The sequence below is a fragment of the Mesorhizobium bavaricum genome, from assembly GCF_056781655.1.
The window spans coordinates 5,369,995-5,481,435 of record NZ_CM165566.1 but is presented as its reverse complement, the minus strand read 5'-3'; the positions used below and the strand labels follow the sequence as shown (position 1 = coordinate 5,481,435).

Sequence of the window (111,441 nt, the reverse complement as noted above, 5' to 3'; positions counted from 1 at the left end):
CGCACCGGTTCCGGTAGCTTGCCGAGATCGTAGACGACCTCGGGCACCGGCGTGTCCGGATCGACGCGCGGCCTGGTCACGCCGCCGTCCGCCGGGCTTTCCGGCTCGGCTTCTTTGGGGGCAGCCGGCTGGCTGGTTGGAGGCGGCGTTCCGACCGGATCGGGCATTGGCACGGTGGTTCCCGGCGGCGACATGTCGTCATCCGTAGACGGCTGGACCGGGGAGGGAAGCTCTTCGCGCTTGATCTCGCTTAGCGCATAAGCAGGGCTGCTGACGAGAACCAGGGGAATCGCGGCACAGCAAGCGGCGAAGCAGATGCAAAGGATCAAGCCGCGCGGCTTGCCTGACATCGAAAAACTCACTGCCCGTTTCTCCCTGCTTCCGGGCATGACGCCCGAGCGGCATTCTGTCGTCAAAGAACCGGACGTCGGTTCAGTGCCGCAGCCGTTCAGGTTCGAAGGCGCCAGCAATCACCTTTTCCCGCATGCGGTCGAGCAGGGCAAGGGCCGAGGTCTCGCCATTGGCACGCAACATCTCGCCGAACGCTGTCTCGAGCGCTGCCTCGGCAATGATCTCGGGCTCTATGCCGGCGGAGAGGCCTTCCGCCCAGGCTTCGCTGTGGCTTTCCACGGCGGTCAGGCGTTTCTCTTCCCTGACCAGCGCGTCGATGTCGTTGACACCATGTTCCATATGCGATGTCCACCCTTTCAAGCGGCGATCCGTCGATGTGGATCAGGCTTGATCTGTTCATTGTCACACGCAAGGTCAATTAAGTATTTGTAAATGCGACATTTTTTTGATCGATTTTTACAAATCCCGATTGCCTTGTGCGAAGCTGCGTTCAACTCGGGTCAAACTTAGCCGATTAGGGCGGCCTGCGGGGCGAAAACCTTCAGTTTGAGTTAATTCCGCATTCGCGCAGTAACGTTTCGTTAATACTGTTGCATAAGTGCAACATCAGCATTGCACCAAGATGTCACCCGGCACAAGCCGGAAATATCGACCGCCGCCAGTGATGGTCCGGATATCTGTGGATGGCTGGGCGGTCCCGAGCGCCTAGTTGCCGTAACGCGAGGCGATGTCTCGCGACAGCGTTTCGCCTTCCTTCATATAACGGCTGATGGCTTCGGTCGCCGAAGGGGTGCATTGCGTGTAGGTGCCGCCGAAAGAGCGGTAGCCGCGATTGAAGCTGGCGATGAAGCGGGCGCGCCGCTCGGCATCGGGATTTTCCGAATCGAGCAGCTTTTCCATCTCGACACGCCACTGGTCACCTTTCTCACCGCACAAATTGCGCAGGAAATGCAGCGACCCCAGAACTTCCGCCAGCCGCATCAGCCCGGGCTCGAACGGCAACTCGGCGCTGAGCGCCGGTCGCGTCGAGACGATCGTGCTGACGGCAAGACATACGGTGAGGTACAGGGATGGACGGTTCATAAGCCTTCTCCGCCTAACGGCGTAAGCCTTTGTGGCGAAACAATTTGTCGCCCGCAAGGCGATTTTCAGGGGTGCAGCCCGGCGTTTCCCCCGGGATCCAACAAGTCCTCGGCGACGGCAAACACCGAGCCGGCGAGCGGCAGCGCTCTCATTTCGTTCAGCGTATAAAAGGCAGCCGTTTCGGCATCGTCGCTGGCCACCGCCTCGCCGCCGGCAAAGGCGGCGCCAAAGACTGTGAGGATGTAATCGACCGGATGGCTGTCGTCCCTGCCGTCGATGTGGATTTCCCGAAGCGGGCGGTAGTCGGTGGCCTGCAAGCCGGTTTCTTCCAGAAGTTCGCGCCTTGCCGCGGCCTCCAGCGTCTCGCCAACCTCGACCTTGCCGCCCGGAAAGGCGTAGAGCCCTTGTGATGGCTGCCGCGCCCGTTTGACCAGGAGCACGGTGTCGCCACGCACGACGGCCACCGAGACCGCCGGAAGTGTCTTGCGCGCTTCGTTCATGGATTCCCGATCAGGCTCATTTGAAGGTGGGTCTGTTGTGGACCGCCCAGCATGGGGAAGCTTTAGCGGTTGCGCAACGCCGGTTCCATTGCCACCTTCAAACCGAACTGTTCGAAGGGTACCAACCGATCATGTGCGGACGCTTTGCCTTGACCGCGACACCGGATCGGACAGCCGCACTGCTCGGCTTGGCTGAACTGGAGGAATTTCCAGCGCGCTACAACATCGCGCCGACGCAGCCGATCCTGATGGTGATCGCCGGTCCTCCCAGGGCGCTGGGCTCCAATCTGCCTGACCGACAGCCGATGTTGGTGCGTTGGGGGCTGATCCCGACCTGGGTGAAGGACACGCGCGAGTTTCCGCTGCTGTTCAACGCACGCTCTGAAGGGGCCGCCGAAAAGGCCTCGTTCAAGGCCGCCATGCGCCATCGCCGCGCGCTGGTGCCGGCATCCGGCTTCTATGAGTGGCGGCAAACCGGCGGCAAGAAGGGGCAACCCTATTGGATCCGGCCCAGGCATGGCGGGTTGGTCGCCTTTGCCGGCCTGATCGAGACCTATGCCGAGCCGGGCGGTTCGGAGATGGACACCGGCGCCATCCTGACCGTCAATGCCAACGCCGACATCGCTGATATTCACGACCGCATGCCGGTGGTGATCGATCCCAGGGATTTCGCCCGCTGGCTGGATTGCCGCACGCTCGAGCCGCGCGATGTCGCTGACCTGTTGCGGCCGGCGCAGCCTGATTTCTTCGAGGCGATTCCGGTTTCCGACCGCGTCAACAAGGTCGCCAACACCGGACCGGAGATTCAGGAGAGGGGCGAGATCGGGCCGAAGCCCGAGAAGGTCAGGCGCCGGAAGCCCGGCGCGGACGACAGTCAGATGACTCTGTTTTAGCAGGATACGATATTACGAGGCGCATATCGGCGCCGTCATGCCCGGCGCCTTTTGCGCCGGCCGCGCATCATTTCAGGCAGCGCGAGGCGATACGATCTTCTGCGCCGGCTTTTTCTTCTTCGCGGTGTGGAGAAGGGCGGCGACGATCGCGGCCGGGCCGATTGCGCGGTAGTGGTTGGCCAGCGCCGGTTGCTTGGCGCGGTTGGATTCCTGCTTGGTTCGGGGCATGTCTCTCTTCCCTGGTAACATTTTCGTGTCTGCGTTTGATGGCCGATTCTGACCAAATCGTGACGCCCGCTGATCTAGCCGGCGAATGTTTCATGACTGTGCTGACATGTTTAATAAAATGTTTCAGTGCATCAATACCTGTGATCCAGCGACGTTTTTGTCGAAACTAGCGACTTGACGGCAACACTGGCCAAGGCGATAAAGCCGCCCATGAAAACGTTTTTCGCCATTTGTGGCATTTGCATTATTGGCTAGCCTCGCGCTGGACCGGACGTTTTCGCCTCATCTTTCCCCAGATTGGACAAACGCCCCGGCCAGCAGGCTGGAATCCGGTTTGCGCTTGATGCGTCCGGCTCCAGCCAAAGCATGATCCCGAAAAGTGGGAACCGGTTTTCGGACCAGATCATGCTCAAAAGAAGTAACGAACCGGGAAGGCACGAATGTCTGACGCATCGCAGGGCTTGCGCCTCTACAACACGTTGACGCGGACGAAAGTGGATTTCGTCCCGATCGATCCGCTGAACGTGCGCATGTATGTCTGCGGTCCGACGGTCTACGACTTTGCCCATATCGGCAATGCCAGGCCGGTGATCGTCTTCGATGTGCTGTTCCGCTTGTTGCGCCACCTCTACGGCGAGACGCACGTCACCTATGTGCGCAACATCACCGACGTCGACGACAAGATCAACGCCCGTGCTTTGCGGGATTTCGGCGGCGAGATCGCTTCCGGCGCGCTTTCGCTCAACGAGGCGATCCGGCGGGTCACCGAAAAGACCGCCGATCAGTTCCACAAGGATGTAGCTGTTCTCGGCTGCCTGGAGCCGACGGTCGAGCCGCGCGCGACGGAATTCGTCGAGCCCCGCACCGATGGCAAGGCCGACATGATCACCTTGATTCAAAGCCTTATCGCACGCGGCCATGCCTATGTCGCGGCGGGTGAAGTGTTGTTCGACACGGCGTCGATGCCGGACTACGGACAATTGTCGAAGCGCAATCTCGACGAGCAGCAGGCCGGCGCCCGCATCGCCGTCGACGCGCACAAGAAAAACCCGCAAGATTTCGTCCTGTGGAAACTGTCGTCACCGGAGGAGCCGGGCTGGAATTCGCCCTGGGGCAGGGGCCGGCCGGGCTGGCACATCGAATGCTCGGCGATGTCGGCTGCCTATCTGGGCAAGGTCTTCGATATCCATGGCGGCGGACTCGACCTGATCTTCCCGCACCATGAGAACGAGATCGCGCAGTCGCGCTGCGCCCATGGCACCGACGTCATGGCCAACATCTGGATGCACAACGGCTTCCTGCAGGTCGAGGGGCAGAAGATGTCGAAGAGCCTTGGCAATTTCTATTCGATCAACGAACTGCTGGAGACGGAGACCTTTGGCGGCCGTAAATGGCCGGGCGAAGTGCTGCGGTTGGCGATGCTGATGACGCATTATCGCGAACCGATCGACTTTTCCGTGCGCAAGCTGGAGGAGGCCGAGAACACGCTGCGCAAATGGAAGCGGGCGGCGGACCTGGCGCCGGTGGCGGCAGGGCAGTTGCCGGTGGCGGTCATCGATGCGTTGTCGGACGATCTCGCGACCTATGCCGCCTTCCAGGTCCTGACGCAGTTGGCCGGCGAGGCTGCCGACGGCAACGAAGCCGCCGCTGCGCTGAAGGCCTCGCTGCTGTTCCTCGGCTTCGACGTCGCGTCGGCGAAAGTCGATGAAGACCATATCGCCAAGGCCATCGCCATGCGTCTCGCATTCATCGCGGCGAAGAACTGGGCCGAGGCCGACCGCATCCGCGACGAGTTGCTGGCACAAGGTGTACAGTTGAAGGACGGCAAGGACCCCGTCACTGGCGAACGCATCACCACCTGGGAGGTAAAAAGATGATCGACCATCTCGGCATCACCGTTGCCGATTTCGATGCTTCGAAGGCTTTCTACGACAAGGCGATGGCGCCGCTGGGTGCCTCGCTATTGTATATGGTGCCGCTCGAATACACCGGCGGCGCCAAGGTCGGTGGCTATGGCCGCGACCGGCCGGTGTTCTGGCTGAGTTCCGGCAAGGACAAGCCGAAAGACCATCAGCACGTCGCCTTTACCGCGCGCAGCCGCGCCGAGGTCGATGCCTTCCATGCCGCCGCCCTTGCCGCCGGCGGCAAGGACAATGGCGGGCCAGGCCTGCGCCCGCACTATCACCCCAATTACTACGGCGCCTTCGTCTTCGATCCCGACGGCAACAATGTCGAGGCCGTCTGCCATGCCGCGGAGTGAGCCGCGATGAGCCTCGACAACCGGCCGATCTACACCGGTGGCTGCCAGTGCGGCGCTGTGCGCTTCCGCGTCGAAGGCACGCTTGGCGACGCTTCGATCTGCCATTGCCGCATGTGCCAGAAGGCGTTCGGCTCGTTCTACGCACCGCTCGTGTCGGTGCGCGGCGCCAAGCTCGACTGGACGCGTGGCGAGCCGAAATATTTCCGCTCGTCCAGCCATGTCGATCGTGGCTTTTGCGCCGATTGCGGCACGCCGCTGACCTTCACCGCGCCGGACGGCGTTGGCTTGGCCATTGGTGCATTCGACAATCCGGCGGAGATCGTGCCGCTGATCCAGTGGGGCACCGAGGCAAAACTGCCCTATGTCGACACAATCCCGCAATTGCCGGGCGAGGAGACGATGGCCGACATGTCGTCGGCCCCCTATCTGGCCGATCTCGTCTCCTACCAGCATCCCGACCACGACACCGAACAATGGCCACCGAAGGAAAGATCATGACCGAGACAATACGAACCGGCGGCTGCCAGTGCGGCGCCGTGCGTTTCCGCATTCATGGGGCGCTCGGCCGCCCGTCCATCTGCCATTGCCGCATGTGCCAGAAGCAGTTCGGCTCGTTCTTCGGTGCGCTGGTGACCGTGCCCAAGGATGGCGTTGAATGGACCCATGAGGAGCCGAGCTATTTCCAGTCGTCGGTCAACATCGATCGCGGTTTCTGTGCCCGCTGCGGCACGCCGCTGACCTACCGGCAGCCCGGCGGGCTGGAGGTCGCCATCGGCGCCTTCGACGACCGCTCCGATCTCGCCCCGCAGATCCAGGTCAATTACGCCGCGCGGCTGCCCTGGGTGGAGACCATCTTCGATCAGCCCGTCCATCAGGATCCCGATTTCTACACCAGGCAGGAGCAGATCATCTCCTTCCAGCACCCCGACCACGAAACGGCCGACTGGCCGACCAAAGGTTTGCAGTTATGAGCAGTCGATTGCGTACCCTCTATCCTGAGATCGAGGCATTCGAGTCCGGTATGCTCGATGTCGGCGACGGTCATCAGGTCTATTGGGAACGTTCCGGCACCAGGGGCGCCAAGCCGGCGGTGTTCCTGCATGGCGGGCCGGGCGGCACCATCTCGCCAAAGCACCGGCGGCTGTTCGACCCAAAGCTTTACGACGTCATCCTGTTCGACCAGCGCGGCTGCGGAAAATCGACGCCCAACGCCTCGCTCGAAGCCAACACCACCTGGCATCTCGTCGCCGACATCGAACGCCTGCGCGAAATGGCCGGTTTCGACAAATGGCTGGTGTTCGGCGGCTCCTGGGGCTCGACCCTGGCTCTGGCCTATGCCGAAACGCACCCCGATCGCGTCAGCGAACTGGTGGTGCGCGGCATCTACACGCTGACGCGTGCGGAGCTCGAATGGTATTATCAGTTCGGCGTCTCGGAAATGTTCCCGGACAAATGGGAGCGCTTCCTGGCACCGATCCCCGAGGCCGAGCGCGGCGACATGATGGCCGCCTACCGCAAGCGGCTGGTCGGCACGGACCGCACGGCACAGATCGAGGCGGCGCGCGCCTGGAGCCTTTGGGAAGGCGAAACAATCACGCTCTTGCCGGACCCCGAGACCAGCGGCCCGTTCGGGCAGGATGATTATGCCATCGCCTTTGCCCGCATCGAGAACCATTATTTCGTCCATGCCGGTTGGCTGGAGGAAGGACAGTTGCTGCGTGATGCTTTCAAACTCAGGGACATACCGGGCACCATCGTCCATGGCCGCTACGACATGCCGTGTCCGGCGCACTATGCCTGGGCGCTGCACAAGGCCTGGCCGAAGGCGGATTTCCACCTGATCGAAGGTGCCGGTCATGCCTATTCGGAACCGGGTATCCTGGACCAGCTGATCCGGGCGACAGACAGGTTTGTGGGGAAATGACCATGACCCGCGAGCGCCTCTATCTCTTCGACACGACACTGCGCGATGGCCAGCAGACGCCGGGCATCGACTTTTCCGTCGAGGACAAGATTGCCATCGCAAAACTGCTTGATGCGTTCGGCCTCGACTATGTCGAGGGCGGCTATCCCGGCGCCAACCCGACCGACACCGCCTTCTTCCAGCAGAAGCGCACGGCGCGCGCCAAATTCGTCGCCTTCGGCATGACCAAGCGGGCAGGGGTGTCGGCTTCCAACGATCCCGGCCTTGCAGCCCTTGTGCAGTCGAAGTCGGACGCCATCTGCTTCGTCGCCAAGAGCTGGGACTACCACGTCCGCGTGGCGCTTGGTTGCACCAACGAGGAAAACCTCGATGCCATCAAGGCCTCGGTAGAGGCGGCGATCGCCGCCGGCAAGGAGGCATTGGTCGATTGCGAGCATTTCTTCGACGGCTTCAAGGCCAATCCCGACTATGCACTGGCCTGTGCCAGGACAGCCTTTGATGCCGGCGCGCGCTGGGTAGTGCTGTGCGACACCAATGGTGGCACACAGCCGTCGGAAGTCCGCGCCATTGTCGAGAGCGTCATCGCCTCTGGCATTCCCGGCGGCAATCTCGGCATACATGCCCATGACGACACCGGCCAGGCGGTCGCCAATTCGCTGGCCGCGGTCGAGGCCGGCGTGCGCCAGATCCAGGGCACGCTCAACGGCATCGGCGAGCGCTGCGGCAACGCCAATCTGATCTCGATCGTGCCGACCTTGGCGCTAAAGCCGGCCTTCGCGACCCGGTTCGAGACCGGTATTTCGGCCGAAGCCCTGACCGGTGTCTCCAGGCTGTCCCGCGCCTTCGATGAACTCTTGAACCGTGCGCCGGAAGCGCAGGCGCCCTATGTCGGCGCCTCGGCCTTCGCCACCAAGGCCGGCATCCATGCCTCTGCACTGGCCAAGGAGCCGGCGACCTACGAGCACGTTCCTCCGGAAGCGGTCGGCAACCGCCGCCGCGTCATGGTCTCTGACCAGGGCGGCAAGGCCAATTTCCTCGCCGAGCTGAAGCGGCGCGGCATCGACGTGCCGAAGGACGACCACCGGCTCGATGCGCTGATTGCCGTGGTCAAGGAACGCGAGGCCGAGGGCTATGCCTATGAAGGGGCCGATGCCAGTTTCGAGCTGTTGGCGCGCAAGATGCTGCACGGCCTGCCGGAATTCTTCAACGTCACCTCGTTCCGCTGCATGGTCGAGCGTCGCTTCGATGCCAACGGCCAGTTGAAGACGGTGTCAGAGGCGATCGTGAAAGTTCTGGTCGACGGCGAGGAGAAGATGTCGGTGGCTGAGGGACATGGGCCGGTCAACGCACTCGACATCGCACTGCGCAAGGATCTCGGCAAATTCCAGGGCGAGATCGCCGACATGGAGCTTGCCGACTTCAAGGTGCGTATCCTCAATGGCGGCACCGAAGCGATCACCCGCGTGCTGATCGAATCGCATGACGGCACCGGCGCGCGCTGGTGGACGGTCGGTGTTTCCGAAAACATCATCGACGCCTCGTTCCAGGCGCTGATGGATTCCATCGTCTACAAGCTGATGAAGAACCGCGAGATGGCCGGGCTGGTCGCGGCGGAGTAGGGTTGAACCATCAGCGAAAGTCCATTGATCCATCAGAACTTTGCGATGGTCTTGGCAAGGTGGCTGGGCCATAGCGTTGGCCCATGGCCACTGAAGCACTTGTTCTGGACGCAGATGCAAAGGCCCGCCGCGGCTTCCTGCTGGCGTTGGGCGCCTATCTCCTGTGGGGGCTGTTGCCCTTCTACATGAAGGCGGTCGCCCATCTGCCGCTCGCCGAAGTCATCGCCCATCGCATCGTCTGGTCGGTGCCGATTGCCGCCGCCGTTCTGGTCTGGGCCGGCCGCACGGCGGATTTCAAGGCGGCACTTCGCTCACCACGCACCATCGCCATGGCCGCGCTGACGGCGGCGCTGATCTCGGTCAACTGGGGCATCTATGTCTGGGCGATCGCCGTCGACCGCACCGTCGAAACCGCGCTTGGCTATTACATCAATCCACTGGTCAGCGTCGTCGTCGGCGCGCTGTTGCTGGGTGAGCGTCTCGACCGGCTGCAGATTGCGGCGGTGGTGCTGGCGGCGGTCGCCGTCGCGGTGCTGACCATCGAAGGCGGCAAGCTGCCCTGGGTGTCGCTGGCGCTGGCGTTTTCCTTCGCCGCCTACGGCTTCTTCCGCAAGACGCTGCCGATCGGCCCGAGCCAAGGGTTCCTGCTCGAAGTGCTTTTGCTGTCGGTGCCGGCCCTCGGTTACATCGCCTACCTGATCGGCACCGGGCAGGACCACATCGTGTCCGGTAGTGGCGCCGATACGGCGTTGCTGATCGGCTGTGGTCCGGTCACATCGGTCCCGCTGCTGCTGTTCGCTTTCGGCGCCAAGCTCCTGCGCCTCTCGACCATCGGCATCATGCAATATATCGCGCCGACCATGGTGTTCCTGATCGCCGTGCTGATCTTCGACGAGCCTTTCGGCATCACCCAGGCCGTTGCCTTTGCGCTGATCTGGGCGGCATTGGCGATCTATTCCTGGTCGATGCTGACGACGGCGCGCAAGGCTTCTGTCAGGTAAGGGATTTCGGATGTACCTGCTGCACATCGCCAACAAGAATTATTCCTCATGGTCGCTGCGGCCATGGCTCCTCATGCACGAGCTGGATATTCCGTTCGAGGAGCGGCTGACGCCGTTTCCGACCGGATCGAGCTGGGACCTCTACCGGCCGTTCTCACCGAGTGGCCGGGTGCCCTGCTTGATCGACGATGGCTGGGCAGTCTGGGATTCGCTCGCCATCGCCGAATATCTGGCCGAGCGCCATCATGGCGTCTGGCCTGTCGAGGCCAAGGCGCGCGCCTGGGCACGCTCGGCCGCCGCCGAAATGCATTCGAGCTTCACCGCGCTGCGCGGCGCATGTCCGATGAATTGCGGCGTGCGGGTAGAACCGTTCCCGATGTCCAATGCGCTGAAGCAGGATCTGTTTCGCCTCGGCGATCTCTGGAATGATGGCCTTGCCCGTTTCGGCGGGCCGTTTCTCGCCGGCGCTCATTTTACCGCCGCCGATGCCTTCTTTGCCCCGGTGGCGTTTCGGGCCCAGTCCTATGGGCTCTCCTTCGAGGGGGCGGCCGCGACCTATCCGGCACAGTTGCTCAGTCTGCCGGCGATGCGGGAATGGTATGCCGCGGGTCTTGCCGAGATATGGCGTGAGCCCGACCATGAAGCGGAAGTCCATGCCGCCGGCACCATCATCGAGGATCTTCGCGCCACAGCGTAAGGACCGCCCGGCCGGCGTTACAACCCCCGGCCAAGCCGCCTGACGAACAAATAGGTGGCTGACGCGATAACCACCGATATTGCCGTCACCACCCAGAAGCCCACCGGCGTGTCGACCAGCGGCAACCCGCCGACATTCATGCCGAACAAGCCCGAGATGATGGTCATCGGCAGCAGCACCGCCGTCATGACGGAGAGAACATAGAGCAGCTGGTTCGACTGCATGGTCAGCTTGGCCATCAGTTCGTCCTGCAAAAGCCTTGTGCGCGCCTGCAACTGCTCGCCGTCATGGTAGAGCGTATGCGCCCGTTGCAAGAGCCTTGCCGCCATGTCGTTGATCGGGTCAGGCAACTCGTTGCAATGCGAATGGTCGAGATGCCGGAACAGATTGGTGATCGTCGCCATCTGCCGATGGATCACCACGAGTTGCCGGCGCGCCTCGACCAGCGCTTGTCGCTCATTGTGCCATGCATCGCGCACGACGCGGTCTTCGATGCCATCGAGCGTGTCACCCAGTTTGCCGAGCTCGGCCGACATGCCGTCGAGCGACTGGCCCGTGACCGCCTCGATCAGTTCCGCCGGCGAGCGGAATTTTCGCGATCCATTCTCCACCGCCTTGCGGACGGCATCGACCGATTCCAGCGGCTGTTTGCGCGCGCCGATCAGCATCGTCTCGTTGAAGGCGAAGCGGAAATGGACGAGCCCGCGCGCCTCCGAAAAGTCGTGTTTCAGATCCGGCAGATCGCCATGGAGCCAGCCATCTTCGAAGTCGATGTGGCAGCCATGGCTGGGGGCGAGGAAGGCGTCGCGCACCGGCCTCGGCAAAGCGTTTTCGGCGGCGATCTCCTGGCGTGCATGCAGGTCGGTGATCTGATAGCTACGCCATGTCCAGCACGCCTGTGCCGGGTCTTTGGTGCGCAGGCCCTCAGTGGTGAAATGGTAGATGAAGAACAGCCCGTGCTCGTCGGGCAGGTAAGGCGACAGGTCGGTGCCTTCCGGGGCGAGAGCGATATCCATGGGTGCGGTGCCAGATGCAGGTTTCGAACATGGCGTCGCATGGCGGCCGCCTGACCCCAATTCCTAGCACGGGCGAACCCGGTTTCGTGTGACGGTTTATTGACAGCCGATCGCAGTCTGTCGGTCACACTCCGTCACTGGCGTCGCGCTGGCCGCGTTCGATTTTGCCGTCATCGTCGGCGCACGAACGGGCCTCGCACCCAACGCAGCGGTGCGGTCAACCGCCAGCTGCTTGATGCGAGAAGCGCGTTGCGTTCTGCCCAGAGAGCGTCCCGGTCGCGGAAGAGCTCATCGCGCTCGAGGCTGAGGTCGTGAACGGCACGAACGGCCGAATCGCGCTCGATCTCGACGTCATGAAGGGCACGGGCGACCGTATCGCGCTCGAGTCCAAGCTCATGATGGGCGCGAACGGCTGCATCGTGCTCGAGCCTGAGATCGTGAAGGACGCCGGCGACCGTATCGCGCTCGAGTCCGACGTCATGAAGGGCGCGAACGACCGCATTGTGCTCGAGCCTGAGGTCGTGCTGGGCGCGAATGGCTGCCCCGTACTCCAAATTCCGCGCTCCAAGCTCCCCGCGTAACTGTTCGGTCTCGGCGGCGACCATCATACCCAACACATCGCAGCTTTCGTCGAACCCCATCCGCACCCGATCCAGTTCAGCGCGCAATTCAGGGCTTTCGCCATCGACCGCCATGGCACGGAAAATGTCATAGGTTTTCCGGATCAGCGGTGTGACATCCGGATGGTTCCGCATGTCTTCGATCGAGGCCCTTTCATGATGCAGGTCCGCGGTCAGGAACTGTTCGATCTCGACATCGGCCTGGCTGGAACGAGCCGGCCAGACGACATCAGTTTGTTTGGCCGCACGGTCCATAAGGCGTCGCCAGTCGATGAGGAAATCTTCGTGGCGCAGGAAATATCGTGGCATGCCTCGCGAATGATACTCCGCATCGAGCACGTGCCTCAGCCACAGCATAAGTGATCTTGGCAGCGGCAGACCATCGCGCCGCCTCAGCGACAACGCGACCTCGAGAGGATTGCGGACCGGCAGAAATGCGACCGCGTCGACCGCCATCTCGGCCAGGATCGACGACAAGAACGGGACAAATCGACAAATCCGCGGGTCCTTGACAAAAAACAAGGGCTCGTCGCCGAATTCATTGTCGAGGATCGCCCTGATTTTGTGGCGATGCCGATCGGCTGCCTGCGATTGCATCCATCGCGGGTCGAGCGCCCGCCAGTCACTCCAGTGGGAATTTGCCGATGCCAGCAGGTCTTCATTGGCGAGATGGAGGCGGGCGCTTTCCCAGAATCCCTTGGGATTGTGGGAATTTGAGGACAGCGGATTTTTCGGACCGGCCGCTCCAAGTGCATTGATCACGCCGCCAAGCGCGGAGGTGCCGCTGCGGTGCATACCCAGGACGAGGATTGCCTTTCTCCTGGGTGGTTTTGGCAGATCACGCTTCGGCACCGTCGGTTGCGGGCTTTCCTGCAGCGGCAGCCGGGCCAGAAGCCATTCGGAAATTCCCACCGGAAGGTCCAGAGTTCCGTTCAATACCGGATTTGCACCAGCCGATCCGGCGCTGAACAGGTGATGATAGTGGATATGGACCAAGCGCGCCGGGTCAGGCACCGCCAGCGCAGCCACGCAATTGAGTGGAAAATTGTGCGTGTCCGGCAAAAGTCGAACGGGGTGGTTTCCGGCGACTGCCGCCAGCGAGAACGCCGCCTGGCTTGTGCCCCAATAGGTGGTGGCCTCTCCGTGCAGAACTCCGGTCCCGGTGCTGATGGTTGGCCCGTCGGTCCACGGTTTCATATCCGCGGCCACCAATTGCCTGAAAATGTCTTCGGTCCGCTGGAAAAGGCCGCATGCCCTCTTTGCCACAAGGAGCCCGCCATCGTAGCTCGCTCGCACCGCCTGACGATGGACCGTTGTCTCCACGATGGGGAGATGCTCATAGTCGACGCCGACAAGGGTGCACAACTGTCTCCAGTAGCTGTCGAATGGATCGCCAGGCCCGGTCGTGCACATGCCCTTCATGTCCACCGGACGCGCGGCAGTCGCACCTGTGCCCAACGAGAAATCGGGTTCGGCGACAAATATCGTATCGCTGTCGAGCTGGATGATGACTGGCGGTCCCGGCCGACGTTCGACGTGAGCGAGCACATGGATGCGATAGGACGTACCGTATTGCGGGTAGCAACTCTCGATCTCGAGCGGCAGATATTCGACGTCCAGCTGCTCGAGTTTGCGCAGCGTCGACAAGGATGGGCGACGGCTGCTCCTTGGCGACACGACCGTTATCGGGCACCGCGAATAGACGCCGGTGAAACACCGTATGCTCTCGCACAGCAACAGGGCTTGTGCTTCGAGAATGCCCGCTTCGGCAATCAGGACAAATTCGACGCTGTTTTCAGCGATGCCGAGCGCCTGGCCGGCCTCCCGCCGCAGTGCCGGCGCGGGCTCCCGTGAAGGTTCGATTTTTGAGGCCGCGATTTTTTGGACAATGATTTGCTGGCCCCGGTACAACTCGCGGTATTGGCCAGCATGCACCGACAGGAACGTATCGATTCCAAGTTTCGGGCGATCGACTTCGTCGGGGAAGAACGTCCACTCATAATCGTCGAAAATGACGATCCCGCCGTCCCGGACCATCTGCCAGGAAAACACGGCATCGGCCTGGACATCGGCGCTGTGATGGCTGCCGTCGATGAAGACGACGTCGAAACTGCGCTCCTCGGCGACCAGGCGAGCCAACGCTTGCGACGAACGGCTTTTGATCTTTTCGACCCGTCCGCCGAATTCAGCGATGTTGAGGTCGAAACGTTGTTCCACATGGGCAAGCTGGTCGGCCCATCTGGCCCGAAGTGTGTGTTCGGGACTTCCACTGAACGTATCGATGCATGTCAGTTGGCACTTGCTCAGATATCGTAGAAAGAAAATCGCGGACCGGCCCTCCCAGGAACCGATTTCCAGGACCTTGAGGGGCTCGTCACGGCGCGCTGCAAGCAGCGCCGCCCAGACGGAGAAGAATGGCGACGTCCAGTCGGTGGAAAGGTACTTGCCTTCAAACCACGTAGAAAAATCAGGGTCCATCATGCTCTCTCGTTACGGACGGGCAGGGACGGCAGATCTCGCGCCATAGACACCCTAGTTCGCCCAACGCCGGCTCAGCCGTTTTCCTGCCGCCCGCAACCGGGAACTGGCGCCGACTGCCAGCCGCCTTATCGCCGTGCTGGTCGCGGCGCGCCGGTCGAGCGGCCAGCTCAGGGCGCAGACCTCCAACACCTCTCGCAGCCGCACCGGTGGGCTGGCGAGCATGCGCGCGACTGTACTGTGCGCTAGCCGTTGGGCGTCGTCCGCATCCTCGGCGCGCGCAAAGGGTTGCGATGCAGCAAGAAAGGCACGCAGCACGCCAAGCAGTTTGCGGTAGGCGGTGACGCGTCGCTCAGTGGCGATCTCATGCCCGCGCAGGAAGCGCGACATGTCCTGGGCGAAGGCGTCGTCGTAGAGGTCGTAGGTCAGGCCGATACGGGTCCACAGCGCCTCGCGGATCGGATGTGTCCGGTTGCGCCAGTTTTTTGAATTTGCCATCGACAGTCCGAGCGCATTCATCCGATAGCGCGTCAGCGGCTCGGCAAGGTTTCGCATGCGGCACAGGGGCAGCATCTGGAACCAGAGATAGTGGTCCTGCGAGACCAGTTCCTCGATCCTGTAATGTCCGGCCGCCTCGAAGCAACTGCGGCGATAAGCGACCGCCGAATGGTAGAACGGATTGTAAAACAGGATGGTCCACCGGATCTCCAGATCCGTTTGCGGCATTGCCTGTACATAGTGGACCTGATCGGCTTCGTCGATCAGCGTCACGGAACTTCCGACCAGGCCCAGTTGCGGATCGTCGGCCAGTGCCGCGACGAGACGCCCGACATGCGTCGGCTCGGCGACATCATCGGCGTCCAGGCGAAGAATGATGTCGGCGCGAGCGGCTTCGATGCCGCGGTTGGCGGCTGCGGCGGTGCCTAGATTGGTGGGATTGACGACAATCCGGATGCGCGGGTCGCGACGCGCCAGCGCCTGGAAGACCGCGTCCTGGCCCGTCCCATCATCGACGATGATAAGTTCAAGGTCGCCAAATTCCTGCGCGAGTATGCTCTCGACCGCCGCATCGAGGAAGCGCTGGTCGGTATAGACGGTCATAACGACGGATGCGCGTGGAACGCGATCAGTTCCCGCCTCGGGTCTGTTCTCCAAAATTTCTCCCCTTGCCGATATTCCCCGATAGCCAACTAGGCAGTCAGCCGCAAACGGAAATCGTTACAAGGCGAGTTTGCCCGCTGTATCAGGCGAAAGCTTGGAGGCGGAGCCGGAGGCGGGCGTTGCCGACCGCCCCACCTCTTGCTCTGGTTCAGCGCTTCGGGCCGAAGCCTGGATAGGGGTTGAGCGGGACTATGGCGGCGATGTCCATCATCCCGGCCTTGACCAGAGGCAACGTGGCGAGATGACCGCGCACGTCGGCGTCGCTGCCGGCCTCGAACATCATGCCGCTGCCCGGGATGTCGCCGCGGTTCCAGACCTGGCGCACCGCGCCTTCAGAGTAGAGCGTGCGCCGCTGCTCGGCCTCGCCGGGGAGCAGCGGGGCGAAATCGGCATCGGTGAACTTTTCGGTGTTGCGGGTCAGAAGGGCAAAGAACTGCATGGCGGGTCTCCTTGGTTGGGATGGCCAAATATCGCCTTGACTGGTCAGACTGTCCAAGACTGAGTAGGCTAAAGTTGAGACCTAGAAGGACTTGATGCCTCGGAGAAAAAATGTTCGACCTGCGCCAGCTCCGCTATTTCGTCGCCGTCGCCGAAACCGGCAATGTCGGCCGCGCCGCCGAAATGCTGCACATTTCGCAGTCGCCGCTCAGCCGGCAGATCATGCAGCTCGAGCAGCAGCTTGGCGTTTCCCTGTTTGAAAGGGCAAAGCAACGGGTCCATCTCAACGCCGAAGGCCGTGCCTTCCTCACCGAGGCCCGCTCGCTGCTGTCCAATGCACGACGATTGGAGGAGTTCGGCCGCAACCTGGCCAGCGGCGCCGTCGGCCGTCTCGCCATCGGCTATGTCGAAGGCGCCGTGCATGCCGGGCTTGTCGCCGGGATGCTGCGCCAGTTCCGCCGCGAACGGCCGGATTTTCATCTTCAGTTGCGAAGCCTGCGTTCGGCGGCGCAACTGGAGGGGCTGCGGCAGCGGTCGCTCGATCTGGGCTTCGTCTATTCGCCGCCGGCCGAGGATGACCCTGATGTCGCAGCCATGGCGTTGCGCCATGAACCGCTGGTGCTTGCGATCCCCGAAGCCGATCCGCTTGTCGGGTTGTCGGAGATCAAGCCGCACCACCTCGACGGCCGCACCTGGATCACCGTCGTGCGCCAGCCCGACGACACAAACCGTGGCCAGTTCCTCGCCGCTTGCGCCAAGGCCGGCTTCCTGCCCGACATCGCCTACGAGACAGCCGATCCGCTGACTTCGCTCGGTCTCGTCAGCGCCGGTCTTGGCCTGGCCACGGTGCAGGCCAGCCTGCGTGCCGCCGCACCGTCGCGGATCGTGTTTCGCGACCTGCCATGGTTCGAACGAACGGTTTCCATCTATCTTGCCTGGCGGCGCCATGATCGCCGTGCGGTCATTGCCGGCTTGCGGCAGGCTGCTGGGGAAGAGCGTAGGGCAGTAGGCAGTAGGCAGTAGGCAGTAGGCAGTAGGCAAGCGGTTCACGGGCACAGCTTCCGGCGCTCCCTACTTCCTATTCCCTACTCACTTACAGCTTGTCGATCACCGACTGCATGCCCTCGGTCGGGGCGTCGACGGAGGAGCCGGCCACCATGATGGCGGCGACGATTGCCTCGGGGTCGTTGACCACCAGCGGCTTGACCCGCTGCGCGGTGTGAATGAAGCCCTCGGCGGCCATGTGATCGAGCAACGCCAGCATCGGATCCCAGAATCCGCCGATGTTGCCGAAGACGATCGGCTTGCGGTGATGGCCGAGCTGGGCCCAGGTCATGACCTCGACGATCTCCTCGACCGTGCCGATGCCGCCCGGCAGCGCCACAAAGGCGTCGGATTTTTCGAACATCCTGTGTTTGCGCTCGTGCATGTTGTCGGTGATCACGAGCTCGTCGAGCCGGTCAAGCGCGGTTTCGGTCGCCTCCTTGTTGATCAGGAAGCGCGGAATGATGCCCGTCACCTTGCCGCCGGCACGCAGGGCGCCCTCGGCGACGGCGCCCATGATGCCTTTGGTGCCGCCGCCATAAATCAGCCTGAGGCCGGAGCGCGCAAGCGAGCGCCCAAGCAGGTGGCCGGCCTTGGCATAGGTTTCATCGCGGCCCGGAGACGAGCCGCAATAGACGCAGACGGATCGAATCGTGTTCATACTGATGATTGGTGATTGGGTCTGAAAGCGGGGTCAAGCCCGGGCGGGCTTTTTCTTGTCGGTCTTGGCAAAACAGGCTAGACCGGCATTAGGTGGCTAAGGGGTAGGGAAATGGCAATTAATCCACTGAAGGCGTTCTTGTTCGCGGCGGGTGGGACCGTTGCGGCCGCAGGAACAGCCTATGTATCGGGCGCACTCGACCCGTATCTCAATCACACGCCGCCGGCTGAAGTGGCGGCACTGACGCCGCCCGCGGCGCCGAAACCTGCCGATCCAGGCACGGAAGCGCGGCTGCCGCCAGCGGCGGTCCCGGCCGCTCCCGTCACGGCGCCCCAGGCAACGGCCCCGGGCGCGCCGGCAACGGATGCGGCAGCGCCCGCTACGGCCGGTCCGATCGTGCCGTCCTTCGATGTGGTGCGCGTCGAGGGCAATGGCTCGATCGTCATTGCCGGCAATGCGGCGCCCAACTCGAAGGTCGAGATCCTCAACGGCACGACCGTGCTCGGCTCGACGGTCGCCGGTCCTGATGGCGCCTTTGTCATCGTGCTCGACGATCCGTTGAAACCCGGCGACTATACAATTGCACTGCGTTCGACAACGGGCGATGTGGTGACCGCCTCGGCGCAGACCGCCGTCGTTTCGGTTCCCGCCGGCCAGGTGCTGGCCATGGTCGAGGAGCCGGGCAAGCCGGCCGAACTGCTCACTGTTCCGGCGCCCGCCGCACCGGCCGCCGGCAACCAGGCTGCCGCCCCGGCTGCTCCTGCAGCCGAAGCGCCTGCCACTGCGGCTCCGGCACCGGCCGGGGTTGAAGCATCACCTGCTCCGGCAGCACCAGCGACGCCGCCCGCCGTACCCGGGGCAGAACCCAAGATCGTCGTCGAGGCGGTCGAGATCGACGGCAACAAGATCTTTGTTGCCGGTCTTGCCGATCCGGGCCGCAAGGTGCGCGCCTACGCCAATGACATCCTGCTCGGTGACGCGCAGACGTCGCCCGACGGCCATTTCCTGGTCGAGGCGACGCGCGACATTCCGGTCGGCAGCTACACCATCCATGTCGATGGCCTCGATGCCGACGGGGTGAAAGTCGTGGCCCGTGCCGCCGTGCCCTTTGAGCGCGAGCCGGGTGAATCGGTCGCTGCCGTGGCGCCCGCCGAAGCAAAGCCCGCCGAGCCGAAGCTGGGCGCGCCGGCTGCCGCCGAAGCGCCTGCCGCTCCAGCACCTGCCGTGCCGGCCACCGCCGCTGCCGAAGCGCCAGCGACGCCGGCAGCGCCCGGCACCGAGGCTCCGGCGGCAACGCCGCCAGGCGATGTACCCGAGACGGTGGCGCCCAAGCTTGAGCATGCCGGCAGCGCCGTCATCATCCGCCGCAACGATACGCTGTGGCGGATTTCGCGGCGCGTCTACGGCCATGGCGTGCGCTACTCGACCATCTACCTCGCCAATCAGGACCAGATCAGCGATCCCGACCGCATCTGGCCGGGGCAGGTGTTCAAGGTCCCGGAAAAGTCGAAGGAAGGCGAAGCCGCCGACCTCAAGTCGATGGGCGAGCAGGCGACGACGGCGCCGACCAAGACCAAGTGATCGCATTGAGCAATGGCGCTCACCTCCATCGCGAGGCGGGCCCCCCTTCTCACAAGAGGTCTGATCCCTTCGGCTGAGTGACTGCACAATCAGCTGAGGAAGGGCGTGGCTCGAGGTTTTGAACCAATCGGTGGCGCGCTGCGCGTGCCCGCGACCCAATCCCGTCGTCAGTCACTGATCGATCGCTAAGTGACGATCCATGTTCTCGGTCAATTCGGCCGCGCTCGGTCAGCCGGCCTGGGGAACAAATAGCTGAGGACGAACATGCCGATTGGGCACTATAATCGGCGCGCAGTCAGAAGCAAGGCTTATAAATGAGAAAAGGCGACTTCAGCGAGCTGGCCATGTTTATCGCGGTCGCCGAAGAGGGAAGCTTTACACGTGCCGCCGCAAGGCTTGGCCTGTCCCAGTCGGCACTCAGCTATGCCGTCCGCATGCTCGAGGAGCGGCTCAAAGTCAGATTGATCTCACGAACGACGCGCAGCCTGTCGCTGACCGACGCAGGAGAAAGGTTGCTTCACAGCCTGCGTCCGGCATTCGACCATATTGACAATGAAATCGCTCAGCTCACCGCACTTCGTGACAGGCCTGCGGGCACGATCCGCATCACCACCTTCCGCCATGCGGCAAGAACGGTGCTCTGGCCTGTCCTGCTGAAGCTCCTGCCGGAATATCCGGACATCGCTGTCGAAATCAATGTTGATGAAGGGCTCACCGACATCGTCGCCGGGCGATTCGACGCGGGCATCCGCGTCGGAGAGCAGATCGAGAAAGACATGGTTGCGGTTCGGGTGAGCGCCGATATCCGCATGGCGGTGGTCGGCTCCCCAACCTACTTTGCCACCCGTGAGGTTCCACAAACGCCGCGTGATTTGAGCAACCACAATTGCGTCAGCTACCGGCAGAGCGCAGGGGGTGGGCTCTATGCCTGGGAGTTCGAGCGCGATGGCGTCGAGCTTGAGGTCCGGGTCAGCGGGTCGCTCGTCATCAACGACAATGAGATGCTGGTAAACGCTGCCCTCGGCGGACTGGGGCTGGTTTACACTTTCGAAACTCAGGTTGCCCGGCACGTTGCCGACGGACGCCTGATTCGTGTGCTGGAGGATTGGTGCCCGCCATTCTCCGGCTATCACCTCTACTATCCTAGCAGACGACAACATACGCCAGCCTTCGCCGTTCTGGTCGAAGCGCTTCGTTACAGAGGCTAGTGCGACTTGGTGATACGGTTCTGAAACGCGACTGTACATTTATCTATTTCATTTCTAACTACATGCGAATTGTGCCGTCTAATCGGATAGAGCAGCGTGGCCTATCTTCCTGTTCATCGAAAACAGGAGTTAGAAATGAGCAAGGTCTGGTTCATCACAGGTGCCGGCAGCGGCATCGGCGCCGCCACCGCCAGGGCGGCCCTGAAGGCCGGCGATCGGGTGATCGCGACTGGCCGCAATCTCGATAAGGTCCGCAATGCGCTGAGCGATGTTGCAGGCGACAGGCTCGTGTGCGTCCAGTTGGACGTCGCCAACGAAGCGCAGGCGAGGGCTGCGGTCGATGAGGCGATGAAGGTCTTTGGACGCATCGACGTCCTGGTCAACAATGCCGGCTACAGCCTGCTCGGCAATTTCGAGGAGCTGAGCACCGCCCAGATCGAGGGACTGATCTCGACCAATCTGTACGGCGTCATCCACGTCATGCGCGCGGCTCTTCCGGTCATGCGCAAACAACGCTCGGGCCGGATCATCAACATCAGTTCGCTCGCCGGCATAATGGGCTTCAAGCATTGCGGCGCCTACAGCGCTGCCAAATTCGCGGTCGAAGGCCTTTCCCTCTCGGTGGCGCAGGAGGTCGAACAGTTCGGCATCAAGATCGTGGTAGTCGCACCGGGCTTCTTTCGAACGGACCTCCTCGATGCGCAGAACGCCAAATATAGCGCCAGCACGATCGAGGACTACGCGGCTGAAGGGACTGCCCAAGACATGTGGTCTGGCTATGACGGCAAACAGCAAGGTGATCCCGCCAAGCTCGGCGCTGTCTTCGTCAAACTTGCCGGGATGGAGAATCCGCCAAGGCAGTTCCTGGCCGGCAGCGACGCCTTTGCGGCGTTCAAGCCGGTCCTCGAAGGGCGCATTGAGGAACTGAGTGCTTACGAGGATCTGTCCAGGTCGACAGACGGCTCATTCTAGCCCCCAAGCCAAAGGAATAATACAATGAAGAAATTCGCCATCGGCGCGGCTGCGGCCACGGCCGTCACCATCGCTCTCGCGGCAACAGGCTACGCGCAGAACACACATGCGCCCGGCTACATGATCGCCAACTACACGGTCAAGGATCAAGCGGGCTACCGAAAATATATGGAAGAGGCGGGCCCGCTTGCTCCGAAATACGGCGGCAAGATCATTGTCTTCAACCTCAACGCGACCGCTGTGGAGGGCCAGCCGAAAAAGGTCATGGCCATAGCCGAGTTTCCAAGCCTGGCCGACGCCCAGCGCTTCTACAATTCTCCCGAGTATACGGCCGCGAGGAAGTTCCGCGTCGCCTCGACCGAAGGCACGGTTGTCATCACGGAAGGGTTTGTCCCTCCGCAGCCATAACGAGCGAATAGGGCGGGCAACACCGAGTGTATCCTCGCCTCAAATCCCCGCGGACATCGACATCTCAACAACCATCAAGGAGGCCCACATGGGCAACCAGCGCGACAATTCTGTTCAGCAGGAAGGCGCTCTCTCGAATGACCGCCGACAGCTTCTGAAAGCCGGGGTGGCGCTCGCCGCTCTCCCCATCATCGCCGCCTCATCTGCAGTTGCAACGGCTGCAGACAACCAGACGACAACGGGTGCAACTATGACCGACGCCAAATCCGAAGAGTTCATCAATGGCATGGCTGATTTGATGGCGCATTCGACCCGCACCCCGATCCTGCGGTGGCCGCACGAGTATGGCCTGGAGTACGAGGAGATTTTCTTCCCGGCGATTGACGGTGTGACGATCGAGGGCTGGTTCATTCCCGCCGACTCCGACAAATTGCTCATCTTCAATCACCCGATGCCTTGCAATCGCTACGGCTATCCGGGCCATCTGGAGCCGTGGACAAATTTCGGCGGCTTCGAGGTGAACTTCCTGCCGGAATACAAGCTCCTGCATGATGCCGGCTACAACATCATCACTTACGACATGCGCAACCACGGCCGCAGTGGAACGGGCAGCGGCGGCATCAATGGCCACGGCGTGCTGGAATATCGTGACGTGATCGGATCATTGCAATACGCCAAATCCGGGCCCGATACGAAGGACATGAAGACCGCCCTTTACAGCCGCTGCCTAGGCGCCAATGCGACGATCGTGGGCATGAAGAAGCACCCGGAAGAATTCGCCCACATCAAGGCGATGATCGCCTTGCAGCCGGTCTCGCCGGCAGTGTTCGTCCAAACGGCGATGGAGAACCAGAAAATCGCAAATGGTGTCGAACTGTTCGACGTGGCTTTTCACAAGCAGACGGGCTTCCACCTCGCTGACGTCTGGCCAATGGAATATGCCAAGGCGGTGACGGTTCCGACACTCGTCGCGCAGGTCCGCAATGATTTCCTGACCAAGCCCTCCAACGTGCAGGAAATCTATGACACCATTTCCTCCAGGGACAAGAAACTGTTCTGGATCGAAGGGACGGACCAGCGTTTCGAAGGCTACAACTACTTCGGCAAGAACCCGCAACTGGTGCTGGATTGGTTCGACGCCCGCGTTTCATGACATCGCAGCCAATCTGCCCATAAGGGCAGCTTGCCGCAGACCCGGTCATCGTTTATCGCCGATGGACGATGACCGAATCCCTAGTTGAAGCCGGCACAAGCTGTCCAGGGCCGGAAAAACTCGCCCCCGACAGCCGCGCTATCGCCGCCCGCATGGCGGCACTTTCGCATCCGGCACGCATCGAAATCCTGAAGCATCTGTCGGCCAGCAACTCCTGTTGCTGCCGCGAAGTCGTCGATCGTTTCGATCTGGCGCAGTCCACCGTGTCGCAACACCTGAAGATATTGGTCGAAGCCGGGCTGGTCCGCTTCGAGCCTGACCGCCAGCGCTCGCGCTATGCGGTCGACCACGCCGCGCTCGCCGATGTATCCGCATCGGTCGCCGCGCTCGTCAATTCCTGCTGCTCCGGCCGCTGAAAATAAGAAGAAGGCATAAGAAATGGCCCAAAAAACCGTCTCCGACTCCTCGACCTTCAAGACGTTGCTCAACCTGTGGCCTTACATGTGGCCGGCGGACCGCGCTGATCTCAGGGCACGGGTCACCTGGGCGACGCTTCTGCTGGTCGTTGCCAAGCTGACGCTGGTCGCCGGCCCATATTTCTTCAAATGGGCGACCGATGCTCTGGCGGGCGACGCCAAGTCCGTACCGCCGCTGCCGACCTTCCTTTTGGCGCCCGTCATGCTGGTCGTCGCCTACAATGTCGTGCGCCTGGTGCAGCTTGGCTTCAACCAGCTGCGCGACGCGCTGTTTGCCCGCGTCGGCCAGTATGCAGTGCGCCAGCTTGCCTTCCGCACCTTCGTCCACATGCATGAACTGTCGCTGCGCTTCCATCTCGAGCGGCGCACCGGCGGCCTGTCGCGGATCATCGAGCGCGGCACCAAGGGCATCGAGACGATCGTGCGCTTCATCATGCTCAACACGGCGCCGACCATCCTCGAATTCGCGCTGACCACCGGCATCTTCGCCTACACCTATGGCTGGAAATACGTCGTCGTCGTCGCGGTCACCGTCTGGGTCTACGTCTGGTTCACGGTCCGCGCCAGCGATTGGCGCATCTCGATCCGCCGCGACATGAACGACAGCGACACCGACGCCAACACCAAGGCGATCGACTCGCTGCTCAACTACGAGACGGTCAAATATTTCAACAACGAAGGCATGGAGGCCGAGCGCTTCGACCGCTCGATGGCGCGCTACGAGACCGCCGCGACGCGCATCTGGACCTCGCTCGGCTGGCTGAATTTCGGCCAGGGCATCATCTTCGGCCTCGGCACCGTCATCGTCATGTGCATGTCGGCGCTGGAAGTGCAAGCCGGCACGCAAACGGTCGGCGACTTCGTCTTCATAAACGCCATGCTGATGCAGCTGTCGGTGCCGCTCAATTTCATCGGCTTCATTTACCGCGAAATCCGCCAGGGGCTGACCGATATCGAGCAGATGTTCGACCTTTTGGATGTGCCGCAAGAGATCGTCGACAAGCCGGGCGCCAGCCCGCTCGCCGTCAGCGCCGGCAAGGTCGAGTTCCGCGACGTGCATTTCTCCTATGACCCGAACCGCAAGATCCTGAAGGGCATCAGCTTCGAGGTGCCGGCCGGCAAGACGGTCGCCATTGTCGGGCCGTCGGGCGCCGGCAAGTCGACGATCTCGCGGCTTCTGTTCCGCTTTTACGACGTCCAGGCCGGCCAGGTACTGATCGATGACCAGGATATCAGAGACGTAACCCAGGAGAGCCTGCGCGGGGCAATCGGCATGGTGCCGCAGGACACTGTGCTGTTCAACGACACCATCGCCTACAACATCCGCTATGGCCGCATCGGCGCCAGCGAGGAGGACATGCGCAAGGCGGCCGAACTTGCCCAGATCGGCCCTTTCATCGAGCGGCTGCCCGACGGCTACAAGTCGATGGTCGGCGAACGCGGCCTGAAGCTCTCCGGCGGAGAGAAACAGCGCGTGGCGATCGCCCGCACCATTTTGAAAGCGCCGCCGATCCTGATGCTGGATGAAGCGACTTCGGCGCTCGACAGCCACACCGAACAGGAGATCCAGGCCGCGCTCGATCTGGTCAGCCGCGGCCGCACCACCATTGTCATCGCCCACCGGCTGTCGACAGTGATTTCGGCCGACGAGATAATCGTGCTGCAGGATGGCCAGATCGCCGAGCGTGGCACCCATGCCGAGCTGATGCGCAAACATGGCCTCTACGCCTCGATGTGGGACCGCCAGCGCGAAGCGACCGAGGCCGAGGAGCGGCTGCGCATCGCCCGCGAGGGTGACGAGCTTGGCGTCATCGTCCGCCGCCGCACATCGGAGGTGAATTGAAGGCAAACTGATTTTCTGCGCTTGACCTCAACTTAAGTTGAGATCGTAGACCGATCTTGGAGCCCGATAACAAGAGCATTCAAGAACGGAGCAATCGAAAATGAGCAAGATAAATCAGAGTGTTAACGGCGGCAGCGTGTTCAGGGTGGACAAGTTCGTCGTCCCCGCCGCGGCCCGCGAGGAGATACTCGCCAAGGTCAGGACGACGCATGAACTGCTGCGCCGGCAGGATGGCTTCGTGCAGGATTTCCTGCTCGAGCAATTCTCGGGGCCGGGCGAATTCAACCTCGTCACGATCGTCGAATGGGAAAGCCAGGCGGCCGTCGACGGGGTCGTGCCGATCGTCAAGGCCGCGCACGAGCGCATCGCCTTCAACCCGCAGGAGACGATCGCCCGGCTCGGCGTGCGGGCCGACATCGCGAACTATCAGCGGATACCCCGGGTGTAAGTTAGCCTCTTACGGCCAGCCGACGCCAGGTGCCGGCGCTTCGACGCTGAGCACCTGGCCGGTGCGGGCATCCCCGGTCATATGCTCGAAGCCGCGCCATTCGGCGGCGGCGATGAACAGCGTTTTCCCGATCGCACCGCCCAGCATACAGGCAAAGCAGCCGCGATCGATAGTGACCGTCTGCAGCACCTCGCCGCCTTCGAGCACCCGCACACAGTGCTTGTTGGGCACATCCGCATACCAGGCGGCGCCTTCGGCATCGAGGCAGATACCGTCGGGAAAACCGTCGAGATCGGCCCAGACCCGGCGGTTGGACAGGGTGCCGTCCGCGGCGATGTCGAAGGCGGTCAGCCGGTTGGCGTGCGATTCGGCAATGATCAGCGTCTTGTTGTCAGGCGTCACTGCCATGCCGTTGGCAAAGGCGATGTTTTCCGCCACTTGCCGGACCGCGCCGTGCGGGGTGATCAGCACGATGGTACCTGGGCCGAAATGCTGGCCGGAATCCGGCGCCGGGCCGCCGCCATTGACATAGATGTTGCCGCGCCCATCGACGACGATCTCATTCCACGGGCTTTTCGACAGAGGCCGCAAATCGGCATGGGTAACCAGTGAACCGCCCGGTTCCTGGCGCAAGAGCAAGCCCTCCCGACCAGAGATGACGAGCAGGCGGCCATCTGGCAGCCAGTCGATGGAGTAGGGCAGGACAGCCGGTACGGTGAGCATAATCTCGCGGTTGCCGTCGGCATCGACTGCGATGATCTCGCCTGTGCCCCAGTTGCAGAGCCACAGGCGTCCGTCATGCCAGCGCGGCGATTCGCCAAAGGCGAGGCCAGCAGTAAGGAGATGCGCTTGGAGGACCGGTTGTTTCTGCATTTGCGGTATCTCCTGGTTGCGCGTCATCGCGGCCGAAAGGCCTATGAATGACGCTGTCTACCAAGGACGGGCGAGGGGGCGGATCCCCGACAGCAGCCCTACTGTTTTTCGCCCAGGAAAAAATTGCCATCGGCATGGCCGTTGGCGCCGCATGAAGGCGGTTCCGACATGCCGTCCATGCCGGTGCCGCTCTGTTCGGCGACCAGCGCATCGCCATCGCGACGGAATGTGAAAACAAAACCGGTCGGCTTGTCGTCGGTATCGACAAGCCGCAATTCCTTGCGGACCTTGACCGTGCCGCCGATTTCGCACGAACCACTGCCGGAGACGGGATTGGCGACCTCTTCCGACACGTCGAGCTTGCCAGCGCCAGCCGCTGCGATCTCGACCGTGCCGCGAACGCTACTCCATGTGCCGACGAAACGGCTGTCCGCCGGCTTGCGGATGCCGGCGAGGAAGGCCGCGCGGTCGCGCAGGAATTCGCCGAGATCGAGATTCTGCTGGTCCTTGGGCGTGTTCTCGTTGAAGCTGGCGATCTGGTCGCGATACAAGATGAAATCGCTTTGGTCGTCCCGCAAGGCCTTGCCGGCATGAGGATCGAGCATCTTCATCACCGCCGCGTAGTTCTTCGCGACATCAGCATCGGCCTGCGCCAGGGCAGGGTCGGAACAGATGGCCTTTTCCGCCGCGCTGGCGGCCTTGGCGCAGTCGAAGGATGGCTTGGCTTGCGCCATTGCGCTGCCATTCGATGCCAGCAATGCGGCCAGAACCGCACTCACGGCTGCCCATCGTCTGGCATCAAGGTTCGCGCGGTTCAGGTGTCGGATCATGGGCAGTCGGTCTTTTCTCCGGGCTACTACCTGGCGGTGGCCTGAATTCTGGCGGCAATGATGCAGACAGGCAAGCGCATCACGGCTCCCGCCAGTCGCGGCCAATGCCGCCTTGCCGATTGTTGCGTTGCGGCGAAGTGGGCTTTCGGCTATTGAGGCCGGACTTGAAACGGAGCCTGCCCCAGCCCGATGAGCCTAGTCGATACGGTCAAGAACGCGTTCGTACCGATCCATCGCGAAGGCTATCCCTTTATCGCGGCCTTTGGCGCGGCTACGCTTTTCCTCGGCTATTTCTCCTCGATCCTGTTCTGGATCGGCCTCATCCTGTCGGCCTGGTGCGTCTATTTCTTCCGTGATCCCGAGCGCGTCACGCCGGTCGACGACCGCCTTGTGGTGAGCCCGGCCGATGGCATCATTTCGGCGGTTGGACCGGCGGTGCCGCCGCGCGAACTCGGCCTCGGCAATGTCGAGATGACCCGCATCTCGGTGTTCATGAACGTGTTTTCCTGCCATGTGAACCGCGCCCCGGTGCGCGGCCGTATCGCCAAGATCGAACATCGGCCGGGAAAATTCCTCAACGCCGAACTCGACAAGGCGAGCACCGAGAACGAGCGCAACGGCCTGGTCATCGAGAGCCCCAACGGCACCGTCGCCGCTGTACAGATCGCTGGCCTGGTGGCGCGCCGCATCGTCTGCTGGGCTGAGGCCGGCGGCTCGATCGCCATCGGCGAGCGCTTCGGCTTGATCCGCTTCGGCTCGCGCGTCGACGTGTTCCTGCCTCTGACCGCCACGCCGCGCGTTGCCGTTGGCCAGACGGCGGTCGGTGGTGAAACCGTGCTGGCCGAATTCGGCGGTGTCGCCGGCACCCCCCTCGTGCGGATTTCCTGACCGGTGGGCACGCAGTACAAAAAATTCGAAGCGCATGCCAGCGGTGGCCCGCGCATCCGCGAAATCCCGATGCGCATGGTGCTGCCCAACCTCGTCACCGTGCTTGCCATCTGTGCCGGCCTGTCCGGCATCCGTTTCGGCTTCGAAGGCCGCTTCGAACCGGCGGTGGTGATGGTGCTGCTCGCGGCATTCCTCGACGGCATTGACGGGCGCCTGGCGCGGATGCTGAAGGCGACCTCCAAATTCGGCGCGCAGATGGATTCGCTGGCCGACATCGTCAACTTCGGTGTTGCGCCCGCCCTGGTGCTCTATGCCTTCCTGCTCGACCGTGCAGGATCGCCAGGCTGGATTGCCGCGCTCCTGTTCGCCATCGCCTGCGGGCTCAGGCTTGCCCGCTTCAACGTGCTCGATGACGAGAAGGCCGAACGCCCCATGTGGCAGTCCGAATATTTCGTCGGCGTGCCGGCGCCGGCCGGCGCCGTGCTGGTGATGCTGCCGCTCTATCTCTATTTCCTGCGCACGGGTCTGGAGCCCAGTCGCCCGGCTGCCTTCGTAGCCACCGGCTTCACGGTCCTGGTTGCCTTCCTGCTGGTCAGCCGGCTGCCGGTCTATTCCGGCAAAAGCCTGAGAATTCCGGGCGACAAGGTGCTGCCGATCATCCTGGCTGTCGTGCTCTACGTGCTGTTGCTGATGACCTATCCCTGGTACACGCTAACCGCCTCCGTCGCCGGTTATCTGCTCTTCCTGCCGTTCAGCGTGCGCGCCTACTCGAAGCGCGCCAAGCAGGAGGGCGAGAAGGTGCCGCCTTCGGACATCGGGTAGCAGATTTGTCGCGAATTCGCTCGGCGGCCACCTGACAAGGTTTACTGCGCTTCCGGTGCTCACGGAATTGATGGTCCCCTCCGCTCCGGTTCTCGAAAACCACGCCATCTGACTCACCGGAACGAATTCTCGATCAGGTCTTCGGTGTCTCAGGCCGCGACGCCGAGGCCCAGCCTGTCGATCGCCAGCTTTCTCGTCGACACATAGTCGGTCTTGCCGGAACCCAGCACCGGGATTTCCTCGACCTTGACGATGTCGTTCGGCACCATCAGCTCGGTGGCACCCGCCTGTTTGCCGAATTTGCGCAACTCGTCGGGGTTGGCATCGTCGGCGGTGGTGACCAGCACGATGCGTTCGCCGCGCCTCTTGTCCGGCACCGCCACCGCCGCATGGCGTTCTTCCGGCCACAGCGACTGCACCAGCATCTCGACCGCGCCCAGCGACACCATCTCGCCGGCGATCTTGGCGAAGCGCTTGGCGCGGCCGCGGATGGTGATGAAGCCTTCGCGGTCGACGGCCACGATGTCGCCGGTGTCGTGCCAGCCGGTCAGCGGCTGCAATTCACCGGGGCGGTCCGATGTCATGTAGCCCATCATCAGGTTGGGTCCGTCGAGCCACAACTGGCCGGCATCGGCAATGCCATCGACCGGCTCCAGCTTCATGCGCATCGCCGGGAGCAGCCGCCCGACCGTGCCGTCACGGCCATGGATTGCGGTGTTGACGGCAACCACGGGTGCGGCTTCGGTCAGCCCGAAACCTTCGATGATCTCAGCCTGGAAGCGCTCGCGATAGACGCGACGGGTTTCCGGCTTCACCGCCTCGGCGCCGGCGACGACGAAGCGCAGGCTGGAAAAATCGCCGTCCTTGGCGGTGCGCGCATAGTTGGCGAGGAACGTGTCGGTACCGAACATGATCGTCGGCTTCACCTTGCGCGCCACCTCGGGGATGATCTTGTAGTGCAGCGGGGAGGGGTAGAGGAACAGTTTCACCCCGGTGACCAGCGGCAGGATGGTGCCGCCTGTCAGGCCGAAGGAGTGGAACACCGGCAGCACGTTGAGCAGGATGTCGGCAGGCGAGATGGTGATGCGCGCCTCGGCCTGCATGGCATTGGCGAGCAGGTTTTTGTGCGACAGCACCACCGCCTTGGGAGTGCCTTCCGAACCCGAGGTGAACAGGATCACCGCCGGCTTGGCCGCGTCCTGCCGCTGCAGGGGCAATCGCCACAGCAAGGCGGCGGCAAGCTTCTCCAGCGCGGTGACGGCTTCGCGCACATCCTCGAGCCAAAGCAGCCTGGCGCCGCCCTTTTCGACCGCCGCGACGATGTCAGCGAGGTCGGCCTTCTCGACGAAGGCGCGGGAGGAGACAACCGTGCGTATCACAGCCGTGCGCACCGCGGCGGTCACGCTGGCTGGGCCGGCGGTGTAGTTGATCATTGCCGCCACCCGGCCGGCAGACAGCAGGCCGACAAACGACAGCACCACGCCATTGGCGTTGGGCAGCAGCAGGCCGACCGCCTCGCCCGGCGCCGTCACCGCCTCGAACCGGCGCCCCAGGACGCGGGCGCCGATGAACATCTTGCGGTAGCTCAGGGCGCCGGAGATGACATCCTCGATGATCGGGTGCGAGGCGCCGACACGGGCTGCGGCGTCGCGCATGGCCAGGAACAGGCCACGATCGAGGTCGGTGCCGAAAAGCCGGGCCTCGGCGACACGGTCGAACAGCGTGTTGGTGTTCGAAGCCTGGTCGGGGTTGCGTGCCATCAGTTCGGCGATGGTCATCGGCTCCAGCACGCTGATCGACAGCTGCGGAAACCAGTGCCGCGGTGCCTTGTCCGCCGGCGTCAGCGACACCGGCAGGCTGCGCGCACCGCCGACAAAGATCGGCACGATGCTGGCGTCGGCCTGCATGGCGATGCGGGTGACAGCGCGAAACAGCCGAAACGTCTTGACGTCAGGCTCGACCGCGTCCGGTAAATAGACGGCAAGCCGCCCCTTGCCCTTCAGAACGCGCACCAGACGGCGGCTGACGAAGACATGTTCGGCGTTGAAGGCGATGGTGCGGCCAAGCTCGCGCCACGGTTCGAGCCATGGCGACCGCGCCGAGACATCGTCGAGTATATGCAGTGTGTCGTCCGGCAGCAGCGACAGCATCAGCGCCGGCTCGAAACGCGATTGATGCGAGATGACGTAGATGACGGGAACCTGCGCCTTGCGGGCGATCCTGATGCGGTTGTCGTCGATCCGGTAGGCGAGCTTGAACGGCACATAGAGCAGCGCCTGGGTGAAACGCAGGCCGAGGCGGAATTTCTCCACCACGCCGATCAGCAGCCAGGCCAGAACGAGACCCGCAAGCAGCGCCAGTGTCAGGATCATGCCGCTTCTCTCCCAACGATTTTAGCATCGCGGCTCTTTTGCGGCCGCTTCGGCCAGAACCTAGACGATGTGGGAGCAACGTCAATGCGGATGAATAAGCCGCTCGCCTTCCTCCATGTGGGGTGAGAAGTGGTCCGCGCAGCGGACGAAAAGCCAATTGCTTGGCTTATCGAACTTCGAACGCCCTGAGCCTGCGAAGGGCCGGGTGGTGGACGGCCACCTGCCGGGTCCCCGCTGCTTTGCAGCGACCCAGCGTTCGCTGGCCTTTCATCATGCCACCGGCACGATGAATTCGCTCCGCGAACCGGCCGCTCACCCCACAAGGGGGAGAAGGGAAACTGCAGTTCACGCCGCCTTCAACCGCCCGCTGATGAAACGAAACTCCTGCGTCTTGCCGCCATAGCCATAGGCGGCCGCCGGCACCTCATGCACGAAGGCATAGCTTTCTTCGTGCACGCCGCCCAGCAGGCGGCCGAAGGCGTCGAAGATCGCCTTCAGATAGGCTTCCAGCTCAAGCTTGGTGTTGGTGCCATCGACCACCTTGATGTCGAGCCAGAACGTGTTGGTGCCGTGCTCGGCAAGTGACTTGCCGCCGGCGAACCAGTGCTGTGGATCGATGTAGGATACGGCAACCGCGGTAATTGTCGGATCCTTGCGCAGCTGCGTGGCGGTGATCTCGGTGATTTCCCTGGCGATGCTGGCGGACAGGGCGGCATCGGGCTTGCCGGTGACGCTGATGTTGATGATGGGCATTTTTGTTCTCCTGGTTTGAGCGGCGTCCGATCGCCGTTGGAAGGAGCATGTCACCATCATTGAATCAAAAAAATCGAATTGTTTTTAACTGATGATTCGATAGTATCGAATTATGGAAACGCTCGATCCCGATCTGCTCAGGACCTTCCTCGCTTTCGTCGACAGCGGCTCGCTGGCGCAGGCGGCTTCAAGCGTCGGCCGTTCACCTTCGGCGGTCACCGCGCAGATGCAGCGGCTGGAGGAGATTGTCGGCGAGCCGCTTCTGGCGCCGCAAGGCCGGGGCCGGGGCCTGACCAAGGCAGGCGAGGATCTGGTCGGCCATGCAAGACGTATCATGGCGGCGCATCGCGAGGCGTGGCTGGCGCTGAAGGGGGCACGGGCTGCCGGGCGCGTTGCCATCGGCACGACGCAGGATTTCGCCGACAGCGGTTTGCCGGATCTGCTGCGCGCCTTCGCCGTCAGTCATCCACGCGTCAGGATCGAATTGCGTGTCGGCCGCTCCGCCGAACTGGCGCAAGCGCTGCAGTCCGGTGGGCTCGATCTGGCGATCGTCATGCGTCAGGTCGCTGCGCCGGACGAAGTCGGCGTGCTGCGCGAGCAGATGATATGGCTGTGTTCGCAGAAGGGGCTGGCCTCGCGGCAGGAAGAATTGCCGCTCGCGCTGCTCGATCCCTATTGCGGATTTCGCGAGGCCGCGATTGCGTCGCTCGACGCAGCGGGACGCCGTTACCGCATCGCCGCCGGCAGCGCCAGCCTGGCCGGCCTGCGCACGGCCGTGAATGCGGGTGTTGCACTGACGCTGCGAACGGCGCGCTTTGCCCATTCGGGCATTGTCGAAGCCTCGCGCGAACTTGGCCTGCCACAGGTGCCGATGGCTGAGTTCGCCATTCGGCTGCGCGCCGGTGCCGGTGGTCCGGCGGCCGATCTGGCGGCACTGCTCAGCGGTGACCTGGCTCTGCCCGGGCTCCGCGGCTAAATCGACGAGATCCGGTATCGCTGAGGGTTAAACGCCAAAGAAAAAGCCGACCTTGCGGTCGGCTTCGAAGTGGGACGGGCCGAGGGGTTTGGGGGGACTTGGGGGTGGCCCGTCACACCAACAATGCATCACCCGGATGATGGTTCCGTGACTGTGTCACTTTTTTTAAGAAATATTTGACGCCAAGCGTCACGAGCGGGCCATCAGCCAATCCCGCCCCGCATGGGCAAACACCGCGCACAGCACGATGGCGCCGCCGATCATGCTGGCGGCTGGTGCGATCTCGCCCAGGAACAGGAAGGCAAACAGGATCGCGAACGGCACTTCGGCCGAGCCGAGCAGCCCGGATTCGGCGGCTGGAATGAGCCGCGCGCCTTCCGTCCACAGGATCGAGGACAGCGCGAAGGAGGCACCAAAGGTGACGAGCAGAACGGCGTCCCTTGGTGAAACCGCCAGCGGATCGGTGACGAACCAACCGAGCACGAACAGCAGGAAGGCCGAAACTGCGCCGGCCCAGACCACGGGCGTGTCGCGGAAGGTGCGCACCATGATCATGTAAAGGCCGCTGCCGATCGTCATCAGCAATGCCAGCCCGTCACCGAACAGATTGCCGGTGCCGAAGCCGGACCAGACCATGATCGCTACGCCGAACAGCGACACGGCGGCGGCGACCATCGTCTGCAATCGGAACGGTTCACGCACCAGAAGCCAGGCCAGCAGTGCGGTGACGAAAGGCGCCGTAGCATAGATGACTGCGACATTTGCGACGAAGGTGAACTTGAAGGCCGAGATAAAGGCTATGCTGGCAAGCGCCCCTTCCACCGCCAGCAGCCAGCCGCGCCAGCCCAATCGCAGCGTCTCGCGCCCGCCGGAGCGGTGGCGCCGCCAAAAGACATAGAGCGCGACCAGGATCGAGCCGACAAAGCCACGCCAGCAGATGATGGTCAGCGGGTCGGCATGGATCGACTTGGTCAGCACGCCGGTCAGGCCGAACACCGCCGCCGATGACGACACCAGCAAGATACCCAGCGTGCGTTCGGCGGTGCTGTCGGTCGGGGCTGCAACATCAGTCATGCTGCCAGCCTACGCCGTTCCGTCCTGACATCGTAGCGTCAGCAGTGATGGCGATCCCGGTCATAGCTGTTTGCGGAAATGCTCGGTGCCGACGATCAGCAGCCCGGCGGCGATGATGAGGGCAGCACCCAGAAAGACTTCGCGGCGCGGCACGTCGCCCCAGATCGCGAAGCCGAGCGCGAACGCCCACAACAGCGATGTGTATTCGAGCGGTGCGAGGATCGAAGCCGGCGTTCGCTTCTTGCCTTCGAAGAGAAGGTATTGCGCAAACCCGCCGAGCGCGCCGACGCTGGCAAGGAGCAGCAACTGGGTCCAGTCCGGCGTCTGCCACCAGAGCAGCGCCGGCCTTGCCGAAAACAGCAGAAAATAGAAATTGTTGAGCAGGAGCTGGATCGTCGAGCGCTCGGCAAGCGCGGTCCTGCGCAAGAGCACGATGGCGATCCCCCACAAAACGGCGGCCGCCAGCACCAGCAGCACCGGGGCGGATAGGCCGAGATGGGTCGGGTCGCAAGCGACGAAGACCCCGGCAAAGCCGATCATCACCGCCAGCCAGCGCAGCATCGGCACCTTTTCGCCGAGCATTACCACCGAAAGCACGGTGACGATGATCGGGGCCGCGTAATAGACGGTGGTCAGTTCGGCGAGCTGCAGGCTGCGGGCGGCGTTGTAGTAACAGAGCCAGGCCGCGAGCGTGAAGGCGCTGCGCACGAGCATCGGCCGCACGATCGGCGAGCGCACCGTGTCGGCAAACAGCTGCCGCCCGCCGATCGCCGCGCAGGCACTTAGGATGGCGATGCTGCGGAAGAACATGATCTGCCAGACCGTCATGCCGCTGACCAAGAGCTTGATCGAGGCATCCTGCGTCGAAAACAGCAGATAGGCCGCGCCGGTCAGCAGGATTCCGGCAAGAACCCTTTCGCGTGTTTCGAGAATGGCGATATCGGCCATAAGGCGCGGGACCAAAGGTGCGGAAGGCGACAGAAATGCTGCGAGGAGCGACGTAAAGAACCTGGGAAGTCAGCTCCCTGACACCAAGCTATACGGGCGAAAGCCGGCGCAGCGCTACGCCAGCCTCGTGCTTGCGTTAGGGCAGGGGTTCCTTGGCGAGCTGCGTTGCGAGCCTTACTGCGTCGCCTGGTAGAGTTCCGAAGCGGCCTCTTTCAGCGCGCGACGACCGTCGGGTCTGAAATACATCATGTGCCCGCCCTCGACGACATCGAGACGGATGGGCTTGGCATTGGCGAGTGACGGGATCTGGCTCACCAGGTAGCGCGAAGCCAAGTATGGCGTGACAAGGTCGGTGTAGCCATTGACGATGACCACACCGAGCGAAGGGTTCAGCGAGCGCGCTCGTTGCAGATCATCCATCACGCCGGCATAGCCTTGCCGCGAGATGCCGTAATCCCAATTGTGGCTGATGTCACCGTTGAGCAACCGGTAGCTGACATCGGTGTGGAAATTCAGTTCGTCACGGGCGTAGCCGACGAAAGCCGAGGTCAGTGCGGGGACGCTGCGGTCGAGCACCGGATCCGGACCGGCAATGCCGGCGCTCTCCGGCGCGATATCGGCAGTCGCGATCGTGCCGTCATAAGGACTGAGCACATTGCCGCTGGCGCGGGCGAACTCCCTTGCGAACAGACCGGTCGGGATGCGGGCGAAGTTCCGCTGGACGAGATCGAGCGGCAGGCCGGTGATCTCCGCCACGCGCCGGCTCGCCAGCCGCCCGCCTTGCTCCAGCCCGCTGGCGAGAGCCGTGAGGTATTCGCCCAACGCATAGTGCTCGACCTCGGCGAGTTTCTCCCGCAGCGCATCGCCACCAATGCCTTCGGCGTGCAGGCGCACCGCCGCCAGCGAGGGGAGTTCGAGCGCCCAATGCAGCGGCTCGAATTCGTCGGGCTGGACAAGCATGAATTCGAGCGCTGGCGAGATCAGCACGATGCCGCTTGGACTGATGCCGATATCCTCTTGCAGTGTCCTGGCGAGCAGCGCCGCCCGGAACCCGCCATAGCTTTCCCCGGCGAGGAAGAACGGAGATCCGGTGCGGCTGTTCTGAGCAAGATAGAGGCGGATGAAAGCCCCCATTGAACTGGCATCCTGGTTGACACCCCAGAAGTCGTGCGTGTCCTGGCCCGGTGCCTCGCGGCTGTAGCCGGCTCCGACCGGATCGACGAAGACGAGATCGGTCATGTCGAGCCAACTGTCGGGATTGTCGATGAGTTTTTGCGGCGAAGGCAGGAATTCCCCCTCGGTTCCGGTGGTTATCACGCGCGGTCCGAGCGCGCCGATATGCAGATAGGCGGACGCCGCGCCCGGGCCGCCGTTGAACACGAAGGTGATCGGGCGCCGCGAGTCTTTCACCGCGCCCGCCGGCGATCGCAGCGTGTAGGCGACATAGAAGATCTCCGCCGTGACCGCGCCCTTGCCGGAAAGCAGCGACAGTGTGCCGGCCGTAGCCTGATATTGCAGGCTGCGCCCGGCGATGGTGATCGAATGGTCCGTGGTCTGCGCGGGCGGCAGCAACGACAGCACGCCATCCGTCGGCGCAGGGCGCTCGGCTGTTTCGGCCAAGACGGGTTGCACGAGAGCGGTGAGTATCAGCAGGATGGCTAGAATGAGTTTCAGCCTGGTACGCATGACGCCTCCGGGAACGACTGTCGCATAGGTATGGCCGAGGCGATCGAAGTCAAAGGAAATGCAAGTGTCGTCCTTCCTGCCTGTCAGCGGTCCAAGCATGCTCCGGTTTCACAGGGTCCGACGACGCAGGATGCCGGCGCCGGAAAGTCAAAACATCGAGCTGATCTTGGGCGGTGCTTCACGAGCGCCGCGACCATAGTCAAGAAGGGCGCGCTCCCAAAGCACGCTGCTCTCATAAGACCGCTAGCGCTCCGAGCGCAGGCGACAGCGCATGCAATAGCCTTGTTCCAATCAATGCCGCCCCCTCCAAACAAACTCGACGGCGACATTAGTTGGGGGTTGTGGCAAGAATCCAATTCTGGAACGTATCTGCCGAATTGCTCTTTGGCGGGCTCTGTGGCGGGCTGCCGGGCTTGTTGTAGGCAACCGCCCTTGTCTCGATCGCGCGGTATGAAACCAACTGACGAAAAAGGGTAGAAACATGGATGCCACCGAACTGAAGGCCATGCAGGCGCCGCTGAAGCAGGCCTATCGCGACGACGCTTCGCAGGCGCTGATCACGCTGAAGGCAAGGGGCTCGATCGATGACCAGTCGGTTGCCTGCAAGGTGGAGACGGGCAGGGCGCTCGCAATCGCCGGGCTGCATCCGGCAACCGGCGGCTCGGGGCTTGAGCTCTGCTCGGGCGACATGCTGCTAGAGGCGCTGGTGGCCTGCGCCGGGGTGACGCTGAAGGCGGTGGCGACGGCGCTGGAGTTCAAGCTCGACGCCGCCACGGTGGAGGCCGAAGGCGACCTCGATTTTCGTGGCACACTCGGCGTCGCCAAGGACGCGCCGGTCGGCTTTCGCGCCATCCGGCTCAAATTCAGTCTCGACACCGATGAGCCGCAGGAGCGGATAGATTCGCTGCTGAAGCTGACCGAACGCTATTGCGTGGTGTTCCAGACCATCAACCAGAAGCCGGAGCTTACGGTGAGCGCGGGGCGCTGAAACGCCACGAGATCCGCGGCCGCCGGGCCGCGGATCTCGTGCGCCTGATGCTTACTGTGCCGCCGGCTCTTCCGCATCGCCCTCGTCGGTGAAAGGCGAGGCGCTCGGCACGCATTGCACCGACCAGCCGGTCGGTGTCGGCTGCTTCTGATATTCGGTGATGGCGGCGGTGCATTGCTCGCGCTTGTCGAAGGTGCTGGGCAGCACGACCATGCCGCCCTGCGGGCCGGCGATTACCAGATACCAGACCAACGCTACGGTCGAAGCCATGGGAATTTCCTTGTTCTGCCCAGCCAGGGCGCTTGTTGCGGGAGTCGTTGCGATCCTATCAACTCCGCCGAAATGACGAAAGCATGACCGCCGCGCAACCTTCCACCGTCGCATCACAGCCGCGTGATGTGACGGTGGGTCATAGCCCGACTTTCGAAACCCAATCGGCTCAGTTGGTGGCAAAACAATAGAACAGGCCGTCGCCGCCGGTGCCCTTCAGCGCCTCCTGGCTGCAGCCGCCACGCGAGGCATGCGACGAGTTCCAGGATTTGGCGGCCGCCGAATCGTCGAGGCCGGTACGGTCGTGATGGCCCACCATCGCGGCTCCTTCCGCCCCGCTCATCGTCCAGTCACCGCAGGTCTGGTCGGCGATCCTCGTGCCGTCGGGCTTGGAGCCGGTCAGCACGTCGTGTCGGTTTGGCGTGTCGCCGCGGCCGTTGACCACTTCGCCCTTTTCGTTCAGCGCCGTCTGCTTGGTGATGCCGTTTGTGTCGCTGTGCAGGGAGGCGACGTCGTCGGCAATCTTCATGCCCTTGGCGTTCACCCACGGCCCCTTCCCGATGCGCTCGCGCGCGTCGGTGTCGCTGGTCGATAGGTAGGCGGCCCAGGTCTTGCCGGTGACGCCCGCGGCTTCCGCCAGCGAGGCGCAATGTGCGTCGGCACCCTTGAGGCCGCCGAGATCGGCACCTTTGCCTGAACCGACGCTGGTGACGAAGAAGCTCATAGTTGCACCTTGCGAATAGGCGGCGCCCGCGGCTGCGATCAGGGCGGCGGCGGTGGCGAGAAGCAGTCTGCGCATGATGGTCCTCCGTTCAAGGTTCGAATGTCTGACATTCGAAGAACGTCGGCGGTGCCGAAAATCTTCCGGCAAAAAACAGCTATTCCGGTTGGCGATAGGCGACGAAGCGGTTGTGCTTGGCCTGGAAGATCAGTCCGGTCTCTTTCAGGTCGGGGCTGGCGAGCGGCACGATGCGTTTGGCGATCTCCGACGGGTGCGGCAGCGTCGCCGGATCCTCGCCAGGCATCGCCTGCGCCCGCATCGCGGTACGGGTGGCGCCGGGGTCGACGGCGTTGACCCTGAGCGGCAGGCTTTCCGTCTCATGCGCCCAGGAGCGCATCATCGTCTCGACGGCAGCCTTTGATGCAGCGTAGGGCGCCCAAAAAGCACGCGCCGAGTGGGCCGAGTTGGCAGATAGCAAAATGGCGCGGCCGGCGTCGGAGAGCCGCAGCAACGGGTCGACCGAGCGGATCAGCCGCCATGTCGAGGTGACGTTGATGGTCATCACCTTCTCGAAGGTCTTGGCCTCGACATGGCCGATCGGCGAGATGACGCCGAGCACGGCGGCATTGGCGACGAGAATGTCGAGCTTGCCCCAGCGCTCGTGGATGGCGCCGCCCAGCCGGTCGATGCCGGCCATGTCGGCGAGGTCGAGCGGCACCAGCGTCGCCTGGCCGCCGGCCGCCTTGATCTGGTCGTCGAGCTCTTCCAGGCCGCCGACGGTGCGCGCTACCGCGATGACATGCGCGCCGGCTGCAGCCAGTTCCTTGGCGATGAAATAGCCGATGCCGCGCGAGGCGCCGGTGACGACCGCAACGCGGCCGGTAAGGTCGAGGGTCATGCGATGGCTTCCGGAAATCTGGCTAGGGAAAGTGACGGCCCGGCAATCCTACAACCCGCTCGTCGCCAGCAGCGACAGCGTGCGCACATTGTCGTGGCCTTCGAAGTCGAGCAGGCGCGTCGGGTACTGGCCGGTGAAGCAGGCATCGCAGAATTGCGGCTGGTCGTTGTCGCGGCTGGCCTCGCCGACGGCGCGATAAAGGCCATCGATGGTGAGGAAGCCGAGCGAATCGACCCGGATGAACTCGGCCATTTCTTCCACCGACATGCGCGATGCCAGAAGCTTCGATTTTTCCGGCGTGTCAACGCCATAGAAGCAGGAGGCGCGCGTCGGCGGCGAAGCGATGCGCATATGCACTTCCTTGGCGCCGGCGTCGCGCACCATCTGCACGATCTTCTGGCTGGTGGTGCCGCGCACGATGCTGTCGTCGACCAGCACCACGCGCTTGCCCTCGATCATGCGACGGTTGGCATTGTGCTTGAGCTTGACGCCCATGTGGCGGATCGAATCGCCGGGCTGGATGAAGGTCCGGCCGACATAATGGTTGCGGATGATGCCGAGCTCGAAGGGAATGCCGGCGGCCTGGCTAAAGCCGATCGCTGCCGGCGTGCCGGAATCCGGTACCGGCACGACGATGTCGGCCTCGACCGGGCTTTCCTGCGCCAGTTCGGCGCCGATGCGCTTGCGCACTTCGTAGACGTTGCGGCCCTCGACCGAGGAATCCGGCCGGGCGAAATAGACATATTCGAAGATGCAGAAGCGGGTCTTCTGCGGTTCGAAGGGAAAAAGGCTCTCGATGCCCTTGGCGGTGACGACGACCATCTCGCCGGGCTTGAGATCGCGCACGAAGCGCGCCCCGATGATGTCGAGCGCGCAGGTTTCGGACGCCAGGATCCAGGCGCCGTCGAGGTCGCCGAGCACCAGTGGCCGAATGCCGAGCGGATCGCGGCAGCCGATCATCTTCTTCGACGTCATCGCCACCAGCGAGAAGGCGCCCTCGACCTGGCGCACCGCATCGATGAAACGCGAGTTCAAATCGCGCTCCTTGCTGGTGGCGACGAGGTGCAAAAGCGTCTCGGTATCGGAGGTGGAGGAGAAGATGGCGCCCTGCTTCTGCAGCGCGCGCTGAACGGTCATGGCGTTGGTCAGGTTGCCGTTGTGGGCGACGGCAAAGCCACCATCTGCCAACTCGGCGAAGAAGGGCTGGATGTTGCGCATACCGGCGCCGCCCGTCGTGGCGTAGCGCGTATGGCCGATGGCGCGGTTGCCTTGCAGGCTGTCGATGACGCGCTGCTTGGTGAAGGTGTCGCCGATCAGGCCGACATGGCGTTCGACATGGAACTGGCTGCCATCATAGGAAACGATGCCGGCCGCTTCCTGGCCGCGATGCTGCAGCGCATGCAGGCCAAGTGTGACGATGGCTGCCGCGTCCTGCCGGCCGAAAATGCCGAACACGCCGCATTCGTCGTGGAAATGGTCGTCGGCCTCGGCGGAAAGCACGTCGTCTGCGTCTGCCATCTTAAGCTCCGCTAAAATCGCCATATAGTGCGGGTTCGCGTCGAAAGCAACGCGCGCCGTGCAGCCGTTCACACGATCGTCAGTTCCCGACGCCCTTTCCGGCGTCAGTTCGCCGGTGCCGCCGGTGCTGGACTGGCCGGGGCGTTGTCCGCGGGCGGCGTTGCGGCGTCATTGTCGTCGGGCGCCGGCGTGTTGGCGTCGTCGCCACCCGCCGGAGCGTCCGCCGCCGGCGCGTCGGGGGCCGCGGGGGTCTCGGTAGCCGGCTGATTCGGGTTGAGCTTCTTGAGGATGGCGTTTTCGGGATCCTCGGGCAGCAGGCTTTCGAGCTTGGCGCCGATCTGCTCCAGCAACGGCCGCGACTTGGCATCCGTGACCCAGGCCGGTGCCTTGGCACCAGCCAGCCAGTTGAAGAACAGCAGTGCGACGGCAACGACCAGAATGCCGCGCGCCGCGCCGTAGAGAAAGCCCAGCGTGCGGTCGAGTGCGCCGATCCTGGAATCGATGATCCAGTCGGCGAGCTTCATGGTGATGACCGAGACGACGATCAGCGCGATGACGAAGACGATGCCGGCGGCGGCCGCCATGGCGATCTTTTCGTTGTCGATGTACGGCTTGAGGTATGGCAGGACCGGCTTGTAGAAGAAGAACGCCGCCGCTGCCGCCGCTGCCCAGGAGACGACGGACAGGATTTCGCGCGAGAAGCCACGAACCATGGCGAGCATCGCCGAGACCAGGGTGAAGCCGACGAGAATTCCGTCAAGCAGCGTAATCGGCATGTCTTTCGCCCCACTCCATGAGCCGCGTTATAGCGCGGAGCATCGGGTTTTCCCAAAACCGGTTCCCACTTTTGGGTCCGATGCTCTAGTCTTGCTCGTCCACGCGGCTTCGGCGTGAGCCGGCGATGCGTGCCACGAGGTCGGCAAGCTCGGTCGGCTGGAAAGCACCGGCCCCGATCCCCCCGGCAAGTTCCTCGCTGCCCAAGGGCAGAACCGCGCTTCCAAAACCCAGCTTTTCGGCTTCCTTGAGGCGCTGTTGCGCATGCGCAACCGGCCTCACGGCGCCCGAAAGGCTGATTTCGCCGAAATAGACGCAATCGGCGGGAAGGGCAAGACCGGTGAGCGAGGAAACCAGGGCCGCAGCCACCGCCAGATCGGCCGCGGGCTCCGAGATACGATAGCCGCCGGCGACGTTGAGATAGACATCATGGCTGCCGAAGCGCACCCCGCAATGGGCTTCGAGAACCGCCAGGATCATCGACAGCCGCGCACCATCCCAGCCGACGACGGCGCGGCGCGGCGTGCCGAGCGAGGAGGGGGCGACCAGCGCCTGGATCTCGACCAGCACCGGCCTTGTTCCCTCCATGCCGGCGAAAACCGCCGCACCTGGCGATTTCGCATGGCGTTCGCCAAGGAAAAGCTCGGACGGGTTGGCAACCTCGCGCAAACCCTTGTCCGACATCTCGAAGACGCCGATCTCGTCGGTCGGCCCAAAACGGTTCTTCACCGTGCGCAGGATGCGGAAATGATGGCCGCCTTCGCCTTCGAAGTAGAGCACGGCGTCGACCATATGCTCGACGACGCGTGGCCCTGCGATCTGGCCTTCCTTGGTGACATGGCCGACCAGGACGATTGCCGCCCCCGTGGATTTCGCATAGCGGATCATCGCCTGGGCGGCGGCGCGCACCTGGGTGACGGTGCCCGGTGCCGAATCGGCGAGGTCGGTCCACAGCGTCTGGATCGAATCCAGGATCACCAGGTCCGGCCGCTTGCCATCGGCGATGGTGGCGAGAATGTCCTCGACATTGGTCTCGGCGGCAAGTTCCACGGGTGCCGAGGCAACACCGAGCCGCTGCGCCCGCAGCCTGATCTGCGCGACGGCCTCTTCGCCCGAGACATAGACGATGCGGTGGCCCTTTGACGCCAGCGCAGCCGCGGCCTGGGTCAAAAGCGTCGACTTGCCGATACCGGGGTCGCCGCCGACCAGCAGCGCCGAGCCGCGCACGAACCCGCCGCCGGTGGCGCGGTCGAGTTCGCCAATGCCCGAGATGATGCGCGGCGCGTCCTCGATGTCGCCCGACAGCGTGGTCAGCACCACCGCGCGGCCCTTGCGGGCATTGCGCGTGTTGGCCGGTCCCGAGCCGATGCCGCCGGACGTGCCTTCCTCGACCAGCGTGTTCCACTCGCCGCAGGCATCGCATTTGCCGGCCCAGCGCTGGTGCACCGATCCGCAGTTCTGGCAGATGAACTGAACGCGCGATTTGGCCATCAGTTGGATACCGCCTGAAAATGGCCTGGGCGCGGTGCGCGAGGGTAGGTCAAAAAATTACTCGAACCTTTCCGGCAAATGATGCTCTTCGGCAAGGTCGGAGAAGCGGGTGAACTCGCCCTGGAAGGCGAGGCTGACGGTGCCGGTCGGTCCATGCCGCTGCTTGGCAATGATCACTTCGGCCTTGCCCTGGACCTCGACCATCTTTGTTTCCCAGGCGAGATGCTCGGGCGTGCCTTTCTCAGGCTCCTTGTTTTTGATGTAATATTCCTCGCGGTACACAAACAGCACCACGTCGGCGTCCTGCTCGATCGAGCCCGATTCGCGCAAGTCGGACAGCTGAGGATGCTTGTCGTCGCGGCTTTCGACCTGACGCGAGAGCTGTGAGAGGGCGATGATCGGCACGCCAAGCTCCTTGCCAAGCGCCTTCAGTCCGGTGGTGATCTCGGTGATTTCCTGGACGCGGTTCTGCGACGCCTTGGCGGACGAACCCTGCATGAGCTGGATATAGTCGATGACCATCAGGTCCAGCCCGCGCTGGCGCTTGAGGCGGCGGGCGCGAGCCGCAAGCTGGGCAATCGAAATACCACCCGTCTGGTCGATGTAGAGCGGGCGCTTGTGGTTCTCCTGCGTGTACGCGACAAGCTTGCCGAAATCGGCTTCGGTCAAATCGCCACGCCTGATCTTCGACGACGGGATTTCAGTCTGCTCGGAGATGATGCGGGTGGCCAGCTGCTCCGACGACATTTCGAGCGAGAAGAAGCCGACGACGCCGCCATTTGCCGCCTTGACGGAGCCGTCGGCCTGCTGGGCAGGCTCATAGGCGGCAGCGATGTTATAGGCGATGTTGGTGGCCAGCGATGTCTTGCCCATGCCGGGTCGGCCGGCGATGATGATCAAATCCGAAGGCTGCAGGCCGCCCATGCGATGGTCGAGATCGCGCAGGCCGGTGGCGATGCCGGACAGGTGGCCATCGCGCATATAGGCCGCGCTGGCCATGTCGACGGCGTTCTTCAACGCATCGGAAAAACTCTCGAAACCGCCATCGTAGCGGCCGTTCTCGGCCAACTCGAACAGCCGCCGCTCGGCATCCTCGATCTGTTCGGTGGGCGCCATGTCGACCGGCGCGTCATAGGCGATGTTGACCATGTCCTCGCCGACGGTGATCAGTGCGCGGCGCGTCGCAAGGTCATAGATGGCGCGGCCATAGTCGGTGGCGTTGACGACGGTGACGGCTTCCACCGCCAGCCGCACGACGTATTGCGCCATCGTCATGTCGCCGACCTTCTCGTCGGCCGGCAGGAAGGTTTTTAGCGTGATCGGCGTCGCCACCTTGCCCATGCGGATGAACTCGGATGCTACCTCATAGATCTTGCGGTGCAGCGGCTCGTAGAAATGGCTGGCCTTGAGGAAGTCCGAGACGCGGTAGAAGGCGTCGTTGTTGACGAGGATGGCGCCGAGCAATGCCTGCTCGGCCTCGATGTTGTTTGGCGCTTCACGATAAAGCGGTGTTTCCGCGACGCCGAATTTTCGCGCTGCTTCTGCCATGATGTCCCCGATTCCGATCCCGGCTTCTCGATATCAGAACCCGACAATTTGATGCTGACTTATATGCATCAGTGCCCGCCCAACCGTCTTTGATGCCCGCGATTCACAGCCAAGATTTTTCGGTGGAAAGAATCCTGATTGACTCGAATCGAAGTGGCGAGCCTAGCGGTTCTCAAAAAAGAACAAAACAGGAAAATTGTGGGTGTTGCGGTCTATCACCTGCCCAGCCTGTCGCCCCAGTCCAGCCGCCGGGCCAGCTTGAAGTCCGCGCCGTCGCGCTTGGTGAACAATCGCTCCGTGGCAGTGCCGTCTTGCTGGCAAAGCTTGAGTAGAACCTTGCCGGAGCCGGATTTCGGTGGTGCTAGAACCCGTGGCTGGCGGGACGTGGGCCCGTCTCGCGAAGCCGCGACATAGATGAACTTCTCGTCCTCCCACGGCACGTCGGCATCCTTGGCCAGCCGGTGCAGGCGCGAGCGGGCGACGCGGCGGGAAAAATGGCACCAGTCGGGCGGGGCGAGCGGGCAGGGCGCCTGATGCGGGCAGGGCGCAAGCACATGCGCGCCCGCCTCGATCAGTTGCCGGCGCACGGCAAGGATGCGCTGCCATCCGGCCGGCGTGCCCGGTTCGACGATCAGCAGCGTATCGCCAGTGAGTTGCCACAACCGATCGATGAGCTTTGGCAGTGAAGCGGGGACAATTTCGTCGAGCACATAGGCGCAGGTGACCAGGTCGGCCGGCTCCAGATCGGCAAGGTCTATGGTGGCGTCGCCGGCCAGCCATCTGGTCTGCGCGGCAATCGCGCCGGCGGCAAGCGTCTCGCCGACCTTGCGCACCGCGGCGCTGGCTTCGAACAACACCGCCTGTTCGAGATCGGGCCACAGATCGGTCGTGGCCCAAAGCACCGTACCAGGACCGGCCCCGACATCGAGCAGGCTCCTGGGTTGAAAGCCGGGCCTTGCGTCGCTCAGCGCGTCGAGGCTGGCGCGGACGGCGGCGTAGGTCGCCGGCAGCCGCGTCGCCAGATAGGCTTGCACGGCCGTGCCCTCGGCCATATGCAGCCGGCCGTCGCGCAACTCGGCGCGATAGCGGTCGGACAGCGTTTTTGCCGCTTGCTTCAGTGTCGTCAGCGGGACGTTTTCGAGCAGGCGCTCGACACCCTGGCGAAGTGGGGCCGGCAACTCCATGCTCAGGCTCCGCGTGGCGCGCTGCAGAACGAAAAGCAGCCGGCGATCTCGGCCAGAGCGGCAGCGACATAGAGGACATAGGTCATGAAAAAGGTCCCGTGGCGATCACGGGACCTTTTTCAGTGCAGGGGCAGGCAATGGCAAGCGGCAATACTATTTCCAATGCATGTCGCCCAACCGGGGCCCGGTTTTGGCAGAACGACACCTGAGGCGCGCCGGGGTCCGGTCAAACGCGACGCGCCTTAGTCCGCAACCTTGCGGCGGCGAGCTGGCCTGGTAGCCGGGCTCTTCTTGACGGGAGCCGTTTCACGGTGGCCCATGTCGCGCATCTCCAGCGCCTTCTCACATTTGGCCATATAGTCGCGCGTCATCGGCAAGGTGTCGTTCTTCTTGGCGATCTGGATCTGGAAGATGACAAGATCCTGCCAGCGGAAAGCAGCTTCCGAGGCGGCCAGATAGAACTCCCACATGCGGCAGAAGCGCTCGTCGTAAATCGCCTTGGCCTTGTCTCGGTTGGCGGCGAAGCGCTCGCCCCAGTGCTTCAGAGTGTCGGCATAGTGCAGCCGCAGGATTTCGATGTCGGTGACGATCAGGCCCGATTTCTCGATCGCCGGCATGATCTCGGAGAGCGCGGGGATATAGCCGCCGGGGAAGATGTATTTGCGGATGAAGGCGCTGGTCGCCCACGGCACGCCGGAGCGGCCGATCGTGTGCAACAGCATGACGCCATCCGGCTTGAGCAGCGTCGAGCTCTTGTCGAAGAAGGTGCGGAAGTGGTTGACGCCGACATGTTCGAACATGCCGACCGAAACGATGCGGTCGAAACGCTCGTTGAGCTCGCGGTAGTCCTTGAGCTCGAAATGCGCGCGGCTTTCCAACCCTTGCGCATGCGCCCGGTCGGTCGCGACGCCATGCTGTTCGGTCGACAGCGTCACGCCTTGCACATCGACGTCGAAGGCCTTGGCGAGATAGAGGCCGAGCCCACCCCAGCCGGAGCCGATGTCGAGCACCGTCTGGCCGGCCTTCAGCCTGAGCTTGGCGGCGATGTGGCGTTTCTTGGCGGCCTGGGCTTCGTCGAGCGTCATGTCCGGCTGCTCGAAATAGGCGCAGGAATACTGCATGTCCTCGTCGAGGAAGAGCCGGTAGAGGTCGCCGGACAGGTCGTAGTGGCGCTGCACGTTGCGGCGCGAGCGCGAGGCGGTGTTGATCTGCTGCAGGCGGCGGAAGGCGTGACGCAGGCCCTCGATGGCTTTCGACCAGGTGGCGTCGATGCCGCCGCTGCCCATGTTCTGGAAGGCGATGCGCATCACACCCAGCACGCCACCTTCGAGGATGTCGAGCTCGCCGTCCATGTAGGATTCCGGCACCGCCAGCATCGGATCGAAGGTGATGGCGCGCTCGGCATGCGCGGTCTTGATGTGCATGTGCACCGGCTCGCCGCTGCCATCACCGAAAACCACTGTCGCGCCCTTGGGGCCGGTTACCTTGAGATTGCCGGTGCGCACCAGGCGGTCCAGAACGCGTTTCAACAGGATATTCATGACCAAATGTCCCCTCAGACAGGCTGCCTCGACGCCTGACCCAGAAGATCGAAAATCGATTTTCGGCCAGGATCACGCGCCAAACCAAAGTCCTACAGCGTCCTTTGCGCGTCCAAAGGACGCGCGGCGTTGTAGTCTGCATCAATATATAGGGGTTCGAAAAGTTCCATTTGGCACAAAAATGCCCGGGCGAGAGACCCGGGCATTGGTCCAGCATGGCCGAGGCCAACTGGGATCGAAGCTGAGTGCGGCACGCCCGGCGGGGCGCACCGGCAACTCGAACCGTCAGGCGTTGTCTTCGCCGCCTTCGAACTCGGTGTTCGGGTCGAAGAAGTTTTCCGGCCGGGCGTTGTCGTTGATGTCGTCGCCGTAAATGGCTTCGGCGGTGGTCAGCGTCTCGCCCTTGGCCTGGCGTTCGGCCTCGTCGGCCGTGCGGGCGATGTTGAGCGTGATCGTGACTTCGACTTCCGGATGCAGCGCGATTGCCACATTGGTGAGGCCGATGGTCTTGATCGGCTGGTTGAGCAGGATCTGGTTGCGATTGACGGTGAAACCTCCCGCCGTCAGCAGCTCGGCGATGTCGCGGGTCGAAACGGAACCGTAGAGCTGGCCGGTTTCACCAGCGGAGCGAACGGCGATGAAGCTCTTGCCGTCGAGCTTTTCGGCGACCTCGGTGGCTTCCGACTTGCGCTCGAGGTTGCGGGCTTCGAGCTGGGCGCGCTGGCCTTCGAACTTCTTCTTGTTGGCTTCGTTGGCGCGCAGCGCCTTGCCCTGCGGCAGCAGGAAGTTACGGGCAAAGCCGTCCTTGACCTTGACGGTATCGCCCATCTGGCCGAGGCGGGAAACGCGTTCGAGAAGAATAACTTCCATGGTTTTGTTCCTTCGGTTGGACGCCAATCACCGGGATCGACGCCGAATGTCTTGGGAACAGGTCAGGAAGCTTGGGCGCATTGGCGCCGGTGTCGCTGTCCTGCCTGTTCAGGCAGTTAGGATCTCTCTTTGAAATCCAACCCGGGGTTTGATGTTCGACCCGGTCACGCCCGTCGTGGCCGGTGAAAAAGCGGGCGGCAAGCCGCCCGCTCGAAAGTCCTAGCGAACCACGTAGGGCAGCAGGCCGAGGAAGCGGGCGCGCTTGATCGCCTTGGCGAGTTCGCGCTGCTTCTTCTGGCTGACGGCGGTGATGCGCGACGGCACGATCTTGCCGCGCTCGGAAATGTAGCGCTGCAGCAGACGCACGTCCTTGTAGTCGATCTTGGGCGCGTTGGCGCCGGAGAACGGGCAGGTCTTGCGGCGGCGATGGAATGGGCGCCGGGTCGGGATCTGGTTGATGTCGACCATTATTCTGCACCCCCTTCAAAGCCTTCGCGCGGACGGCGCGGACCACGATCAGCACCGGCGTCGCCAAACGAGCGCGGCGGACGGTCGCCACGATCACGGTCGCCGAAGGAGCGCGGGCCACGATCGCCACGGTCGCGGTCGCCGAAGCCGCCGCGTTCCGAGCGCTCTTCGCGCTTCTGCATCATGGCCGACGGGCCTTCCTCATGCGCCTCGACCTTGATGGTCAGGAAACGCAGCACGTCTTCGGACAGGCCCATCTGGCGCTCCATCTCGTTGAGCGCGGCCGGCGGGCAGTTCAGGTCCATCAGCGTGTAGTAAGCCTTCCGGTTCTTGTTGACCCGGTAGGTGAGGGACTTCAATCCCCAGTTCTCGACCCGGCCGACGGACCCGCCATTCGCGGAGATGACACCCTTGTACTGTTCGACAAGCGCATCGACCTGCTGCTGCGAGAGGTCCTGCCGGGCAAGAAACACATGTTCGTAAAGAGCCATTATGGTTCAGTGCCTTTCTTCGTTTCTCTCCCGGTTCCCGGCGGCAAAAGCCTCTGCAACTTCTCTGACCCGCAAACCCTCGAAGGGAACGGGGAAGAAAGGAGCATGTCGAGACGGTCGAGAGCGGAGACACGGGAGGCGGAAGCACTTCTGGCTTCACACGAAGGTGTTCGAAAAAACCTCCGGCCCTCCGTTCAGCCCCCAGCTGGGACCGGCAGATTGGGGGCGTCTATACAGCAATCCGCCCACAACGCAAGCGCAAGCGGCATTCTCTTGTGTCGCAGGGCTGAAAATCAAGCAGCAACAACGGCCAGGCTTTGTGATTCCTGCAACCAGGTCTTAACCACACTGCCAGGTTGTGCGCAGTTGAACCGCCGCCATCAACGGCCCATTCATCATGGGAGGCGCAAAAGCCGGACAACCGCGCACAAAGCGGCGAGCATTTGGGGGTAAGATGCTTCTCAATAAGTTCTGGCGCTCGACGAGCGGCAATTTTACGCTTGTGCTGGGACTGGGGTTGCCGGCCATCATCACGGCTATCGCCTTTGCAACCGATGTCTCCACCCTCATGCGGGCCAGGAGCAACCTGCGGAACGCCCTCGATGCGGCAAACCTTGCCTCTTCACATCTTGGCGATCTCGACATCACCCGCAATGACGCTTTTGACCGCTATTTCCAGGCCAACATCGCCGGCCACCGCGAACTCGGCAATGCGAAGGCGACGTTGACCGTCGACAGGGGTATCAACTTCGTCAAGACGAAGGCGGTTGCCTCAGCCGACGTCAATCTGAACTTTGCCTTCCTGTTCGGCAACAGCAAGCACATCGAGGTCGATGCCGCCGCCGTCGAATCGAACAACCAGCTCGAAGTCGTGCTGGTGCTGGACAATACCGGCTCCATGGCCGGCGCGCGCATGACGGCGCTGAGGACGGCGACGAATTCGTTGCTCAACACCCTCGAAGCGGCAAAATCGCCGACGCGCGATATCCGAGCCTCGCTGGTCCCATTCGTCACAGCCGTCAACGTCGATGGCGACGAATTCGACCCGTCCTGGATCGACATGGACGGCAAGTCTTCCACCAACGGCCTCAATTTCCCGGTCATCGACGGCAAGCGTCCCCATCATATGGCGCTTTTCAAGCAGCTCAAGGAGACCGGATGGACCGAGCCCGGATGGAACGGCACCGGATGGAAAGGCTGCGTCGAGGCGCGGCCGGGCACCTACAACATTTCCGACAGCCCACCTGACCCGGCAAAGCCCGACACGCTGTTCGTTCCGTATTTCGCGCCGGACGATCCGGAAGATGCCCAGATGCCGTCTGGCTCCTACGGCAATTCGAGCAAGTACTACAACAATTCGTATCTCGACGACGTCAGCGACAAGGTCAAGCTCGCCAAGAATAAGGACAACCTTCTCGGCATCGATCTCAGCGATCTCATCAGCGATTTGTTGACGCCCGGCAAATCCGCCAAGGAAAAGATCGCCAAATATGTTGCGCCCGCCAAGGAGCTCATCACCGAGACGGGCTCCCCCATCACCGTCGGCCCCAACCGCGCTTGCCCGACACCGGTCGTTCCCCTGACCGACGATTTCGACAAGCTGCGCAAGGCAGCAAGCCAGATGACCGAGTGGAACGGTTCGGGTACCAATGTCTCCGAAGGCCTCTCCTGGGGCATGCGGGTGCTGTCGCCCGGCGCGCCCTACACCGATGGAGTGCCGTGGAAGACGCCTGGCGTCAGCAAGATCGTGCTGTTGCTGACCGACGGGGAGAACGTCGTCTATGGCGCCAGTGAACAGCCGACGAAGTCCGACTACACATCCTATGGCTATCTGGCGGGTGGCCGTTTTGGATCGGACAACCAGACGACTGCGGCGCGCAATGTCGACGGCTGGACCAAAAGCGTTTGTACCCAATTGAAGAATGAAGGCGTGCAGATCTACACAATGGTGCTGCAATCCGACACCGCCGCCAACCGCGCGCTTTACAGTGCCTGTGCCTCGGACCCCAGCGGCTATTATGCCGTCAACGATCCAACCAAACTGCCGGACGTATTCCAGCAGATCGCCAACAAGTTCTCGAAACTGCAATTGACGAATTGAACGCGTGACCCGAGTGCGCCGGGCGGGATCCTGACGGGATCGAGTGGCTCAACTCGTGTGAGCGACGACCTTGTCGACCGTTTCGGGGAAGAAATCCGGCGCCGCGAGGCGTTTGCCGAACATCATGTCGTATTGCAACAGGCGGAAATCGCGGATCTGAGGGTCGATCTCCTTCTGCCGCGCCCAGTCGGGCGTGGCCTCGCCCGCCGGCGTCAGCAACAGGTTGCGGTCGACGACGCGGTAGCGCTCGCGCATCTCGCCCAGGAAGCCCGTGTAGTAAGGGTGGGTGATGCCGGCGGTGGTGAGGATGTGGTAGGGCAGGAACGCCGGGCTCACCGCGCCCAGGTTCTCGACCGGACCGGATCGGTTCGACCAGATGATCAGCGGCGTCTGGTGATGCTCAAGTGCGGCTTCCGGCGTCGGTTCCTTGCGCGGCGCGACATTGTCCTTCAGGAAACCAGTCTCGACATAGACCGGCCCCAGCGGAGGCAGATGATCGCCGAAGAAGGCAATCACGGTGGGACGGGAGCGTTTCTTCGCCCATTCGACAAGGCGTTCAAGGCCGCGATCGGCGTCGGCTGAGCCTTCGGCATAGCTGAGCAGCGATTCGCGCGCCCACTGGCTGATCGGTGCCTGCACCGTGTGTGTCGGATTGTAATAGCGGTTCGGCTCGTAGGGGCCGTGGTTTTGCAGGCTGACGGCAAAGAAGAACACCGGTTCGTCGCTGGCGTCGGCCTCGCTGATGATCTCGTCGGTCATCGCCGCGTCGGATGCCAGCGGACCGCGCTTTTGCATGGGCGGCAGCGTCTCTTCGGATTTGAAATCGTTGAAGCCGAAATCGGCATAGACCGCGCCGCGGTTCCAGAACCAGTTGGTGCCGGGGTGGATGGCGCGCGCCCGGTAACCCTCGCTCTTGAGGAAAGTCGCGAGCGAAGGCGTCGGTGTGCGCACATATTGCTGATAGGGAATGCTGCCGGCCGGCAGGAATGCGTTGGAGAAACCGGTCAGCGCCTCAAACTCGATGTTGGCGGTCATGCCGCCGAATTCGGGCGAGAACATCGAGCCGGAGCGCAGCGCCCGCACATTGGGGATCGGGTCGGGGGTGATGGTGACGCCGGGCAGCTTGGTCGGATCCCAGAAGGATTCGCTCATGACGATGATGATGTCGGGCTTCTCGGCCGGCACCGAGGCGGTCACATCGCTTCGGTCGATCGCCGCGACTGCCTTGTCGGAATAGCCCGGCGGCGCCGAGACATGCGCCATCGGCACGTTGAGGGCAAAGGCCAGGGCAAAGCCGTTGGAGGCATAGTTTTCCTTCTGGTCCCACATGATCGGGATGATCTGCAGCCGGTCCCTGGTCCAGGAGAAGGTGGCGTAATCCATGATCGAAACGAAGAAGGCGAGCAGCGGCACAGCCAGCGTCAACCGCGCAAGGCGACCCTTGCGGCTGAGCGCCGGAACCTTGCGGCGCCACAGCCGCCAGCCATAGACGAGCAGCGACAGGCCGGCGACGATGCCTACCACCATGGCGAGCGCGGTGATCGGCCGGTCGCGCACCAGAAGCGGCAGCAGCGCGAAGATCTGGCGGGCATAGAGGAAATCGGTGGGATAGAGCGGATCGCCGAGATAGTGTGACTTCTGGTGGCCGACGAAGGCAAGGGAAAGGGTCAACGGTGCGACGATCATCAGGCTCTGGTGGCTGCGGCCGAGCACGGCATCGAGGCCGATCAGGATCAGAGCAAACACGACGATGGTGGTCCAGCCCGGCTTGAGCGGCTGCAGGAAGAAGGAGACTGTGCCGGCAAAGTCGCCACGCACGATCAATTCGATGGCAAACACCAGGACGGCCGCGATTGCCAGGCTGATCAGTCCATAGCGCACGACCGGCCATGTCCTGCCCGGCAGGTAGCCGGTGGACGGATCGTCTTCCAGGAACTGTGGCGCCGCCTTGGCGGCGCGTTTCGAACTCTTTGTCACCTTAACTTCCCCACCCAGCGACAAACACGTCACTCGATTGTCATATTATTGTCACCGAAAGCTAGCGCCTGTGGCGGAAATAAGAAGAGCCAGCAAACGATTCGTGAGCGGTTTTCATCAGGAGTGATCGCCAGGAAGCCTTTTGGAACAGGCATTCGGACGGCGATGATGCCGCCCGGCGGGGTCGAACTGGGCTTGACTTGGCGGCCTGCCTTGCGTCACAGGCAAGAAAAACCCGTCTATCAGGCAAGCAAAACCAGCCCTTGGGAGCCCTCGCATGGCCGTTGCACTCACTTTCCCCGGACAAGGCAGCCAGGCTGTTGGCATGGGCAAGGATCTCGCCGAAGCATTTCCCGAAGCGCGCAGGGTCTTCCAGGAAGTTGACGACGCGCTCGGCGAGAACCTGTCGAAGCTGATCTGGGAAGGGCCGGAGGAGACTTTGACGCTGACCGCCAATGCGCAGCCTGCCCTGATGGCGGTGTCGCTGGCCGCGATCAGGGCGCTGGAATCGCGCGGCTTCTCGCTGAAGGGCAAGGTTGCCTATGTTGCCGGCCATTCGCTGGGCGAGTATTCGGCGCTCGCGGCCGCCGGCTTCGTTTCGGTTGCCGATGCCGCCCGGCTGCTGCGCATCCGGGGCAATGCCATGCAGGCGGCGGTGCCGGCCGGCGAGGGCGCCATGGCGGCGATCATCGGACTGGAACAGGCTGACGTCGAGGCCGCCTGCGCCGAGGCGGCCCAAGGGGCTGGCAACGGCTCTGTCTGCCAGATCGCCAACGACAATGGCGGCGGCCAACTGGTGATTTCCGGCGCCAAGGCAGCGGTCGAACTGGCGGCAAGGCTCTGCACGGACAAGGGCGCCAAGCGCGCGCTGATGCTGCAGGTCTCTGCGCCTTTCCATTCGGCGCTGATGGCGCCGGCCGCGAACGTCATGCGGGAAGCCCTGGCTGGCGTGGCCAAGAATGTGCCGGTCGTCCCAGTCGTCTCCAACGTGTCGGTGACGACCTCGATCGACCCCGACGAGATTGCGCGGCGTCTGGTTGAACAGATTACTGGCCGCGTGCGCTGGCGCGAGACGGTGGAATGGTTCGGCGCAAACGGCATCACCACGCTTTACGAGATTGGCGCCGGAAAGGTGCTTTCAGGCCTGGCGCGGCGCATCAACCGCGAGATCGCCACCGCGTCGGTCGGCTCCGCGGCAGAGGTCGAGGCGGCGCTGGCGACGAATGCTTAATAGGATGCGATTTGACCCCATCCGTGCGAAGGGTGTTCTCTTCTCAATCAGGAGACAAAAATGTTCGAATTGACTGGCCGCAAGGCACTCGTCACCGGCGCGTCGGGAGGCATCGGCGAGGCCATCGCCAGGGTGCTGCATGCGCAAGGCGCCATCGTCGGCCTGCATGGCACCCGCGTCGAGAAGTTGGAGACGCTGGCTGCCGAGCTTGGCGACCGGGTCAAGCTGTTCCCGGCCAACCTCTCGAACCGCGACGAGGTCAAGGCGCTCGGCCAGAAGGCGGAGGCCGATCTGGAAGGTGTCGACATCCTGGTCAACAACGCCGGCATCACCAAGGATGGCCTGTTCGTGCGCATGTCTGACGCCGACTGGGACACCGTGCTCGAGGTCAATCTGACCGCCGTGTTCAGGCTGACGCGGGAACTCACCCATCCAATGATGCGCCGCCGCCACGGCCGCATCATCAACATCACCTCGGTGGTCGGCGTCACCGGCAATCCCGGCCAGACCAACTACTGCGCCTCCAAGGCCGGCATGATCGGTTTTTCCAAGTCGCTGGCGCAGGAGATCGCCACCCGCAACATCACCGTCAACTGCGTCGCTCCGGGCTTCATCGAATCGGCGATGACCGGCAAGCTCAACGACAAGCAGAAGGAGGCGATCATGGCGGCGATCCCGACGCGCCGCATGGGCACCAGCGTTGAAGTCGCATCCGCCGTTGCCTATCTCGCCTCCAACGAAGCCGGCTACGTCACCGGCCAGACCATCCATGTGAATGGCGGCATGGCGATGATTTGAACGAGGTCCGGCGGAGTTGTTGCCGGCTTGTGAAAAGAGACCATTTCGGCTTGGACCTCAGCTATTTTTCGTGTAATGCGGCCCGCAACCCGGCGGTTCGGGCAAAAACCGGTCCGTGGCCGTTGCGTTTCCGGCAGGACCATCTTTCAGCTTGATTAGCGGCATTCTGCCCGCTAACGAAGACAGACAAACAAAAGACGAGGATGCCCCAAATGAGTGACACCGCAGAGCGCGTCAAGAAGATCGTCATCGAGCACCTTGGCGTCGATGCCGACAAAGTGACGGAGCAGGCGAGCTTCATCGATGATCTGGGCGCCGACAGCCTCGACACGGTCGAACTCGTCATGGCGTTCGAAGAAGAATTCGGCGTCGAGATCCCCGACGACGCGGCCGAGACCATCCTGACCGTTGGCGATGCTGTGAAGTATATCGACAAGGCATCGGCCTGACGCTTTCCGCAGTCATCACCGGGGAGGACCTGCGATGAGGCGTGTCGTCGTCACGGGCCTTGGTTTGCTGTCGCCGTTCGGCATGGGCTTCGAGCACAGCTGGAAGGAACTTCTGACCGGCCGCAGCGCAGCAAAGCGCATTACCGAATTCGAGGTGGAGGATCTTGCCTGCAAGATCGCCCACGTCGTTCCGCGTGGTGACGGCAGCAATGCCACCTTCAATCCCGAGGCCGTGCTCGAGCCGAAGGAATTGCGCAAGATCGGCGACTTCATCCTGTACGGGATTGCCGCCGCCGACGAGGCGCTGAAGGATTCCGGCTGGGAACCCAAGACCCATGCCGAGCAGTGCGCCACCGGCGTGCTGATCGGCTCCGGCATCGGTGGCATCGAAGGCATCGCTGAGAACGCGATGATCCTCAAAGAACGCGGCCCGCGCCGCATCAGCCCCTTCTTCATCCCGGGCCAGATCATCAATCTCGTCTCCGGACAGGTTTCGATCCGGCACGGGCTGAAAGGCCCGAACCATGCCGTCGTCACGGCCTGTTCGACCGGCGCGCACGCTATTGGCGATGCTGCCCGGCTGATCATGTGGGGCGATGCCGACGTGATGGTCGCCGGTGGCGCCGAGGCGCCGGTAACGCGGCTGTCGATTGCCGGCTTCGCGGCATGCCGGGCGCTGTCGACCGATCGCAACGATGCGCCCCAAACAGCGTCGCGCCCCTATGACCGCGACCGCGACGGCTTCGTCATGGGCGAGGGCGCCGGCGTCGTCGTGCTTGAAGAACTCGAACATGCCAAGGCGCGCGGCGCGAAGATCTACGCGGAGGTGACCGGTTACGGTCTCACCGGTGACGCCTATCACATCACCGCGCCCGCTGAAGACGGCGACGGCGCCTTTCGCTGCATGACGGCGGCGTTGAACCGGGCCAAGCTGACGCCCGCCGATGTCGACTACATCAACGCGCACGGCACCTCGACCATGGCCGATACCATTGAGCTCGGCGCCGTCGAGCGACTTGTCGGCAATGCCGCGTCCAAGATTTCGATGTCGTCGACCAAGTCGTCGATAGGCCATCTGCTGGGGGCGGCGGGTGCTGCCGAAGCGATCTTTTCGATCCTTGCCATTCGCGACAATGTCGCGCCGGCGACCATCAACCTCGACAACCCGGAGCGCGAAACCGCGATCGACTTGGTGCCCAACAAGCCGCGCGCCCGCCAGATCGACGTGGCGCTGTCCAATTCCTTCGGCTTTGGCGGCACCAACGCTTCGCTCGTCTTCCAGCGCTACAATGGCTGACCGCCCGGCTGCCGGGCGACGCTTGTCGTCAATTTTGCCATATTCGCCCCTACTCTGCCGCAGGGGATTCGTTGAGCGATCAAACGGTAGGGCGAAATGAACACAAATCCGGCGGGCAACGGAGAATTCGGGCAACGGCCGGCAACATCAGGTCCGATCATGCCGAAGACTGCAAACGAAGCGCTGCGGCCAGAGGCCGGCACGCCACCGCCGAAGCGCTCGCGGGCCTCGCGCAGCCAGATCGTCGTGTTCATGAACTTCGTCATCTCCTTGGTGATGCTGATGGTTCTGACGGCGGGCGTCGCGCTCTATTTTGGCAAGCAGGAATTCACTGAAGCTGGCCCCTCGGCCAATGGCGACACCTTCCTGGTCAAGCCGAACACCGGCGTCCAGGATATTGCCGAGCAGCTCGAACGCCGCGGACTGATCAGCGACGCGCGGATCTTCCGCCTTGGCGTGCGCGCCTTCGGCAATGATTCAGCACTGAAGGCCGGCGAGTACGAGATCAAGCCCAGGGCCTCCATGCGCGACATCATGGAGCTTTTGAAGAGTGGCAAGTCGGTGATGTATTCGCTGACCGTTCCAGAAGGGCTGACGGTCGAGCAGGCGCTGCAGCGTATCGCCGACGAGCCTGCCCTGAGCGGCGACATGCCGGCGACCACTCCGCCCGAGGGCAGCCTCGCCACCGACACGCTGCGCTTCACCCGCGGCGCGACGCGCCAGCAGATGGTCGACAAGCTACTGGCGGATCAGAAGAAGCTCGTCGAGGATGTCTGGCAGCGGCGCGCGCCGGACCTGCCGCTGGCCAACGTCGAAGAGTTCGTTACGCTGGCCTCGATCGTCGAGAAGGAAACCGGCAAGGGTGACGAGCGTTCGCGGGTTGCCGCCGTCTTTCTGAACCGGCTGGCCAAGGGCATGCGCCTGCAATCCGACCCGACCATCATCTACGGCCTGTTCGGCGGCAAGGGCAAGCCAGCGGACCGGCCGATCTACCAGTCGGACATCCAGAAGCAGACGCCCTACAACACCTATGTGATCAACGGCTTGCCACCGACGCCGATTGCCAATCCGGGTCGTGCGGCGCTGGAGGCGGTGGCCAATCCGTCGAAGACCGACGACCTTTACTTCGTCGCCGATGGCACCGGCGGGCACGTCTTTGCCGCGACGCTGGAAGAGCACAACGAGAACGTCGCCCGCTATCGCGCGTTGCAGAAGAAGCAGGCCGATGACGCCGCCAAGGCTGCGGGCGCCGGTGACACCAATGCCGACAAGCCGGCTGACGGCACCAATGCCGACAAGCCGGCTGACGCTGGCGACGACAGCGGTGATGGCGGCGGCGATGCGGGCGCTGCCCAGTAGGATGAAGAAAGGCGTTGCCCAACAGGCGACGCCCTGACATTTGGAAGAGCCGCGCGTCCGATTTCGACGCACCTGCGGCGCAGTCATTTCAAGCCGCACGTGCTCCTCTCCGGACAACCGGTTTCGGGCTGATGCGCCAGGGACTTGTGGGCGATATGAATTTGCAGAGCATGACCGGTTTTGCACGTGCCGTCGCCGAGCATGAAGGCACCGCGATCGCCTGGGAGGTCAAGTCCGTCAACGGCAAGAGCGTCGAGGTGCGGCTGCGGCTACCGCAAGGCTTCGAGCGGCTGGAACCGGCCGTCAGGCAGACGCTTCAGAAGCGTTTTGCGCGCGGCAATTTCCAGGCGACACTGACCATTGGCCGTGCCGCCGGCGCGCAGGCGCAGCCAGTCGTCAACGAATCCTTCCTGAAGGACCTGGCGGGGCTTGCCAAGCGGTTGCAGGAGCAGTTCGGCGTTGCCCCCGCGACGGCAGACGGATTGCTTTCGCTGCGCGGCGTGCTTGATATTCCCGAAACCGTCGAAACCGAAGAAGTGCGCGCCGCGCTCGACATCGCGATCATGGCCGCGCTCGAGGTGGCCCTCAAAGGACTGGAACAGGCACGACAGGGCGAAGGTGCCGCACTGGCCTTATTGCTGGCGGGCCACATCGACGCAATCGAGGCGCTGACGCAGCAAGCCGAGGCGGATCCGTCACGCGAGACGGTAGCGATCCGCGAACGCCTCGCCGAGCAGGTCAGGCTGCTGATGGATGCTTCCGCCAATCTGGACGTCACCCGGTTGCACATGGAGGCGGCTTTCCTCGCCACCAAAGCCGATATCCGCGAAGAGATCGACCGCCTGAAAACGCATGTCGCATCTGGCCGGGCACTGCTTGAGGGTGGCGGTGCGGTCGGCCGCAAGCTCGATTTTCTGGCACAGGAATTTAACCGCGAATCGAATACGCTGTGCTCGAAGTCGAACGCCGCTACGGTCACCGCGATCGGGCTGGAGCTGAAGGCCGTGGTCGACCAGTTTCGTGAACAGATCCAGAATCTGGAGTAGCCAATGGTTGCCAAGGATTTAGGGTCCCGCATTCGCCGCCGGGGCCTGATGCTCGTCTTGTCGTCGCCATCGGGGGCTGGCAAGTCGACGATCGCGCGCAACCTTCTTGAAAGCGATTCCAGCCTCGAACTGTCGGTCTCGGTCACGACCAGACCGCGCCGCGGCAGCGAGATCGAAGGTGTTCACTACCATTTCCGGACCATGCGCGATTTCGAGCGGCTGCGCGATTCCGACGCGTTGCTGGAATGGGCCGAGGTGCACGGCAATTGCTACGCGACACCGCGCGAGCCGGCCGAACTGGCGCTGGCTGAAGGACGCGATATGCTGTTCGACATCGACTGGCAAGGCGCACAGCAGCTCAAGGAGAAGATGCGCGCCGACATTGTCTCGATCTTCATCCTGCCGCCGTCGATGAAGGAATTGAAAGCGCGGCTGAAGCGCCGCGCCGAAGACCAGGAGGCGGTGATCGAGACGCGGCTGAAGAATGCCCGCAACGAGATCGAGCACTGGAAGGAATATGATTTCGTCATCGTCAATGACGACCTCGACCGCGCCTTCGCCGAAGTGCGCGGCATCGTCGTGGCCGAGCGGCTAAGACGCGACCGCCGGCCCGGCCTGTTCGATTTCGTCTCGGGATTGTTGGACGAGAAGACGGGCTGACTGGCTTCAGGGCGCCATGCCGTCGACCAGGATCAGATTGCGGCTGAGCGCGGCATCGCGCACGTCCAGCGCCGCCGCGTACTCAGCGGAGGCGTACCAACGCCTGGCTCGTTCCATGTCAGGAAATTCGACGACGATCAGCGGTCCGGGATGCCACTTGCCTTCCAGCGTCTCCACCTGGCCGCCACGCACCAGATAGCGCCCGCCATGCTGGGCGATGGAGGCACCGGCGCGGGATCGGTAGGTCTCGATCGCCTCTTCGTCGCGGATCGTGACATCGGAAATGACATAGGCAGGCATTTTGGTTCTCCGGCATGTTCGCCAGGTTATCTATGCCCTGACCCAGGCGATTCCAGGCCTGCCGGCGCTACACCGTGTTGGTCAGGCGTACGAATTCCTCGACGCTGAGCGTTTCGGCGCGGCGTGTCGGATCGATGCCGGCGCGCTCGAGCAAGGCTTCGCCGCCGAGGCTTTTCACGCTCTGCCGCAGCATCTTGCGGCGTTGGCCAAAGGCGGCTTCGGTGACGCGGCCGAGTTTTCTCACATCGGTGGGCAGGGGTGTCGCGCGGGGCTCCAGATGCACCACTGAAGAGGTGACCTTGGGCGGCGGCGTGAAAGCCTGTGGCGGCACGTCGAAGGCGATCCTGGCCTGCGTGCGCCAGCCGGCCAGCACGCCAAGCCTGCCATAGGCATCGCTACCGGGTGCGGCGACGATGCGTAGGGCCACCTCGCGCTGGAACATCAGCGTCATCGATGCGTAGAAGGGTGGCCATTCGCCGACCGTCAACCAGCGCACCAGCAGCTCCGTGCCGATGTTGTAGGGCAGATTGGCGATGATCTTCACCGGTCGGTCGGCTCCTTCCCTGGCCAGCGCTGCGAAATCCGTCTTTAGCGCATCGCCGGATACAATCTCCAGCCGGCCGGGATAATGATCCGATACTTCTGCGAGCGCAGCCAGACAGCGTTCGTCGCGCTCGATGGCAATGACGTGACGCGCGCCGTTGGAGAGCAATGCGCGAGTGAGCCCGCCGGGGCCGGGACCAACCTCGATCACGGTCGCATCGGACAAGTCGCCGGCGGTGCGGGCTATCTTGCCGGTGAGGTTGAGGTCGAACAGGAAATTCTGGCCGAGCGCCTTCTTTGCCTGCAGCCCATGACGCTCAATCACCTCGCGCAGCGGCGGCAGCCCGTCGATGCTCATGTGCACAGGCTCAGGCAGGAAGCGCTCATGCGGCGGCCGCCTTTGTGCCGGTGTCGGCCAATCGCCTGGCAAGCTTCAGCGCCGCCATCAGGCTGTCGGGCCGCGCCACGCCTTTGCCGGCGATGTCGAAGGCGGTGCCGTGGTCGGGCGAGGTGCGGATGAAGGGCAGGCCGAGCGTGACATTGACCGCCTCGTCGAAGGCCAATGCCTTGGCCGGGATCAGCGCCTGGTCGTGATACATGCACAGGGCTGCGTCGTAGCCGGCCCGTGCCCGGGCGTGGAACAACGTGTCGGCGGGCAAGGGCCCGAAGGCGTCGATGCCTTCTGCCCGCAGGATGTCGATTGCCGGGCGCACGATACGCTCGTCCTCGAGGCCCATGGCGCCGCCTTCACCCGCATGCGGATTGAGTCCGGCAATGGCCAGCCGCGGCCGGGCTATGCCGAAGCGCTGGGTCAGATCGGCGGCGGTGATGCGCGCGGTCGCGACGATCAATGCGGTGGTCAGCGTCTTCGGCACCTCCGCCAGGGCGATGTGGATGGTGACGGGCACGGTGCGCAGGTCGGGGCCGGCCAGCATCATCACCGGCATCGCCTCGACGCCGCTGTATCGGGCCGCCAGATGCGCCAGATACTCGGTGTGACCGGGAAAGCGGAAGCCGGCATCGTAGAGCGGCTTCTTGGCGATCGGGCAGGTGACGACGGCTGCGGCTTCGCCGGCAAGGCAGTCGGCGACGGCACGATCGATGGCCTCGATGGTGGCGGCCGCGTTGGCCTGGTCCGGCCGGCCGGGGCTGTCGATGCAGCGAGCGGCCAGTGGAACGATCGGCAGGGCGCGTGCAAACACTTGCGCCGCTTGCGCTGGCGTCGTTTCGACGATCGGCAGCGAAATGCCAAGGAGGCGCGCCCGGGATGCGATCAGCGCCGGATCGGCGAGCAGATAGAAGGGCGGCAAGGGGGCAGCCTCGCGCGCCATGAAGGCTGCAATCGCGATCTCCGGCCCGATGCCGGACGGATCGCCGGCGCTCAACGCGAGCGCAATCACCGTGCTGCCCACGTCAGCGCTTGACGATGCGGGCTTTCGCCTTCAACTCGTCGACATATTTCTTGCTGAGCTCGTCGGCATTCTTGTCACCGGAGCTTTCGCCCTGGAACACCATCTGGGCGACCTTGTCGTCGGACACTTCGCGCGACGAGCAGATGCCGATGAATTCGACGCCGCGGTCGGTCTCGCGCGTGGGGGTGGCGCCGCCGACCTTGGTAGCCTTGACCTGTTCGGCCCAGTCCGCCGGCAGTTGCGGCGCCAGCACGCGGCCCAGATCGCGAACGGTGACGTCGATCAGGCCCTTGGCGAATTCGCGCGTCGTGTTGCAACCGTTGAAGCGGGTACGCATGGCGTCGGCCTCGCGCTTGCGCTTGGCCAGCGTCGCACTGCGCTCTGCCGCCGGCACCACGAAGATGACCTGCTGCAGCATGTACTCGGTGGCGCTCGGCTTGGCGCCGCCTTTTTCCAGCATCTTCCTGACAAGGTCCTGTTCGCTGACAGCGCCGGTGCCGTCGCCGGAACGGTAACGCGCGCTCAAGGCCTGGTTCCAGGCCATCTGGGCGCGGATGAATTCCTTGAAGTGTTCCTTGCTGACCCCGGACTTCGCCATGACGCCGTCGAGCTGGCTGAGCTGCATCTTGTTGCTCGAGGCAAAGCGCTGGTAGGCGGCCTCGACCTGCGCGTCGCTGATGCGGATGCCAAGCCGCTTGGCCTCGGCCATGCGCAGCGTCTGGTCGATCATTTCCTGGGCGGCGTCGCCCTTCTTGCGCTGCAGCTTCAGAAAGGCGGCGCGATGTGCGATATCGCCGGTGGTGACCGGAATGTCGTTGACGACGTACTTGATCTCGCTGGCGAAAGCCGGCGGCGTCATCACGGCGATCGACAGGGATGTCGCCGCCACAAGCAATGCGAACCCTGCTGAAAAGAGGTATTTCCTCATCGTTGGTATCCCAATTCTATCCCGGTCCCGCCCAATTTAATCTTTTCCGGTGCGCGAAATCCGTGCCAGCCCTATGCGGCGAAACGATGTCGCCGACTGTTACTGGATCGTGCCGAGGGTATTGCTCGACGAGCCAAAGTCGCCGAGGGTGCGGAACGACAGGTTGAAGCCGATGCTCTGCGTCACCTCCCTGGTGTTCAGGTCGCGCGACTGCGAGTACGACATCAGATAGGTAAAGCAGGAATCGTTGTAGGCGAAGCCGACGCCATCCTTGACCAGCAGGGCTTCCTGCAGATCGTAGGTTCCGGTTCCGAAGACGCGCCAGTTCTCGGCCAGATGCGTCGATGCACCAAGCGTGACCTCATGGCGGTCGGTCGTGAAACCATACAATGGCTGGGCCTGGATGAAGGCGTATTTGGCACTCAGCGCCACCGGCAGGCCGGAGTAGGCGGCTTTCACCTCGGCGCGGCGAACTTCAAAGCTCTGTTCGTCGAAACGGCCGCTGAGCGAGGCCGCGAAGCCATTGGGGCTGTTGAAGCCAACCAGGCCGACATAGTCCGACTTGGTGTTTTCGAGGCCCGAATAGGCGCCGACATTGACCAGATCCGGCGCGGCGAAGGAGTTCTCGCCGCCAATCTGATAGGACTGGCCGAAAATGGCATTGGTGCCCCAACCGTTGTTGTAGGAGCCGGAATAGCGCAGGCCGACATTGGCACGCGAACCGCCTTCGACACGGTCGTAGCCGGAAAACTTGTCGCGTTCGAACAGGGTGGTCGCGTCGAAGACCATGCTTTGGGCGTCTTCGTTGGGAATGGCGAGACCGCCGACATACTGCTCGTTCGGGCGCATGAAGACCTGCGCCATCGGCTCGAACACGTGGCTTGAATTGGTCGCCGAAAACAGGACAGGCCAACGCATTTCGAGCCCGGCGGTCGCCATGTAGCGGGCAAACGAAGAGCGCATGTCGGCGCTGGTATTTATCTCAGGGTTCATCGCCATCTCGTTGATGGCGGCAAGCGAGGCCGACGAGGCGTTCAGGTAGTCGGCGTCCGCCTGCAGGGCGAGCAATGGCGTCAGCACCAGCCCGCCATCGGTGACGAAAGTCCGCTTCCACTCGGCCTCGGCGGTGAGACGTCCGGATTCGCCTTCGATGCCACGGACACGCTCGGTTGGAGTGGCCGAGTTATACGGGGTCGAAAAGGCTTGATCGAGATCGTCGCGGCGGATGATGCGGGAGTTGACGTTGAGCGACAGCTGGCCGCCGGCCACCGACATGTCGGGAATATAGGCGTAGTCGAGCGACGGCAGCACCCAAGGCTGCTGGTTGGCGCGCGCCGCGATATTGCCGTTGGGCGTATCTTCCTGCACCTCGAAATGCATGGCGCGCAGGTCGAAATAATTGCGGTCGTTGAGACCGGTCAGGTAGACCGACGACTGGTGGACGCTGGAACTATACTTGTCGATATTATAGGTGTTCGAGAAGTTCTTGTCGGTCTGCAGCAACACGTCCCAGCCGAAATTCCAGCGCGGATTGATGGCGAACTGTCCTTGGGTGCCCATCATGCCGCGGAATTTGTTCGGATCGCCAACTTCGCCCGAATCGACGTTGTGGCCAGAGGTGGCGGGAAAGCCGGACGCGTCGAGAAAGGCATCGGGATCTTGCTGATGAATTCCGGCGATCTTCAAACTGTACTGGCCATTGTTGAAGCGCTGGCGCCACTCGGCCTCACCGAGGAAGCCCTGCTTGGTGTAGCCGGTGCCGGTGACGGTCAGGTCGTAGGTCGGTGACAATGCGAAATAATAGGGAACTTTGACGCCGACGCCGAGATCGCTCTTGTAGACGATGCTGGGGATCAGGAAGCCGCTCTTGCGCTTCACTGTCGGGTCGGCAATCTCGAACGCAGGCAGATAGGCGAGCGGGAAGCCGAAGAATTCGAAATTCGCGTTCTCGAAGCGAACCGTCTTCTTTTCGCCGTTCCAGATGATCTTCCTGGCCTTGACGCGCCATGTCGGCGCCTTGTCGGGCTTGTCCTCGCACGGTTCGCAGGCGGTATAGACGCCGTTGTGGAACGTCGTCAGCACGCCGCCCATGCGCTCGGCGCTTTCGGCGGCGAAATAGGCCTTGTCGATGGTTTCGACCCGTAGTGCGTTGACGAAGCCGTCGGCGAAGTCATCGGTGATGTCGATGTGGTCCGAATTGATCTTGGTGCCGTCGCTGTTGACGACTTCGACATTGCCGCTCGCGACCATCCGCTTGGTATTGCGGTTGTACTCGACCCGCTGGGCGACAAGGCGATTGCCGCCATAGTCGATCTGCACGCCACCGACGGCAGTCACCGTCTGGTTGTCGTTGTTGTAGACCAGCGTGTCGGCGGCCAGCAGCATCTGCGAGCCGGATGGAACCGTCGTCGCCATGTCGCCGACGTCCTGCGCAAGCGCGGGCATCGGCACGGCGCAGGCAAGCAGGCACGCCAAGGCGCTGGCCGCATAGAGGCGCGCCAAACCGGCCTGCCTGTTGCTGGGCAAAAACGCCTCCCTCACTAGCCGTCTTCCTTGTATAGCAGGAAAGTCACCCCGAAGAACATAGCCACCACGACCGGTACCCAGGCGGCTATGACAGTCGGCACGAACCCCGCCACGCCGAATGCCTTCACCAGCACCGAAACGACATAAAGCAGAAACCCGGCGACGATGCCACCCAGAATCATCGTTGCCGACTGCCCCATCCTAGCAAATCGCATTGAAACTGTTGCCGCAATCAGCGTCATCGCGACGAGAAGGAACGGCAACGCCACCAGCGAATCAAACTGCATGGCAAAGGCATTTGCCTTGAGGCCGAAGGAGCGGGCAACCTCGATTTTTCCGGGCAGGTCATAGAAAGGGATGGTTTCGGGACGCGCCAGCCGCTCTTGCACGAATTCAGGCTTCAGATTGGTCGGCACGCGATCGCTTTCCGATGCCTGGATCGTGCCGTTCTGGAATGTTTTCACGTCCCGCAATTCCCAATAGCCGTCGCGCAGGAAGGCGCGCGCGGCGTCCTTGCGCTCGACGATGTTGCCTTGCGGATCGAGAATGAAAAAGACGACATCGGCCATCTCGAGGCCTTGGTCGAGGATGGCCCGTGCGCCGATGATGGTGTCCCCGGAACTGGTTTTCTGCCGGATCCAGGGTGTCGCATCGGCAGAAACCGTGTTCGATTTGCCGCTGCGCAGCTGGGTTTCGATCTGCTCGGACCAGGAAAAGGCGTGCGCGGCGAGCGGATTGATGACGCCGACCGACAGGACACCGAACAGCAACGCTCCGATGCAGCACGGCAACAGGAATTGCCAGGCGGAAACGCCGGCGGAACGCGCGATGACCAGCTCGTAGCGCCGGTTGAGCGACACCAGCGTCGCCATAGCCGAGAAGAGGCCGACAAACGGCACCGTCTGCAGCATGATCATCGGCATCCGCAGGCCGGAAATGGCCACTGCCGTCCCATAGGTGAAGCCCGGCAGGCCGGTGGTGCGACCGGAGAGCTCGGTGAAATCGATCAGGAACACCAGCGCCAGGAGGCCGATGAAGAACCAGAAGGTGATCGTCACGTAACGAAAGAAGAAATAGCGGCCCAGCGTCCAGCCCATCAGCTGACCCCTTGCCCAGAAGCGCCGCGCCCAGACAGACGCAGCTTCAGCGCGTTCCAGCTGTCACCGATGCGGGTGGCGAAGTTTGTCATCCAGTCCGCCCAGGCTATCGGCAGTTCCATGGTCCGGTTGGAGACGATGAACCAGATCGCCACCGCCGAAGCCACAATGGGCACGCCATAGACCATATAGGCGTATTGCGGGATCTCATCGGCCTTGCTGGCGGCAAAGAAGCCCAGCCAACGCACGAACAGCGATATCGAAATCGCCGTGATCAGCGGATTGACGCGCGCCTCGCGGTGCGAGCGCGCGTCCCCCGCGACCGCGAGCGCGATCAGCGCGAAGACGATGGAATAGGTCCATTCCGAAAACCGCTGGTTGAGCTCGGCCCGGTATTCAAGGGGAATTTGCTGGTAGTTCTTGTCGTTGGGGTTTGGATTGAGCAGGTACTGGGTCGTCTGGTCCTTCGGCAGCAGGTTCACCTCCGAAGCCGCTGCCATGAAGGCCGACATGTCGAAGGCATAGGATGTGAACCGGATGACCGACAGGTCGCCGGTCAGCGTTTTGCGATGGATGACGCCGTCATTCATCATCAGCACCTTTTCGCCGCCGCGTTCGATGATGTTGCCGGTCTTGGCGTAGTAGACGAGGTTGACCCCTTCTTCGCGTGAATCCGCGACGAAGATGCCGCCCAGCCGATTGTCGGGAAGCCGCTCGCCGATCTGCAGGAACAGCCCGTCCTCGATCTTGCGGAAGGTGCCTTCCTGGATGATCAGCGACAACAGATCCGCGTGCGACGCCGCCACCAGGGCGCGGTTTTTCTGCCGTGCATAGGGGTCGATGCCGTTATCGACAGCAAAGGAAAAGACGCTTGCCGCGAGCGCCAGAAGCATGATCGGCCGCACGATCGTCCAACGCGAAGCGCCGGCGGCGTTGACGACGGCAAGCTCGGAATCCGAATTCATGACGGAGAGTGTCTGTGCCACCGCCACCACCAGCGCGAAGGGTACGACGATCGGGATGATGGAGGGAAGGATGAGAGCGGCGACCTCGAAGAAGGTCAGCGACGACTGGCCGCTGTCGGTGACCAGGTCAATCTTGGCCAGCACCTGCGTCGTCCACACGATTGCCAGCGTCCACACAAGCGCGGCCAGGAAGACCACGAAAGCGCGGCGCATGATGTAGCGTTCAATGACCTTCATGAAGGCTTTTCTCGATCTTTTCGAACGGCATCATGCCACCACGCAAGGGTAGCGGTCCGGCGGCGCCTGCACAACTGGCTCCATCAGGTGATCGGCCCGGTCCCGTCCCAAGTCACCCGTCTCGGTGCGCCGGAGTGTCGTTGCGAATGGATAAGAAAGGGCGAACATCGATGGTTAACAACAGGTTGCGGCAAAAAGCGGGGCCGTGCCGCGAGGAATCACCATCGATTCCGTTGGTCATATGGGATGCGAATTCGGCAAAGTCTTGCCAAATGCCGGAAAACGACCAAATGTCGCGCATCGCTTCGAACCGCTTCCCCAAAAGCTACGCATTCCCCGAAAGCAGGACATGATGACTCAACGACCGTCGATCGCCTTCGCCAAATTTTCCGCACCCAAGAATGGCACAGTCTTCGTGCTGTCGGCGGATGAGGGCGGCCTGAGCGATACCGCAAAGGCTTGCGATCCGGGCAAGACATTGGGACGGGCATTTCCGGTGGCCGAGTTCACCGGCAAGTTCGCCAGCGCCGTCGAAATTCTGGCGCCGGAAGGAACGTCGCTCGACCGGCTGGTGGCGATCGGCGTCGGCAAGGTGTCGGGGCTCGACGAATATGCCTGGCTTAGGCTTGGCGGCACCATTGCCGCGTCGCTGCGCAAGGCGACTGAGGTGGCCGTGGTGCTCGACGCGGTTGGCGCCTCGCCGAGCGGCAAGGACGCGGCAAGCCTAGCGGCAGGCATTCTTCTGCGCAGCTATTCCTTCGACAAATACAAGACCCGCAAGGACAAGGACGACGCCGAGCCGAAAAAGCCGGTCAAGGTCATCATCCACACCGCCGCTCCGGCCGCTGCGAAAAAGGCCTTCACTGACGCGGAGGCGGTGATCGACGGCGTGCTTCTGGCGCGCGACCTTGTCAACGAACCGGCAAACGTGCTTGGGCCGGTTGAGTTCGCCGCCCGCGCCAAGGAACTCGAGGCGCTCGGCGTCAAGGTCGAGATCCTGGCCGAGAAGGAGATGAAGAAGCTCGGCATGGGCTCGCTGCTCGGTGTCGCCCAGGGCTCGCCGCGCGGCGCCCGCATGGCGATCATGCAGTGGAACGGCGGCAAGCCAAAGGACAGCCCGGTTGCCTTCGTCGGCAAGGGCGTCACGTTCGACACCGGCGGCAATTCGATGAAGCCGGCCTCCGGCATGGAGGACATGAAGGGCGACATGGGTGGTGCCGCCGCCGTCACCGGTCTGATGCATGCGCTGGCCGCGCGCAAGGCGAAGGCCAATGTCGTCGGCGTCATCGGTCTGGTCGAAAACGCCGTCGACGGTCATGCCCAGCGCCCCGGCGACATCGTCACCTCGATGTCCGGCCAGACCATCGAAGTGCTCAACACCGACGCGGAAGGGCGCCTCGTGCTGGCCGACGCGCTGTGGTACTGCAACGACCGCTTCCAGCCGAAATTCATGGTCAATTTGGCGACGCTGACCGGCGCCGTCATGGTCGCGCTTGGCCAGCACTATGCCGGCCTGTTTTCCAACAATGACGAACTGGCCGAAAGGCTGACGGCGGCGGGGCAGGCGACGCAGGAGCGGTTGTGGCGCATGCCGCTTGGTGCCGAGTACGACAAACTGATCGATTCCAAGAACGCCGACATGAAGAACATCGGCGGTCGCTATGGCGGCGCCATCATCGCGGCGCAATTCCTGCAGCGCTTCGTCAAGGAGACACCTTGGGCGCATCTCGACATTGCCGGCACGGCGATGGGCTCGCCGTCGAACGAGATCAACCAGTCCTGGGGTTCCGGTTTCGGCGTCAGGCTGCTCGATCGGCTGGTAAGAGACAATTACGAGCAGTGAGCGGGTTCATCCGGTATAGGCTGAAGCGATGGCCGACGTCCTGTTCTACCACCTGACCGAATCGACGCTGGAGGATGCCCTGCCTGGCCTCTTGGAGCGCAGCGTCGACCGCGGCTGGCGCGCCGTGGTGCAGACCGGCACAGAGGAGCGCCGCGATGCGCTCGACCAGCATCTGTGGACCTTCCGTGACGATTCGTTCCTGGCGCACGCGACCGACCGTGAGGCTTATCCCGGTGAACAGCCGATCCTTCTGACCACCGGCGACGGCAATCCCAACGAGGCAAAGATCCGCTTCCTGGTCGATGGCGCCATGCCGCCCGAGCTCGGCAGCTACGAGCGTGCCGTGTTTCTGTTCGACGGCCACGATGCCGCCCAGGTCGAGGCGGCCCGGGGGCACTGGAAGACGATGAAGGACGCTGGCCATGCCGTCACCTACTGGCAGCAGACGCCAGACCGCCGCTGGGAGCGCAAGGCGTAGGAGTGCACCTGCGGCGCACCGCTCGGCGCCCATACGGCAAGCGGATCGATTCCAAGAACGCCGACAGGAAGAATAACGGCGACCGTTGTGGCGACGCCATTATCGGCTTGTCGCGGATCACGCGCTCTACGGCTTTGCCTTGATCCGGTTTTGTTTGCGGGTGGCGTAGTCACCGTATTTTATTTTCATGAACTCGTCCGCCATGTTGCGATGCGAGCTCCTGAAAACGTACCAGTCGCCATCCGGAATCTTGCGTTGGTAAACCACCCTGCCGGCCTGGCGATGCTCGAAACAGGTGAGGGCGTCGGCGTCGCCTCCTGCTCCGTGCCATTTTGCGCGGAAGCAAAGCTTTCCGCCTCCGGGGATGAACCAGATGCCGTCACCGTAACCCAGCTTGCCCTTGTCCGAGGTCCAGGCGCTGAACTGACGGCGCTGCACGGCAAAATATCCAGCGCCGTTTCCACCCCAGAGCCACGAACGGTTCTGGTACATCTGGTAGAGACCCTCATCGGGCACCGCCTCGGCCTGCTTGGCCAGTTCAGCGACCTGCGCCGCAGTCTTGGCTGTCGCGGGAAGCTGGAAGGCAAGGACACCAATGGAACAGGCAAGCGCCGTTCCGACACAATTCCCCAATACTCGTTTCACAACCCTACCCCACTATTTTACGCCGCGCCCACTTCTGCACCGCACCCGGTACAGCACCCCTAGGGCAAGATATGCTGGGTAATCCTCCAATCAGGCAGCCCATAGCCACCCAACCACGGCCACACTTCCTTCTGGTTGAAGTAGACGACCGAGGTCAGAGCCGGAAACTCCGAATAGGACTTGCGGGTGTCGATTTCCCATTTCGAAACATATTCCTGCTTCCCGACATAGCCGAGCTCCGCCACCACGACCGGCTTGTTGAAGCCAGCGACGCGGTCATAGCCGGGCTTCAGCGCTTCGGCGAACGTACGGTCATGACCCGTCTCGTCATTGTCCTTTTTCTGCAGGCCGAACACCGACAGACCGATGACGTCGACATAGTCGTCGCCAGGGTAATATTTTTCCAGACCCGCTTCGCCCTTGGGTGACCACATGTATTTGGCGGCGGGGGCTGCCTTGCGGCAGATATCGACCTCGCGCTTGTAAGCGGCGATCCAGTCCTTGGGAGCCCAGTTGGCCCAGGTGAAGCGGCCGTTATTGTCCTCCATTTCCTGCGCCCAGCGAATGGTTACAGGGCTCTTCATGGCCCCCACCAGGTTGCAGATTGCCTGCATGTTGGCGTCATACTTGCCGCTCAATATGCCATTGCGCAGTTCGGTCGGGGTGACGCGCCAGTCCTTCGACCAGGTCCACGGCTCGACGGTGATCAACAGCGACCTGCCTCGCTGAAGGGCATAGGCGTCGGCCAAGGGAAGGCTCGCCAGATCGACGTCTTCCCAGGGCAGGAAGAGCTCCTCGATGCTGGCACTCTTGTCGGCACTGAAGTCCCCGTATGGATCATAGGATCCGAACGCCGAAGCGGCACTGCTCGTCTGAACGGGGTCCGTCGCGGCAACCGAGCCGGCGCTTCCCGCAGTGGGGAACGCGGCGCTTCCGCCCAATACCAGCGCGATTGCAAGTGCATTTGCTGCGGAGTGTTTCATGTTTGATCTCCCATGGCTTCAACATCCTGCGGAAGTTGAAGCTTCGCCCGTGCGCGTCGATGCTTGATCGACACGATTGCCCAAAACCAATCGGCTCTATTGGTGGAATCTGCGGGATTTCTGAGCGACTTTTGGCGGGCGTGCGAACCTTCGCACGGACCCCACCAAACGATTATCTATCTCTCTCAAGGCGCCAACACAAAGGAGCTACAGAGAGAGAAGGTTCGCCGCGATACTCACAAATTCGCGCCAATATCCCGATATATCATCCCTCGCTAAATTAAGAGCCGGTCGCGGCCAGGAGTCAAGTACAATTAACGGTTGCTTAACCCTGTCATTCGAAACATGGTTAACGCTGCTCTCGAGCCGGATCCCCACCGAACAGCCTCGACCCGTCAGCGAACTTCCAATGCTGAAAGATTTGCCGGCTTGTCATTTCGAGGTTGGTAGGGGGCGGTTATTCCTCTCCCGATTCAAGGCGTTAGGTTAACCAGATCTCAAGAATCATGGTTAGCGAACGCTTAATTTAGTTGACTCTAAGAAAGCGTGGACCGATTCTATCGCCGGGATTTGAGAGCTTTCAGCCATCTGTCGGCGGAAGCCCAAAGTGGCGGCGAGTAAGTGTATGAGTACTTCTGTGCGAGCAGGCATAGTCGGCTATGCGAGCAGACGGACGCGTCGGTCCGATACGGCTTTGGCCGCCGCTGCGCGGAAGGGGCCCTTTCTGGTGCCCGTGCTGTCGACTAGGCAGCAATGGGTCTTGAGACTGACCCTGGCATTCTGGTTCGTCACGCTCGGATTCTTCTGGTTCTGGTGGCTGAAGCCCGAGCATGTCGAGCATGTCGGGCCATACGCATTCGCGACACTCATTCTGGTGTGGCTCACCCTCATGCCGTTGTACTTCCTCTTGAACGTGCACGCGTCGAAAAAGCCGTCCAAGCTTCACATGATCCCGAACCGTTCGCGGGTCGCGATGGTGGTCACCAAGGCCCCGTCCGAACCGTTTGCCGTGGTTGCGCGCACGCTCGAAGCGATGCTGGCGCAGGATTATCCGCATGATACCTGGCTGGCAGACGAGGACCCGTCCGAGGAGACGATCGCCTGGTGCCATGCCCGCAACGTCATGATTTCCACACGGCGCGGCCGGGAAGATTATCATCGCAAGGTGTGGCCGCGCCGGACGCGCTGCAAAGAGGGAAACCTGGCATTTTTCTACGATCACTATGGCTACGAGCGCTATGATTTCGTCGCTCAGATGGATGCGGACCACGTCCCGACGCCAACCTATCTCAGGGAAATCCTGGTTCCCTTCGCCGACCCCTCGGTCGGCTACGTCTCGGCGCCCAGCATTTGCGACAACAACGCCGACGAGAGCTGGTCGGCGCGTGGCAGGCTGTTTCCGGAAGGGATGTTTCACGGGCCATTGCAGTCCGGCCATACCGGCGGCGGGGCTCCACTTTGCATCGGCTCGCACTATGCCGTGCGAACCATCGCGCTGAGGCAAGCCGGTGGTCTTGGCCCGGAACTGGCCGAGGACCATTCAACGTCGATGCTGATCAATGCGGCCGGATGGCGCGGCGTGCATGCCATCGACGCTATCGCGCATGGCGATGGCCCGCAAACCTTTGCCGATCTTGTCACGCAGGAATTCCAGTGGTCACGGAGCCTGATGACGATCTTGCTCGAATACTCGCCCAGCTACCTTCCCAAGTTACCGCGACGGTTGCAATTTCAGTTCCTGTTTTGCCAGCTTTGGTATCCGCTGTTCGCCGTTTTTGCGCTTCTGATGTTCGTCATGCCGATCTACGCGCTTTGTTCGGGCCAGAACTTTGCCAACGTGATGTATGCCGACTTCCTGTTCTACTACGCGCCGAACTCGATTGCCCTGGTTCTCCTCGTGATGATGCTGAAGGCGTTCGGTCTTTCGCGCCCGATCACCGCCAAGACGCTCAGCTGGGAAGGGACGCTATTCCTGTTCTTCGCGCGTTGGCCGTGGGTGCTCGCCGGCACGCTGTCGTCGATCCGCGATTATCTGACCAAATCGTTCGTCGATTTCCGTGTTACTCCCAAGGGCAGCGGCCCCAAAGACCTTCTGCCCGCCCGCGTCATCGTTCCCTATGTGGTGCTTGCGATTGGTGCGTCTTTGCCGGTTCTTCTCGTGGATCGTCCTTCGAACGCCACCGGCTTCTACTGGCTGGCCGCATTCAATGCGCTGCTCTACGGGCTGCTTGTGGTTGTGATCGTCACCAGGCACCTCATCGAGAACAGGATTTCGCTGCGAGCCAATGCTGTGAAACTTGCCTGGCAGGCATCGCTCGCCTGTGTCGCGCTCTCGGTTCCGGTGGCGGGATTTTACGACCGCGGTTTGGAAGGCATATACGGCCTGCAGCAGGGCGCCGGTCGCCTCCGCATCGTCAGGATCGCCTATGTGGTTTCCGGCGCTGGTCAGGGCGAGGCAGGCGACCGCAAATTCTACTTCGATCCTGGCTGGTACGAGAGTCGGTGACAAACAGAAGAGAGGGATGGTACGCTGCCCAGCCCTGTCTCACCCTCAGCCGGTTGTCATTTGGAGGATCACTTCTGTGGTTGGTATCCTGTCGATCCGCTGCTTTCTGTTGGCGATGATTGTTGCGCAGTCGCTGTTGGTCAGCGGCCCTAACGCCGCGACGGCGGAGGAGGTCGACATGTCGGCGGTCGCCGCGGCCGCGCCGCTCACCCCGGCGGACCTGTTTCACCTCTATGCCGGCCGCACCTGGGTCTGGGAAAATGGCGCTGCCTATTTTGCCAGGGATGGGCGCCAATTTCGCGCCTGGACCGGCGGCGCGAATGCGTCGATCGGCCAGGGCAGGTGGTTGGTCACCAAGGATGGCAAATTATGCATGGATGCAACGTGGAAGACGCTTGCCGGCAGCACGCAGGGGCGAGCCTGTTTCAGCCATCACCGATTGGGCGGCACGATATACCAGATGAAGGATCCCGGCGGTTCCTGGTATGTCTTCCAGGCTTCGCCGGCGCAGCCCGGGCAGGAGTACGACAAGTTCAAATCCGGCGATACGACCGCTGCGACCTTCGATAAGATGCGTCAGATGATCAGCCCTGGCGGGCAGCCAGCACCAGTCAAAAGCGGTGGTTGAGCGGAACTACCGTCTGGCATGAGCCGTGACGCACCGGTCATTTTCGCAACCCCGCGCCGGACCCTATCCTGACAGGTTGAGCAGACAAGCCGGATCCATATCTGTTTGAGCAGGCTGCTCTTGCCGGGCGCCTGTCAAGACATTGGCGAATCGCTTATCGTAATGCTTGAAGCGGTCCGGCGAGCGCGGTCGGGTCGCCAGCCGCTGATCGATCGCATCTTAATAATATCTGACCGAACGACCAGACGGTAAGCTCACCATACGGTTTTCAAGAATATTAATAAGTGATGTCTAATGTGCCTGCGTGATGTGGTAGCGAGCGGTTGCTCATGCGGCGTGAAAGCGACGAAAGCAAAGTATGTCGCAACTCGCCTTTGGCAGGGGACACAAGATGAAAAATTCCGCAATGGGCGCGTTTCGCTCGGGCAAAAATAGCGCGTTTATTATTGTGGCTGCGCTGGTGATCGCGACGGTTTCAGGTTGCCAGAGTGTGGATGCAACCAAAACCAATTCGGTCCTCGCCAAGCCTGTGGCCTACTCGCTTCGCAGCAAATCCGCGGTCCAGCCGGTCCGCGCCTGGTCCATGGCTCATTCGCTCAGAAGCGAACCTCTGATCCGGATGACGAGCGCAGTGCGGACGACTGAAAGAGCTTACGCTTTTGCATCGCCAAGGCGGATCACGGTCCGCACGCCGGCGCCGGTGAAAGCCTCTTACAATCCGGGCAATGGCGGCACGTTCCTGGGGAATTCGCCTTATATCTGCACCCCTAGCGGATTTGGCCAACGCGCGAGCTGCCGCCCCCGCTATTCCTGAGCCATCGAGCGGCGACAGGCGCTGCCGTCCTGGTTGGCGGCCGTTTCATCGGTTTCGTCTCCAGCCCAAAAAATGGGGCCGCCGTCCTGACGATCGTGTCGATGTCGGAAAGCTCCGGCACAAAGCCAAGATGTTCGCGGGCGCTTCCCGGATCGGCATAGAGCTCAGCCGGGTCTCCCGGGCGCCGGGTCCTGAAGACGGCCGGAACCGGTCTTGACGTCATTCGGCTGACCGCCTCGACAATCTCCTTGATGGACACGCCCCGCCCTGTGCCGAGGTTGACCGCCAGGTTTTGTCCGCCGCCCTCGAGATGCATGAGAGCTTTCAGATGGGCGCGGGCCAGATCGCTGACGTGGATATAGTCCCGCACGCACGTACCGTCCGACGTGTCGTAGTCCGTGCCGAAAACCTCGATCTCGTCGATGATGCCTGATGCGGCCATGAGCACCCTGGGAATCAGGTGCGTTTCCGGCGAATGCCACTCTCCAAGCTCGCCTTCGGGATCGGCGCCGCAAGCGTTGAAATAGCGCAGGATCGCAAACTTCATTCCGTATGCGGACGCATAGTCGCCGATGATCTGTTCGCCCATCAGCTTGGTGCGCCCGTAAGGGCTGATCGGATTTTGCGAGGACGTCTCGCGAACGGGCAATGCTTCCGGCACGCCGTAGGTTGCGCAGCTGCTGGAGAAGATGATGTTCTCGATGGAGTTCGCGCGCGCCGCATCGAGCACCGCGATGGTGCCCGTCACATTGGTCGAATAATATTCAGCCGGCTCGCAAACGGACTCGCCGACATAGGCCAGCGCCGCAAAGTGGATAACCGACGCCGGCCGGTACGTCTTCATCGCCCCCTGCAGCGCATCCTGGTTCCGGATGTCGCCGACGACAAGTGGACCCCAGGCGACAGATTTCTCGTTACCGCGGCTCAGATTGTCGAAAACCACCGGCAGATAGCCGGCGGCGGCCAACTGCTTGCAGGTGTGGCTGCCGATGAAGCCGGCCCCACCCGTCACCAGGATTGCCCGGCGAGTCATGACGCCGCGGCTCCTTTGACCAGTTTGCTTCCGTAGAGCAGGGTGTCAAAATAGTCGACGGTATGCGCGAGCCCCTGGCTTAGGCTGATTTTCGGCTCCCAACCGAGATTGTTCCTGGCAAAGGAAATGTCCGGCTTGCGCTGTCTGGGATCGTCGACGGGCAGCGGCCGATGCACGATCTTGGATCGGGAGTTGGTGTAATTGACGACCAATGTCGCCAGTTCCATGATCGTGAATTCGCCCGGGTTGCCGAGGTTGACCGGATGCGCGGGCGCATCAGGCGCATTCATCAGCCGCACAAAGCCCTCGATCAGGTCATCGGCATAGCAGAAGGAACGCGTCTGCAGGCCGCTGCCATAGACGGTCAGGTCTTGGCCGCGCAGCGCCTGGACGATGAAGTTCGAAACCACGCGCCCATCATCGGGCTGCATACGGCGGCCGTAGGTGTTGAAAATGCGGGCGACGCGGATATCGAGGCCGTATGTTCTCGAATAGTCGAAGAACAGGGTCTCGGCCGATCGCTTGCCCTCATCGTAGCAGGACCGCGGTCCGTGCGTATTGACGTTGCCGAAGTAGCTCTCGGGCTGTGGGTGCACGAAGGGATCGCCATAGACTTCGGACGTCGAGGCCTGGAATATCTTGGCGTTGTTCTGTCGCGCCAGTTCCAGAAGGTTTAGCGAACCAAGCACGCTAGTCTTGAAGGTATGGATCGGGTCTTCCTGGTAGTGCGGCGGAGAGGCTGGGCAGGCGAGATTGTAGATTTCATCGAACTGAAGACCCAAAGGCAGTGCATTGACGATGTCGTGCTCGATGCACGAGAATCTCGGATTACGCAGGAGGGCATTGAGATTGTATCTCTTGCCGGTGTGGAAGTTGTCCAGCGCGACAACGTCATATCCGTCCCGCAAAAGACGTTCACACAGATGCGATCCCAAAAATCCCGCACCTCCGGCGACCAGGGCGCGGCTCCGGTTCTGGTTGGCGCCCCTTTGACTGTGCCCGGATTCCAGTTTCAGAATCTTGGTAAGCTTACCCATGCTTTCCTCTCACGCACTGCACACGCTACCGCCGGGCCGTGACAAAGCGTTGCCCGGCCACGTCCTTGAGAACGTGACAATCCTCCGCGTCTGCGGAATCGCCATTCATTGATGTGCGTTAATTGTTTTGGGTTCGCGGAGCTGGTGCTACACGACCTGTTTGCTGCCGTTCAGCATTCTTTTCTGCGCCCCAAAAATCGCGATCACACGCCTGGTGCCATCATCGTCGATTTACTCGCCCAAATTGCACATCCCAACGCATTGAAAATATACCTGTGGAAATCCTAGTCAACTAAATTAGCGAAACCTTAACCATCGCTGTTTGCGAATGGTTAATCATGACGCTGCGTCGGCTTCGCGGCCGGACGTTGGGTGTACAGGGCGGATCCTCGTTGTGAATCAGCGTATTGCCTAGGTCACGGAAAAATATCCAGTCGAATGCGGCAAGCTGTTTCGGGGCAGAATCAAAGCTCGACAGTGAGGAGAGCCCGGTGCCGCAATTCAACGCGCATAGGTAGAGTTGCGTGCGTATTGTTGCCCGACAAGGATATGAGCAGAATAGATACGATGGCCTGTGTCAGCGGGCCATCACCGTCAGGGGGCAGCGACGAAACAAGGCAACCGCGCTATCCCAGATTGGTCCGGTTCGCCCTGCTCGAAGCAGGCGGCTTCGGTCCAGAGCTGAGTGCACGGCTGTTCCGCGCCGCGAGCTATTACCTTATGGGTGCGCAAAAGGCCCTTCGGCGGTGACCACGGTCGGTGACGAGCAACTGGCGAGGGGACTTTCCCTCGATATGCTACTGGACGAGATGGAGCGTATCCGCGACAGTGCCAATGCAGGATAGTCGCATCAAGGGGGCATTATTCGCATGCGCTTTCTGTTTGTTCTGATCCTGCTCGCCGGCAGCGGCATCGGTGTCATCTATCCCTGGGCGATGAGCAATTTCTCGGGCCATGAGATCGGCACCTGGCGCGTTTATGAGCAAGGCCGGTTCAAGCCGCTGAAGGTGCCGCTCGGCAGCCGCGACGCGCCGGTGCGGGTGATTGTCGACCTGACTGCAAGGGCCGAACGCATCGTCTCGCAGCAGCGCACGGTGCTGACGCTGACTGCCGCCACCAATGGCCGCACGGTGCTCGCCTCGACGCTGCAGTTCAACCATTCCGACAACCCGCGCCAGGCCAGCCCGCAACTACCCGACAAGATCTTTCGCGATGAGGCCGGCCTCATCGCGACCGTCAGGCCCGGCGCCTACCTCTTCACCGTCGGCCCAGGCGACGCGGAGGATATCCCGATGCGGGCGGTCGACCTCATCCTGCGCTCTGGTGTCGGCGAGATCGACGGCCGCGCTCGGCCGCTCGGCTACTCGCTCATGGCGATCGGCTTGATCGGGTTTTTGCTGACCTTGCGCACCAGTGGCGGCAGGCCGGAAAATCCGAATTCGCAGCCGCCACCGCCGCGCTGGGGCAGGGGTTCCAAGTGAATTATCGCCACGCCTATCACGCCGGAAACTTTGCCGATGTTGTCAAGCACGTCGTGCTGACGCGACTGCTGGAATATCTCAAGCAGAAGGACAAGGCGTTTCGCGTCATCGACACCCATGCCGGCATAGGCCGCTACGATCTGTCCTCGGTCGAGGCGCAGAAGACCGGCGAGTGGCAAGGCGGTATCGGCCGGTTGATCGATGCCCCGTTCGCCGCGCCGGTGGCGGCACTTCTGGCACCCTATCTCGACGCTGTGCGTGCGCTCAATCCCGAGGCCGGCATCCAGAAATATCCGGGCTCGCCGCTGATCGCTCGTCATCTCATGCGCAAGCAGGATCGGCTGTCGGCGATCGAACTGCACCCCAAGGATGCAGGCAAGCTGAGGACACTCTTTGCCGGTGATTTCCAGGCCCGCATCATCGAGCTCGATGGCTGGCTGGCGCTCGGCGCGCATCTGCCACCGAAGGAAAAGCGCGGCCTGGTGCTCATCGATCCGCCGTTCGAGGAAGCGGGCGAGTTCGACCGCCTCGTCGATGGGCTCACAAGGGCGCACAAGCGCTGGCCGGGCGGCATCTATGCGCTGTGGTATCCGATCAAGGACCGCAAGGCGATCATCGCTTTCAGGAAGGCGCTGAGGCAATCCGGCATTCCTAAGCTGCTCGACATAGAATTCGAGATCAGGCCCGCTTCTTCGGAACCCAGCCTCGACGGCAGCGGCCTGCTGGTCGTCAACCCGCCTTTCACGCTGGAGGGCGAACTGCGGGCGCTGCTGCCGGCTCTGCACAGATTGCTCGCCGTGGGAAAGCCGGCGCACTGGTCAATGGAATGGCTGGCCGGCGAGCAGGCTTGACGGAAGGTTTTCGGAGGGGCCCTTATCTGCAAGGGCTCGTCGACACGCGTCGCTCGCGCTGGCAAGAATCGGCAATCAGTCGGGGGCTTTCTCAAGTCGGCTGACTTGCCGGACAAGCCGACGCGCAGCTCTTGGGAGCGATCCCCGCAGCCATTCCGGTTCCTTGCAAGTCCGGCTTTGGCCAAGGTCGTTCCGAACTGGGAAACCATTGTTTCCACAACCGCTTGACCGCCGCCAAGCGAATCCGCAGAGTGCGCGCAATCGACCTTGAGAGGCTGTCATGACTCGCTTTGCCAAATCCGCACTTGCTGCCCTGATTTCGCTCTGCACTCCGCTCGCGGCGCCTCTCGGCGTCACCCAGGCCGTGCAGGCGGCCGACCTTGGCGTCTATTCCGACGATGATGGCGGCGTCTGCGGCCAGCCATGGGTGCTGAAAAAGATCACCAGCCGCTTCTCGTATCAGGTGCATCACGTGCCGCATCTGCCGGATGTGCAGATCACCGATTTCCGGCGTATCCACCAGCATCGTTATCTGGCGGCCAACGAAACCTGGCCGATCGGCCGCCGCTACTGCGGCGCCACCGTCAGCCTATCGGACGGCCGTGATCGCACCATCTGGTACCTGATCGAAGAAGGCCAGGGCTTCGCCTCGATCGGCGACAATGTCGAATTTTGCGTCTCGGGCTTCGACCGCTGGATGGTCTACAACGGCCGCTGCCGTATCCTGCGCTGAACGCGGCTTTCCAGTTTCCCAATTTCGTTTGGCGCCTGCGGCTTGATCAACTGCGGGCGCTTTTCCGTGCTGTGTTGACAGAAGATACGAACTCTCGCATAACTATGAGACAGACCTGTCTCATCACTGGTAAGCGCCATGACCTCGTCGCCTGTTTCCGACAAACGCCAGCACGTCGTCGAAACGGCCTACGCGCTGTTCAAGCGCGCCGGTTTCCATGCCACGGGCATCGACCGGATCATCGCCGAGGCCGATGTGGCCAAGATGACGATGTATCGTCACTTTCCCAGCAAGGACGAGCTGATCGTCGAGGTGCTCGACTATCGCGCCAGGCGTTTTGACGGTCAGTTGGACCGCCTCGCCGGAGAGGTGGCCGCGCCCAAGCAGAAGATTGAAAGGATTTTCGACTGGCACGAGCGCTGGTTTCGCAGCCCGGATTTCCATGGCTGCCTGTTTGCGCACGCGCTGGCCGAGTTCGGCGATCCCGAGCATCCGGTGTTCAAGGCTGTCGCCAGGCAGAAGAACGGCCTCAAGCGGCGCTTGCAGTCAATCCTCGAAGAGGCGATGCCACGCGGCCGCGCCGGGAGCGTGGCTGCGGCGCTGTTGATGCTGATCGAAGGTGCGACCCTGCTGGCGCAGATGGGGCAGGCGGACACCGCCATACGCGACGCCCGCAAGGCGGCCTTGAGCATCATCGCCGCTTCGCGCCGGCCGCAATGAGCCCGTTGGTCATCGGGCTCGCGTTGTTTGCTGCGATCTTGCACGCAACCTGGAACGCCTTCTTGCGAACGGGGGGCGACAGGTTGTGGACCGTCACCGTCATGAGCTTTTCCAGTACGGCGCTCGCCATTCCCTTCGCCATCTTTCACGCCCTTCCAGCCGCGCCAGCCTGGCCCTATGTCGTGCTCTCGGCTTGCCTTCAGGTCGGCTACAGCGTCTTTCTGGTCGCCGCCTACAGATATGGCGAACTGGGACAGGTCTATCCGATCGTTCGTGGCAGCGTGCCGCTGCTTGTCACCCTTGGCGGGTTTTTCCTCGCCAACCAGCAGCTCACCCAGCCACAGACCGTCGGCGTCGCGCTGGTCGCCGGCGGCATCATGGGCCTTTCGCTCGGAAGGGGCAGGGCCGCCGCGACATCGATACTCTATGCACTGGCAACGGGAGCGATCATCGCCGCCTATGCGACGGTCGATGCGATCGGCGTTCGCGCGGCGGGAAATGCCGGCGCCTACACCGCCTGGGTTCTCGTGATCTACGGCGCTTTGCTGCCGGCGACCTTCGTTGCCTGCCGGGGCCGGCTCATCGTCGATCTGCGGGCGCCGGAAACCTGGAAGGCGCTGGGCGGCGGCCTGTTCGCGCTTTTGGCCTATGGCGTCGTGGTCGCCGCCTTCGCGCTCGGACCGGCCGGTCCCATCACCGCGATCCGTGAAACCAGCGTCGTCTTCGCCGCTTTCATCGGGCGCCTGTTTCTCGGCGAGATGCTGACACCGCGGCGGGTCGGAGCCTGCGCCATTGTCGCGCTGGGCGCCATCTGCCTCGGCTATCAGCCGTGACGACGATGTGCGTCGCGCCGAGCCCGATATTTCCTGATGTCGCCGACAGGCAAACCGGCTAGTCTGAACGCCCGAGAGAGAGACAGATCACTTTCGGGAGTCGTCATGGACCTTGCCACCATCCTTGCCTTCGCGGCTGCCTTCTTCGTGTTCGCCGCCAGTCCCGGTCCGGACAACATGACGATCGTCGCCCGTACGATCTCCAGCGGTGCGGCGTCGGGCATTGCCTATGGCGCGGGCACGGTGGTCGGCATCCTCATCTTCCTGGTCCTCGCCGCCTTCGGCCTGTCGATCATCGCCGCCGAGACGGCGATCGTCGTGACGGTGCTTCGCTATGGCGGTGCGGCCTATCTGATCTGGATGGGCATCAGGTTGTGGACCGCCGTGCCCGTCGTGCCGGAACTTCAACCCATCTCCGGACGGCGCGGGCTGCTGACGATCTTCGCCACGGGTATCGCGCTCAATCTCGGCAATCCGAAAATGCCGCTGTTCTACGTGGCGCTGCTGCCGAATGTGGTCGGCGCGTCACTCGACGTTGGTCATCTCGGTGTGCTGACGATGGTGATCCTGGCTGTCGAATTCGTGGTGATCGGCGGCCACGTCCTTCTCGCCGGCCGCGCCCGCACCCTGTTGCGCACCCCGAGGGTCGTGCGCCGCGTCAACCGTGCGGCTGGCGGAGTGATGATCGGCGCCGGCGTCGCCGTGGTCGCCGCGCGTTAAAGCAGTTTCCAGGAAAGTGCGAAACGGTGTTCCCGGGAAAAGCGCATAGCGCTTTCCCTTAGGGACTTGCGTCAAAACATGAGAAAACATGCGATAGAGAATCGCGCGCTATTTTCTGCGCTGCGGCACTCCGGCCTGATCAAGAATTTTGCGCAGAAAAGCGGCGTGACTGCGGAACGCGCGCCGTCCGCTCGTCGTTGCTCTGACCCGCGTCTGCGGCCGGCGTCCGACGAACAGCTTTTCGATCTCGACATAGCCGGCCCTGACCAGCGTATCGAGATGCGCGCCGAGATTGCCGTCGGTGACGTCCACGATGGCCTTCAGCCGGGTGAATTCCAGCACCTCGCGCCTTTCCAGCATGTTCAGGGCGACCATGATCCTGAGCCGCGTGCTCTGGTGGATGATTTCGTCGGCGCTCATCGATTGGCTCCGGCGCGGCGAAGCCGGAGACCATCACCGACGAGGCGGCTGCCACGGGGCGACATCTCGGTGATCCGGGACAGCAACAGCGCCGCTTGCTCGTGTGCGATCGACATCGAAGCACTCCTTCGTATCATGCAGAATACTCTGTGAAATAGAGCTATCTGTCAATTCGCGACAAGCGGTGATGGGATCGCCCTTGACAAGGTGATGCAGCGATCGGTGAGCGCATTGCTCATGTGATCCGTGTAGATCGTCCGCTTGCACCAGATGTTCGCACCGATCATGCCGCAGATCATGCTCGCTGACCTTCGGAGCTTGACGGCGAGGCCGGTCTCGCAGGGCGCGGAGAATGTCGGCGGCGAACTTCCGGCAATGGTCAAAGATCAGCGAAGGATTTTTGCGATGATCAGCATGATCGTGTGCCATCAGTAACCAAAATTTAAGCTGCGAAAATCAGTCTTATGCTTCGCTGGCTAGAGAGCCGCGAGTCAGATATGCATTCCCCGTCGAGGTCATTCACGGCCGTCGGCGTAACGCAAGGGGCATGATATGGCGAAGCAGTCGTCTAAGGCGCCGGCATCCAAGACACCGGCAAAGAAAGCACCTGTGAAAGCAGCAACGGCGAAGGTCGCGGCAGCAGTGAAGAAGGCAGCACCCGCGGCCAAGCCGAAGGCAGCACCGGCAAAGGCGAAAGCAGCACCGGCCAAGAAGCCGGCAGCGGCCAAGGCCGTGGCGAAACCGGCAGTGAAGAAGGCAGCGCCGGCGAAGGCAGCGGCAAAGCCGGCCGCCAAGGCAGCACCGGCCAAGAAGCCTGCAGCCAAGGCGGCGGCGAAACCCGCAGTCAAGAAAGCAGCGCCCGCGAAGGCCGCGGCCAAGCCCGCCGCAAAGGCAGCACCGGCCAAGAAAGCGGCAGCGGCGGCAACAAAGCCTGCCGTGAAGAAAGCCGCGGCCCCCAAGGCCAAGGCAGCGCCGGCAAAGGCGAAGGCGCCGGCCAAGAAGTAGACTGGGTCTTGTTGGAGCACCGTGTGTCCTGCTGGATGCACGGAGAACGCTTTGACACTTGCGATCGGCGCATGATCATTCCGGAAACCGAAGCTGGTTTTCGGGCCATGCGCAGGATCGTCGGAGGGGGCCAGGGCAGCAAAGCGAGGCGCCGGACAGGCTGCCTCGCTTGCTCGCGCGGTTTGGCTTTCTTTCGTGCCTGGTCATGAAACGAATGCCCCGCCGCGAAGCCGGGGTTGCGGAGGATTGAAAAGCAGATCGGATGCTTCCGCTCTGCTGAGATCTTCTTGCTCGTCTGATCGCGGATCCGTCTGTAGCCATGTCACTGTGGCCATGTCGCAATGGCCATGGCAGGAAACCATCACCGGTTTTCTGGCAGCTGGTTTTTTGTCGCCTGGCCATTGCCGGGCAGCCACTCCCGGGCAAAAGTGCCGGCCGCAAACAGGAACCCGATCATGTCCAGACTGCTCTATGCTTCCTCGTCTCCCTACAGCTCCAAGGTTCGCATGGCAGCAGCCTATGCCGGCATCGCCATCGATCTCGTGCCGATCAAGACCGAGGACAAACCGGCCGAACTGATCGGCGCCAATCCACTGGGCAAGATCCCGGTGCTGGTGCTCGACGATGGCCGCTCGATCCATGACAGTCGCGCCATTACCCAGCACCTCAACCGTGTTTCGAAGAGCGCGCTGTTTCCGCGCAATCCCGACAAGCGCCTCGATGCGGAGGTGTTGGAGGCGTTGGCGGACGGCATTTGCGATTGCGCGCTTTCGATGGTCTATGAGCGGCGCACGCGGCCTGAAGAGATGGTCTATGAGCCCTGGCTCGACAGGCAGTGGGCGAAGATCACGGCAGCGCTCGATCTGCTCAATGCCAACCCGCCAAAGCTGCCGAAGAAAATCACCGCCGGCCACATGGCGCTGCGCGCCTGCCTTGGCTATCTCGCACTGCGCTTTGCCGGAAAATGGGAAAAGGGCCGCGCCCGGCTGACGCGCTGGGCAGCGCGCTTCGACGAGAAGTTCCCGGAGCTGAAGCCGGCGGTGCCGGGGTGAGCGACGAGTTGGTCTTCGAGGTTGGAGATTGGCGAAAGCCGGCGTGACGTCCAATCTCTCCCCTTGCGGGGGGAGATAGCCGGCAGGGCAGAGGAGTGCTGTCCTGCCAACCTGTCCGTTGGCAGCATCTCCGAGCATAGCTCAAAACGAGAGTGCTGGGGACGGAGGCCGAGTTCCTTCGCACATCCCTCTGGCCTGCCGGCCATCTCCCCCGCAAGGGGGAGATCGGCAGCTCCTACCTTTCCCCAACTTGAGACCCAACAAGGTCGCAAAGCGACGCTGTCACACCGCCGATTGCCAGCGCGCCACGTCCGCCCCGTTCACGGCCGTCCTGGGGATGAGACCGGAGCATCTGACCTGGACCGGCGACATCGTGCATTACGAGAGCAGCCCACCACATTTCGCGGTTTTTACCCGTCCTGCGGCTCAAGGCTATATTCCCGCTCCGACAAATGGCCCACCGAGATTCATGTTCACGCCGCCACGATGACCGATCCGGACGACTATCGGCCGGATGCGCAGGTCGTCATGCGCTCGCGGGCGAAATGGCTCGACCGGCTGCCGTCGATTCCGACCCATGACGGTTTCCAGCAAAAGCCGTCGGTCCACCCACCTGCCGAGACACTTTAAGGTCCCCGGGTGAGGCGCTGAGGCGGCAGCGAAGCTGGCGCGGGCAGGGCCGGCATACAGTTTTCGGCGAGTTTGTTGCCGTCTCGCACAAAGTTCTCGAAACCGGCAAGCTCCTGGGCTAGAAAGGTTTTTGAGAATGTCTCTGTGAAAACCCAGCGATGAACATTACCGACGACGACAGCCCGAACGGCGCACGCAACGCAGCGTTCACGCCGCCCGGCGATGGTGCCGGCACGGAAAGGGCGGGGCGCGGGCGCAAGGCACTGCTGTCCTCCTCGATGGTCGGCTCCACCAATCGCGGGCGTGTATTGCAGGCCCTGTTCGATCTCGGGCCGACCAGCCGCGCCGAGCTGGCGCGCCTTGCCGGCGTCAACCGCACCACCATTTCCGGCATCGTCCAGCCGCTGATCGACGATCAGGTGCTGGTCGAAAGCGATCCCATCCCCGCCAATCCCGGCGGCGGCAAGCCGGCGCGGCCGCTGTGGTTTTCGCCCCATGCCCGTCCGATCTGCGGCGTCCTGCTGATGCCGGACGCTGTCCATGCCTGCGTTGCGACGCTTGACGGCAAGATCGAGTCGGAGCGCAAGATGGCGCTGCCCGACGGCAGGGGGCCGGTTCAGCCAATCATCGAAACGATCGCGCAATGCGTCGGCGATACGCTGGCCAAGGCGCGGCGCACGCCCTTCGGTATTGGCGTCGGTGTCGGGGGCATGGTCGATACCGATCGCGGCTCGATCGTTACCGTCAACCTCGCGCCCTCACTCGACCGCTACCCGCTTGCCGACGATCTCGGCAGGCGTTTCGGTCTGCCCGTCAAGCTCGACCACCATCCGCGCGCCTTGCTGGTCGGCGACCGCTGGTTCGGCGCCGGACGCGGCGTCAGGCAGTTCGCTGTCGTCTACACCGGCGAAGTGCTGGGTGGCGCACTCTACTTCGATGGCCATCTTTATCGTGGCACGGCTGGCGCCGGCGGCGAACTCGGCCACACCTTCGTGCAGCTCGACGGCGAGCTCTGCCGTTGTGGCAGGCGCGGCTGCTGGGACACCATCGCCACGCTGAGCTGGTTGCGGCGCGAGGCCACGCGTGCGGCTTTGCCCGAAGCCGATCTGATCGATTCGGCCCGCCTTGTCGACATGGCTGCGCGGCGGTTGCCGGGCGCGGCCGAATTGCTTGACCGCTACGCCCGCAACGTAGCCGTCGGCATCGCCAATCTGCAGCAGACGGTGGCGCCCAACGTCTTCATCCTGCACGGCGATGTGGTGCTCGGCGGCGATCGCCTGCTCGACGCCATCGCCGCCCACGTCCGCGCCATGGTGCCGGCGCGGCCGGGCAGCACGATGGAGTTCATTGCCGGCGACGCGGGTGACGGCGCGGCCCTGCTGGGTGCTGCGGGGCTGGTGATCTCGGAATTGCTGCAGCTGCCGATTTAGCTGATTGGCGAAAGCCAAGGTGAGAGCCAATCTCCCCGCAAGGGGGGAGATCGGCAGCGTCAGCGCTCCGCCTACCCCTTCAGCCCCGGATAGCTCTTGAACCAGGGCTGCATGCGCTCGAAGCGCGCGGCCATGGCGAGCACGCTTGCATCGGCATGCCGCTTGCCGATGATCTGCATCCCGACCGGCAGGCCGAGCGGGGTGAGCCCGGCCGGGACCGAGATCGCCGGGTGGCCGGTGTAGTTTATCGGGTAGGTCATGCACCAGCCGATCAGCGGATCGACCGCCTCGCCATTGATCGAGGTCGGCCCGATCGTGTTGCCGTCGGTGGCATTCTTGACCGGCGGAATGGCCAGCGTCGGCGAGACGATCAGGTCATGGGTCTCGAACACATTTTCGAGCCCATCATGGACGCCGGTGCGCAACAGACCGTCGAGGGCGTGCTCGACGGCGGTCACCTTGTAGGCGCCCTCCAGCATGGCCAGGAATTGCGGAGTGAGCACCGCGGCGTGTTCGACCATCAGGTCGATGCCTTCCTGTTTCCAATACACGGCGATCGCCGCATAGTGGATCGAGATCGTGCGCACCCACAACGCCGCCAGCTCCTTGTGATCGGCCTTGAAATCGAGCTCGACCTCATCGACCGCAATGCCATTGTCCCGCATGGTTTCAACCGCGGCCGCAATCACGCTCGCGACCTGAGGGTCGACGGGGAAATTACCGAGGCGCGGGCTGTAGGCGACACGCAGCGGACGTGTCTGCCCGCCGGCGGCGGCGACATAGTCGACACCATCGTCCGGCAGGCTAAGCGGGTCTCGGCTGTGCGGGCCAGCCATGATGCTGGTCATCAGCGCTGCATCGGCAACGGTGCGGGCCAGCGGCCCGATATGGACCAGCGGATGTCCCCACAGGAACCCGTCGGGGCGCGTCACTGAAGGGATACGGCCGAAGGAGGGCTTGAAGCCGACAGTGCCGCTGAACGAAGCAGGGATGCGCACCGAGCCGCCGCCGTCGGTGCCTTGCGCCAGCGCCGCCATGCCGTCGGCAATCGCCGCCGCGCTGCCGCCCGACGAGCCACCCGAATTGTAGCCGATTGCGAAAGGTGTGCTGGTCGGCCCGAAGCGCAGATTGTCGGTGATGCCCTTGTGGCCGAACTCCGGCGTGTTGGTCTTGCCAAGCACGATGGCGCCGGCATCCAATAGGCGTTCGACCGCCACCGCACTAGTTTCCGGCACCCGGTTCTTGACCGCCCGCGACGCCATCGATGTCGGCACGCCCGCGACATCGTCGAGATCCTTGATGCCGACCGGCACACCATGCAGCGGCCCAAGCGGCACGCCGGCCATCACCTCCTTTTCGGCGACGCGCGCGGCGTCCATCGCTTCGTCGCCCAGCACCAGCGTATAGGCGTTGACGACCGGATTGCGTGCCTCGATGCGGCGCAGATACGCCTCGGTCACCTCGACCGGTGACAGGTCGCGGCGCCGGATGCGCTGGGCCAGTTCCGTGGCCGGCAGGAAACAAAGCTGCGTCGCGTCGTCTGCAGAAGTCATGAAGCCATTCCGTCTATTTGATGAACACTGGATTTGCCGAGCCGCCGGTGCCCTTGCTCACCTTGGCCGGGCTGGCACAGTAGAAACCCTCGTAGCGACGATCCGCTGCGCAATCGGCGGCCAGGGCGTCGAGCGAGGCCATTTCGGTGAAGACGACGCCGAGATTGCGCATCAGCGCCGCGTGCAGCACCAGCATCAGCCCGCTCCCTGGCTCGTAGGTGGTTTCGTTGGCCAGCGTGTCGGTGACCAGGCTCGGGATCTGCATCTCGTCGAACCAGCGCACGAGATCGAGGCTGAAGGTCAGTCCGGGCTCCCAATAATTTTCGCCGATGCTCTTGCGTCCCGCCGCCAGCGCACCGACCCAGCCGGTGCGGATGAGAAGGATGCTGCGCGGCAAGATCTCGACACCTTGTGCCCGCGCGCACCCCATCAGGTCGTGATGGGTGAAGGTCTCGGCGCGGTCGAGCACCGGCTTGCCGCGGAAGCGGGCGATGTCGAGCAGGACGCCGCGGCCGACGATGCCGCGCTCGGCGATAGGCATGATGCCGGCCTTGGTCATGCCGCCATTGGTGCTGGATGCCGCAAAGCCGTTCCATAGCATGTCGTCGAACCACATGTGGCCGAGCGCGTCGCAATGCGTACCGGCCTGGGCGAAGCCGGTGACATAGTCGTCGGCGAATTCGAGGCCGCCGGGAAGAGGGTGCCAGTGGCCATTCTCGAACCCGGCCTTGTCGGCGACCATGAAATGCTTCGCCGGCCAGCGGCCAGGGAACACGGCGTCGCCCTCATGGGTTGCGATCGGCACGCCGAGCGTGAAGGTGCGGCCATCGCGCACCGTGGCGAGGCCGCGCTTGACCTCTTCGGCGGTCAGGTAGTTGAGCGCGCCGATCTCGTCATCGGCGCCCCAATGGCCCCAGCGATTGGGCGCCTCAGCCAGAAGCCGGCCTAGCGTCATCGCGTCGGTCGCGCTCATGCGCTTGCCTCGCCGTTGGGGGAGCGGGTCTGCGGCGCCTTGGCGCCGGTGATGTAGGCGACGACCTCTTCCATACTGGTGCCGGAACTCAGGAGGTCGGCGGCCTTGCGGCCCCGACGCATCACCACCACGCGATTGCAGACCTGCCAGAGGTGATCGAGATTGTGGGTGACCATGACGATGGTCAGCCCTTTTGCGGTCAGTCGTTTGATCAGCTCGAGCACCTCGCGGGATTCGCGCACGCCGAGCGCTGCTGTCGGTTCGTCGAGCAGCAACAGCTTATGGCCCCAGAAGGCGCCGCGCGCGATCGCCACCAGCTGGCGCTGGCCGCCGGACATGCGCTCGACCGTCTTTGAGCGCACGCCGGGGATATCGATATGCAATTCATCGAGGCCTTTGACCGCGGTGTCGCCCATCGATTTGCGGCGGATCCAGCGCAGCAGCGCGGGGCCGCGGCCAAGAGCGAGTTCGCGGCCAAGGAAGAAGTTCTCGGCCGCGGTGAAGGTGCCGATCAGCGACAAATCCTGATAGACCGTCTCGATGCCGAGGCGTTGCGCCTCGGCCGGCGGCGACAGTTTTTGCGGCCGCCCTTCGAGGATGACGTCGCCCGAGGTCGGATCATGCGCGCCGGCGAGGATCTTGATCAGCGTCGACTTGCCGGCGCCGTTGTCACCGACCAGTCCGATGATGTCGCCTTTGGCGATTTCAAGCGAAACATTGTCGAGCGCCTGGATGCCGCCGAAGCTTCGGCAGATATCGCGCAGGCTGAGCAGCGTTGCCTGGGCCATGGCCTATCCCCTTCCGTAGCGGCGACCGATGCCGCCGAGCGCCACGGCGACGACGAGCAGGCATCCGGTGAACAGGAATTGGGTGAAGATCGGTGCGCCGATCATGGCCAGGCCGTTGTTGCCGACGGCGACCGTCAGCACGCCGATCAGGGTGCCGAGGATATGGAACTGGCCTTCTCTCAGGGCTGCCGAGCCGAGGAAGGCCGCGGAGAACGAGGTCAGCATGAAGCTGTCCCCCGCCGTTACCTGGCCGGACCCGAGGTTCGAGGCCATCAGCACGCCGCCGATTGCGGCACAGGTGCTGGCGATGGCAAAGGCGACGATGCGGCTGCTGTCGACGGCGACACCGGCGCGGCGCGCCGATTCCGGGCTGACGCCGATGGCCTTGATGTGCTGACCCTGCACCGTGCGATTGAGGATCACCCACAACAGCGCCAGCACCACGGCCATGATGATAACGAGGTGTGGCACGCCTGCAATCCGGCCGATGGCGATGTTGGTGAATTGGCGCGACTGGGTGAGCTGCAGCGGAATGCCGCCCGAATAGGCGTAGTTCAGCCCGACGACGATGGTGCCGGTGCCGAGCGTGGCGATGAAGGCATTCACGCCGATCTTGGAAACGACGATGCCGTTGACGACGCCGATGATGGTGCCAAGGCAGATGACGAGGATAATGGCGAGCGGGATCGACAGCCCGCTGCTGCTCAGCAGCCCGACCACGAGCAGGCCGCAGAAACTCGCGACATAGCCAATGCTGAGGTCGAAATCGCCGGCGACAAGCGGTACGGTGAGACCGGCAGCGACGATGGTGCCGATCGCCATGTCATTGATGATGTTGCGAAAATTGCCGACTGTCGCGAAGGTTCCCGGCTGCAGCGCCGAGAAGATCACGAGCATCGACGCCAGCACGATGATGGTGCCGTAAGTGCCGAGCAGGCGCATCAGCAGCGCGCGCCGGTCGCGCGCACTGGCCGATGGATATCTGGCCAGCGTTGACGGCGAAGTGCTGGGTGCCTCTGCCGGAGCGGAGGTTTCGGACAGAAAATGGTCTGCGGGCATTGCGGCTCCCATGAAGGGTAACCGGCGCGGCCGGGCAAGCCCGGCTGCACCCTCGATCGGCAGAAACTTACTGCGGATTGTCCTTCATGAACTGGTCGACATTCCCTTTGGTGACCAGCGTATAGCCCGGCACGAAGGATTTCGGCTTCCACTGGTCGCCGGCCGACAGGATGTCGGGGATCTGGTCGACCAGCATCTTGCCGGCTGACGTCAGGTCGACGCCGAGCGTGGCGGTCATGGTTCCGTCCTTGACCGCCTGGACAGCAGGTGCCGTGGCGTTGAAGGAATAGACCTTCACGTCGTTGCGGCTGTTCTGCTTCAGCGCCGCGATCGCTCCCATGGCATTGTCGTCATAGCAGTTGAAGATCGCGAATGGTCCTTTGGCGTTGGCATTGGCGGCGAGCCAGGCGCTGGTCGCGGCCTGCGAGGATTCGGCGGCACCAGGAATGCTGATCTCGTGCGACGTCGCCTTGAGTCCTGGATTGGCCTTCACCGCCGCATCGAAGGCGTCGGCCCGCTCCCGGCACGGAATACCGGGATGATAGGTGAGGTCGAGCACGGTGCCGGCGTTGCCGATATCCTTCAGCATCAGGTCGATCAGCGGCGGTGCGGCTCCGGTGCTGGCCGAAAGCGCGATGCCGTCGGCCATGCCGCCGCCGGCCGAAAGGACCGGGATGTTTGCATCCGCCGCCGCCTGCAGCCCGGCCGCCAGCCCGGTCGAGTCGAACACCGTGACGATGATGGCGCTCACCTTCTTGGTCGCCAACTGCTTCATCGAGGTGATCGCCTGCGACGGATCACCGTTGGCATTGAGCGTTTCCACCGCCCAGCCCTTGGATTGGGCTTCCTTGGTCATGGTGTCGACCATCTGGTTGGTGTCGACGTCGGAAGTCGAGAACGTGATGATGCCGATCGTCAGCTTGTCATCGGCGGCAAGTGCTGCCGGCGCGAAGGATACCGCGACGAGCGCCGCGGTCGAGAGTTTTTGAAAGCGGTTCACTGTGCATATCCCCTTTTGACGGAGTGTTCCCGGCACGCATCCTGACCGTGCGTCGGCCACATATCCTGGGGCGCTGTCTGCAGGGGTCATCACAGGTGGTTCTGTTTGTTCGTGCGAGCCACGTACTAACTATAGGCACAAGCCTTGATGCCGTGCAACGGCAAATTTTGAGACGCATACAGAGGGGGGATATTTATGCAGGCCGTGCAATGCGGCAGGCAGGAGACCGAAGCCGCCGTCGAACACAAAAAAAGCCGGGCGCGAGGCCCGGCTTTTTCGTGTCGTGGCTTGAACGACTTAGAACTTCATACCGACGCCGAAGGTGACGCGGTTGTCGGTTGCCTTGACGTTGCCGATGCCACCACCGAAGTCCTTGCTGCCGAAATCGGTGTAGCGGTACTCGACGCGGCCGAACACGTTGTCGGTCAGCTTGATGTCGGTGCCGAGACCGGCGGTCCAGCCGAGCATGGTGGCGCTATCGCTGCTGCCAAGGACAGTGTCTTCCACCTTAAGGCTTCTGCCGGCGAGACCGCCGGTGCCATAGAGCAGAATTTCCGGGGTCACGGCGTAGCCAAGACGGGCACGCAGCGAGCCTTCGAAGCCGCCCTTGGAATTGATGCCGTTGTCGTCACCCTTGATGCCGTTGTAGCCGAGTTCGGCTTCAGCACCGTAGACGAAGTTCTCCTGCTGCCACTGGTAGCCGCCGAAGGCACTGCCGACGAAACCCTTGGTATCGGTTTCAACGCCGAAATCTCTCTCCTTGGTACGGCCGCTAAAGCCATAGCCAACGTTGAGACCGGCATAGGGCCCGGCCCACGAAGCGACCGGAAGTTCGGCAACCGGCGCGGGTGCCGGCGGCTCTTCCTGGACGACGTCCGCGGCATAGGCAGTTCCGCTGAGGGCGAAGAGCCCGAGCGCCACGGCCAGCGGCCGTGCGAATTTGAGATTGGCTTGCATTGTTCTTTACTCCTTAAGCCACAGGACACAGGCTTGTTTCTCACGATCGCCATCGACCCGTCCGGGGGGTGAAACGGATCTGGCGTTCGTCGGTTCCAAATGTCGTGTCAAAATGCGGCTGAAGCGAACCTGAACTTGGGTCATTCCCCGGCGCGATTGAGGCGGAACCTTGACGTTGCATCTTCGCAACAGCGAAATGGCAGGAGCCGCTTCATGCTGCACTGCACACCGCTTGGTGCAAGGAGTCCAGCGTCCTATATTGCGATCGGGCGGCTCCAAGTTCAGGACGAGTCGGAATGCGAATTGGTTGTTTCGCCACAATGCTGCCCAAGGTGCGAACGCCATTTAACGCCTGCCGGGACACATTTCGCCGGCATTGTGTTTTCGGCCCGAAATTGAGGATTGACACCAGATGAGCAAAGCCACTGCCACGGCGCTGGTGACGGGCGGGGCGAAACGGATCGGCAGGGCGATCGTCGAGGATCTCGCCGCCCACGGTTTTGCCGTCGCCATCCACTGCAATCGGTCGCGCGACGAAGCGGATGCATTGGCCGGCCTGATCAACCGGACCGGCGGCCGCGCCGCCGTGATCGCCGCCGACCTTACCGATATGGACGCCGTCGGCGACCTCGTCGGCCAGGCGGAAGCCGCGCTCGGACCGCTCTCGCTGCTGGTCAACAATGCGTCGCTGTTCGAGGACGATTCGGTTCTGGACTTCGACTGGCGGGCCTGGGATCGGCACTTTGCCGTGCATGTGAAGGCGCCCGCATTGCTGGCGCAGAACTTCGCCCTGGCGTTGCCGCAAGGGCAGGAGGGGCTGATCGTCAACATCATCGATCAGCGCGTCTGGCGGCCGACGCCGCGCTATTTCTCCTATGCGCTGTCCAAGTCGACGCTGTGGACGGCCACGCAGATGATGGCGCAAGCGCTGGGTCCCCGTATCCGCGTCAATGCCATTGGCCCGGGACCGACCCTGAAGAATGCTCGCCAGGATGACAGCGATTTCGCCGCGCAGGTCGATGGCTTGATCCTCAAACGCGGCCCGGAATTGCCGGAATTCGGGGCCACCATCCGCTATCTCTGGGAAGCGCGCTCTGTCACCGGCCAGATGATCGCGCTCGATGGCGGCCAGCATCTTGCGTGGCAGACACCCGATGTGACAGGCATGGCGGAATGAGTCCTGTAGATCAGAAAAGCAAGCCACGTAGTGGCGGCGACGACATGCCTCCCGAAGTCGAACTCGACCTCGAGGACGAGGCTGTGGAGGAGATCGTCGAACCCGCCGGGCCCGACATAGCCTTCACCGCCATCGACTGGACGCCGCATGCCGGCGACGCCGAAGGCATGGTCGGCGCCGAAGTGATCCAGACACTGGTCAAGCGGCTGCCCAACGCGCCCGGCGTCTACCGCATGATGAACGCCGCCGGCGACGTGCTCTATGTCGGCAAGGCGCGCAGCCTCAAGAAGCGCGTCACAAACTATGCGCAAGGCCGGTTCCACACCAACCGCATCGGCCGCATGGTGCGCGAGACGTCGACGATGGAGTTCGTCGTCACCCGCACCGAGATCGAAGCGCTGCTGCTCGAAGCCAATCTCATCAAGCGCTTGCGGCCGCGATTCAATGTGCTGATGCGCGACGACAAGTCGTTTCCCTATATCCTTCTGACCGGCGACCATGTCTCGCCCGGCATCTACAAGCATCGCGGCGCCCGCTCCCGCAAAGGCGATTATTACGGACCCTTCGCTTCGGCTGGCGCCGTCGGTCGCACCATCAATTCGCTGCAGCGCGCCTTCCTGCTGCGCAGCTGCACCAACTCCTTCTACGAGAACCGTACGCGGCCCTGCCTGCTCTACCAGATCAAGCGCTGCGCCGGACCCTGCACCGGAGAGGTTTCGCACGAGGACTACGCCGAGCTTGTCGGCGAGGCGAAGGACTTCTTGTCGGGCCGCAGCCAGAAGGTGAAGACCGAAATCTCGGCTGCCATGCAGCAAGCCTCGGAAGACCTCGATTTCGAGCGCGCCGCGATCTATCGCGACCGGCTGGCGGCCCTGTCGCATGTACAGAGCCATCAGGGCATCAATCCGGCGACTGTCGATGAGGCTGATGTCTTCGCCATCCATCAGGAAGGCGGCCAGGTCTGCATCCAGGTGTTCTTCTTCCGCACCGGCCAGAACTGGGGCAATCGCGCCTATTTCCCCAAGGCCGACCCGGCGCTGGAGGGATCGGAAGTGCTGGGCTCGTTCCTGGCGCAGTTCTATGACGACAAGCCGACGCCGCGCACCATGCTTCTGTCGCAAACCGTCGAGGACCAGGAACTGCTGGCCGAGGCGCTGTCGACCCGCGCTGGCCGCAAGGTCTCGATCTCGGTGCCGCAGCGCGGCGAGAAGAAGGACCTGACCGACAACGCCCTGCAGAACGCCCGTGAGGCGCTCGGCCGCCGGTTGGCTGAAACCTCGACGCAAGGCCGCCTGCTTGCCGGTTTCGCCGAGACGTTTGGTCTCGCCAAGCCTCCGGTGCGCATCGAAGTCTACGACAACTCGCACATCATGGGCACCAATGCCGTCGGCGCCATGGTCGTCGCCGGGCCGGAAGGCTTCGTCAAGAACCAGTATCGCAAGTTCAACATCCGCTCGACCGAGATCACGCCGGGCGACGATTTCGGCATGATGCGCGAGGTGATGGAACGGCGTTTTTCGCGGTTGCTCAAGGAGCATGGCGATGTCGTCGTGGCCGACGCGGCAGCAGGCGAGGCGGGCGATGATATCGAAGACGACATCTCCGGCAGCTTCCCGGCCTGGCCCGACGTCATCCTGATCGACGGCGGTCAGGGCCAGATGACGGCGGTGCGCAAGATCCTCTCTGATCTCGGCATCGAGGACCGCGTGGTGGCCATCGGCATCGCCAAGGGCCAGGACCGCGACGCCGGCCGCGAGCGCTTCTTCGTCAGGGGCAGGGATTCGTTTTCGTTGCCGGTTCGCAATCCCGTCCTCTACTTTGTTCAGCGGCTGCGCGACGAGGTCCACCGTTTCGCCATCGGCTCGCATCGTGCGCGCCGCAAGAAGGAGATGGTCAAGAGCCCGCTCGACGAGATCAGCGGCATTGGCCCCGGCCGCAAGCGGGCGCTGCTGATGCATTTCGGCACCGCCAAGGCGGTCAGCCGTGCCGCCATCGAGGATCTGAGGAAAGTCGACGGCATTTCAGAACAGGTGGCGAAACTGGTCTACAATCATTTTCATGAGAGCTGATGCATGTCGCTCAAAAGTGCGCAGCGGTTTTGGGGCAGCGGCATGCATCAAACGGAAGAGCGCATGTCGCCCAAAAGTGCGCAGCGGCACTTTAAGGCAGATTCGGTCGTTTTCGGCTGGCCAATCGATTTTGGCCTGTTGACCCCCTACATTCGCTTCTGATTTGAGTAGGCAGGCAGAAAGAGTTCCCCCAGACATGGCCAAGCGCGCGTTCAACCTGCCCAACATGCTCACCTACGCCCGCATCGTCGCGGTGCCGCTGGTGGTGCTGTGCTTTTTTCTCGAAGGACATCTGAAGTCGAGCGATTTCGCCCGCTGGTCGGCGCTGATCATCTTCCTGCTCGCCTCGATCACTGATTATCTGGACGGCTACCTGGCACGCGCCTGGCAACAGACCTCCAACATCGGCAAGATGCTCGATCCGATCGCCGACAAATTGCTGGTCGCCACCTGCCTGCTGCTGCTGGCGGCCGACACCGATCGCCACGCCGGCATCGCCGGCTGGTCGCTGTGGGCGGCGATCATCATCCTGTGCCGCGAAATCCTCGTCTCGGGCCTGCGCGAATACCTGGCGGCACTCAAGGTCTCGGTGCCGGTGACGCAGCTGGCAAAATGGAAGACCGCGATCCAGATGGTCGCCATCGCCTTCCTGCTGGCTGGGCCGGCCGGCGACAAGATCTTCCCGCTGACCACCCAGACCGGGCTGGTGCTGCTGTGGATCGCGGCGCTGGTCACGCTCTATACCGGCTACGATTATTTCCGCGCCGGCCTCAAGCACATTATGGACGAGTGAGATGACGACCCGGCTCATCTATTTTGCCTGGGTGCGCGAGCGGATCGGCCTGCCTGAGGAGGACGTCGACTTGCCTGCCGGCATCGAGACGGTCGCCGACCTCCTGCGCTGGCTGAAATCGCGTGGCGAGGGCTACGAGCACGCCCTGCAATATCCAGACGTAATCCGCGTCGCCATCAACCAGGAACATGTCGAGCATCGCGAAAAGATCGCCGGTGCGCGCGAGATTGCGCTGTTCCCGCCGATGACCGGAGGCTGACCCATGCCGGCCGCCGTGGTGCCGACGGTGCGCATCCAGACACAGGATTACGACGTCGCCGCCGAGATCGCCAGACTGACGCAGGGCCGCACCGACATCGGCGCCGTGGTGTCGTTCTCGGGCCTTTGCCGCGACGAGCAGGCTGCGCTCTCGGCACTCGAACTCGAGCATTATCCCGGCATGGCGGAAGCCGAGATCAGCCGCATCGCCACCGAAGCGGTTCAGCGTTGGCCGCTGCAAGGCCTCACCGCCATTCACCGCCATGGCAAGATTGCGCCTGGCGAGAACATCGTTCTGGTGGTGGCCGCCTCGGCGCATCGCCAGGCGGCGTTCGAGGCGGCGGACTTTCTCATGGACTACCTGAAATCGCGCGCCCCGTTCTGGAAGAAGGAGCATCGCACCGACGGCTCCGAGGGCGGCTGGGTCGAGGCCAAGGAAGCCGACGCCAGGGCCGCACAACGCTGGAAACCGCCCGAATAAATCCTTCAGCAGCCATGCATTGACCGCAATCCTTTGGCCAATTGACCGCGGTTGGTCAGCCTGGGCAAGGGAGATGGTCATGCTGGACAGGATCGCCGAATTTTTCGTCTTCGGTTTCGTGCCTCTGGTCGTCGGCATATTGGCCGTGCCGGAATTGTCTTTCGCCGCCGACAATTTCGTGCGCGGCGAGGTGATCTATCGCGAGCGCATCGCCTTGCCGCCCAGTGCAGTGCTCTCCGTCCAGCTTGCCGACGTGTCGCTGGCTGACGCGCCCGCCACGATCATCGGTAAGCAGATCGTGAAGCCGACCGGTCAGGTGCCGATCAGCTTCGAGATCAAATTCGACCCTTCCGTTATCCGGCCTCAGATGACCTATGCGTTGCAGGCCCGGATCACTGTCGACGACAAGCTCCTGTTCATCTCCGATATGCGCCATCAGATCGATCCGCTGACCGACGTGCCGCAGACCGTTGTGCTGAAGATGGTCGCACCGAACGCCGAGTCGGCGGATGCTGTCTTTGGTCAGGTTTGGCTGGTTGACTATGTCGACGGCGTTGGCGCCATCACCGCGCCGCAAGCGACGTTCAGGGTCAGCGAGGCCGGCAAGGCAGGCGGCAGCGGCCCCTGCAACACCTATTTCGCCACCGCCAAGGTCGATGGCCAGACGATCGCCATCAGCGACATCGGCTCGACCTACAAGGCCTGCGCGCCGGAAGTGATGGCGGAGGAAAAGGCGCTGTTCGATGCGCTGGCCAAGGCGGCGTCATACAGTGTCGACGCCGGCAAGCTCGTCATATCAGACAAGGATGGCCGCGAGATCCTGCGCTTGAGCGCCGCAAGCTGATTTCCCGGTTCGGCGTCATGGACCGGCAGCATGCCGACACGCTGCAGTTCGTGCGCGAGACCTGATCGTTGCGCCAACGAAAAAGGCCGGCAAGACGCCGGCCTTTCTTACGTGATCCAAGCTCTGGATTGTCAGCCGACGATTTCGGTGTCCGAGAACCAGTACTTGATCTCTTCCGCGGCGGTCTCCGGCGCATCGGAGCCGTGCACCGAGTTTTCGCCGATCGACAGCGCATGCACCTTGCGAATGGTGCCTTCGGCGGCGTTGGCCGGGTTGGTGGCGCCCATCACTTCGCGGTTCCTGGCAATGGCGTTCTCGCCTTCCAGCACCTGCACGACGGTCGGTGCCGACGACATGAACTCGACCAGTTCGCCGAAGAACGGACGGTCCTTGTGGACGGCATAAAAGCCTTCCGCCTCACGGCGGCTCATCCAGACCCGGCGCGAAGCGATCACGCGCAGGCCGGCCTCTTCCAGCATTCTGGTGATGGCGCCTGTGAGGTTGCGCCGGGTCGCGTCCGGCTTGATCATGGAAAAGGTGCGTTCGAGCGCCATGGGTCGTCCTTTTGATGAGAATGGAATTGAGAGTGGCGGGCTCTATACAAGCCGCCCGGCTCATTGCCAAGGGGTGAGGAACGGTCCGCCAAGCGGACGGAAAGCCAATTGCTTGGCTTTCCGAGTGACGAACGCCCGGAGCGGGAGCGGAGGGCTGGAACGCTGCGCGTTTCTGCGTCAGGCCGGCGCCGATGGGCAGACCAGCAGGCGAGATCGGATGGCTGTAATGCGATGCTTTGCTTGCTATAGTCGCGTGTCGGCGCCGCGCTGAAGTCGGCCCGAATGGAGACAATATGACAATGGCAGACGATCGTCAGGAACGCATTCGCAACCGCGCGCATCAGATCTGGCTGCAAGAGGGACAACCGGCTGGCCAGCATGATCGCCATTGGCACCAGGCGGCAGCCGACGTCGACCAGGAGGACGCCGCGGGGAAGCCGGCAGCCAAAAAGCCCGTCAAGAAGGCAGCCGGCGCCGCCAAGCCAAAAGCCGCCCCCAAGGAGGCGAAGGCTGCCCCAAAGACCAGCAAGCCCAAAAAGGCTGCGGCCAAGTAAGGCCTGGCTATCTCACTGCTGACCTTGCTCGCAAGGAATTGACGGCGCTCGTGCTGCCAGGCGGCAGGGCAGGCGTTACACCGTCACGCCGCTGCAGCAGCCTTCCGCCCCAGCCCGCCATGCAGGTCGAGGCAGCGGGCGAACCATTGCGCCACCACGTCGCTGTCGTCGAGCAACTGGTAGGGCGTGGCTATGCGCGCCCACTGCAGTGCACCGAAGACGATATAATCGGCAAACAGTGGCGATGCGCCGCCGATGTACGGCTGGTAGCCGAGCATTGAACGCAGCGGCTCGAGTGCGGCGCGGAATGTCGCCAGCCCGGCGTCGCGCGCGGTGACGACATCCTCCAGCTTCCTGCCAAGGCGCTGCTCGCGGCTCCGGCGGAAATAAGCGGCGTTCTCTTCGTCCTGCATGGCATGGAGGTCGATGATCGCGGCGGTGGTGACATAGGGATGAATGGTCAGTTGCGACCAGCGTTCGATGAAGCGTGCCATCGCCTTGCCGCCTTCACCGCCAAACAGCGTCGGCCGATCCGGATAGGCTTCGTCGAGATACAGCGCGATGGCAAAGGAATCCGTGACGACTGTCTCGCCATCGCGGATCACCGGAACGGTCTTCGAAACGCCGCCCTCGACTTCGGGCACCTCCAGAAAACGCGTCGGCGCGGTTGAGATGGCGAGCCCCTTGTGCGCAAGCGCCATCGCCACCTTCCAGCAATGCGGGCTGAACGGACGTGTGGTGTCGCGTCCTACGAGGTCGTAGAGCAGAATGGTCATTGGCGTCGGCGTTCCTGCGGGGTAGGTAGGCCTCCGTGTCGACGCGAGCCGAGGGGAAACCATGAGACAGCATTTCATGATGTTTGCGGCCTACAATCAATGGGCCAACAACCGCATCTATGATGCCGCCGGAGAGCTCGACGAAGAGGAACTCAACCGCGACGTCGGAGCTTTTTTCGGCTCGATGATGGGCACGCTCAACCACCTGCTGACAGCCGACCGCATCTGGATGAAGCGCTTCACCGGCGAGGGCGATGCGCCGACGACGCTGGACGCCATCCTGCACCGGGCCTTGCCCGGCCTACGGATGGCGCGTGAAGCCGAGGACAAGAGGATCATCGATTGGGTCGGCGGCCTCGGCGACAAGGCGTTGACGGGCCGCTTCACCTACATGACTGTCTCGGACATGCGCACGGTGTCGCAAAGGCTGGCGCCGGCGCTGGATCATGTCTTCAACCACCAGACCCATCACCGCGGCCAGGCGCATACGATTCTGACCATCCTGGGACGGCCAAGCCTGGGGTTGGACCTGATGCTCTTCCAGCGGACCGAGGAGGGCAGGGCCTTCGCCTGATCCAGGATATCGTAGGCGGAAAATCAGCCGCCGATCTCGGCGTCCAGCTGGCTCTGCGTCAAGGCGGCTTCCGCCGCGATCCACTGCTTGAACAGGGACACTTTGCGCGCGGGCAGCGTCTTGTCGGGGCAGACGAAATACCACCCCGCCGTGTTCGGGTGGTGCACCGCGAATGGAGCCACCAGCCTTTCTGCACGGATATCGCTGGCCATATAGGCACGATTGGCCACGGCAAATCCCAATCCGGCAGCGGCCGCCTCGTAGGACATCATGCAAGAATCGAAATAGATGCTCTTGGTCTCGTGGAGCACGGAGCCGGCGCCGGCGAAGTCGAGCCAAGATTGCCAGTTCTGGGTGCAGGTGTCGGAATGCAGCAGCGTGAAGTGGCGCAGATCTTCGGGCTTCACCTTCGACAGCGGCTTGTTGCCAAGTATTTCATGGAAGAGTTTCCTGCTGCACACCGGCGTCAGGTCCTCCTTGAAAAGAAGGTCGGCGCTGAGTTCGGGGAAGCGGCCGTCGCCGTAGCGGATCTCGACATCGAAGTCCGATGTCGAGAATTCATGCGTTGCGTAGGAGGTCGAGACGCGCATCTCGATGTCCGGGTATTGCCTTTGGAACAGCGGCAGGCGCGGAAACAGCCAGCGCGCGGCAAAGGTCGGCAACACTGAAATCTTCAACACATGCTCCTGCGATTGCCCGGTCGCTTCCATGCTGGCGGCAACGATCCGCTCCAGCGCCTCGCGAACCCGCGAGACATAGGTCTCGCCTTCCGGCGTCAGCGAGACCGCATTGCCACCACGCAGGAAGATCTTGAAGCGAAGCTGGTCCTCCAGGCTTTTGACGCGCTGGCTGACCGCGGAAGCGGTGATGAACTGTTCTTCACCGGCGCGCGTGAAATTCCTATGCCTCGCAGCACTCTCCACGATTTTCAGCGAGTTGAGGTTGACCTGACTGAGCAGACGCACGGTTTCGACCTTAAGCTGGGCTTACGCTAGCACTAGCATTCCTAATTTTACAGGGGTGGGTGAATTAATCGACTGTTTATCAAGTGTTGTCCCCATCCTGGAGAAGTACAATGAACGCCCATACCATTCCCGAACTGCGTTATGCGATGAGCCGCGAAGCCATCATCGGCCACGAAACCGCCTGGAAAGTGTCGACTTTCGGCGTCGCGCAATATCTGCATGGCTATGACCCGGCACTGCTTGCCGCAATCGAGGAGGCTGCACTGAAGCTCAAGGCCAGCCATGCCGTGCACAAGCACCTCGACTTGACCTTCATCACCGGCGCCGACCGTTTCATCCCCGAGATCAAGGAGTTGCTGCATGACAAGCTGCGGCTGGAGCGGCTGTCCGACATGATGGGCACCAAGCTGGAGCCCTATCCGCTATCGATCGTTGGCTCGACAGTGACCTTCATGAATCCCAAGGACGGCGCCGTGGAATGGCATTGCGATGGCGTTCCGGTCACCGAGCTCATACCGCTGTCGATCAGCAATCCGCTGGTCGGCGGCCACCTCGAAATCTATTGCGACAACTCGGAAACTGGTCGCGCCATCCTCGAATCCGGCCGCGAGATCCCACGCAACCGTGTCATGCGCATCGATCACAAGATGAACTACGCGACGCTTGGGCAGTTTCTCGGCGTCCTGCACCGCACCGCGCCGATCCGATTCGGCGAGCGCGTCACGCTGGTGCTCAACCAGCGCTCGGTGGCCAAGCCCTATGTCGACGACAACCGCATGTTCTATCTCGCTGCCGACAACGACCATGACCGCGAATGGGTCAACGAGTTGGCCGAAGACGTCTGGACCAACCAGTTGCCGGCCTATCGCCGGTTCGAGGAAGAGCGTCCCGTTCCGGTGTCGCCCGAGGCTCCGGTTCCGGGTGGAGCCAGGGAATCATGGTAATGAGCCATGATCCCGAAAAGGGGGAACCGGTTTTCGGACAGGATCATGGTCGAAGACAGAGATAGAGCCCCATACGGTTTCTTTCGGAATGGATCAGGCTCGATATCCGCGCTGGTCTTCGCTGCCGGCGCGGTGGCGTTGTGGTCGACCAATGCGCTGGTCGGCAAATCCCTGCTGGCCAGTCATCCGGTGTCGCAGGTGCAATTCCTGCAATTCACAGGAGCAGCACTCGTCTTCGCAGCCATCCGGTTGATGAGCAGGGAAAGTGCCGCGCCAGTCGCGGCGAGGGCGGCGCTCGTGCCTCTCGCGGTAGGCTTCATCGGTCTGGTCGGCACCATGGTGCTGCAATACATCGCCTTCGCCTCGATGCCGGTGATCGAGGCCAATCTGGTGGCCTACACCTGGCCGTTGATGGTCGCGGCGGCGGTCATCGCTTTAGAGAGCCCGCGGCGCCCGGCATTGCTGGGCGGCGCTGCGGTCGTGGGCTTCATCGGCGTTGCACTCGTGATTTCGGGAGGGCGTAACCAATCCTGGCTCCAGGGCGATCTCGTCGGTTATCTCGCCGCATTCGGGTCCGCACTGTGCATGGCCTTCTATTCGGTCATGGTGGGACGGGTTGCCACCTCGCCGGATCGTCTGTTGCTGCCATCGTCGCTGATCGGTGTCGCCTTGACGTTTTTGTGGTGCGCTCGCGACGGTTTCGCCTGGCCCGTCGGCACGGACCTGGTTCTCGGCCTCTATCTCGGCGCTGGTCCGATGGGGTTGGGCTACTACTTCTGGTCGCGCGCCTTGAAGCTGGAAGGCAGCGGCAAGGTCGCGGTCGTCGCCTATCTCACGCCGATCGCTTCGACGCTGCTGCTGACCTTGTCCGGCGAAACGCTGACGTTGACGGCCATTGTCGGAGCTGTCCTCGTCATCGGCAGTTGTATTGCGGTCGGCTTGGAGCGTTCGGAGGCGGAAAACCATGTTTGACGAAAATGAACGTCTCGCCAGGCAGGAAGCGTATTGGCTGATCAAGGAATTCGGCGCCGAGGCGCCGCTTTACGCCGCGATGAAGGCCGAAAAGGCGATAGAACAGAAGGATTTCGGGCGTTGCGCCCGTTGGAAGCGCATTCTAGAGATATTGGCCGACGGCCATGCTGCGAAGTCTGCTAGTTCCAAGTATTAGATTTTCTAATTTGCGCGACGTCGATTTCCCATGAAAAATACTTGTTGCGAGTCTTAATTCCTTTTTGAGATTTCGTAGTCCGTTGGGGGGCGCCTTAAAGAGATACATCGACATAAGTCTTCGCTGGGGTGGATGACTTTGTCGCAAATAGGGTGAAAGAATTGTCAAATATCGATGATAAGACCGTTATCGAACTGACGGCCGATATTGTCTCGGCCTATATCGGCAACAATCCGCTTCCGGCTTCCGGCTTGCCTGAGTTGATTGCCAGCGTCAGCGCTTCGGTTCGCAAGCTGGCTGGTGCGCCTGTCGTGGAAAGCCCGACCCTGGTTCCGGCTGTGAACCCGAAGAAGTCGGTGTTTCCCGACTATATCATCTGCCTTGAGGACGGAAAGAAGTTCAAGTCGCTCAAGCGGCACCTCAGGACGGATTACGGCCTGAGCCCGGACGACTACCGGGCCAAATGGGGTCTGCCGCCGGACTATCCGATGGTTGCGCCAAACTATTCGGCGACACGGTCGGCGCTGGCGAAGTCGACAGGACTTGGCCGCAAACCGGCAGCAGCGCCTGCCGCCGTGGCCAAGGCGACGAAGCGCAAGGCCGCTACCTGAAAGCTGCCTGGCCGGGTAGGCAAGCCGCTGATCGGCTGCTTTGACGGCGCCCTCGCGGGCGTCGTTTTCAGGCCTTGTGCGGCCAACTGGCCCGCAAGGTCTTGCGAAGCGTTGATGTCCGGTGCAAAAGCGCGGCCATGCTGATCATCAATGACCTTTCGCTCCGCATGGCCGGACGCCTGCTTCTCGACCATGCGTCGCTGACCTTGCCGGCCGGCACGAAGGCCGGCCTTGTCGGTCGCAACGGCACCGGCAAGACGACGCTGTTCAAGGCCATCACCGGTGACCTTGCCTCCGAGACCGGCTCGATCAGCCTGCCCAAGAACACGCGCATCGGCCAGGTGGCGCAGGAAGCGCCAGGCACCGAGGACCCGCTGATCGAGATCGTGCTCAAAGCCGATCTCGAGCGGACGGCACTCCTCGAAGAGGAAAAGACCGCAACGGACCCGCACCGCATCGCCGACATCCACATGCGGCTGGCTGACATTGACGCCCATTCTGCTGAGTCTCGCGCGGCCACCATCCTCGCCGGTCTCGGCTTCGACGATTCGGCGCAGCGCCGTCCGGCCTCGTCCTTCTCCGGCGGCTGGCGCATGCGCGTGGCGCTTGCGGCCGTGCTGTTTGCCGAGCCCGACCTTCTGCTGCTCGACGAGCCGACCAACTATCTCGACCTCGAAGGCACGCTGTGGCTGGAAAACTACGTGTCGAAATATCCGCACACCGTGCTTCTGATCTCGCACGACCGCGATTTGCTCAACCGCGCCGTCAACTCGATCGTTCATCTCGACCAGAAGAAGCTGACCTTCTGGCGTGGCGGCTACGACCAGTTCGAGCGCCAGTATACCGAGCAGAAGGAGTTGCAGGAGAAGGGCCGGGTCAAGCAGGAAGCCGCCCGCAAGCATATGGAATCCTTCGTCGAGCGCTTCCGCGCCAAGGCCTCCAAGGCGAGACAGGCGCAGTCGCGCATCAAGGCGCTGGAAAGGATGAAGCCGATCGCCGCAATCGTGAACGATACGGTGCGGCCATTCTCCTTCCCGGAACCGGTCAAGACGGTGGCCTCGCCGATCGTGGCGCTGAACAACGTCAATGTCGGCTACACCGAGGGGCAGCCGATCCTGAAGAAGATGACGCTGCGCATCGACGCCGACGACCGCATCGCGCTGCTTGGCGCCAACGGCAACGGCAAGTCGACCTTCGCCAAATTGCTGTCCGGCCGGCTGAAGCAGGAGAGTGGCACGATGACGGTGGCGCCCGGGCTGAAGGTGGCGATCTTCGCCCAGCATCAGCTCGACGATCTCCGGCCCGACGAAAACGCCTACGAGCATGTCCGCCGGCTGATGCCGGAGGCGCCGGAATCGAAGGTGCGCGGCCGCGTCGCCCAGTTCGGCCTCACCACCGAGAAGATGAACACCGCCGCCAAGGATCTGTCGGGCGGCGAGAAGGCGCGGCTGTTGATGGGTCTGTCGGCTTTCGAGGGCCCGAACCTGTTCATCCTCGACGAGCCGACCAACCATCTCGACATCGACAGCCGTGAATCGCTGATCCATGCGCTGAACGAATTTCCCGGCGCGGTGATCCTGATCTCGCATGATCGCCATCTGCTAGAGGCGACCGCCGACCGGCTGTGGCTGGTCAAGGACGGCGCGGTCAATCCGTATGACGGCGACCTCGAAGACTACAAGACGCTGGTCACCGGTGTGTCGGGCGACCGCCGTGGCAAGCGCGAGGCGGACAAGGCATCAAAGGCCGACCGCCGCCGCGATGCGGCTGCGCGCCGCGCCGCCTTCGAGCCGCTGGCCAAGGAAATCCGCGCCACCGAAGCGCTGATGGACCGCATCCGCAAGCGCATCGACGGCATCGAGGACGAGCTGTCCAATCCGGCCGTCTACGAGAAGGACCCCTCGACGGCGACCCGGCTGGCCAAGGAGCGCTCGCAACTGGCCCATACGCTGGCCGGCCACGAGGAAAAATGGCTGACCATGTCGGCCGAGTATGAGGAAGGCACGGCGGAGTAGGGGCGCGCGCCGCGGGAGAAGGTGTCGCCGCAGGCGACAGATGAGGGGTGCTGCTCGGAGTGAGGCGCTGAGGGGTGATGAGATGCTTGAAGGTCGGGAGTGGCGCAAGAACGGTGGAGCGTCAGACGGGGCGATCCAGAAACTCAGGGACGTTGCGCCTGTTGTCCTGCCTGAAAGCTATTTTGCCCTTCTCTCTTTCAGCAACGGTGGTGAAGGCCCATTGCCAACCCAGCCACTGTGGCTGGCTTTGCATACCGCGGAAGAGGTGATCGAAGTAGAACAGCAGGGGACATTCAAGGAGTTCTTTCCGGGGTTTTTCGTCATCGGCAGCAACGGGGGCGGCGAAGCGATTGCGATCGATCTACGCACCGCCGGGCTTTATCCGCTCGTTGCATTTGACATGACAAATAGTGATCTGGTCGAAAGCGTTTGGCCCATTGCGTCGGACTTCGATGAATTCTTGCGCTTGATCGGCCCTTCAGACGAATAGCACAGAGGGGATGTAAGGCCCCGCCCATCTGGCCCTACACCCCGCACCAGGAACCGGCTAATCTCGTCCCATGAACCAACACGCCAAGCTGAGAATCGGCCATTCGGCCTGTCCGCATGATTGCCCGTCGACCTGCGCGCTCGAGGTCGAGTTGCTTGATGGCAACCGCATTGGCCGCGTCCATGGCGCCAAGGCCAACAGCTATACGGCAGGCGTCATCTGCGCCAAGGTCGCCCGCTATGCCGACCGTGTCCATCATCCCGACCGTTTGTTGAAACCGCTTATCCGGGCCGGCGCAAAGGGCGACGGCGTCTGGAAGGAGGCCAGTTGGGAGGCTGCACTCGACCTCGTCGCCGAAAAATTCATCGCGGCCGAGGAGAAATACGGTTCGGAGACGGTTTGGCCGTACTACTATGCCGGCACGATGGGATTGGTCCAGCGCGACGGCATCGACCGGCTGCGCCACGCCAAGAAATACTCCGGCTTTTTCGGTTCGATCTGCACCAATCTGGCCTGGACCGGCTGGATGATGGGAGCGGGCGCCTTGCGCGGGCCCGATCCGCGCGAGATGGCGAAATCCGACTGCGTCGTGATCTGGGGCACCAATGCCGTGGTCACCCAGGTCAACGTCATGACCCACGCGATCAAGGCGCGCAAGACGCGCGGCGCCAGGATCGTCGTCATCGACGTCTATGAGAACGCGACGATGAAGCAGGCCGATCTCGGCCTGGTGCTGAAGCCAGGCACCGACGGCGCGCTGGCCTGTGCGGTCATGCATGTGCTGTTCAAGGAAGGCATGGCCGACCGCGCCTATCTCGAAAAATACACCGACGATCCCAAGGGGCTGGAAGAGCATCTGAGGACCCGCACACCGGAATGGGCAGCGGCCATTACCGGTTTGACGGTCGCCGAGATCGAGGCTTTCGCTCGGCTCGTCGGCACGACGAAGAAGACCTATTTCCGTCTCGGCTATGGTTTTGCGCGCCAGCGCAACGGCTCGATCAACATGCACGCGGCCGCCTCCATCGCCGCCGTCACCGGCTGCTGGCAATATGAGGGCGGCGGCGCCTTCCATTCCAATTCCGGCATCTTCAAGCTCAACCAGGATGTGCTGGAAGGCACGAAGATGCGCGGTCCCTCGATCCGCTATCTCGACCATTCGCGCATCGGCCCGGTGCTGACCGGGGCCAGCGATGCGCTCTATGGCGGCCCGCCCGTGACGGCGATGCTGATCCAGAACACCAACCCGGTGAATGTCGCGCCCGAACAGCGGCTGGTGAAGCAGGGGTTTCTGCGCGACGACCTGTTCACCTGCGTCCACGAGCAGTTCATGACCGACACCGCCAAACTTGCCGATGTCGTCCTGCCGGCGACGATGTTCCTCGAACACGACGACATCTACAAGGGCGGCGGCAACCAGCACATCACGCTCGGCCCCAAGTTGATCGACCCGCCGGAAGGGCCACGCACCAACCATTTCGTCATCGAGGAACTGGCGCAGCGCCTCGGCGTCGCCGACCGTCCAGGCTTCGGCCTGACCGAGCAGCAGCATATCGACATCATCCTTGGCAAGCGCGGGCTGGGCAGCTTCGACAGCTTGAAGGAAGACAAGTGGGTCGACCTGCAGCCGGATTTCGACACCGCGCATTTCATCAAGGGATTTGGCCATGCGGACGGAAAATTCCGCTTCCGCGCCGACTGGACCGGGCAGGCGGCCCCCAACCGGCCGCCGAAGAGCATGGGTCTGTTCGGGCCGGTGGAGCGGTTGCCGGAATTCCCCGACCATGTCGACCTGATCGAGGTCGCCGACGCAGCACACCCGTTCCGGCTGACGACATCGCCGGCGCGCAACTTCCTCAATTCGACCTTCTCGGAAACACCGGTGTCGAAGGCCAGGGAAGTGCGGCCGGAACTGCTTTTGCATCCCGACGATGCGGCGGCCCATGGGCTTGCCGACGGCGACCGCGTCGAGGTCGGCAACCAGCGCGGCGAAGTGGTGCTGCACGCAAAACTGTTCAACGGC

At 62.8% G+C, this 111,441-nt stretch carries 114 protein-coding genes (2 of these 114 cut by a window edge); 62 read left to right on the top strand and 52 right to left on the bottom strand.

The genetic code is table 11. The features are described from left to right. The 4 genes from AC1RZR_RS26925 to AC1RZR_RS26910 form a co-directional block, all read right to left on the bottom strand. On the bottom strand, window positions 1–362 hold the 5' end (the start) of the coding sequence (locus AC1RZR_RS26925; protein WP_477276157.1) for a hypothetical protein. Its footprint begins 421 nt before the window's first position; 362 of the gene's 783 nt are visible here — the first part of the coding sequence; the start codon lies at window positions 360–362; its stop codon lies off the left edge, out of view. Window positions 363–432: 70 nt separating this feature from the next. Then, window positions 433–690 (bottom strand): hypothetical protein, encoded by a 258-nt coding sequence (locus tag AC1RZR_RS26920; RefSeq protein ID WP_008874920.1) that lies wholly within the window; start codon window positions 688–690, stop codon window positions 433–435. Between the two features lie 366 nt (window positions 691–1,056). Continuing rightward, entirely contained in the window at window positions 1,057–1,434 is a 378-nt protein-coding gene (locus tag AC1RZR_RS26915; protein ID WP_481826522.1) for a TIGR02301 family protein, read from the bottom strand. Window positions 1,435–1,499: 65 nt separating this feature from the next. After that, a complete protein-coding gene (locus tag AC1RZR_RS26910) occupies window positions 1,500–1,934 on the bottom strand; it encodes an NUDIX hydrolase (RefSeq protein WP_481826521.1) in 435 nt (144 codons plus the stop codon). Window positions 1,935–2,065: 131 nt separating this feature from the next. Between AC1RZR_RS26910 and AC1RZR_RS26905 the strand changes: the two genes are divergently transcribed. Next, the gene (locus tag AC1RZR_RS26905; protein WP_481826520.1) at window positions 2,066–2,827 is read left to right on the top strand and encodes an SOS response-associated peptidase; all 762 of its coding nucleotides are present in this window, start codon (window positions 2,066–2,068) and stop codon (window positions 2,825–2,827) included. Window positions 2,828–2,899: 72 nt separating this feature from the next. Here the strand turns inward: AC1RZR_RS26905 and AC1RZR_RS26900 are convergent, their stop codons facing one another. Next, entirely contained in the window at window positions 2,900–3,055 is a 156-nt protein-coding gene (locus AC1RZR_RS26900; RefSeq protein WP_111549195.1) for a hypothetical protein, read from the bottom strand. A gap of 440 nt (window positions 3,056–3,495) precedes the next feature. On the opposite strand from AC1RZR_RS26900, the gene cysS reads away from it, so the two are divergent. The 8 genes from cysS (at window position 3,496) to AC1RZR_RS26860 (ending at window position 10,556) form a co-directional block, all read left to right on the top strand. Continuing rightward, complete coding sequence (gene cysS / locus AC1RZR_RS26895) at window positions 3,496–4,932, top strand: cysteine--tRNA ligase (RefSeq protein WP_481826519.1); 1,437 nt, start codon at window positions 3,496–3,498, stop codon at window positions 4,930–4,932. Further along, window positions 4,929–5,315, top strand: coding sequence for a VOC family protein (locus tag AC1RZR_RS26890; protein WP_477276167.1), 387 nt, complete (start codon window positions 4,929–4,931; stop codon window positions 5,313–5,315). Before cysS ends, AC1RZR_RS26890 begins: the two co-directional genes overlap by 4 nt. 6 nt (window positions 5,316–5,321) lie before the next feature. Next, a complete protein-coding gene (locus tag AC1RZR_RS26885; protein WP_477276169.1) occupies window positions 5,322–5,813 on the top strand; it encodes a GFA family protein in 492 nt (163 codons plus the stop codon). Then, window positions 5,810–6,286: a GFA family protein gene (locus AC1RZR_RS26880; RefSeq protein ID WP_477276171.1), complete on the top strand. Its 477-nt coding sequence runs from the start codon at window positions 5,810–5,812 to the stop codon at window positions 6,284–6,286. The genes AC1RZR_RS26885 and AC1RZR_RS26880 overlap by 4 nt, the downstream gene beginning before the upstream one ends. Next, window positions 6,283–7,239: a prolyl aminopeptidase gene (gene pip, locus AC1RZR_RS26875; protein ID WP_481826518.1), complete on the top strand. Its 957-nt coding sequence runs from the start codon at window positions 6,283–6,285 to the stop codon at window positions 7,237–7,239. The genes AC1RZR_RS26880 and pip overlap by 4 nt, the downstream gene beginning before the upstream one ends. Continuing rightward, complete coding sequence (gene cimA, locus AC1RZR_RS26870) at window positions 7,236–8,858, top strand: citramalate synthase (RefSeq protein ID WP_481826517.1); 1,623 nt, start codon at window positions 7,236–7,238, stop codon at window positions 8,856–8,858. Before pip ends, cimA begins: the two co-directional genes overlap by 4 nt. A gap of 83 nt (window positions 8,859–8,941) precedes the next feature. After that, on the top strand, window positions 8,942–9,859 hold the full coding sequence (gene rarD, locus AC1RZR_RS26865; RefSeq protein WP_481826516.1) for an EamA family transporter RarD: 918 nt from the start codon (window positions 8,942–8,944) through the stop codon (window positions 9,857–9,859). A gap of 10 nt (window positions 9,860–9,869) precedes the next feature. Next, complete coding sequence (locus tag AC1RZR_RS26860) at window positions 9,870–10,556, top strand: glutathione S-transferase family protein (RefSeq protein WP_477276179.1); 687 nt, start codon at window positions 9,870–9,872, stop codon at window positions 10,554–10,556. A gap of 17 nt (window positions 10,557–10,573) precedes the next feature. On the opposite strand, the gene AC1RZR_RS26855 is transcribed toward AC1RZR_RS26860, so the two are convergent. The 4 genes from AC1RZR_RS26855 to AC1RZR_RS26840 form a co-directional block, all read right to left on the bottom strand. Next, complete coding sequence (locus tag AC1RZR_RS26855) at window positions 10,574–11,572, bottom strand: transporter (RefSeq protein WP_481826515.1); 999 nt, start codon at window positions 11,570–11,572, stop codon at window positions 10,574–10,576. 170 nt (window positions 11,573–11,742) lie between these two features. Beyond that, the gene (locus AC1RZR_RS26850) at window positions 11,743–14,673 is read right to left on the bottom strand and encodes a class I SAM-dependent methyltransferase (protein WP_481826514.1); all 2,931 of its coding nucleotides are present in this window, start codon (window positions 14,671–14,673) and stop codon (window positions 11,743–11,745) included. Window positions 14,674–14,724: 51 nt separating this feature from the next. After that, on the bottom strand, window positions 14,725–15,825 hold the full coding sequence (locus AC1RZR_RS26845; RefSeq protein ID WP_481826513.1) for a glycosyltransferase: 1,101 nt from the start codon (window positions 15,823–15,825) through the stop codon (window positions 14,725–14,727). Between the two features lie 154 nt (window positions 15,826–15,979). Further along, a complete protein-coding gene (locus AC1RZR_RS26840) occupies window positions 15,980–16,270 on the bottom strand; it encodes a hypothetical protein (RefSeq protein WP_477276187.1) in 291 nt (96 codons plus the stop codon). A gap of 110 nt (window positions 16,271–16,380) precedes the next feature. Between AC1RZR_RS26840 and AC1RZR_RS26835 the strand changes: the two genes are divergently transcribed. Beyond that, window positions 16,381–17,292, top strand: a complete 912-nt coding sequence (locus AC1RZR_RS26835; RefSeq protein WP_477276189.1) for a LysR substrate-binding domain-containing protein — start codon at window positions 16,381–16,383, stop codon at window positions 17,290–17,292. Window positions 17,293–17,362: 70 nt separating this feature from the next. On the opposite strand, the gene AC1RZR_RS26830 is transcribed toward AC1RZR_RS26835, so the two are convergent. Further along, window positions 17,363–17,974: an LOG family protein gene (locus AC1RZR_RS26830; protein ID WP_111549207.1), complete on the bottom strand. Its 612-nt coding sequence runs from the start codon at window positions 17,972–17,974 to the stop codon at window positions 17,363–17,365. 111 nt (window positions 17,975–18,085) lie between these two features. Here AC1RZR_RS26830 and AC1RZR_RS26825 point away from each other — a divergent pair, with 111 nt between their 5' ends. The 8 genes from AC1RZR_RS26825 (at window position 18,086) to AC1RZR_RS26790 (ending at window position 26,063) form a co-directional block, all read left to right on the top strand. Next, window positions 18,086–19,555, top strand: a complete 1,470-nt coding sequence (locus tag AC1RZR_RS26825) for a LysM peptidoglycan-binding domain-containing protein (protein ID WP_481826512.1) — start codon at window positions 18,086–18,088, stop codon at window positions 19,553–19,555. 314 nt (window positions 19,556–19,869) lie between these two features. Continuing rightward, window positions 19,870–20,763, top strand: a complete 894-nt coding sequence (locus tag AC1RZR_RS26820) for a LysR family transcriptional regulator (RefSeq protein ID WP_477276193.1) — start codon at window positions 19,870–19,872, stop codon at window positions 20,761–20,763. Between the two features lie 135 nt (window positions 20,764–20,898). Then, window positions 20,899–21,735: an SDR family oxidoreductase gene (locus tag AC1RZR_RS26815; protein ID WP_481826511.1), complete on the top strand. Its 837-nt coding sequence runs from the start codon at window positions 20,899–20,901 to the stop codon at window positions 21,733–21,735. Between the two features lie 24 nt (window positions 21,736–21,759). Beyond that, entirely contained in the window at window positions 21,760–22,143 is a 384-nt protein-coding gene (locus AC1RZR_RS26810; protein WP_481826510.1) for a DUF1330 domain-containing protein, read from the top strand. An 88-nt stretch (window positions 22,144–22,231) separates the two neighbouring features. Further along, a complete protein-coding gene (locus AC1RZR_RS26805; RefSeq protein WP_481826509.1) occupies window positions 22,232–23,296 on the top strand; it encodes an alpha/beta hydrolase family protein in 1,065 nt (354 codons plus the stop codon). A gap of 68 nt (window positions 23,297–23,364) precedes the next feature. Continuing rightward, window positions 23,365–23,712 carry an ArsR/SmtB family transcription factor gene (locus AC1RZR_RS26800; protein WP_477276201.1) on the top strand — a complete coding sequence of 116 codons (348 nt, stop codon included), beginning with the start codon at window positions 23,365–23,367 and terminating at the stop codon, window positions 23,710–23,712. 22 nt (window positions 23,713–23,734) lie between these two features. After that, the gene (locus AC1RZR_RS26795; RefSeq protein ID WP_477276203.1) at window positions 23,735–25,615 is read left to right on the top strand and encodes an ABCB family ABC transporter ATP-binding protein/permease; all 1,881 of its coding nucleotides are present in this window, start codon (window positions 23,735–23,737) and stop codon (window positions 25,613–25,615) included. Between the two features lie 100 nt (window positions 25,616–25,715). After that, window positions 25,716–26,063 (top strand): antibiotic biosynthesis monooxygenase, encoded by a 348-nt coding sequence (locus AC1RZR_RS26790; protein WP_481826508.1) that lies wholly within the window; start codon window positions 25,716–25,718, stop codon window positions 26,061–26,063. A 9-nt stretch (window positions 26,064–26,072) separates the two neighbouring features. Here AC1RZR_RS26790 and AC1RZR_RS26785 read toward each other — a convergent pair whose 3' ends face one another. Both AC1RZR_RS26785 and AC1RZR_RS26780 read right to left on the bottom strand, forming a co-directional pair. Next, entirely contained in the window at window positions 26,073–26,936 is an 864-nt protein-coding gene (locus tag AC1RZR_RS26785) for an SMP-30/gluconolactonase/LRE family protein (protein WP_481826507.1), read from the bottom strand. Window positions 26,937–27,034: 98 nt separating this feature from the next. Beyond that, window positions 27,035–27,715, bottom strand: a complete 681-nt coding sequence (locus tag AC1RZR_RS26780) for a lysozyme inhibitor LprI family protein (RefSeq protein WP_481826506.1) — start codon at window positions 27,713–27,715, stop codon at window positions 27,035–27,037. Between the two features lie 240 nt (window positions 27,716–27,955). On the opposite strand from AC1RZR_RS26780, the gene AC1RZR_RS26775 reads away from it, so the two are divergent. Then, window positions 27,956–28,654 carry a phosphatidylserine decarboxylase gene (locus AC1RZR_RS26775; RefSeq protein ID WP_477276215.1) on the top strand — a complete coding sequence of 233 codons (699 nt, stop codon included), beginning with the start codon at window positions 27,956–27,958 and terminating at the stop codon, window positions 28,652–28,654. 3 nt (window positions 28,655–28,657) lie between these two features. Continuing rightward, window positions 28,658–29,476: a CDP-alcohol phosphatidyltransferase family protein gene (locus AC1RZR_RS26770; RefSeq protein WP_477276217.1), complete on the top strand. Its 819-nt coding sequence runs from the start codon at window positions 28,658–28,660 to the stop codon at window positions 29,474–29,476. A gap of 149 nt (window positions 29,477–29,625) precedes the next feature. Here AC1RZR_RS26770 and AC1RZR_RS26765 read toward each other — a convergent pair whose 3' ends face one another. Both AC1RZR_RS26765 and AC1RZR_RS26760 read right to left on the bottom strand, forming a co-directional pair. After that, window positions 29,626–31,848, bottom strand: a complete 2,223-nt coding sequence (locus AC1RZR_RS26765; RefSeq protein ID WP_481826505.1) for an AMP-binding protein — start codon at window positions 31,846–31,848, stop codon at window positions 29,626–29,628. 345 nt (window positions 31,849–32,193) lie between these two features. Next, window positions 32,194–32,601: a tautomerase family protein gene (locus AC1RZR_RS26760; RefSeq protein WP_481826504.1), complete on the bottom strand. Its 408-nt coding sequence runs from the start codon at window positions 32,599–32,601 to the stop codon at window positions 32,194–32,196. 112 nt (window positions 32,602–32,713) lie between these two features. Between AC1RZR_RS26760 and AC1RZR_RS26755 the strand changes: the two genes are divergently transcribed. Then, a complete protein-coding gene (locus AC1RZR_RS26755; protein ID WP_481826503.1) occupies window positions 32,714–33,577 on the top strand; it encodes a LysR substrate-binding domain-containing protein in 864 nt (287 codons plus the stop codon). A 189-nt stretch (window positions 33,578–33,766) separates the two neighbouring features. On the opposite strand, the gene AC1RZR_RS26750 is transcribed toward AC1RZR_RS26755, so the two are convergent. The 3 genes from AC1RZR_RS26750 to AC1RZR_RS26740 all read right to left on the bottom strand — a co-directional run bounded on the left by AC1RZR_RS26750 (window position 33,767) and on the right by AC1RZR_RS26740 (window position 37,285). After that, entirely contained in the window at window positions 33,767–34,651 is an 885-nt protein-coding gene (locus tag AC1RZR_RS26750) for a DMT family transporter (RefSeq protein ID WP_481826502.1), read from the bottom strand. Window positions 34,652–34,711: 60 nt separating this feature from the next. Next, window positions 34,712–35,599 (bottom strand): DMT family transporter, encoded by an 888-nt coding sequence (locus AC1RZR_RS26745; RefSeq protein WP_481826501.1) that lies wholly within the window; start codon window positions 35,597–35,599, stop codon window positions 34,712–34,714. A gap of 174 nt (window positions 35,600–35,773) precedes the next feature. Continuing rightward, window positions 35,774–37,285 carry a S10 family peptidase gene (locus AC1RZR_RS26740; RefSeq protein ID WP_481826500.1) on the bottom strand — a complete coding sequence of 504 codons (1,512 nt, stop codon included), beginning with the start codon at window positions 37,283–37,285 and terminating at the stop codon, window positions 35,774–35,776. 481 nt (window positions 37,286–37,766) lie between these two features. Between AC1RZR_RS26740 and AC1RZR_RS26735 the strand changes: the two genes are divergently transcribed. Further along, window positions 37,767–38,273: an OsmC family protein gene (locus tag AC1RZR_RS26735; protein WP_481826499.1), complete on the top strand. Its 507-nt coding sequence runs from the start codon at window positions 37,767–37,769 to the stop codon at window positions 38,271–38,273. Window positions 38,274–38,324: 51 nt separating this feature from the next. Here AC1RZR_RS26735 and AC1RZR_RS26730 read toward each other — a convergent pair whose 3' ends face one another. From AC1RZR_RS26730 to rpsF, 12 genes are all read right to left on the bottom strand, one after another. After that, entirely contained in the window at window positions 38,325–38,543 is a 219-nt protein-coding gene (locus AC1RZR_RS26730) for a hypothetical protein (protein WP_111549227.1), read from the bottom strand. A 169-nt stretch (window positions 38,544–38,712) separates the two neighbouring features. Further along, window positions 38,713–39,342, bottom strand: coding sequence for a hypothetical protein (locus tag AC1RZR_RS26725; protein WP_481826498.1), 630 nt, complete (start codon window positions 39,340–39,342; stop codon window positions 38,713–38,715). 79 nt (window positions 39,343–39,421) lie between these two features. Then, on the bottom strand, window positions 39,422–40,162 hold the full coding sequence (locus AC1RZR_RS26720; protein ID WP_481826497.1) for an SDR family NAD(P)-dependent oxidoreductase: 741 nt from the start codon (window positions 40,160–40,162) through the stop codon (window positions 39,422–39,424). Between the two features lie 48 nt (window positions 40,163–40,210). Continuing rightward, window positions 40,211–41,680: an amidophosphoribosyltransferase gene (gene purF, locus AC1RZR_RS26715; protein ID WP_477276236.1), complete on the bottom strand. Its 1,470-nt coding sequence runs from the start codon at window positions 41,678–41,680 to the stop codon at window positions 40,211–40,213. A 104-nt stretch (window positions 41,681–41,784) separates the two neighbouring features. Continuing rightward, window positions 41,785–42,456, bottom strand: a complete 672-nt coding sequence (locus AC1RZR_RS26710) for a CvpA family protein (protein WP_477276238.1) — start codon at window positions 42,454–42,456, stop codon at window positions 41,785–41,787. A gap of 85 nt (window positions 42,457–42,541) precedes the next feature. After that, a complete protein-coding gene (radA, locus tag AC1RZR_RS26705; protein WP_258592705.1) occupies window positions 42,542–43,945 on the bottom strand; it encodes a DNA repair protein RadA in 1,404 nt (467 codons plus the stop codon). Between the two features lie 57 nt (window positions 43,946–44,002). Beyond that, complete coding sequence (locus AC1RZR_RS26700; RefSeq protein ID WP_258592706.1) at window positions 44,003–45,493, bottom strand: replicative DNA helicase; 1,491 nt, start codon at window positions 45,491–45,493, stop codon at window positions 44,003–44,005. A 215-nt stretch (window positions 45,494–45,708) separates the two neighbouring features. Continuing rightward, window positions 45,709–46,677 (bottom strand): small ribosomal subunit Rsm22 family protein, encoded by a 969-nt coding sequence (locus tag AC1RZR_RS26695; protein WP_481826496.1) that lies wholly within the window; start codon window positions 46,675–46,677, stop codon window positions 45,709–45,711. Between the two features lie 242 nt (window positions 46,678–46,919). Further along, complete coding sequence (locus AC1RZR_RS26690; RefSeq protein WP_481826495.1) at window positions 46,920–48,218, bottom strand: cyclopropane fatty acid synthase; 1,299 nt, start codon at window positions 48,216–48,218, stop codon at window positions 46,920–46,922. Between the two features lie 285 nt (window positions 48,219–48,503). Continuing rightward, on the bottom strand, window positions 48,504–49,088 hold the full coding sequence (rplI, locus tag AC1RZR_RS26685; RefSeq protein ID WP_477276247.1) for a 50S ribosomal protein L9: 585 nt from the start codon (window positions 49,086–49,088) through the stop codon (window positions 48,504–48,506). Between the two features lie 219 nt (window positions 49,089–49,307). Then, window positions 49,308–49,556, bottom strand: a complete 249-nt coding sequence (gene rpsR, locus AC1RZR_RS26680) for a 30S ribosomal protein S18 (RefSeq protein ID WP_006203718.1) — start codon at window positions 49,554–49,556, stop codon at window positions 49,308–49,310. Continuing rightward, a complete protein-coding gene (rpsF, locus tag AC1RZR_RS26675) occupies window positions 49,556–50,047 on the bottom strand; it encodes a 30S ribosomal protein S6 (protein ID WP_352868182.1) in 492 nt (163 codons plus the stop codon). Before rpsF ends, rpsR begins: the two co-directional genes overlap by 1 nt. Before the next feature lie 454 nt (window positions 50,048–50,501). On the opposite strand from rpsF, the gene AC1RZR_RS26670 reads away from it, so the two are divergent. Then, window positions 50,502–52,148, top strand: coding sequence for a pilus assembly protein TadG-related protein (locus tag AC1RZR_RS26670; RefSeq protein ID WP_481826494.1), 1,647 nt, complete (start codon window positions 50,502–50,504; stop codon window positions 52,146–52,148). 48 nt (window positions 52,149–52,196) lie between these two features. On the opposite strand, the gene AC1RZR_RS26665 is transcribed toward AC1RZR_RS26670, so the two are convergent. Next, window positions 52,197–54,149, bottom strand: a complete 1,953-nt coding sequence (locus tag AC1RZR_RS26665) for an LTA synthase family protein (RefSeq protein WP_481829125.1) — start codon at window positions 54,147–54,149, stop codon at window positions 52,197–52,199. Window positions 54,150–54,402: 253 nt separating this feature from the next. On the opposite strand from AC1RZR_RS26665, the gene fabD reads away from it, so the two are divergent. The 7 genes from fabD (at window position 54,403) to gmk (ending at window position 60,965) form a co-directional block, all read left to right on the top strand. Then, a complete protein-coding gene (gene fabD, locus AC1RZR_RS26660; RefSeq protein WP_481826493.1) occupies window positions 54,403–55,356 on the top strand; it encodes an ACP S-malonyltransferase in 954 nt (317 codons plus the stop codon). Between the two features lie 60 nt (window positions 55,357–55,416). After that, window positions 55,417–56,154, top strand: a complete 738-nt coding sequence (fabG, locus tag AC1RZR_RS26655) for a 3-oxoacyl-[acyl-carrier-protein] reductase (RefSeq protein WP_477276254.1) — start codon at window positions 55,417–55,419, stop codon at window positions 56,152–56,154. A gap of 212 nt (window positions 56,155–56,366) precedes the next feature. After that, the gene (locus AC1RZR_RS26650; RefSeq protein WP_006203723.1) at window positions 56,367–56,603 is read left to right on the top strand and encodes an acyl carrier protein; all 237 of its coding nucleotides are present in this window, start codon (window positions 56,367–56,369) and stop codon (window positions 56,601–56,603) included. A 34-nt stretch (window positions 56,604–56,637) separates the two neighbouring features. Next, a complete protein-coding gene (gene fabF, locus AC1RZR_RS26645; RefSeq protein WP_481826492.1) occupies window positions 56,638–57,900 on the top strand; it encodes a beta-ketoacyl-ACP synthase II in 1,263 nt (420 codons plus the stop codon). Window positions 57,901–57,996: 96 nt separating this feature from the next. Further along, the gene (gene mltG, locus AC1RZR_RS26640; RefSeq protein ID WP_481826491.1) at window positions 57,997–59,259 is read left to right on the top strand and encodes an endolytic transglycosylase MltG; all 1,263 of its coding nucleotides are present in this window, start codon (window positions 57,997–57,999) and stop codon (window positions 59,257–59,259) included. A 155-nt stretch (window positions 59,260–59,414) separates the two neighbouring features. Beyond that, complete coding sequence (locus tag AC1RZR_RS26635; protein WP_477276260.1) at window positions 59,415–60,305, top strand: YicC/YloC family endoribonuclease; 891 nt, start codon at window positions 59,415–59,417, stop codon at window positions 60,303–60,305. Window positions 60,306–60,308: 3 nt separating this feature from the next. Beyond that, on the top strand, window positions 60,309–60,965 hold the full coding sequence (gene gmk / locus AC1RZR_RS26630) for a guanylate kinase (protein ID WP_095086392.1): 657 nt from the start codon (window positions 60,309–60,311) through the stop codon (window positions 60,963–60,965). Between the two features lie 6 nt (window positions 60,966–60,971). On the opposite strand, the gene AC1RZR_RS26625 is transcribed toward gmk, so the two are convergent. The 7 genes from AC1RZR_RS26625 to lptF all read right to left on the bottom strand — a co-directional run bounded on the left by AC1RZR_RS26625 (window position 60,972) and on the right by lptF (window position 68,973). Beyond that, window positions 60,972–61,265, bottom strand: a complete 294-nt coding sequence (locus AC1RZR_RS26625) for a DUF1330 domain-containing protein (RefSeq protein WP_481826490.1) — start codon at window positions 61,263–61,265, stop codon at window positions 60,972–60,974. Between the two features lie 67 nt (window positions 61,266–61,332). Then, window positions 61,333–62,166 (bottom strand): 16S rRNA (adenine(1518)-N(6)/adenine(1519)-N(6))-dimethyltransferase RsmA, encoded by an 834-nt coding sequence (gene rsmA, locus AC1RZR_RS26620; protein WP_481826489.1) that lies wholly within the window; start codon window positions 62,164–62,166, stop codon window positions 61,333–61,335. Window positions 62,167–62,191: 25 nt separating this feature from the next. Further along, window positions 62,192–63,208, bottom strand: a complete 1,017-nt coding sequence (gene pdxA / locus AC1RZR_RS26615) for a 4-hydroxythreonine-4-phosphate dehydrogenase PdxA (RefSeq protein WP_481826488.1) — start codon at window positions 63,206–63,208, stop codon at window positions 62,192–62,194. Between the two features lie 13 nt (window positions 63,209–63,221). Next, window positions 63,222–64,148 (bottom strand): SurA N-terminal domain-containing protein, encoded by a 927-nt coding sequence (locus AC1RZR_RS26610; RefSeq protein WP_477276269.1) that lies wholly within the window; start codon window positions 64,146–64,148, stop codon window positions 63,222–63,224. A gap of 99 nt (window positions 64,149–64,247) precedes the next feature. Beyond that, window positions 64,248–66,689, bottom strand: a complete 2,442-nt coding sequence (locus AC1RZR_RS26605) for an LPS-assembly protein LptD (RefSeq protein WP_477276271.1) — start codon at window positions 66,687–66,689, stop codon at window positions 64,248–64,250. Next, on the bottom strand, window positions 66,689–67,774 hold the full coding sequence (gene lptG, locus AC1RZR_RS26600) for an LPS export ABC transporter permease LptG (RefSeq protein WP_481829124.1): 1,086 nt from the start codon (window positions 67,772–67,774) through the stop codon (window positions 66,689–66,691). The genes AC1RZR_RS26605 and lptG overlap by 1 nt, the downstream gene beginning before the upstream one ends. After that, complete coding sequence (lptF, locus tag AC1RZR_RS26595; RefSeq protein WP_477276273.1) at window positions 67,771–68,973, bottom strand: LPS export ABC transporter permease LptF; 1,203 nt, start codon at window positions 68,971–68,973, stop codon at window positions 67,771–67,773. Before lptF ends, lptG begins: the two co-directional genes overlap by 4 nt. A 352-nt stretch (window positions 68,974–69,325) precedes the next feature. Between lptF and AC1RZR_RS26590 the strand changes: the two genes are divergently transcribed. Further along, window positions 69,326–70,816 carry a leucyl aminopeptidase gene (locus tag AC1RZR_RS26590; RefSeq protein ID WP_481826487.1) on the top strand — a complete coding sequence of 497 codons (1,491 nt, stop codon included), beginning with the start codon at window positions 69,326–69,328 and terminating at the stop codon, window positions 70,814–70,816. 28 nt (window positions 70,817–70,844) lie between these two features. Further along, window positions 70,845–71,294: a DNA polymerase III subunit chi gene (locus AC1RZR_RS26585; RefSeq protein WP_481826486.1), complete on the top strand. Its 450-nt coding sequence runs from the start codon at window positions 70,845–70,847 to the stop codon at window positions 71,292–71,294. A gap of 126 nt (window positions 71,295–71,420) precedes the next feature. Here the strand turns inward: AC1RZR_RS26585 and AC1RZR_RS26580 are convergent, their stop codons facing one another. Together AC1RZR_RS26580 and AC1RZR_RS26575 are read right to left on the bottom strand one after the other, a co-directional pair. After that, window positions 71,421–71,939, bottom strand: coding sequence for a DUF995 domain-containing protein (locus AC1RZR_RS26580; protein WP_481826485.1), 519 nt, complete (start codon window positions 71,937–71,939; stop codon window positions 71,421–71,423). Window positions 71,940–71,998: 59 nt separating this feature from the next. Further along, window positions 71,999–72,922 carry a glycoside hydrolase family 26 protein gene (locus AC1RZR_RS26575; protein WP_379106304.1) on the bottom strand — a complete coding sequence of 308 codons (924 nt, stop codon included), beginning with the start codon at window positions 72,920–72,922 and terminating at the stop codon, window positions 71,999–72,001. 625 nt (window positions 72,923–73,547) lie between these two features. Between AC1RZR_RS26575 and AC1RZR_RS26570 the strand changes: the two genes are divergently transcribed. From AC1RZR_RS26570 to AC1RZR_RS26560, 3 genes are all read left to right on the top strand, one after another. Beyond that, window positions 73,548–75,428 carry a glycosyltransferase family 2 protein gene (locus tag AC1RZR_RS26570; protein ID WP_481826484.1) on the top strand — a complete coding sequence of 627 codons (1,881 nt, stop codon included), beginning with the start codon at window positions 73,548–73,550 and terminating at the stop codon, window positions 75,426–75,428. A 76-nt stretch (window positions 75,429–75,504) separates the two neighbouring features. After that, complete coding sequence (locus AC1RZR_RS26565) at window positions 75,505–76,056, top strand: DUF995 domain-containing protein (protein WP_477276281.1); 552 nt, start codon at window positions 75,505–75,507, stop codon at window positions 76,054–76,056. A gap of 391 nt (window positions 76,057–76,447) precedes the next feature. Then, a complete protein-coding gene (locus AC1RZR_RS26560) occupies window positions 76,448–76,870 on the top strand; it encodes a hypothetical protein (RefSeq protein ID WP_481826483.1) in 423 nt (140 codons plus the stop codon). Here AC1RZR_RS26560 and galE read toward each other — a convergent pair. Both galE and AC1RZR_RS26550 read right to left on the bottom strand, forming a co-directional pair. Further along, window positions 76,824–77,903, bottom strand: a complete 1,080-nt coding sequence (galE, locus tag AC1RZR_RS26555; protein WP_477276285.1) for a UDP-glucose 4-epimerase GalE — start codon at window positions 77,901–77,903, stop codon at window positions 76,824–76,826. The two genes, AC1RZR_RS26560 and galE, sit on opposite strands and share 47 nt — an antisense overlap. Then, the gene (locus AC1RZR_RS26550; RefSeq protein ID WP_477276287.1) at window positions 77,900–78,940 is read right to left on the bottom strand and encodes a UDP-glucuronic acid decarboxylase family protein; all 1,041 of its coding nucleotides are present in this window, start codon (window positions 78,938–78,940) and stop codon (window positions 77,900–77,902) included. The genes galE and AC1RZR_RS26550 overlap by 4 nt, the downstream gene beginning before the upstream one ends. Window positions 78,941–79,809: 869 nt before the next feature. Between AC1RZR_RS26550 and AC1RZR_RS26545 the strand changes: the two genes are divergently transcribed. The 4 genes from AC1RZR_RS26545 to AC1RZR_RS26530 all read left to right on the top strand — a co-directional run bounded on the left by AC1RZR_RS26545 (window position 79,810) and on the right by AC1RZR_RS26530 (window position 82,725). Next, window positions 79,810–80,421 (top strand): hypothetical protein, encoded by a 612-nt coding sequence (locus AC1RZR_RS26545; protein ID WP_481826482.1) that lies wholly within the window; start codon window positions 79,810–79,812, stop codon window positions 80,419–80,421. Continuing rightward, on the top strand, window positions 80,418–81,272 hold the full coding sequence (locus AC1RZR_RS26540; RefSeq protein WP_481826481.1) for a 23S rRNA (adenine(2030)-N(6))-methyltransferase RlmJ: 855 nt from the start codon (window positions 80,418–80,420) through the stop codon (window positions 81,270–81,272). Before AC1RZR_RS26545 ends, AC1RZR_RS26540 begins: the two co-directional genes overlap by 4 nt. Before the next feature lie 280 nt (window positions 81,273–81,552). Beyond that, on the top strand, window positions 81,553–82,005 hold the full coding sequence (locus AC1RZR_RS26535; protein ID WP_481826480.1) for a hypothetical protein: 453 nt from the start codon (window positions 81,553–81,555) through the stop codon (window positions 82,003–82,005). Window positions 82,006–82,143: 138 nt separating this feature from the next. Next, window positions 82,144–82,725 (top strand): TetR/AcrR family transcriptional regulator, encoded by a 582-nt coding sequence (locus AC1RZR_RS26530; protein ID WP_481826479.1) that lies wholly within the window; start codon window positions 82,144–82,146, stop codon window positions 82,723–82,725. Here the strand turns inward: AC1RZR_RS26530 and AC1RZR_RS26525 are convergent. After that, on the bottom strand, window positions 82,697–82,828 hold the full coding sequence (locus AC1RZR_RS26525) for a hypothetical protein (protein WP_481829186.1): 132 nt from the start codon (window positions 82,826–82,828) through the stop codon (window positions 82,697–82,699). The two genes, AC1RZR_RS26530 and AC1RZR_RS26525, sit on opposite strands and share 29 nt — an antisense overlap. Between AC1RZR_RS26525 and AC1RZR_RS26520 the strand changes: the two genes are divergently transcribed. Together AC1RZR_RS26520 and AC1RZR_RS26515 are read left to right on the top strand one after the other, a co-directional pair. Then, entirely contained in the window at window positions 82,788–83,558 is a 771-nt protein-coding gene (locus AC1RZR_RS26520; RefSeq protein ID WP_481826478.1) for an EamA family transporter, read from the top strand. The two genes, AC1RZR_RS26525 and AC1RZR_RS26520, sit on opposite strands and share 41 nt — an antisense overlap. A 105-nt stretch (window positions 83,559–83,663) precedes the next feature. Further along, entirely contained in the window at window positions 83,664–84,278 is a 615-nt protein-coding gene (locus AC1RZR_RS26515) for a LysE family translocator (protein ID WP_481826477.1), read from the top strand. 108 nt (window positions 84,279–84,386) lie between these two features. Here the strand turns inward: AC1RZR_RS26515 and AC1RZR_RS26510 are convergent, their stop codons facing one another. Next, window positions 84,387–84,698: a transcriptional regulator gene (locus AC1RZR_RS26510; RefSeq protein WP_477276301.1), complete on the bottom strand. Its 312-nt coding sequence runs from the start codon at window positions 84,696–84,698 to the stop codon at window positions 84,387–84,389. Between the two features lie 261 nt (window positions 84,699–84,959). Here AC1RZR_RS26510 and AC1RZR_RS26505 point away from each other — a divergent pair, with 261 nt between their 5' ends. The 5 genes from AC1RZR_RS26505 to AC1RZR_RS26485 all read left to right on the top strand — a co-directional run bounded on the left by AC1RZR_RS26505 (window position 84,960) and on the right by AC1RZR_RS26485 (window position 88,815). Then, the gene (locus AC1RZR_RS26505; protein WP_481826476.1) at window positions 84,960–85,133 is read left to right on the top strand and encodes a hypothetical protein; all 174 of its coding nucleotides are present in this window, start codon (window positions 84,960–84,962) and stop codon (window positions 85,131–85,133) included. Window positions 85,134–85,307: 174 nt separating this feature from the next. After that, the gene (locus tag AC1RZR_RS26500) at window positions 85,308–85,703 is read left to right on the top strand and encodes a hypothetical protein (RefSeq protein WP_481826475.1); all 396 of its coding nucleotides are present in this window, start codon (window positions 85,308–85,310) and stop codon (window positions 85,701–85,703) included. Between the two features lie 455 nt (window positions 85,704–86,158). Beyond that, the gene (locus AC1RZR_RS26495) at window positions 86,159–86,755 is read left to right on the top strand and encodes a glutathione S-transferase family protein (RefSeq protein WP_481826474.1); all 597 of its coding nucleotides are present in this window, start codon (window positions 86,159–86,161) and stop codon (window positions 86,753–86,755) included. Between the two features lie 486 nt (window positions 86,756–87,241). Further along, a complete protein-coding gene (locus AC1RZR_RS26490; protein ID WP_477276307.1) occupies window positions 87,242–87,385 on the top strand; it encodes a hypothetical protein in 144 nt (47 codons plus the stop codon). Window positions 87,386–87,543: 158 nt separating this feature from the next. Next, the gene (locus AC1RZR_RS26485) at window positions 87,544–88,815 is read left to right on the top strand and encodes an ROK family protein (protein WP_481826473.1); all 1,272 of its coding nucleotides are present in this window, start codon (window positions 87,544–87,546) and stop codon (window positions 88,813–88,815) included. Between the two features lie 71 nt (window positions 88,816–88,886). Here the strand turns inward: AC1RZR_RS26485 and AC1RZR_RS26480 are convergent, their stop codons facing one another. The 6 genes from AC1RZR_RS26480 to AC1RZR_RS26455 form a co-directional block, all read right to left on the bottom strand. Next, window positions 88,887–90,368: an amidase gene (locus AC1RZR_RS26480; protein ID WP_481826472.1), complete on the bottom strand. Its 1,482-nt coding sequence runs from the start codon at window positions 90,366–90,368 to the stop codon at window positions 88,887–88,889. A gap of 13 nt (window positions 90,369–90,381) precedes the next feature. Further along, window positions 90,382–91,341 carry a cyclase family protein gene (locus AC1RZR_RS26475; RefSeq protein ID WP_481826471.1) on the bottom strand — a complete coding sequence of 320 codons (960 nt, stop codon included), beginning with the start codon at window positions 91,339–91,341 and terminating at the stop codon, window positions 90,382–90,384. Continuing rightward, complete coding sequence (locus AC1RZR_RS26470) at window positions 91,338–92,129, bottom strand: ATP-binding cassette domain-containing protein (protein WP_481826470.1); 792 nt, start codon at window positions 92,127–92,129, stop codon at window positions 91,338–91,340. Before AC1RZR_RS26470 ends, AC1RZR_RS26475 begins: the two co-directional genes overlap by 4 nt. 3 nt (window positions 92,130–92,132) lie before the next feature. Beyond that, window positions 92,133–93,188 carry an ABC transporter permease gene (locus AC1RZR_RS26465; protein WP_481826469.1) on the bottom strand — a complete coding sequence of 352 codons (1,056 nt, stop codon included), beginning with the start codon at window positions 93,186–93,188 and terminating at the stop codon, window positions 92,133–92,135. A 67-nt stretch (window positions 93,189–93,255) separates the two neighbouring features. Beyond that, a complete protein-coding gene (locus AC1RZR_RS26460) occupies window positions 93,256–94,188 on the bottom strand; it encodes a sugar ABC transporter substrate-binding protein (RefSeq protein ID WP_481826468.1) in 933 nt (310 codons plus the stop codon). 297 nt (window positions 94,189–94,485) lie between these two features. Continuing rightward, window positions 94,486–95,145 (bottom strand): outer membrane protein, encoded by a 660-nt coding sequence (locus tag AC1RZR_RS26455; RefSeq protein ID WP_477276320.1) that lies wholly within the window; start codon window positions 95,143–95,145, stop codon window positions 94,486–94,488. A 412-nt stretch (window positions 95,146–95,557) separates the two neighbouring features. Here AC1RZR_RS26455 and AC1RZR_RS26450 point away from each other — a divergent pair, with 412 nt between their 5' ends. The 7 genes from AC1RZR_RS26450 to AC1RZR_RS26420 all read left to right on the top strand — a co-directional run bounded on the left by AC1RZR_RS26450 (window position 95,558) and on the right by AC1RZR_RS26420 (window position 100,767). Beyond that, window positions 95,558–96,322: an SDR family oxidoreductase gene (locus tag AC1RZR_RS26450; RefSeq protein ID WP_481826467.1), complete on the top strand. Its 765-nt coding sequence runs from the start codon at window positions 95,558–95,560 to the stop codon at window positions 96,320–96,322. Continuing rightward, complete coding sequence (uvrC, locus tag AC1RZR_RS26445; RefSeq protein WP_481826466.1) at window positions 96,319–98,391, top strand: excinuclease ABC subunit UvrC; 2,073 nt, start codon at window positions 96,319–96,321, stop codon at window positions 98,389–98,391. Before AC1RZR_RS26450 ends, uvrC begins: the two co-directional genes overlap by 4 nt. A 3-nt stretch (window positions 98,392–98,394) precedes the next feature. After that, the gene (locus AC1RZR_RS26440; RefSeq protein WP_481826465.1) at window positions 98,395–98,553 is read left to right on the top strand and encodes a hypothetical protein; all 159 of its coding nucleotides are present in this window, start codon (window positions 98,395–98,397) and stop codon (window positions 98,551–98,553) included. Window positions 98,554–98,587: 34 nt separating this feature from the next. Continuing rightward, window positions 98,588–99,184 carry a CDP-diacylglycerol--glycerol-3-phosphate 3-phosphatidyltransferase gene (gene pgsA, locus AC1RZR_RS26435; protein WP_023673449.1) on the top strand — a complete coding sequence of 199 codons (597 nt, stop codon included), beginning with the start codon at window positions 98,588–98,590 and terminating at the stop codon, window positions 99,182–99,184. A gap of 1 nt (window position 99,185) precedes the next feature. After that, window positions 99,186–99,443, top strand: a complete 258-nt coding sequence (moaD, locus tag AC1RZR_RS26430; RefSeq protein WP_111549274.1) for a molybdopterin converting factor subunit 1 — start codon at window positions 99,186–99,188, stop codon at window positions 99,441–99,443. 3 nt (window positions 99,444–99,446) lie between these two features. Continuing rightward, the gene (locus AC1RZR_RS26425; RefSeq protein ID WP_481826464.1) at window positions 99,447–99,923 is read left to right on the top strand and encodes a molybdenum cofactor biosynthesis protein MoaE; all 477 of its coding nucleotides are present in this window, start codon (window positions 99,447–99,449) and stop codon (window positions 99,921–99,923) included. Between the two features lie 79 nt (window positions 99,924–100,002). Beyond that, entirely contained in the window at window positions 100,003–100,767 is a 765-nt protein-coding gene (locus tag AC1RZR_RS26420) for a YbaY family lipoprotein (protein ID WP_477276328.1), read from the top strand. Window positions 100,768–100,898: 131 nt separating this feature from the next. Here the strand turns inward: AC1RZR_RS26420 and ndk are convergent, their stop codons facing one another. Continuing rightward, window positions 100,899–101,321: a nucleoside-diphosphate kinase gene (gene ndk / locus AC1RZR_RS26415; protein WP_013532476.1), complete on the bottom strand. Its 423-nt coding sequence runs from the start codon at window positions 101,319–101,321 to the stop codon at window positions 100,899–100,901. Between the two features lie 299 nt (window positions 101,322–101,620). Between ndk and AC1RZR_RS26410 the strand changes: the two genes are divergently transcribed. Further along, complete coding sequence (locus AC1RZR_RS26410) at window positions 101,621–101,875, top strand: DUF2934 domain-containing protein (protein WP_481826463.1); 255 nt, start codon at window positions 101,621–101,623, stop codon at window positions 101,873–101,875. A gap of 83 nt (window positions 101,876–101,958) precedes the next feature. On the opposite strand, the gene AC1RZR_RS26405 is transcribed toward AC1RZR_RS26410, so the two are convergent. After that, window positions 101,959–102,651 carry a glutathione S-transferase family protein gene (locus AC1RZR_RS26405; protein WP_481826462.1) on the bottom strand — a complete coding sequence of 231 codons (693 nt, stop codon included), beginning with the start codon at window positions 102,649–102,651 and terminating at the stop codon, window positions 101,959–101,961. Window positions 102,652–102,712: 61 nt separating this feature from the next. Here AC1RZR_RS26405 and AC1RZR_RS26400 point away from each other — a divergent pair, with 61 nt between their 5' ends. Then, window positions 102,713–103,225, top strand: coding sequence for a DinB family protein (locus AC1RZR_RS26400; RefSeq protein ID WP_481826461.1), 513 nt, complete (start codon window positions 102,713–102,715; stop codon window positions 103,223–103,225). 23 nt (window positions 103,226–103,248) lie between these two features. Here AC1RZR_RS26400 and gcvA read toward each other — a convergent pair whose 3' ends face one another. Continuing rightward, the gene (gene gcvA / locus AC1RZR_RS26395) at window positions 103,249–104,190 is read right to left on the bottom strand and encodes a transcriptional regulator GcvA (protein ID WP_477276337.1); all 942 of its coding nucleotides are present in this window, start codon (window positions 104,188–104,190) and stop codon (window positions 103,249–103,251) included. A gap of 110 nt (window positions 104,191–104,300) precedes the next feature. On the opposite strand from gcvA, the gene AC1RZR_RS26390 reads away from it, so the two are divergent. The 7 genes from AC1RZR_RS26390 to AC1RZR_RS26360 all read left to right on the top strand — a co-directional run. Beyond that, entirely contained in the window at window positions 104,301–105,134 is an 834-nt protein-coding gene (locus AC1RZR_RS26390; protein ID WP_481826460.1) for a hypothetical protein, read from the top strand. A gap of 45 nt (window positions 105,135–105,179) precedes the next feature. Further along, window positions 105,180–106,106: a DMT family transporter gene (locus AC1RZR_RS26385; protein WP_477276341.1), complete on the top strand. Its 927-nt coding sequence runs from the start codon at window positions 105,180–105,182 to the stop codon at window positions 106,104–106,106. Then, complete coding sequence (locus AC1RZR_RS26380; protein ID WP_379106363.1) at window positions 106,099–106,302, top strand: hypothetical protein; 204 nt, start codon at window positions 106,099–106,101, stop codon at window positions 106,300–106,302. The genes AC1RZR_RS26385 and AC1RZR_RS26380 overlap by 8 nt, the downstream gene beginning before the upstream one ends. A 161-nt stretch (window positions 106,303–106,463) precedes the next feature. Continuing rightward, on the top strand, window positions 106,464–106,913 hold the full coding sequence (locus AC1RZR_RS26375; RefSeq protein WP_379106365.1) for a Ros/MucR family transcriptional regulator: 450 nt from the start codon (window positions 106,464–106,466) through the stop codon (window positions 106,911–106,913). Window positions 106,914–107,050: 137 nt separating this feature from the next. Continuing rightward, window positions 107,051–108,928, top strand: coding sequence for an ABC-F family ATP-binding cassette domain-containing protein (locus tag AC1RZR_RS26370; protein WP_481826459.1), 1,878 nt, complete (start codon window positions 107,051–107,053; stop codon window positions 108,926–108,928). Between the two features lie 82 nt (window positions 108,929–109,010). Then, complete coding sequence (locus tag AC1RZR_RS26365; RefSeq protein WP_481826458.1) at window positions 109,011–109,418, top strand: SMI1/KNR4 family protein; 408 nt, start codon at window positions 109,011–109,013, stop codon at window positions 109,416–109,418. Window positions 109,419–109,488: 70 nt separating this feature from the next. Next, window positions 109,489–111,441, top strand: the 5' portion of a protein-coding gene (locus AC1RZR_RS26360) for a molybdopterin-containing oxidoreductase family protein (RefSeq protein ID WP_481826457.1). Its footprint extends 162 nt past the window's final position; only the first 1,953 of its 2,115 coding nucleotides appear in the window; the start codon lies at window positions 109,489–109,491; the stop codon falls past the right edge of the window.

Coding starts and splice junctions, on each gene's coding strand:
- AC1RZR_RS26725 (WP_481826498.1), bottom strand. CDS start 39,342: ATGCGCAGACTGCTTCTCGCCACCGCCGCCGCCCTGATCGCAGCCGCG.
- AC1RZR_RS26625 (WP_481826490.1), bottom strand. CDS start 61,265: ATGCCTGCCTATGTCATTTCCGATGTCACGATCCGCGACGAAGAGGCG.
- AC1RZR_RS26535 (WP_481826480.1), top strand. CDS start 81,553: ATGACTCGCTTTGCCAAATCCGCACTTGCTGCCCTGATTTCGCTCTGC.
- AC1RZR_RS26755 (WP_481826503.1), top strand. CDS start 32,714: ATGGAAACGCTCGATCCCGATCTGCTCAGGACCTTCCTCGCTTTCGTC.
- AC1RZR_RS26825 (WP_481826512.1), top strand. CDS start 18,086: ATGGCAATTAATCCACTGAAGGCGTTCTTGTTCGCGGCGGGTGGGACC.
- AC1RZR_RS26785 (WP_481826507.1), bottom strand. CDS start 26,936: ATGCAGAAACAACCGGTCCTCCAAGCGCATCTCCTTACTGCTGGCCTC.
- mltG (WP_481826491.1), top strand. CDS start 57,997: ATGAACACAAATCCGGCGGGCAACGGAGAATTCGGGCAACGGCCGGCA.
- fabD (WP_481826493.1), top strand. CDS start 54,403: ATGGCCGTTGCACTCACTTTCCCCGGACAAGGCAGCCAGGCTGTTGGC.
- cimA (WP_481826517.1), top strand. CDS start 7,236: ATGACCATGACCCGCGAGCGCCTCTATCTCTTCGACACGACACTGCGC.
- AC1RZR_RS26850 (WP_481826514.1), bottom strand. CDS start 14,673: ATGATGGACCCTGATTTTTCTACGTGGTTTGAAGGCAAGTACCTTTCC.
- AC1RZR_RS26485 (WP_481826473.1), top strand. CDS start 87,544: ATGAACATTACCGACGACGACAGCCCGAACGGCGCACGCAACGCAGCG.
- AC1RZR_RS26880 (WP_477276171.1), top strand. CDS start 5,810: ATGACCGAGACAATACGAACCGGCGGCTGCCAGTGCGGCGCCGTGCGT.
- AC1RZR_RS26910 (WP_481826521.1), bottom strand. CDS start 1,934: ATGAACGAAGCGCGCAAGACACTTCCGGCGGTCTCGGTGGCCGTCGTG.
- AC1RZR_RS26735 (WP_481826499.1), top strand. CDS start 37,767: ATGGATGCCACCGAACTGAAGGCCATGCAGGCGCCGCTGAAGCAGGCC.
- AC1RZR_RS26650 (WP_006203723.1), top strand. CDS start 56,367: ATGAGTGACACCGCAGAGCGCGTCAAGAAGATCGTCATCGAGCACCTT.
- AC1RZR_RS26855 (WP_481826515.1), bottom strand. CDS start 11,572: ATGGATATCGCTCTCGCCCCGGAAGGCACCGACCTGTCGCCTTACCTG.
- AC1RZR_RS26775 (WP_477276215.1), top strand. CDS start 27,956: ATGAGCCTAGTCGATACGGTCAAGAACGCGTTCGTACCGATCCATCGC.
- AC1RZR_RS26835 (WP_477276189.1), top strand. CDS start 16,381: ATGTTCGACCTGCGCCAGCTCCGCTATTTCGTCGCCGTCGCCGAAACC.
- fabG (WP_477276254.1), top strand. CDS start 55,417: ATGTTCGAATTGACTGGCCGCAAGGCACTCGTCACCGGCGCGTCGGGA.
- AC1RZR_RS26530 (WP_481826479.1), top strand. CDS start 82,144: ATGACCTCGTCGCCTGTTTCCGACAAACGCCAGCACGTCGTCGAAACG.
- AC1RZR_RS26570 (WP_481826484.1), top strand. CDS start 73,548: ATGAGTACTTCTGTGCGAGCAGGCATAGTCGGCTATGCGAGCAGACGG.
- AC1RZR_RS26820 (WP_477276193.1), top strand. CDS start 19,870: ATGAGAAAAGGCGACTTCAGCGAGCTGGCCATGTTTATCGCGGTCGCC.
- AC1RZR_RS26480 (WP_481826472.1), bottom strand. CDS start 90,368: ATGACTTCTGCAGACGACGCGACGCAGCTTTGTTTCCTGCCGGCCACG.
- radA (WP_258592705.1), bottom strand. CDS start 43,945: ATGGCCAAATCGCGCGTTCAGTTCATCTGCCAGAACTGCGGATCGGTG.
- AC1RZR_RS26695 (WP_481826496.1), bottom strand. CDS start 46,677: ATGGAGTTGCCGGCCCCACTTCGCCAGGGTGTCGAGCGCCTGCTCGAA.
- lptF (WP_477276273.1), bottom strand. CDS start 68,973: ATGAAGGTCATTGAACGCTACATCATGCGCCGCGCTTTCGTGGTCTTC.
- AC1RZR_RS26720 (WP_481826497.1), bottom strand. CDS start 40,162: ATGACCCTCGACCTTACCGGCCGCGTTGCGGTCGTCACCGGCGCCTCG.
- AC1RZR_RS26805 (WP_481826509.1), top strand. CDS start 22,232: ATGGGCAACCAGCGCGACAATTCTGTTCAGCAGGAAGGCGCTCTCTCG.
- rarD (WP_481826516.1), top strand. CDS start 8,942: ATGGCCACTGAAGCACTTGTTCTGGACGCAGATGCAAAGGCCCGCCGC.
- uvrC (WP_481826466.1), top strand. CDS start 96,319: ATGAGTCCTGTAGATCAGAAAAGCAAGCCACGTAGTGGCGGCGACGAC.
- AC1RZR_RS26420 (WP_477276328.1), top strand. CDS start 100,003: ATGCTGGACAGGATCGCCGAATTTTTCGTCTTCGGTTTCGTGCCTCTG.
- AC1RZR_RS26760 (WP_481826504.1), bottom strand. CDS start 32,601: ATGCCCATCATCAACATCAGCGTCACCGGCAAGCCCGATGCCGCCCTG.
- AC1RZR_RS26830 (WP_111549207.1), bottom strand. CDS start 17,974: ATGAACACGATTCGATCCGTCTGCGTCTATTGCGGCTCGTCTCCGGGC.
- AC1RZR_RS26610 (WP_477276269.1), bottom strand. CDS start 64,148: ATGAGGAAATACCTCTTTTCAGCAGGGTTCGCATTGCTTGTGGCGGCG.
- cysS (WP_481826519.1), top strand. CDS start 3,496: ATGTCTGACGCATCGCAGGGCTTGCGCCTCTACAACACGTTGACGCGG.
- AC1RZR_RS26860 (WP_477276179.1), top strand. CDS start 9,870: ATGTACCTGCTGCACATCGCCAACAAGAATTATTCCTCATGGTCGCTG.
- AC1RZR_RS26790 (WP_481826508.1), top strand. CDS start 25,716: ATGAGCAAGATAAATCAGAGTGTTAACGGCGGCAGCGTGTTCAGGGTG.
- fabF (WP_481826492.1), top strand. CDS start 56,638: ATGAGGCGTGTCGTCGTCACGGGCCTTGGTTTGCTGTCGCCGTTCGGC.
- rsmA (WP_481826489.1), bottom strand. CDS start 62,166: ATGAGCATCGACGGGCTGCCGCCGCTGCGCGAGGTGATTGAGCGTCAT.
- AC1RZR_RS26365 (WP_481826458.1), top strand. CDS start 109,011: ATGCTTGAAGGTCGGGAGTGGCGCAAGAACGGTGGAGCGTCAGACGGG.
- rplI (WP_477276247.1), bottom strand. CDS start 49,088: ATGGAAGTTATTCTTCTCGAACGCGTTTCCCGCCTCGGCCAGATGGGC.
- AC1RZR_RS26495 (WP_481826474.1), top strand. CDS start 86,159: ATGTCCAGACTGCTCTATGCTTCCTCGTCTCCCTACAGCTCCAAGGTT.
- AC1RZR_RS26905 (WP_481826520.1), top strand. CDS start 2,066: ATGTGCGGACGCTTTGCCTTGACCGCGACACCGGATCGGACAGCCGCA.
- AC1RZR_RS26740 (WP_481826500.1), bottom strand. CDS start 37,285: ATGCGTACCAGGCTGAAACTCATTCTAGCCATCCTGCTGATACTCACC.
- AC1RZR_RS26525 (WP_481829186.1), bottom strand. CDS start 82,828: ATGACGGTGACGGTCCACAACCTGTCGCCCCCCGTTCGCAAGAAGGCG.
- pip (WP_481826518.1), top strand. CDS start 6,283: ATGAGCAGTCGATTGCGTACCCTCTATCCTGAGATCGAGGCATTCGAG.
- AC1RZR_RS26390 (WP_481826460.1), top strand. CDS start 104,301: ATGAACGCCCATACCATTCCCGAACTGCGTTATGCGATGAGCCGCGAA.
- AC1RZR_RS26385 (WP_477276341.1), top strand. CDS start 105,180: ATGGTCGAAGACAGAGATAGAGCCCCATACGGTTTCTTTCGGAATGGA.
- AC1RZR_RS26380 (WP_379106363.1), top strand. CDS start 106,099: ATGTTTGACGAAAATGAACGTCTCGCCAGGCAGGAAGCGTATTGGCTG.
- AC1RZR_RS26370 (WP_481826459.1), top strand. CDS start 107,051: ATGCTGATCATCAATGACCTTTCGCTCCGCATGGCCGGACGCCTGCTT.
- AC1RZR_RS26550 (WP_477276287.1), bottom strand. CDS start 78,940: ATGGGTAAGCTTACCAAGATTCTGAAACTGGAATCCGGGCACAGTCAA.
- AC1RZR_RS26710 (WP_477276238.1), bottom strand. CDS start 42,456: ATGCCGATTACGCTGCTTGACGGAATTCTCGTCGGCTTCACCCTGGTC.
- gmk (WP_095086392.1), top strand. CDS start 60,309: ATGGTTGCCAAGGATTTAGGGTCCCGCATTCGCCGCCGGGGCCTGATG.
- AC1RZR_RS26450 (WP_481826467.1), top strand. CDS start 95,558: ATGAGCAAAGCCACTGCCACGGCGCTGGTGACGGGCGGGGCGAAACGG.
- AC1RZR_RS26405 (WP_481826462.1), bottom strand. CDS start 102,651: ATGACCATTCTGCTCTACGACCTCGTAGGACGCGACACCACACGTCCG.
- AC1RZR_RS26545 (WP_481826482.1), top strand. CDS start 79,810: ATGCGCTTTCTGTTTGTTCTGATCCTGCTCGCCGGCAGCGGCATCGGT.
- AC1RZR_RS26560 (WP_481826483.1), top strand. CDS start 76,448: ATGAAAAATTCCGCAATGGGCGCGTTTCGCTCGGGCAAAAATAGCGCG.
- AC1RZR_RS26465 (WP_481826469.1), bottom strand. CDS start 93,188: ATGCCCGCAGACCATTTTCTGTCCGAAACCTCCGCTCCGGCAGAGGCA.
- AC1RZR_RS26475 (WP_481826471.1), bottom strand. CDS start 91,341: ATGAGCGCGACCGACGCGATGACGCTAGGCCGGCTTCTGGCTGAGGCG.
- AC1RZR_RS26890 (WP_477276167.1), top strand. CDS start 4,929: ATGATCGACCATCTCGGCATCACCGTTGCCGATTTCGATGCTTCGAAG.
- AC1RZR_RS26885 (WP_477276169.1), top strand. CDS start 5,322: ATGAGCCTCGACAACCGGCCGATCTACACCGGTGGCTGCCAGTGCGGC.
- galE (WP_477276285.1), bottom strand. CDS start 77,903: ATGACTCGCCGGGCAATCCTGGTGACGGGTGGGGCCGGCTTCATCGGC.
- AC1RZR_RS26410 (WP_481826463.1), top strand. CDS start 101,621: ATGGCAGACGATCGTCAGGAACGCATTCGCAACCGCGCGCATCAGATC.
- AC1RZR_RS26490 (WP_477276307.1), top strand. CDS start 87,242: ATGACCGATCCGGACGACTATCGGCCGGATGCGCAGGTCGTCATGCGC.
- moaD (WP_111549274.1), top strand. CDS start 99,186: ATGACGACCCGGCTCATCTATTTTGCCTGGGTGCGCGAGCGGATCGGC.
- AC1RZR_RS26510 (WP_477276301.1), bottom strand. CDS start 84,698: ATGAGCGCCGACGAAATCATCCACCAGAGCACGCGGCTCAGGATCATG.
- ndk (WP_013532476.1), bottom strand. CDS start 101,321: ATGGCGCTCGAACGCACCTTTTCCATGATCAAGCCGGACGCGACCCGG.
- AC1RZR_RS26920 (WP_008874920.1), bottom strand. CDS start 690: ATGGAACATGGTGTCAACGACATCGACGCGCTGGTCAGGGAAGAGAAA.
- AC1RZR_RS26440 (WP_481826465.1), top strand. CDS start 98,395: ATGTCGCTCAAAAGTGCGCAGCGGTTTTGGGGCAGCGGCATGCATCAA.
- AC1RZR_RS26800 (WP_477276201.1), top strand. CDS start 23,365: ATGACCGAATCCCTAGTTGAAGCCGGCACAAGCTGTCCAGGGCCGGAA.
- AC1RZR_RS26745 (WP_481826501.1), bottom strand. CDS start 35,599: ATGGCCGATATCGCCATTCTCGAAACACGCGAAAGGGTTCTTGCCGGA.
- AC1RZR_RS26400 (WP_481826461.1), top strand. CDS start 102,713: ATGAGACAGCATTTCATGATGTTTGCGGCCTACAATCAATGGGCCAAC.
- rpsF (WP_352868182.1), bottom strand. CDS start 50,047: ATGGCTCTTTACGAACATGTGTTTCTTGCCCGGCAGGACCTCTCGCAG.
- AC1RZR_RS26470 (WP_481826470.1), bottom strand. CDS start 92,129: ATGGCCCAGGCAACGCTGCTCAGCCTGCGCGATATCTGCCGAAGCTTC.
- AC1RZR_RS26575 (WP_379106304.1), bottom strand. CDS start 72,922: ATGAAACACTCCGCAGCAAATGCACTTGCAATCGCGCTGGTATTGGGC.
- AC1RZR_RS26915 (WP_481826522.1), bottom strand. CDS start 1,434: ATGAACCGTCCATCCCTGTACCTCACCGTATGTCTTGCCGTCAGCACG.
- AC1RZR_RS26810 (WP_481826510.1), top strand. CDS start 21,760: ATGAAGAAATTCGCCATCGGCGCGGCTGCGGCCACGGCCGTCACCATC.
- AC1RZR_RS26750 (WP_481826502.1), bottom strand. CDS start 34,651: ATGACTGATGTTGCAGCCCCGACCGACAGCACCGCCGAACGCACGCTG.
- AC1RZR_RS26840 (WP_477276187.1), bottom strand. CDS start 16,270: ATGCAGTTCTTTGCCCTTCTGACCCGCAACACCGAAAAGTTCACCGAT.
- purF (WP_477276236.1), bottom strand. CDS start 41,680: ATGGCAGACGCAGACGACGTGCTTTCCGCCGAGGCCGACGACCATTTC.
- rpsR (WP_006203718.1), bottom strand. CDS start 49,556: ATGGTCGACATCAACCAGATCCCGACCCGGCGCCCATTCCATCGCCGC.
- AC1RZR_RS26900 (WP_111549195.1), bottom strand. CDS start 3,055: ATGCCCCGAACCAAGCAGGAATCCAACCGCGCCAAGCAACCGGCGCTG.
- AC1RZR_RS26425 (WP_481826464.1), top strand. CDS start 99,447: ATGCCGGCCGCCGTGGTGCCGACGGTGCGCATCCAGACACAGGATTAC.
- pgsA (WP_023673449.1), top strand. CDS start 98,588: ATGGCCAAGCGCGCGTTCAACCTGCCCAACATGCTCACCTACGCCCGC.
- AC1RZR_RS26670 (WP_481826494.1), top strand. CDS start 50,502: ATGCTTCTCAATAAGTTCTGGCGCTCGACGAGCGGCAATTTTACGCTT.
- AC1RZR_RS26730 (WP_111549227.1), bottom strand. CDS start 38,543: ATGGCTTCGACCGTAGCGTTGGTCTGGTATCTGGTAATCGCCGGCCCG.
- AC1RZR_RS26700 (WP_258592706.1), bottom strand. CDS start 45,493: ATGGCAGAAGCAGCGCGAAAATTCGGCGTCGCGGAAACACCGCTTTAT.
- AC1RZR_RS26765 (WP_481826505.1), bottom strand. CDS start 31,848: ATGATCCTGACACTGGCGCTGCTTGCGGGTCTCGTTCTGGCCTGGCTG.
- AC1RZR_RS26455 (WP_477276320.1), bottom strand. CDS start 95,145: ATGCAAGCCAATCTCAAATTCGCACGGCCGCTGGCCGTGGCGCTCGGG.
- AC1RZR_RS26515 (WP_481826477.1), top strand. CDS start 83,664: ATGGACCTTGCCACCATCCTTGCCTTCGCGGCTGCCTTCTTCGTGTTC.
- AC1RZR_RS26635 (WP_477276260.1), top strand. CDS start 59,415: ATGAATTTGCAGAGCATGACCGGTTTTGCACGTGCCGTCGCCGAGCAT.
- AC1RZR_RS26585 (WP_481826486.1), top strand. CDS start 70,845: ATGGCCGACGTCCTGTTCTACCACCTGACCGAATCGACGCTGGAGGAT.
- AC1RZR_RS26690 (WP_481826495.1), bottom strand. CDS start 48,218: ATGAATATCCTGTTGAAACGCGTTCTGGACCGCCTGGTGCGCACCGGC.
- AC1RZR_RS26815 (WP_481826511.1), top strand. CDS start 20,899: ATGAGCAAGGTCTGGTTCATCACAGGTGCCGGCAGCGGCATCGGCGCC.
- AC1RZR_RS26795 (WP_477276203.1), top strand. CDS start 23,735: ATGGCCCAAAAAACCGTCTCCGACTCCTCGACCTTCAAGACGTTGCTC.
- AC1RZR_RS26590 (WP_481826487.1), top strand. CDS start 69,326: ATGACTCAACGACCGTCGATCGCCTTCGCCAAATTTTCCGCACCCAAG.